At 69.8% G+C, this 111,114-nt stretch carries 112 protein-coding genes, 1 tRNA gene and 1 pseudogene (1 of these 114 only partly in view); 49 read left to right on the top strand and 65 right to left on the bottom strand.

The features are described 5' to 3' along the window. On the top strand, window positions 1–819 hold the 3' portion of the coding sequence (locus tag VHB92_RS07755; protein WP_325453025.1) for an alpha-N-arabinofuranosidase. It extends 723 nt beyond the left edge of the window; 819 of the gene's 1,542 nt are visible here — the last part of the coding sequence; the start codon falls outside the window, past its left edge; the stop codon is at window positions 817–819. A 48-nt stretch (window positions 820–867) separates the two neighbouring features. Here the strand turns inward: VHB92_RS07755 and VHB92_RS07750 are convergent, their stop codons facing one another. The 10 genes from VHB92_RS07750 to VHB92_RS07705 form a co-directional block, all read right to left on the bottom strand. Beyond that, entirely contained in the window at window positions 868–2,589 is a 1,722-nt protein-coding gene (locus VHB92_RS07750) for an ABC1 kinase family protein (RefSeq protein ID WP_325453024.1), read from the bottom strand. A 4-nt stretch (window positions 2,590–2,593) separates the two neighbouring features. Beyond that, window positions 2,594–3,172, bottom strand: a complete 579-nt coding sequence (locus tag VHB92_RS07745) for a PadR family transcriptional regulator (RefSeq protein WP_325453023.1) — start codon at window positions 3,170–3,172, stop codon at window positions 2,594–2,596. Window positions 3,173–3,269: 97 nt separating this feature from the next. Continuing rightward, window positions 3,270–4,022, bottom strand: coding sequence for an amino acid ABC transporter ATP-binding protein (locus VHB92_RS07740; RefSeq protein WP_325453039.1), 753 nt, complete (start codon window positions 4,020–4,022; stop codon window positions 3,270–3,272). A gap of 62 nt (window positions 4,023–4,084) precedes the next feature. Then, window positions 4,085–5,089 carry an amino acid ABC transporter permease gene (locus tag VHB92_RS07735; protein WP_325453022.1) on the bottom strand — a complete coding sequence of 335 codons (1,005 nt, stop codon included), beginning with the start codon at window positions 5,087–5,089 and terminating at the stop codon, window positions 4,085–4,087. Between the two features lie 7 nt (window positions 5,090–5,096). Then, window positions 5,097–6,011: an ABC transporter substrate-binding protein gene (locus tag VHB92_RS07730; protein WP_325453021.1), complete on the bottom strand. Its 915-nt coding sequence runs from the start codon at window positions 6,009–6,011 to the stop codon at window positions 5,097–5,099. A 195-nt stretch (window positions 6,012–6,206) separates the two neighbouring features. Beyond that, window positions 6,207–6,848: an FMN reductase gene (gene msuE, locus VHB92_RS07725; RefSeq protein ID WP_325453020.1), complete on the bottom strand. Its 642-nt coding sequence runs from the start codon at window positions 6,846–6,848 to the stop codon at window positions 6,207–6,209. A 160-nt stretch (window positions 6,849–7,008) separates the two neighbouring features. Continuing rightward, complete coding sequence (locus tag VHB92_RS07720; protein WP_414653081.1) at window positions 7,009–8,733, bottom strand: dipeptide ABC transporter ATP-binding protein; 1,725 nt, start codon at window positions 8,731–8,733, stop codon at window positions 7,009–7,011. Next, on the bottom strand, window positions 8,730–9,815 hold the full coding sequence (locus VHB92_RS07715) for an ABC transporter permease (RefSeq protein ID WP_325453019.1): 1,086 nt from the start codon (window positions 9,813–9,815) through the stop codon (window positions 8,730–8,732). The genes VHB92_RS07720 and VHB92_RS07715 overlap by 4 nt, the downstream gene beginning before the upstream one ends. Window position 9,816: 1 nt before the next feature. Then, window positions 9,817–10,917 (bottom strand): ABC transporter permease, encoded by a 1,101-nt coding sequence (locus VHB92_RS07710; RefSeq protein ID WP_325453018.1) that lies wholly within the window; start codon window positions 10,915–10,917, stop codon window positions 9,817–9,819. A 90-nt stretch (window positions 10,918–11,007) separates the two neighbouring features. Beyond that, entirely contained in the window at window positions 11,008–12,633 is a 1,626-nt protein-coding gene (locus VHB92_RS07705; protein ID WP_325453017.1) for an ABC transporter substrate-binding protein, read from the bottom strand. Window positions 12,634–12,781: 148 nt separating this feature from the next. Between VHB92_RS07705 and VHB92_RS07700 the strand changes: the two genes are divergently transcribed. Continuing rightward, on the top strand, window positions 12,782–14,905 hold the full coding sequence (locus VHB92_RS07700; protein ID WP_325453016.1) for a DUF5107 domain-containing protein: 2,124 nt from the start codon (window positions 12,782–12,784) through the stop codon (window positions 14,903–14,905). A 28-nt stretch (window positions 14,906–14,933) separates the two neighbouring features. On the opposite strand, the gene VHB92_RS07695 is transcribed toward VHB92_RS07700, so the two are convergent. After that, window positions 14,934–15,917, bottom strand: a complete 984-nt coding sequence (locus VHB92_RS07695; protein WP_325453015.1) for a ribonucleotide-diphosphate reductase subunit beta — start codon at window positions 15,915–15,917, stop codon at window positions 14,934–14,936. A gap of 113 nt (window positions 15,918–16,030) precedes the next feature. Continuing rightward, on the bottom strand, window positions 16,031–18,514 hold the full coding sequence (locus VHB92_RS07690) for a ribonucleoside-diphosphate reductase subunit alpha (protein ID WP_325453014.1): 2,484 nt from the start codon (window positions 18,512–18,514) through the stop codon (window positions 16,031–16,033). A gap of 681 nt (window positions 18,515–19,195) precedes the next feature. Between VHB92_RS07690 and VHB92_RS07685 the strand changes: the two genes are divergently transcribed. Then, the gene (locus VHB92_RS07685; RefSeq protein ID WP_325453013.1) at window positions 19,196–20,407 is read left to right on the top strand and encodes an MFS transporter; all 1,212 of its coding nucleotides are present in this window, start codon (window positions 19,196–19,198) and stop codon (window positions 20,405–20,407) included. A 60-nt stretch (window positions 20,408–20,467) separates the two neighbouring features. On the opposite strand, the gene VHB92_RS07680 is transcribed toward VHB92_RS07685, so the two are convergent. Both VHB92_RS07680 and VHB92_RS07675 read right to left on the bottom strand, forming a co-directional pair. Beyond that, entirely contained in the window at window positions 20,468–21,043 is a 576-nt protein-coding gene (locus VHB92_RS07680; RefSeq protein WP_325453012.1) for an NAD(P)H-dependent oxidoreductase, read from the bottom strand. A gap of 25 nt (window positions 21,044–21,068) precedes the next feature. Further along, window positions 21,069–22,085, bottom strand: a complete 1,017-nt coding sequence (locus VHB92_RS07675; protein WP_325453037.1) for an aldo/keto reductase — start codon at window positions 22,083–22,085, stop codon at window positions 21,069–21,071. 245 nt (window positions 22,086–22,330) lie between these two features. Between VHB92_RS07675 and VHB92_RS07670 the strand changes: the two genes are divergently transcribed. Genes VHB92_RS07670 through VHB92_RS07660 form a run of 3 tightly spaced genes read left to right on the top strand, consistent with a single transcriptional unit; the run spans window position 22,331 to window position 24,406 of the window. Then, the gene (locus VHB92_RS07670; RefSeq protein WP_325453011.1) at window positions 22,331–23,494 is read left to right on the top strand and encodes an acyl-CoA dehydrogenase family protein; all 1,164 of its coding nucleotides are present in this window, start codon (window positions 22,331–22,333) and stop codon (window positions 23,492–23,494) included. Window position 23,495: 1 nt separating this feature from the next. Further along, the gene (locus tag VHB92_RS07665) at window positions 23,496–24,191 is read left to right on the top strand and encodes a hypothetical protein (protein ID WP_325453010.1); all 696 of its coding nucleotides are present in this window, start codon (window positions 23,496–23,498) and stop codon (window positions 24,189–24,191) included. Further along, window positions 24,188–24,406, top strand: a complete 219-nt coding sequence (locus tag VHB92_RS07660; protein ID WP_325453009.1) for a DUF6186 family protein — start codon at window positions 24,188–24,190, stop codon at window positions 24,404–24,406. Before VHB92_RS07665 ends, VHB92_RS07660 begins: the two co-directional genes overlap by 4 nt. A gap of 18 nt (window positions 24,407–24,424) precedes the next feature. On the opposite strand, the gene VHB92_RS07655 is transcribed toward VHB92_RS07660, so the two are convergent. Further along, window positions 24,425–24,817 (bottom strand): RNA-binding S4 domain-containing protein, encoded by a 393-nt coding sequence (locus tag VHB92_RS07655; protein ID WP_325453008.1) that lies wholly within the window; start codon window positions 24,815–24,817, stop codon window positions 24,425–24,427. 224 nt (window positions 24,818–25,041) lie between these two features. Between VHB92_RS07655 and VHB92_RS07650 the strand changes: the two genes are divergently transcribed. The 7 genes from VHB92_RS07650 to VHB92_RS07620 all read left to right on the top strand — a co-directional run bounded on the left by VHB92_RS07650 (window position 25,042) and on the right by VHB92_RS07620 (window position 31,392). Beyond that, window positions 25,042–25,950: a DUF2510 domain-containing protein gene (locus VHB92_RS07650; RefSeq protein ID WP_325453007.1), complete on the top strand. Its 909-nt coding sequence runs from the start codon at window positions 25,042–25,044 to the stop codon at window positions 25,948–25,950. Window positions 25,951–26,102: 152 nt separating this feature from the next. Continuing rightward, window positions 26,103–26,261 carry a hypothetical protein gene (locus VHB92_RS07645; RefSeq protein ID WP_325453006.1) on the top strand — a complete coding sequence of 53 codons (159 nt, stop codon included), beginning with the start codon at window positions 26,103–26,105 and terminating at the stop codon, window positions 26,259–26,261. Between the two features lie 110 nt (window positions 26,262–26,371). Then, window positions 26,372–27,262, top strand: a complete 891-nt coding sequence (locus VHB92_RS07640; RefSeq protein ID WP_325453005.1) for a DUF72 domain-containing protein — start codon at window positions 26,372–26,374, stop codon at window positions 27,260–27,262. 82 nt (window positions 27,263–27,344) lie between these two features. Then, the gene (locus VHB92_RS07635; protein WP_325453004.1) at window positions 27,345–28,433 is read left to right on the top strand and encodes an outer membrane lipoprotein carrier protein LolA; all 1,089 of its coding nucleotides are present in this window, start codon (window positions 27,345–27,347) and stop codon (window positions 28,431–28,433) included. Between the two features lie 25 nt (window positions 28,434–28,458). Beyond that, window positions 28,459–29,415 (top strand): ABC transporter ATP-binding protein, encoded by a 957-nt coding sequence (locus VHB92_RS07630; RefSeq protein ID WP_325453003.1) that lies wholly within the window; start codon window positions 28,459–28,461, stop codon window positions 29,413–29,415. Next, complete coding sequence (locus tag VHB92_RS07625) at window positions 29,402–30,289, top strand: ABC transporter permease (protein WP_325453002.1); 888 nt, start codon at window positions 29,402–29,404, stop codon at window positions 30,287–30,289. Before VHB92_RS07630 ends, VHB92_RS07625 begins: the two co-directional genes overlap by 14 nt. Before the next feature lie 209 nt (window positions 30,290–30,498). Further along, window positions 30,499–31,392, top strand: coding sequence for an Fpg/Nei family DNA glycosylase (locus VHB92_RS07620; protein WP_325453001.1), 894 nt, complete (start codon window positions 30,499–30,501; stop codon window positions 31,390–31,392). Between the two features lie 109 nt (window positions 31,393–31,501). Here the strand turns inward: VHB92_RS07620 and VHB92_RS07615 are convergent, their stop codons facing one another. Next, window positions 31,502–32,011, bottom strand: coding sequence for a nitroreductase family deazaflavin-dependent oxidoreductase (locus VHB92_RS07615; RefSeq protein ID WP_325453000.1), 510 nt, complete (start codon window positions 32,009–32,011; stop codon window positions 31,502–31,504). A gap of 101 nt (window positions 32,012–32,112) precedes the next feature. Here VHB92_RS07615 and VHB92_RS07610 point away from each other — a divergent pair, with 101 nt between their 5' ends. The 7 genes from VHB92_RS07610 (at window position 32,113) to VHB92_RS07580 (ending at window position 40,930) form a co-directional block, all read left to right on the top strand. Next, window positions 32,113–33,075, top strand: coding sequence for an NAD(P)-dependent oxidoreductase (locus VHB92_RS07610; protein WP_325452999.1), 963 nt, complete (start codon window positions 32,113–32,115; stop codon window positions 33,073–33,075). Further along, entirely contained in the window at window positions 33,072–34,079 is a 1,008-nt protein-coding gene (locus VHB92_RS07605) for an RNA polymerase sigma-70 factor (RefSeq protein WP_325452998.1), read from the top strand. Before VHB92_RS07610 ends, VHB92_RS07605 begins: the two co-directional genes overlap by 4 nt. 46 nt (window positions 34,080–34,125) lie before the next feature. Then, window positions 34,126–35,139 (top strand): 2-phospho-L-lactate transferase, encoded by a 1,014-nt coding sequence (cofD, locus tag VHB92_RS07600; protein WP_325452997.1) that lies wholly within the window; start codon window positions 34,126–34,128, stop codon window positions 35,137–35,139. A 136-nt stretch (window positions 35,140–35,275) separates the two neighbouring features. After that, the gene (locus tag VHB92_RS07595) at window positions 35,276–35,689 is read left to right on the top strand and encodes a nitroreductase/quinone reductase family protein (RefSeq protein WP_325452996.1); all 414 of its coding nucleotides are present in this window, start codon (window positions 35,276–35,278) and stop codon (window positions 35,687–35,689) included. Between the two features lie 243 nt (window positions 35,690–35,932). Continuing rightward, entirely contained in the window at window positions 35,933–38,437 is a 2,505-nt protein-coding gene (cofG, locus tag VHB92_RS07590; protein WP_325452995.1) for a 7,8-didemethyl-8-hydroxy-5-deazariboflavin synthase CofG, read from the top strand. Continuing rightward, window positions 38,434–40,038: an NAD(P)/FAD-dependent oxidoreductase gene (locus VHB92_RS07585; RefSeq protein WP_325452994.1), complete on the top strand. Its 1,605-nt coding sequence runs from the start codon at window positions 38,434–38,436 to the stop codon at window positions 40,036–40,038. The genes cofG and VHB92_RS07585 overlap by 4 nt, the downstream gene beginning before the upstream one ends. A gap of 88 nt (window positions 40,039–40,126) precedes the next feature. Further along, a complete protein-coding gene (locus tag VHB92_RS07580; protein ID WP_325452993.1) occupies window positions 40,127–40,930 on the top strand; it encodes an LLM class F420-dependent oxidoreductase in 804 nt (267 codons plus the stop codon). A 33-nt stretch (window positions 40,931–40,963) separates the two neighbouring features. Here the strand turns inward: VHB92_RS07580 and cofE are convergent, their stop codons facing one another. Further along, the gene (cofE, locus tag VHB92_RS07575; protein ID WP_325452992.1) at window positions 40,964–42,487 is read right to left on the bottom strand and encodes a coenzyme F420-0:L-glutamate ligase; all 1,524 of its coding nucleotides are present in this window, start codon (window positions 42,485–42,487) and stop codon (window positions 40,964–40,966) included. Continuing rightward, window positions 42,484–43,491 (bottom strand): TIGR03557 family F420-dependent LLM class oxidoreductase, encoded by a 1,008-nt coding sequence (locus VHB92_RS07570; RefSeq protein WP_325452991.1) that lies wholly within the window; start codon window positions 43,489–43,491, stop codon window positions 42,484–42,486. The genes cofE and VHB92_RS07570 overlap by 4 nt, the downstream gene beginning before the upstream one ends. Window positions 43,492–43,813: 322 nt before the next feature. Here VHB92_RS07570 and VHB92_RS07565 point away from each other — a divergent pair, with 322 nt between their 5' ends. The 4 genes from VHB92_RS07565 to VHB92_RS07550 all read left to right on the top strand — a co-directional run bounded on the left by VHB92_RS07565 (window position 43,814) and on the right by VHB92_RS07550 (window position 46,712). Next, window positions 43,814–44,935 (top strand): fatty acid desaturase family protein, encoded by a 1,122-nt coding sequence (locus tag VHB92_RS07565; protein ID WP_414653082.1) that lies wholly within the window; start codon window positions 43,814–43,816, stop codon window positions 44,933–44,935. Between the two features lie 148 nt (window positions 44,936–45,083). After that, complete coding sequence (locus VHB92_RS07560; protein WP_022900379.1) at window positions 45,084–45,290, top strand: cold-shock protein; 207 nt, start codon at window positions 45,084–45,086, stop codon at window positions 45,288–45,290. Window positions 45,291–45,399: 109 nt separating this feature from the next. Next, window positions 45,400–46,254: an LLM class F420-dependent oxidoreductase gene (locus tag VHB92_RS07555; protein WP_325452990.1), complete on the top strand. Its 855-nt coding sequence runs from the start codon at window positions 45,400–45,402 to the stop codon at window positions 46,252–46,254. Window positions 46,255–46,256: 2 nt separating this feature from the next. Further along, window positions 46,257–46,712: a nitroreductase family deazaflavin-dependent oxidoreductase gene (locus VHB92_RS07550; RefSeq protein WP_325452989.1), complete on the top strand. Its 456-nt coding sequence runs from the start codon at window positions 46,257–46,259 to the stop codon at window positions 46,710–46,712. Window positions 46,713–46,816: 104 nt separating this feature from the next. On the opposite strand, the gene VHB92_RS07545 is transcribed toward VHB92_RS07550, so the two are convergent. Next, the gene (locus VHB92_RS07545; protein ID WP_325452988.1) at window positions 46,817–47,692 is read right to left on the bottom strand and encodes a LysR family transcriptional regulator ArgP; all 876 of its coding nucleotides are present in this window, start codon (window positions 47,690–47,692) and stop codon (window positions 46,817–46,819) included. Between the two features lie 215 nt (window positions 47,693–47,907). Here VHB92_RS07545 and VHB92_RS07540 point away from each other — a divergent pair, with 215 nt between their 5' ends. Together VHB92_RS07540 and VHB92_RS07535 are read left to right on the top strand one after the other, a co-directional pair. Next, window positions 47,908–48,501 (top strand): LysE/ArgO family amino acid transporter, encoded by a 594-nt coding sequence (locus VHB92_RS07540; RefSeq protein ID WP_325453035.1) that lies wholly within the window; start codon window positions 47,908–47,910, stop codon window positions 48,499–48,501. Between the two features lie 55 nt (window positions 48,502–48,556). After that, entirely contained in the window at window positions 48,557–48,916 is a 360-nt protein-coding gene (locus VHB92_RS07535) for an EamA family transporter (protein WP_325452987.1), read from the top strand. Window positions 48,917–49,009: 93 nt separating this feature from the next. On the opposite strand, the gene VHB92_RS07530 is transcribed toward VHB92_RS07535, so the two are convergent. The 4 genes from VHB92_RS07530 to VHB92_RS07515 all read right to left on the bottom strand — a co-directional run bounded on the left by VHB92_RS07530 (window position 49,010) and on the right by VHB92_RS07515 (window position 53,365). Continuing rightward, window positions 49,010–51,304, bottom strand: a complete 2,295-nt coding sequence (locus VHB92_RS07530; protein WP_325452986.1) for an MMPL family transporter — start codon at window positions 51,302–51,304, stop codon at window positions 49,010–49,012. A gap of 112 nt (window positions 51,305–51,416) precedes the next feature. Further along, window positions 51,417–52,073 (bottom strand): NAD(P)-dependent oxidoreductase, encoded by a 657-nt coding sequence (locus VHB92_RS07525; RefSeq protein ID WP_325452985.1) that lies wholly within the window; start codon window positions 52,071–52,073, stop codon window positions 51,417–51,419. A 124-nt stretch (window positions 52,074–52,197) separates the two neighbouring features. After that, complete coding sequence (locus VHB92_RS07520; protein WP_325452984.1) at window positions 52,198–52,665, bottom strand: SRPBCC domain-containing protein; 468 nt, start codon at window positions 52,663–52,665, stop codon at window positions 52,198–52,200. Between the two features lies 1 nt (window position 52,666). After that, complete coding sequence (locus tag VHB92_RS07515; protein WP_325452983.1) at window positions 52,667–53,365, bottom strand: maltokinase N-terminal cap-like domain-containing protein; 699 nt, start codon at window positions 53,363–53,365, stop codon at window positions 52,667–52,669. A gap of 59 nt (window positions 53,366–53,424) precedes the next feature. Here VHB92_RS07515 and VHB92_RS07510 point away from each other — a divergent pair, with 59 nt between their 5' ends. From VHB92_RS07510 to VHB92_RS07490, 5 genes are all read left to right on the top strand, one after another. After that, window positions 53,425–53,820 carry a DUF2255 family protein gene (locus VHB92_RS07510; protein ID WP_325452982.1) on the top strand — a complete coding sequence of 132 codons (396 nt, stop codon included), beginning with the start codon at window positions 53,425–53,427 and terminating at the stop codon, window positions 53,818–53,820. A gap of 16 nt (window positions 53,821–53,836) precedes the next feature. Next, complete coding sequence (locus VHB92_RS07505) at window positions 53,837–54,763, top strand: phosphotransferase (RefSeq protein WP_325452981.1); 927 nt, start codon at window positions 53,837–53,839, stop codon at window positions 54,761–54,763. Between the two features lie 73 nt (window positions 54,764–54,836). Next, window positions 54,837–55,265, top strand: coding sequence for a pyridoxamine 5'-phosphate oxidase family protein (locus VHB92_RS07500; protein ID WP_325452980.1), 429 nt, complete (start codon window positions 54,837–54,839; stop codon window positions 55,263–55,265). Window positions 55,266–55,383: 118 nt separating this feature from the next. Then, window positions 55,384–56,496 carry an NYN domain-containing protein gene (locus VHB92_RS07495; RefSeq protein ID WP_325452979.1) on the top strand — a complete coding sequence of 371 codons (1,113 nt, stop codon included), beginning with the start codon at window positions 55,384–55,386 and terminating at the stop codon, window positions 56,494–56,496. A 207-nt stretch (window positions 56,497–56,703) separates the two neighbouring features. Beyond that, window positions 56,704–57,057 (top strand): hypothetical protein, encoded by a 354-nt coding sequence (locus tag VHB92_RS07490; RefSeq protein WP_325452978.1) that lies wholly within the window; start codon window positions 56,704–56,706, stop codon window positions 57,055–57,057. Window positions 57,058–57,095: 38 nt separating this feature from the next. Here the strand turns inward: VHB92_RS07490 and VHB92_RS07485 are convergent, their stop codons facing one another. The 5 genes from VHB92_RS07485 to VHB92_RS07465 all read right to left on the bottom strand — a co-directional run bounded on the left by VHB92_RS07485 (window position 57,096) and on the right by VHB92_RS07465 (window position 62,361). Further along, window positions 57,096–57,893 (bottom strand): hypothetical protein, encoded by a 798-nt coding sequence (locus VHB92_RS07485; protein ID WP_325452977.1) that lies wholly within the window; start codon window positions 57,891–57,893, stop codon window positions 57,096–57,098. A gap of 239 nt (window positions 57,894–58,132) precedes the next feature. Further along, window positions 58,133–58,513, bottom strand: a complete 381-nt coding sequence (locus VHB92_RS07480; RefSeq protein ID WP_325452976.1) for a Rid family detoxifying hydrolase — start codon at window positions 58,511–58,513, stop codon at window positions 58,133–58,135. 143 nt (window positions 58,514–58,656) lie between these two features. Then, on the bottom strand, window positions 58,657–59,388 hold the full coding sequence (locus VHB92_RS07475; protein WP_325452974.1) for an IclR family transcriptional regulator: 732 nt from the start codon (window positions 59,386–59,388) through the stop codon (window positions 58,657–58,659). Between the two features lie 4 nt (window positions 59,389–59,392). Then, entirely contained in the window at window positions 59,393–61,033 is a 1,641-nt protein-coding gene (locus VHB92_RS07470; protein WP_325452972.1) for an N-acyl-D-amino-acid deacylase family protein, read from the bottom strand. Next, entirely contained in the window at window positions 61,033–62,361 is a 1,329-nt protein-coding gene (locus VHB92_RS07465; protein ID WP_325452970.1) for an alanine racemase, read from the bottom strand. Before VHB92_RS07465 ends, VHB92_RS07470 begins: the two co-directional genes overlap by 1 nt. A gap of 125 nt (window positions 62,362–62,486) precedes the next feature. On the opposite strand from VHB92_RS07465, the gene VHB92_RS07460 reads away from it, so the two are divergent. Further along, window positions 62,487–63,422 carry a sugar kinase gene (locus VHB92_RS07460; RefSeq protein WP_325452968.1) on the top strand — a complete coding sequence of 312 codons (936 nt, stop codon included), beginning with the start codon at window positions 62,487–62,489 and terminating at the stop codon, window positions 63,420–63,422. 16 nt (window positions 63,423–63,438) lie between these two features. After that, window positions 63,439–64,041 carry a bifunctional 4-hydroxy-2-oxoglutarate aldolase/2-dehydro-3-deoxy-phosphogluconate aldolase gene (locus VHB92_RS07455; protein ID WP_325452966.1) on the top strand — a complete coding sequence of 201 codons (603 nt, stop codon included), beginning with the start codon at window positions 63,439–63,441 and terminating at the stop codon, window positions 64,039–64,041. A gap of 48 nt (window positions 64,042–64,089) precedes the next feature. Here the strand turns inward: VHB92_RS07455 and VHB92_RS07450 are convergent, their stop codons facing one another. Beyond that, window positions 64,090–65,463 (bottom strand): MFS transporter, encoded by a 1,374-nt coding sequence (locus VHB92_RS07450; protein WP_325452964.1) that lies wholly within the window; start codon window positions 65,461–65,463, stop codon window positions 64,090–64,092. A gap of 124 nt (window positions 65,464–65,587) precedes the next feature. On the opposite strand from VHB92_RS07450, the gene VHB92_RS07445 reads away from it, so the two are divergent. Further along, complete coding sequence (locus VHB92_RS07445) at window positions 65,588–66,277, top strand: helix-turn-helix transcriptional regulator (protein ID WP_325452962.1); 690 nt, start codon at window positions 65,588–65,590, stop codon at window positions 66,275–66,277. A 75-nt stretch (window positions 66,278–66,352) separates the two neighbouring features. Here VHB92_RS07445 and VHB92_RS07440 read toward each other — a convergent pair. From VHB92_RS07440 to galU, 4 genes are all read right to left on the bottom strand, one after another. Beyond that, window positions 66,353–66,428 (bottom strand) — tRNA-Ala (locus VHB92_RS07440). Between the two features lie 164 nt (window positions 66,429–66,592). After that, on the bottom strand, window positions 66,593–67,786 hold the full coding sequence (locus VHB92_RS07435; protein ID WP_325452960.1) for a hypothetical protein: 1,194 nt from the start codon (window positions 67,784–67,786) through the stop codon (window positions 66,593–66,595). A 171-nt stretch (window positions 67,787–67,957) separates the two neighbouring features. Continuing rightward, window positions 67,958–68,581, bottom strand: coding sequence for a GNAT family protein (locus VHB92_RS07430; RefSeq protein WP_325452958.1), 624 nt, complete (start codon window positions 68,579–68,581; stop codon window positions 67,958–67,960). A 47-nt stretch (window positions 68,582–68,628) separates the two neighbouring features. After that, window positions 68,629–69,576, bottom strand: a complete 948-nt coding sequence (galU, locus tag VHB92_RS07425) for a UTP--glucose-1-phosphate uridylyltransferase GalU (RefSeq protein ID WP_325452955.1) — start codon at window positions 69,574–69,576, stop codon at window positions 68,629–68,631. An 85-nt stretch (window positions 69,577–69,661) separates the two neighbouring features. Between galU and VHB92_RS07420 the strand changes: the two genes are divergently transcribed. The 3 genes from VHB92_RS07420 to mscL all read left to right on the top strand — a co-directional run bounded on the left by VHB92_RS07420 (window position 69,662) and on the right by mscL (window position 71,227). Next, window positions 69,662–70,243 (top strand): 5-formyltetrahydrofolate cyclo-ligase, encoded by a 582-nt coding sequence (locus VHB92_RS07420; RefSeq protein ID WP_325452952.1) that lies wholly within the window; start codon window positions 69,662–69,664, stop codon window positions 70,241–70,243. An 81-nt stretch (window positions 70,244–70,324) separates the two neighbouring features. After that, window positions 70,325–70,642 (top strand): FmdB family zinc ribbon protein, encoded by a 318-nt coding sequence (locus VHB92_RS07415; protein ID WP_325452950.1) that lies wholly within the window; start codon window positions 70,325–70,327, stop codon window positions 70,640–70,642. A gap of 105 nt (window positions 70,643–70,747) precedes the next feature. Next, window positions 70,748–71,227: a large conductance mechanosensitive channel protein MscL gene (gene mscL / locus VHB92_RS07410; RefSeq protein WP_325452948.1), complete on the top strand. Its 480-nt coding sequence runs from the start codon at window positions 70,748–70,750 to the stop codon at window positions 71,225–71,227. A 9-nt stretch (window positions 71,228–71,236) separates the two neighbouring features. Here the strand turns inward: mscL and VHB92_RS07405 are convergent, their stop codons facing one another. After that, window positions 71,237–71,443, bottom strand: coding sequence for a hypothetical protein (locus tag VHB92_RS07405; RefSeq protein ID WP_325452946.1), 207 nt, complete (start codon window positions 71,441–71,443; stop codon window positions 71,237–71,239). 40 nt (window positions 71,444–71,483) lie between these two features. After that, a complete protein-coding gene (locus VHB92_RS07400) occupies window positions 71,484–75,191 on the bottom strand; it encodes an AAA family ATPase (RefSeq protein WP_325452944.1) in 3,708 nt (1,235 codons plus the stop codon). Window positions 75,192–75,459: 268 nt separating this feature from the next. Here VHB92_RS07400 and VHB92_RS07395 point away from each other — a divergent pair, with 268 nt between their 5' ends. After that, the gene (locus VHB92_RS07395) at window positions 75,460–75,711 is read left to right on the top strand and encodes a hypothetical protein (protein ID WP_325452943.1); all 252 of its coding nucleotides are present in this window, start codon (window positions 75,460–75,462) and stop codon (window positions 75,709–75,711) included. Window positions 75,712–75,752: 41 nt separating this feature from the next. Here the strand turns inward: VHB92_RS07395 and hutI are convergent, their stop codons facing one another. From hutI to hutH, 3 genes are all read right to left on the bottom strand, one after another. After that, complete coding sequence (gene hutI, locus VHB92_RS07390) at window positions 75,753–76,949, bottom strand: imidazolonepropionase (protein WP_325453034.1); 1,197 nt, start codon at window positions 76,947–76,949, stop codon at window positions 75,753–75,755. Between the two features lie 55 nt (window positions 76,950–77,004). After that, on the bottom strand, window positions 77,005–78,690 hold the full coding sequence (locus VHB92_RS07385; protein WP_325452942.1) for a urocanate hydratase: 1,686 nt from the start codon (window positions 78,688–78,690) through the stop codon (window positions 77,005–77,007). 212 nt (window positions 78,691–78,902) lie between these two features. Continuing rightward, entirely contained in the window at window positions 78,903–80,507 is a 1,605-nt protein-coding gene (gene hutH, locus VHB92_RS07380) for a histidine ammonia-lyase (protein WP_325452941.1), read from the bottom strand. A 101-nt stretch (window positions 80,508–80,608) separates the two neighbouring features. Between hutH and VHB92_RS07375 the strand changes: the two genes are divergently transcribed. Then, window positions 80,609–81,379, top strand: coding sequence for an IclR family transcriptional regulator (locus tag VHB92_RS07375; RefSeq protein WP_325452940.1), 771 nt, complete (start codon window positions 80,609–80,611; stop codon window positions 81,377–81,379). 54 nt (window positions 81,380–81,433) lie between these two features. Here VHB92_RS07375 and VHB92_RS07370 read toward each other — a convergent pair whose 3' ends face one another. From VHB92_RS07370 to VHB92_RS07355, 4 genes are all read right to left on the bottom strand, one after another. Next, window positions 81,434–82,348 (bottom strand): arginase family protein, encoded by a 915-nt coding sequence (locus VHB92_RS07370; RefSeq protein ID WP_325452938.1) that lies wholly within the window; start codon window positions 82,346–82,348, stop codon window positions 81,434–81,436. 257 nt (window positions 82,349–82,605) lie between these two features. Further along, window positions 82,606–83,721: a Xaa-Pro peptidase family protein gene (locus VHB92_RS07365; RefSeq protein ID WP_325452936.1), complete on the bottom strand. Its 1,116-nt coding sequence runs from the start codon at window positions 83,719–83,721 to the stop codon at window positions 82,606–82,608. A gap of 20 nt (window positions 83,722–83,741) precedes the next feature. Then, window positions 83,742–84,599, bottom strand: a complete 858-nt coding sequence (locus VHB92_RS07360; RefSeq protein WP_325452934.1) for a DMT family transporter — start codon at window positions 84,597–84,599, stop codon at window positions 83,742–83,744. Between the two features lie 51 nt (window positions 84,600–84,650). Then, the gene (locus VHB92_RS07355; RefSeq protein ID WP_325452932.1) at window positions 84,651–85,094 is read right to left on the bottom strand and encodes a MarR family winged helix-turn-helix transcriptional regulator; all 444 of its coding nucleotides are present in this window, start codon (window positions 85,092–85,094) and stop codon (window positions 84,651–84,653) included. Window positions 85,095–85,239: 145 nt separating this feature from the next. Here VHB92_RS07355 and VHB92_RS07350 point away from each other — a divergent pair, with 145 nt between their 5' ends. Continuing rightward, on the top strand, window positions 85,240–86,106 hold the full coding sequence (locus VHB92_RS07350; RefSeq protein WP_325452930.1) for an NAD(P)H-binding protein: 867 nt from the start codon (window positions 85,240–85,242) through the stop codon (window positions 86,104–86,106). Window positions 86,107–86,210: 104 nt separating this feature from the next. Here VHB92_RS07350 and VHB92_RS07345 read toward each other — a convergent pair whose 3' ends face one another. Then, a complete protein-coding gene (locus VHB92_RS07345) occupies window positions 86,211–87,272 on the bottom strand; it encodes an NAD(P)H-dependent flavin oxidoreductase (RefSeq protein WP_325452928.1) in 1,062 nt (353 codons plus the stop codon). 122 nt (window positions 87,273–87,394) lie between these two features. On the opposite strand from VHB92_RS07345, the gene VHB92_RS07340 reads away from it, so the two are divergent. Further along, window positions 87,395–87,829: a hypothetical protein gene (locus tag VHB92_RS07340; protein ID WP_325452926.1), complete on the top strand. Its 435-nt coding sequence runs from the start codon at window positions 87,395–87,397 to the stop codon at window positions 87,827–87,829. Window positions 87,830–87,852: 23 nt separating this feature from the next. On the opposite strand, the gene VHB92_RS07335 is transcribed toward VHB92_RS07340, so the two are convergent. The 10 genes from VHB92_RS07335 to VHB92_RS07290 form a co-directional block, all read right to left on the bottom strand. Continuing rightward, window positions 87,853–88,605: a helix-turn-helix transcriptional regulator gene (locus tag VHB92_RS07335; protein ID WP_325452924.1), complete on the bottom strand. Its 753-nt coding sequence runs from the start codon at window positions 88,603–88,605 to the stop codon at window positions 87,853–87,855. Beyond that, entirely contained in the window at window positions 88,602–89,111 is a 510-nt protein-coding gene (locus VHB92_RS07330; protein WP_325452922.1) for a group III truncated hemoglobin, read from the bottom strand. Before VHB92_RS07330 ends, VHB92_RS07335 begins: the two co-directional genes overlap by 4 nt. Window positions 89,112–89,267: 156 nt before the next feature. Further along, window positions 89,268–90,029 carry a hypothetical protein gene (locus VHB92_RS07325; protein ID WP_414653078.1) on the bottom strand — a complete coding sequence of 254 codons (762 nt, stop codon included), beginning with the start codon at window positions 90,027–90,029 and terminating at the stop codon, window positions 89,268–89,270. A 30-nt stretch (window positions 90,030–90,059) separates the two neighbouring features. Continuing rightward, window positions 90,060–90,863 (bottom strand): HpcH/HpaI aldolase/citrate lyase family protein, encoded by an 804-nt coding sequence (locus tag VHB92_RS07320; RefSeq protein WP_325452920.1) that lies wholly within the window; start codon window positions 90,861–90,863, stop codon window positions 90,060–90,062. After that, window positions 90,860–91,654, bottom strand: a complete 795-nt coding sequence (locus VHB92_RS07315; protein ID WP_325452918.1) for a 2-keto-4-pentenoate hydratase — start codon at window positions 91,652–91,654, stop codon at window positions 90,860–90,862. Before VHB92_RS07315 ends, VHB92_RS07320 begins: the two co-directional genes overlap by 4 nt. A gap of 178 nt (window positions 91,655–91,832) precedes the next feature. Further along, the gene (locus tag VHB92_RS07310; protein WP_325452916.1) at window positions 91,833–92,192 is read right to left on the bottom strand and encodes a hypothetical protein; all 360 of its coding nucleotides are present in this window, start codon (window positions 92,190–92,192) and stop codon (window positions 91,833–91,835) included. A 58-nt stretch (window positions 92,193–92,250) separates the two neighbouring features. Continuing rightward, complete coding sequence (locus VHB92_RS07305; protein WP_325452914.1) at window positions 92,251–92,616, bottom strand: nuclear transport factor 2 family protein; 366 nt, start codon at window positions 92,614–92,616, stop codon at window positions 92,251–92,253. Next, window positions 92,613–93,917: an RNA polymerase sigma factor gene (locus VHB92_RS07300; RefSeq protein ID WP_325452911.1), complete on the bottom strand. Its 1,305-nt coding sequence runs from the start codon at window positions 93,915–93,917 to the stop codon at window positions 92,613–92,615. Before VHB92_RS07300 ends, VHB92_RS07305 begins: the two co-directional genes overlap by 4 nt. After that, window positions 93,896–94,246 carry a YciI family protein gene (locus VHB92_RS07295; protein ID WP_325452909.1) on the bottom strand — a complete coding sequence of 117 codons (351 nt, stop codon included), beginning with the start codon at window positions 94,244–94,246 and terminating at the stop codon, window positions 93,896–93,898. Before VHB92_RS07295 ends, VHB92_RS07300 begins: the two co-directional genes overlap by 22 nt. 100 nt (window positions 94,247–94,346) lie before the next feature. Continuing rightward, window positions 94,347–94,958: a dihydrofolate reductase family protein gene (locus VHB92_RS07290; RefSeq protein WP_325452907.1), complete on the bottom strand. Its 612-nt coding sequence runs from the start codon at window positions 94,956–94,958 to the stop codon at window positions 94,347–94,349. Window positions 94,959–95,145: 187 nt separating this feature from the next. Here VHB92_RS07290 and VHB92_RS07285 point away from each other — a divergent pair, with 187 nt between their 5' ends. From VHB92_RS07285 to VHB92_RS07275, 3 genes are all read left to right on the top strand, one after another. Further along, entirely contained in the window at window positions 95,146–96,342 is a 1,197-nt protein-coding gene (locus tag VHB92_RS07285) for an MFS transporter (RefSeq protein WP_325452904.1), read from the top strand. A gap of 81 nt (window positions 96,343–96,423) precedes the next feature. Continuing rightward, window positions 96,424–98,028, top strand: a complete 1,605-nt coding sequence (locus VHB92_RS07280; protein WP_325452902.1) for a helix-turn-helix transcriptional regulator — start codon at window positions 96,424–96,426, stop codon at window positions 98,026–98,028. Window positions 98,029–98,166: 138 nt separating this feature from the next. After that, the gene (locus VHB92_RS07275) at window positions 98,167–99,318 is read left to right on the top strand and encodes an NAD(P)/FAD-dependent oxidoreductase (RefSeq protein WP_325452899.1); all 1,152 of its coding nucleotides are present in this window, start codon (window positions 98,167–98,169) and stop codon (window positions 99,316–99,318) included. A gap of 93 nt (window positions 99,319–99,411) precedes the next feature. On the opposite strand, the gene VHB92_RS07270 is transcribed toward VHB92_RS07275, so the two are convergent. From VHB92_RS07270 to VHB92_RS07230, 9 genes are all read right to left on the bottom strand, one after another. After that, window positions 99,412–100,002, bottom strand: coding sequence for a DUF3618 domain-containing protein (locus tag VHB92_RS07270; protein WP_325452895.1), 591 nt, complete (start codon window positions 100,000–100,002; stop codon window positions 99,412–99,414). Further along, complete coding sequence (locus tag VHB92_RS07265; RefSeq protein WP_325452893.1) at window positions 99,999–100,415, bottom strand: phage holin family protein; 417 nt, start codon at window positions 100,413–100,415, stop codon at window positions 99,999–100,001. The genes VHB92_RS07270 and VHB92_RS07265 overlap by 4 nt, the downstream gene beginning before the upstream one ends. Beyond that, window positions 100,412–101,257 carry a hypothetical protein gene (locus tag VHB92_RS07260; RefSeq protein ID WP_325452890.1) on the bottom strand — a complete coding sequence of 282 codons (846 nt, stop codon included), beginning with the start codon at window positions 101,255–101,257 and terminating at the stop codon, window positions 100,412–100,414. Before VHB92_RS07260 ends, VHB92_RS07265 begins: the two co-directional genes overlap by 4 nt. Window positions 101,258–101,452: 195 nt before the next feature. Further along, a complete protein-coding gene (locus VHB92_RS07255) occupies window positions 101,453–101,767 on the bottom strand; it encodes a CHY zinc finger protein (protein WP_325452887.1) in 315 nt (104 codons plus the stop codon). Continuing rightward, window positions 101,764–102,366: an energy-coupling factor transporter transmembrane component T gene (locus VHB92_RS07250; RefSeq protein WP_325452885.1), complete on the bottom strand. Its 603-nt coding sequence runs from the start codon at window positions 102,364–102,366 to the stop codon at window positions 101,764–101,766. Before VHB92_RS07250 ends, VHB92_RS07255 begins: the two co-directional genes overlap by 4 nt. Next, the gene (locus VHB92_RS07245) at window positions 102,360–103,037 is read right to left on the bottom strand and encodes an ABC transporter ATP-binding protein (RefSeq protein ID WP_325452883.1); all 678 of its coding nucleotides are present in this window, start codon (window positions 103,035–103,037) and stop codon (window positions 102,360–102,362) included. The genes VHB92_RS07250 and VHB92_RS07245 overlap by 7 nt, the downstream gene beginning before the upstream one ends. Continuing rightward, the gene (locus VHB92_RS07240; protein WP_325452881.1) at window positions 103,034–104,164 is read right to left on the bottom strand and encodes a thiolase family protein; all 1,131 of its coding nucleotides are present in this window, start codon (window positions 104,162–104,164) and stop codon (window positions 103,034–103,036) included. Before VHB92_RS07240 ends, VHB92_RS07245 begins: the two co-directional genes overlap by 4 nt. Further along, window positions 104,154–105,263, bottom strand: coding sequence for an AMP-binding protein (locus tag VHB92_RS07235; RefSeq protein ID WP_325452879.1), 1,110 nt, complete (start codon window positions 105,261–105,263; stop codon window positions 104,154–104,156). Before VHB92_RS07235 ends, VHB92_RS07240 begins: the two co-directional genes overlap by 11 nt. Further along, the gene (locus VHB92_RS07230; protein WP_325452877.1) at window positions 105,263–105,895 is read right to left on the bottom strand and encodes a biotin transporter BioY; all 633 of its coding nucleotides are present in this window, start codon (window positions 105,893–105,895) and stop codon (window positions 105,263–105,265) included. Before VHB92_RS07230 ends, VHB92_RS07235 begins: the two co-directional genes overlap by 1 nt. Window positions 105,896–105,952: 57 nt before the next feature. Between VHB92_RS07230 and VHB92_RS07225 the strand changes: the two genes are divergently transcribed. Beyond that, window positions 105,953–106,639 carry a TetR/AcrR family transcriptional regulator gene (locus VHB92_RS07225; protein WP_325452875.1) on the top strand — a complete coding sequence of 229 codons (687 nt, stop codon included), beginning with the start codon at window positions 105,953–105,955 and terminating at the stop codon, window positions 106,637–106,639. 43 nt (window positions 106,640–106,682) lie between these two features. Here VHB92_RS07225 and VHB92_RS07220 read toward each other — a convergent pair whose 3' ends face one another. Further along, a complete protein-coding gene (locus tag VHB92_RS07220; protein WP_325452873.1) occupies window positions 106,683–107,597 on the bottom strand; it encodes an AraC family transcriptional regulator in 915 nt (304 codons plus the stop codon). Between the two features lie 158 nt (window positions 107,598–107,755). Here VHB92_RS07220 and VHB92_RS07215 point away from each other — a divergent pair, with 158 nt between their 5' ends. After that, window positions 107,756–108,766 carry an aldo/keto reductase gene (locus VHB92_RS07215; RefSeq protein WP_325452871.1) on the top strand — a complete coding sequence of 337 codons (1,011 nt, stop codon included), beginning with the start codon at window positions 107,756–107,758 and terminating at the stop codon, window positions 108,764–108,766. A gap of 10 nt (window positions 108,767–108,776) precedes the next feature. Here the strand turns inward: VHB92_RS07215 and VHB92_RS07210 are convergent, their stop codons facing one another. Beyond that, on the bottom strand, window positions 108,777–109,394 hold the full coding sequence (locus VHB92_RS07210) for a TetR/AcrR family transcriptional regulator (RefSeq protein WP_325452867.1): 618 nt from the start codon (window positions 109,392–109,394) through the stop codon (window positions 108,777–108,779). 87 nt (window positions 109,395–109,481) lie between these two features. Here VHB92_RS07210 and VHB92_RS07205 point away from each other — a divergent pair, with 87 nt between their 5' ends. Beyond that, the gene (locus VHB92_RS07205) at window positions 109,482–110,231 is read left to right on the top strand and encodes an SDR family NAD(P)-dependent oxidoreductase (RefSeq protein WP_325452865.1); all 750 of its coding nucleotides are present in this window, start codon (window positions 109,482–109,484) and stop codon (window positions 110,229–110,231) included. A gap of 162 nt (window positions 110,232–110,393) precedes the next feature. Here VHB92_RS07205 and VHB92_RS07200 read toward each other — a convergent pair whose 3' ends face one another. Continuing rightward, window positions 110,394–110,585, bottom strand: a complete 192-nt coding sequence (locus VHB92_RS07200; RefSeq protein ID WP_325452863.1) for a hypothetical protein — start codon at window positions 110,583–110,585, stop codon at window positions 110,394–110,396. Here VHB92_RS07200 and VHB92_RS07195 point away from each other — a divergent pair. Both VHB92_RS07195 and VHB92_RS07190 read left to right on the top strand, forming a co-directional pair. Continuing rightward, window positions 110,572–110,727, top strand: coding sequence for a hypothetical protein (locus VHB92_RS07195; RefSeq protein WP_325452860.1), 156 nt, complete (start codon window positions 110,572–110,574; stop codon window positions 110,725–110,727). The genes VHB92_RS07200 and VHB92_RS07195 overlap by 14 nt on opposite strands. Before the next feature lie 143 nt (window positions 110,728–110,870). Then, a pseudogene (locus VHB92_RS07190) lies at window positions 110,871–111,114 on the top strand (hypothetical protein); the annotation flags it as partial.

The following is a 111,114-nucleotide window of genomic DNA, read 5'->3' as shown; positions in this document are numbered from 1 at the left end:
CATGCGTACTACGAGGAGAAGGACGGCGACGTCGCGAGCTTCCTGGCATCCGGCGTCGACATGGACCTCTTCATCGAAGGCGTCATCGCCACGGCCGACGCGGTGCGCGCAAAGGGCAGGCACTCCAAGTTCATCGACCTCTCGTTCGACGAGTGGAACGTCTGGTACCAGACGACGCGCGAGGGCGACGACCAGCTCAGGACGATCGAGGCCAAAGGTGGCTGGCACGAGCATCCCCGCATCATCGAAGACGAGTACAACGTGACGGATGCCGTCGTCGTCGGCACCCTCCTCAACTCGCTGCTGCGCCACGGTGATCGCGTCGCGATCGCCAACCAGGCGCAGCTGGTCAACGTGATCGCGCCGATCCGCAGCGAAGAGGGCGGCCCGGCGTGGCGTCAGTCGATCTTCTGGCCGTTCGCCAGGATGTCGGCGCTCGCCAAGGGTGAGATCCTGCGCCTCGCCACGAGGAGCGACCGCTTCGACACCGCGAAGTACGGCGATGCCGACGTCGTGGATGCCAGCGCCACCTGGGACGAGGAGAGCGGCCGCATCGCGCTATTCCTCGCCAACCGCGGGCTGGACGAGTCGGCAGAGGTGGCCGTCTCGCTGCGTGGCTTCGAGAACGCCCGTGTGCTGAGCGCCGAGGTGCTCACCGTTCCGGAGAACGCGGACCGCTTCACCACGAACGACGAGCAGCACCAGGACCGGGTCGGCCTCCGCCAGCTGACCGACGTCGCCGCGGACGGCGGCACGCTCCGCGCGACGCTTCCCGCGCTGTCCTGGGCCGTGGTCCAGGTCGAGGTCGCCAAGGCCTGAGCCTGAGCCTGACCCTGATCTGAAACCGGGGCGGGGCCGTGGAAGCGGTCACCGCCCCGGCGGTCGCGGCGTGCCCGTGAACAGCACATAGAGCAGCGGAAGGGCTGACACGCACGTCAGCACTATGCCGAGCGGCGTCGCCGTGGGGATCAGCAGGATGCCGCCGATCAGGAATCCGGCGAACAGCACGGACCCGACAGCGCGTCGGGCCAGCCGCTCGATGCGGCCGAGCCGTCGGTCGATGGCGGGAGTCGCCACCGTCACCATGCCGGCGTCGATGCGCGTGATGAGCTGATCGATGCGCCCAGGCAGGCGAAGCACGACGCCCGCGGCCGACAGCGCCTCGCGTGCCGCCGCGATCACGACGTTGCCGCTCTCCTTGCGCAGCAGGTCGCTCGCGTAGGGCTCGATCGCCTCCCAGATATTGAACTCCGGGTCGAGGGCGCTGCACACGCCCGAGGTGAGCGACATCGATCGGATGACGAGCAGGAAGTTCTCCGGCAGCTGGAACGGCAGCGAGCGCACCACCGCGCCGAACTCGCGGCCGAAGTCGCGGAACTCGCGCTGATCCACCTTGCGCAGCTGCGCGAACCCCATGCCGCCGAACCGGTCGAAGAGGCGTGTCATGGCACGCTCGAGTTCGGCGGTGTCGGCCGTCGGCAGCAGGATGCCGACGTTCTGGATGCCCTCGATCAGGCCGCGCCCATCGCGTGCGGCGACCGCGATCAGCAGCTTGCGGAGCCCGTCGCGCAGCTCATCCGTGACCTCGCCCATCATGCCGAAGTCGACGAACGTCAGCCGCCATGCCGGTGAGCCGTCGTCGACCGGGCCCTCGACGGGCGTCACGAAGAGATTGCCGGGATGCGGGTCGGCATGGAAGTAGCCGTGGCCGAAGAGCTGCTCGAACATCACCTCGGCGAACACCGTGGCGACCTCGTGCGGATCGATGCCAGCAGCCCGCAGGGCGTCGACATCGTTGATCTTGATGGCCGTGACGTCCGAGAGCGTGAGCACGCGCCTCGTGGTGCGCTCCCACACGATCTCCGGCACGGACACCCGCGCATCGTCCGCGAACATCTCCGCGAACCGCTCGGCGCCCGCCGCCTCGTGCAGGTAGTCGATCTCCTCGATGCTGGTCGCGGCGAACTCGGCGACCAGCGCGCGCGGGTCCACGTGGTCGGACACCACTCGCAGGTGACTGAGCCAGCCTGCGACGCGGCGCAGGGCGGCGAGGTCGACGTCGACGATGGCCCGGATGCCGGGCCGCTGCACCTTCACGACGACCCGCTCGAATCCGAGGGCTGCGGCATCCTGTTCCACCAGGGTCGCCCGGTGGGCCTGGCCGAGAGACGCGGCGGCCACAGGCGACGGGTCGAACGACGAGTAGGCGCGCGCCAGCGGAACTCCGAGCTCGGCTTCGGCGAGCGGCAGGATCGAGGAGAACGGTGCGGCAGGCACCTCGTCCTGCAGGCCGGCCAGTTCCGACGTGATCTCGGGCGGAAGCACGTCGAGCCGCGACGACAAGAACTGACCGACTTTGATCATCAGCCCGCCCAGCTCGACGGCCAGCATCCTGAACCGCTGGGCGACCCTGATCAGGCGTTCGGTTCGGCGCCGCTCGGCCAGCCGCTCGAGCCCGATGCGCGGCAGCACGACCTCGAACCACCAGACCTGGAGCAGCGTGCGCAGCGCGAACCGCAGGATGCGGCGGTAACGCGAGCGCTCGGCTGAGTCGTCGGACTTCGACGGATGCTCGAGGGCCGGCGCCATCCCGTCAGTCCTGGGCGAGGATCGAGTAGAGCTTGCGGCGCGCCTCGTCGAGCACCGCGACCGCCTGCTCGACCTGCTCGGGCGTGCCCGTTCGCCTCACCTGGGCAGCGGCGTGGGCGAGATCGACGCCCGCCCTCGGCAGCGGGCCGACGCCCAGCGGGTCGAACCGTCCTGGCGTCTCCCACGGGGCGGACCGATTCGAGGACACATCCGCCTCGGCCTGGCCGGCTGCGGTGAGCGAGTAGGTCTTGCGCCCATCCTCGACCTGCTGGTCGATGATGCCTTCGTCGACCAGGAGCTGCAACGTCGGATACACGGATCCCGCGCTCGGTTTCCACGCTCCGCCGCTGCGCTTCTCGATCTCGGCGATGATCTGGTAGCCGTGCATGGGCTTCTCGGCGAGAAGGCGCAGGATCGCCGCGCGAACGTCGACGCGATCCGCTCTCGGCGCATCGCGCTGCCCCAGCATGGACAGCAGCTGGTCGACGGCATCCATCAGATGCTGCCCGGCGTGCTCGGCCGCCCCGCGGCCGGCACCGAAACCGTGCGACGAGAAGCCGCTCCTCGTGTTCGAACTGCCCATCATGACCTCCTCGGTACACCGGACCACCCACCACGACAGATATCGCGATATATCGTCCAGAGTATTGTCGCCCGGGCGTTCTGCGCAGCGTCGGTTTTCAGAGGACCTTTGAGAGGAACGCCTTCGTGCGCTCGTGCTGCGGGTTCGACAGCACCTGTCGCGGGTCTCCCGCCTCGACGATGACGCCGCCGTCCATGAACACGATCGAGTCGCCGACCTCGCGCGCGAACCCCATCTCGTGCGTCACCACGACCATGGTCATGCCGCTCTCGGCCAGCTCACGCATCACGTCGAGCACCTCGCCGACGAGCTCGGGGTCGAGCGCGCTCGTCGGCTCGTCGAAGAGCATCAGCTTCGGCTCCATGGCGAGCGCTCGCGCGATCGCGACACGCTGCTTCTGCCCGCCCGAGAGCTGCGCCGGGTAGTGGTTGTTGTGCGCGGAGAGGCCGACACGGGCGAGCAGCTCCCGTCCGTAGGCGACGGCATCCTGCTTGCGCACGCCCTTCACCCGCACGGGCGCCTCGACCACGTTCTCGAGCGCCGTCATGTGCGGGAACAGGTTGAAGTGCTGGAACACCATGCCGATGTCCCGCCGCTGCAGCGCGGCCTCGCCCGGCTTCAGCTCGTAGAGCTTGCCGCCCTTCTGCCGGTAGCCCACGAGCTCGCCGTCGACGTACAGGCGTCCTGCGTCGATGCGCTCGAGGTGGTTGATGCAGCGCAGGAACGTCGACTTGCCCGAGCCGCTCGGCCCGATCACGCACATCACCTCGCCGCGCTGCACGCTGAGGGTGATGGACTTCAGCACCTCGTTGCTGCCGAAGCTCTTCGAGACGGCGACCGCATCCACCATGGGAACGGATGACTGCCCCCCGGCCGCTGCGGCGGCCGTGCCCGTGCGCGCGCTCGCGTCGCTCATCCCTTTCCTCCGATGTCGATGCCGACGCCCGCCACCGCGCCGGACGCGTTCACGCCGCCGTCCGCCACGCCGATCGCGGGCCTCGCACCGCCCGTGCCGCGGGAGAACCGCTTCTCCAGGAAGTACTGGCCGACCATGAGGATCGACGTGAAGAAGAGGTACCAGATCGATGCCACGATCAAGAGCGGGATGGGCGTGAACGTCTCGGCCGAGATGTCGCGCGAACGGCCGAACAGGTCGAGCGTGAACGGAACGGCGGCGACCAGCGTCGTGGTCTTCAGCATCGAGATCACCTCGTTGCCCGTCGGCGGGATGATCACGCGCATCGACTGCGGGATGACGATGCGTCGCATGGTCTGCCACCACGACATTCCGAGCGCCTTCGCCGCCTCTTCCTGGCCGGGGTCGACGGAGAGCAGGCCGGCTCGCACGATCTCCGCCATGTATGCCGCCTCGTTCAGCGAGAGCCCGACGACCGAGATGAAGAACAGCGGCGGCACCCACGTGATCGGGATGGTCGCCCACGTGTGCACGAACGGGATGCCGATGACGATCGAGTTGTAGATGAGCGTGATGAGTCCCCAGAACACCAGCTGCACGTACACCGGTGTGCCGCGGAAGATCCACAGGTACAGCCAGGCGACGGCCTTGAGCACGGGGTTCGGGGACAGCCGCATCACGGCAAGGATCAGTCCGAGGATGATGCCGATGATCATCGAGTAGACCGTCAGCTCGAGCGTGACGAGCGCCGCCTGGCTGATCCGGATGTCGAAGAGGTACTTGCCGACATCCGCCCACCCGAAGGCCTTGCGCTGGGCCGCGTCGAGCACGAAGAGCACCAGCAGCACCACGAGCACCACGGCGATCACCACGCGCCACGGATGCCGCAGCTTGACGGCCTTGATCGCCTCCGGTCGTTCTGCAGCTACAGATGCCGTCGGGACGCCGGACGAGGCGGGCGCGGTGCCGCCCGCCTCGCCGGTGCGATGCGAGTCGCTCATGGAGCCCCTACTGCTTGGATGCCGCGTTGACGTCCACCGTCGTCACAGCGCCGTCCTCGACGCCCCACTTCTTGAGGATCGTCGTGTAGGTGCCGTCGTCGACGAGCGACTGCAGCGTCTTCTGGATCACCTTCGTCAGCGGCGCGCCCTTGTCGACGGCGATGCCGTACGGCGCGATGTCGAAGGTCTTGCCCGCCGGCTGGATCTTGCCGGACTGCTTGCTGATGGCGTACTCCGTGATGGGCGAGTCGGCGCTCATCGCATCCACCTGACCGAGGACGAGCGCGTTGGTCGCCTGGTCCTGGCCGTCGAACTTGAGCACCTGGATGGCGGGCTTGCCGGCATCCGTGCACGCCTTCGACTTCGCGGGAACCTCGTCGGTGTCCTCGTACGTGCCCGCCTCGACGGCGACCTTGAGCCCGCACGCGTTGTCCGGGTCGACCGTCTTGCCCTTCTGCGACGCCCAGAGGATGCCGGCGTTGTAGTAATTGACGAAGTCGACCTGCTTCTCGCGCTCCGTCGTGTCGGTGAACGAGGAGACGCCGATGTCGTAACGGCCGCCGGTGATGCTCGGGATGATGTTGTCGAACTTGGCGATCGTGTAGTTCATCTTCACGCCCAACTTGGCGCCGACCGCGTTGGCGAGGTCGACGTCCCATCCGATCGGCTTGCCGCTGGAGTCCTTGTACTCGTTCGGCGCGTACGTGGCGTCCATGCCGACCGAGATCTCCCCCGCCTTGGCGATCTTCGACGGCAGGGTCTTCGCAAGCGCGTCGTCCTTCTTCACGCCGTAGGGGTTGGCCGCACCCGAGCCGGAGCCCTGGGTCGAGCCCGAGCCGGAGCCGCCCGAGTTGTCGACGCATCCGGTGAGCAGGAGCGCCGTGGCGACGGCGACCACCGGGAGCGCATATCGAATTCGCATGTGCGTATACCTTTCCTCGTCGTCGAGGCGCGACGCGTGCTGTGTTCGCGTCCACGGGATCGCCGGAAGAGACGACTGACTGACGAGAGTCTACGTAAGTCGAAGCCGTGGTCGGGTGACGATCGGGTCTCGGCGCCTCGGGAAAAGGTTACGGCCTGGCGGTTTCCGGGACGTTTCACGCCCCGGGACGGTCGTTCACGTGAAGAGGCGGACGGGCTTCTGCGGGTCCTGCGGCGCGACGGTCGTCTCGACCTGCTCGCCCTCGTCCAGCGACTGCCGGATGCGACGCTTCTCCTGCACGCTCGACGTGATGAGCGGCAGGCCGCGGCGGATGGAGGTCTTGATGCGCTCGATCAGCAGCGGCGAGTCGATGGCGTATCCGTCGAAATCGGACTCGTGCGCGTACACCCCGACCGGGAGCGTGAGCGCCTGGAAGAACCCGAACAGGGGTCGCAGCTGGTGCTCGACGATGAGCGAGTGCCGTTCGCTTCCGCCCGTCGCCGCCAGCAGCACGGGCGTGTCGACGAGCGCGTACTGGTCGACGAAGTCGAAGAAGTGCTTGAACAACCCGGTGAACGACGCACGGTAGACGGGGGAGGCGACCACCAGCAGGTCGGCCGTCTCGACGCGGCGCAGCTCGTCCTCGACCGAACGCGGCAGCTGCTTGCGGTTCAGCACGCCGGCGAACTGCGGCCCCACGTCGGTCATGCGGATCACGTGCGAGGTGACGGGCAGCTCGTCGCCGAGCTGGCGCAGGATCTCGTCGATCAGCACGTCGGTCTTCGACGGGTTGTGCAGGCTGCCGGAGACGGCGACGACGCGAAGCGGCTCGGTCATGCGGTCTGTCCTCTCGGTCACGGATGGTGGCGGCGGGGCATCCGCCGACGCGCTGCCATCGGATGCCCTTCCGACGATAGGCGGCGCCGTCGCCGTGCGCAGACGAGCGCGTCACACGACGACACGGACCACCGCGTCGTGCCCGGAAGGCCGAGGCGCCCTAGCCCTCGCCGACGAGCTCGCGCAGCGCCTCGCGACGCTTCGCCTGCTGTTCCGGGTCGGGAACCGGAAGGGATGCCAGCAGCCGCCGCGTGTAGGCATCCTCCGGCACCGAGAGCACCTGCTCGCCCGTGCCCTCCTCCACCAGCCGGCCGTGGTGCATCACGGCGATGCGGTCGGCGACGATGTCCACGACGGCGAGGTCGTGGCTGATGAAAAGGCAGGCGAAGCCGAATTCCCGCTGCAGGTCGGCGAAGACCTCGAGCACCTTCTGCTGCACGGACACGTCGAGCGCGCTCGTCGGCTCGTCCGCGATGAGGAGCGGCGGCTTGAGCGCGATCGCCCTCGCGAGGCTGGCCCTCTGGCGCTGGCCGCCGGAGAGCTCGTGCGGGTACCTGTCGCCGTACGCACGCGGCAGCTGCACGGCCTCGAGCAGTTCGTCGACGCGGTCGCGGGCATCCGCCGCGTTGGAGGCCTGGCCGTGCACGATGTAGGGCTCCGCCACGCACTGCGCGATGGTGAGCAGCGGATTGAAGCTCGACGCAGGGTCCTGGAACACGAAGCCGATGCGGTCGCGCACGTCACGGAACCTGCGCTCGGAGACGCCGTTCATCTCGTACCCGAGAACCTGCAGCGATCCGCCCGTGACCTTCGTGAGGCCCGCGATGGCGCGCCCGATCGTGGTCTTGCCTGAGCCCGACTCGCCCACGAGGCCGAGCACCTCGCCCGGCCGGATCGCGAAGCTCACCCCGTCGACGGCGACGAAGCCCTTCTGCCCGATGCGTCCCGGGTACTGGATGCGCAGACCGGAGGCCGCGACGACCGGCTCGGACTCCGCCCAGCCCTTCGGGCGATCGGCGAGTCGCTCCCTGGCCTGCACGGTGCCCTCGCCGATGCGGGGCACGGCGGCCAGCAGCTTCTTCGTGTACTCCTGCTTCGGGTCGGCGAAGAGCGTGGAGACGTCCGCCTCCTCGACGAGCGTGCCGTTGTACATGACGGCCACGCGGTCGGCGAGGTCGGCGACGACGCCCATGTTGTGCGTGATGAGCACGATGGCGGAGCCGAACTCGACGCGGCATCTGCGCAGCAGGTCGAGGATCTCGGCCTGCACCGTCACGTCGAGCGCCGTGGTGGGCTCGTCGGCCACGATGAGCCGCGGCCCGAGCACGAGCGCCATGGCGATCACGATGCGCTGCTTCTGACCGCCGGAGAACTGGTGCGGGTAGTAGTCGACCCGCGTCTCGGGATCGGGGATGCCGACCCTGCGCAGGATGTCGATGGCCTGCGCCCTGCCCTCCTTCTTCGACAGCTTTCCGTGGGCGCGCAGCCCCTCGGCGATCTGCCAGCCCACCTTGTACACCGGGTTCAGCGCCGTCGACGGCTCCTGGAACACCATCGAGACCGCGGGTCCGCGCACCTCGCGCATCTGCCGGTTGGTCAGCGTGACGACATCCACGTCGCCCTTGTCGGTGCTGACGACGACGGCACCCGACGACGTCGCAGTCTCGGGCAGCAGGCCGAGGATCGTGCGAGCCGTCACGGTCTTGCCGCTTCCCGACTCGCCAACGATCGCGAGCACCTCGCCAGGCGCCACGTGCAGGCTGACGCCGTCGACCGCCTTCACCGCGCCGGCGTCGGTGGCGAACGACACCGTCAGGTCGTCGATGCGCACGGCATCGCCCGATCCGGATGCCTGCGACGACCGCTGCCCTTCGTTCGCGTTCACTCGCGCACCTCGATTCCCTCGTGCTCGATGCCTGCGCCGGGTTCCAGGCCCTCCAGGCCGCCCGGCGCCTCGTTGGGACCTCCTGGCACCACGGTGATGTCCGCCGTCTCCCCCGATGCTGCGGCGACGGCACGCCGTCCACGCAGTCGCGGGTCGGCGAGGTCGTTGAGGCTCTCGCCGACGAGGGTGATGCCGAGCACGACGAGCACGATGGCGAGACCCGGGTAGAGGCCGGTCCACCAGATGCCGCTCGTCACGTCGGCGATCGCCTTGTTGAGGTCGTAGCCCCATTCGGCTGCGGACGACGGCTCGATTCCGAAGCCGAGGAAGCCGAGCCCGGCGAGCGTGAGGATGGCCTCCGACGCGTTCAGCGTGAAGATGAGCGGAAGCGTGCGCGTGGAGTTGCGGAACACGTGCTTGAACATGATGCGGCCCGTGCTGGCACCCACCACCTTCGCCGACTCCACGTACGCCTCCGCCTTGATGCGCACCGCTTCTGCCCGGATGACCCTGAAGTACTGCGGAATGTAGACGACGGTGATCGAGATGGCCGCGGCGAAGATGCCGCCCCACAGGCTGGACTGCCCGCCGGAGATGACGATGGACATCACGATCGCCAACAGCAGGGTCGGGAATGCGTAGATGGCGTCGCACACCACGAGGAGCACTCGGTCGATCCAGCCCCCGATGTAACCGGAGACCAGGCCGAGCAGCACGCCGATGAAGATCGATAGCACCACGGCGACGATGATGACGCTCGCGGCGGTCTGCGCTCCCCAGATCACCCGGGAGAACACGTCGTATCCCCCGACCGTCGTTCCCCAGATGTGAGCGGGGCTCGGCGGCTGCTGCGATCCGAAGTCCTTGCCGTCCGCGCCGTGCAGCTGCGCGAATCCGTACGGTGCGATGAGCGGCGCGAAGATCGCGACGATCACGAACAGCGCCGTGATCACGAGTCCGGTCACGAGCATGGCGCGCTGCACGCCGACGGACTGGCGCAGCTGGTGCACGACGGGCAGGCGCGACCAGATGCTGCGCTTGGGAGCCCGGGCGACAGGCACGGATGCGGTGGTGGTCACCATCTCAGTACCTCACCCTCGGGTCGATGAGAGCCGCTATGACGTCGACCACGAAGTTCGTGATGGCGACGATGACGGCGAGCATGGCCACGATGCCCTGCACCGCCACGTAGTCGCGCGCCTGCAGGTACTGCGCCAGCTGGAAGCCGAGGCCCTTCCACTCGAACGTCGTCTCGGTGAGCACGGCGCCGCCGAGGAGCAGCGCGATCTGCAGGCCCATCACGGTGATGATGGGGATGAGCGCGGGCCGGTACGCGTGCTTCCGCACGAGCCGGAACTCGCTGACGCCTCGTGACCGGCCGGATGCGACGTAGTCCGTCGACAGCGTGCTGATCACGTTCGTGCGCACGAGCCTCAGGAACACGCCTGCCGTGAGGAATCCGAGCGCGATGCCGGGCAGCACGGCGTGCGCGAGCACGTCGCCCACGACGGCGGGATCACCGGTCTGGAACGCGTCGATGAGGTAGATGCCGGTCGGGTGGTCGAGCGACTGCATCGTCAGCTCGTCCCCCGTCGTCGCTCGTCCCGAGACGGGCAGCCATCCCAGCCACACCGAGAAGATCAGCTTGAGGAGCAGGCCGGCGAAGAACACCGGGGTCGCGTAGCAGAGGATCGCGAAGATGCGCAGTGCGGCATCCCAGCCCTTGTCCCTGAAGTACGCGGCGAGCATGCCGAGCGGAACGCCCACGATGAACGCGACGATGAGGGCGTAGAACGCGAGCTCGAGCGTCGCGGCGCCGTAGGTGACCAGCACCGTGGTGACAGCCTGGTGGTCGCTGAACGTGGTGCCGAAGTTGCCGGTGAACACCTGCCCGAGGTACTGGAAGTACTGCACGATCAGCGGCTGGTCGTATCCGGCCTCGTGCACGCGCCTTGCGAGTTCGTCCGGTGGAAGCCTGCCTCCCTGCGCCGCCGTGATGGGGTCGCCCGTGCTGCGCATCAAGAAGAACACGACGGTCACCAGGATGAAGACCGTCGGGATGATGAGCAGGAATCTGATGATGATGTAGCGGAGCAGGCCGCCGCCGGGGCGGCGCGTGCCAGGAGCTGATGCCGGCGCCGCCGTCTGGGACAACGGGTCGGGCGCGTCGAGCAGGGCTGTCATAACTTCCTCGTCGTGCAGTGCTAGGTGCTGAGCAGAACGGGGTGGTCCGGTCGCTTCAGGCCGGACCACCCTGGTCTGTGCTCTTCGACGCTACTTCTGCAGCGGCGCGTAACGGAACTTGAACGAGGCGTCGAGCGTCGTGCCCTTGACGTCGGAACCGACGACTGCCACCTGCGAGCCCTGCAGATACGGCAGCGTGGACAGGTCGCCTGCCACCTTGTCCTGGATCTCCTGGATCAGCTTGGTGCGCGCGCTCTTGTCCGTGGTTCCCACCTGCTCGGTGATGAGCTTCTGCACCTCGGGGTTGTCGTAGTGGTTCGACAGGAAGTTGTCCTTGGAGAAGAACGGCGTGAGGTAGTTGTCGGCATCCGAGTAGTCAGGGAACCAGCCGAGCTGGTACGCCGGGTACACGTCGGCGACGCGGTCCTTCGAGTACTGCACGTACTCGGTGGAGGCGAGGTTCACCTTGAACAGGCCGCCGGTCTCGAGCTGGTCCTTGATCAGGGCGTACTCGTCGGCGGAGGACGGTCCGTAGTGGTCAGGCGTGTACTGCAGGCTCAGGTTGATCGGCGTCGTGACGCCGGCTGCCGACAGCACCTGCTTGGCCTTGTCGAGCGACGGGCCGCCGTTGCCGTCGCCGTACAGCGGCTTGAGCGACTCCGTGGCTCCCGTCAGGCCCTGGGCCACGTAGGAGTACAGCGGCGTGTACGTGTTCTTGTACACCTGGCTCGCGATCGCCTTGCGGTCGATCAGATCCGCGGCGGCCTGACGCACGGCGAGTGCCTTCTTGGCGTCGGCATCCGGCGTGGTCGCTCCGTACGGCATCGTGTTGAAGTTGAACACGATGTAGCGGATCTCGCCGCCGGGGCCGTCGACGACCTTGACCTTCTTGTCGGAGCGCAGGCTCGCGATGTCCGTCGCGGACAGCGAACGGAACGCCACGTCGATGTTGCCCTGCTGGATGTCGAGCTTCATGTTCGGAGCGCTCGAGTAGTACTTGACGTTGATCGTCCCGGTCTTCGCGGCGCCGAGGAGGCCCTTGTAGTCGGGGTTCGCCTTGTACTGGATGAGGTTGTTGACCTTGTAACTCTTGATCGTGTACTGGCCGGCGAACGCGTCTCCCTTGACAATCGTCGCGTCGGGCGTGACCTTGTCGGCCGAGAACACCTGCTCGTCGACGATCGGGCCCGCCGGGCTGGAGAGCACCTGCGCGAACGTCTGGTCGTTCGGCACCTTGAGGTGGAACACCGCGGTCAGCTTGTCGGGCGTGGAGACGTCCTTCAGGTTGCCCAGCAGCGACGCCGGACCGTTCGGGTCGTTGATCTTGAGCTGGCGCTCGAACGTGAACTTCACATCCGACGACGTGAGAGCGTGTCCGTTCGCGAACTTGAGGTCCTTCTTGAGCTTCACCGTGTACTCGGTGGGCGAGGTGAAGGATGCCGAAGCGGCGATGTCCGGCTTCACGTCCGGGCTGCCGTACGGCGTGTTCATGAGGAACGGGTACACCTGGTTCATCACGGCGAACGACCCGTTGTCGTAGGAGCCCGCCGGGTCGATACTCGTGATCTTGTCGGTGGTGCCGATCGTGAGCGACCCGCCGCCCGAGCCGCCGGAGCCGCCCGAGCTGCCGGAGCATCCGGCGAGTGCCAGTGCCGAGACCGCGAGCGCCGATGCGCCCAGCAGGACGCGCGCGCGACGGGAAGATGCCGATTTCATACGGTGTGGAGCCTCTCTGCTTCCCATCCGAGGATGGTTCTGTCAGCGCGCACAGAGAACGGCGCGCTTTCACGGGTCCTTATGTCCTAACACACGTGGAGAGCACAGCCCTCCGCGCGGTGCTCAGTCTGCACTCGATCGTTACTCGATGGAAACGCATAGCGCGCAGAACGCGCAGATCCGTGCGCGTTCGCGCAAGGATCGTGTGCGAGAGCCGCCCGCCCCGCTCGGTCTGCGAGCATGGGCCACGATGAACGCCGACCTTCCCGCCGCCTCGCCCGCCACCGTCACGCTGGGCCACCGCGTCATGCCGTCCGCTTCGCTCGGGCCCGTGAACCCGCTTCCGCCCCTCCTCGGTGCCGCCGACGTGCACGAGGATGCCGCGACCGACGACCTCGACGACGACATGCGGTTCGGCCTCGGCTACGGCAAGGTCAAGACGGTGCTGCCCTACCTGCTGCAGGACGGCTACTCGCGCGAACTGCACCCGGCATCGCACACGACGGCGGTGCTCGAGAACGACCTGATGCGGGCCGAGTTCCTGCTCGGCCTCGGAGGGCGGCTCTGGTCTCTCGTCGACAAGCGCACCGGTCGCGAGCTGCTGCACAGCAATCCCGTGTTCCGGCCCGCCAACCTCGCGCTGCGCAATGCCTGGTTCGCCGGCGGCGTGGAATGGAACCTCGGCACGACGGGGCACTGGCCGCTCACGTGCTCGCCGCTGCACGCCGCGCGCGTGCGGCGTGCAGACGGATCGGAGTCGCTCCGCCTCTACGAATACGAGCGGATGCGCGGCCTCGTCGTGCGCATCGACGCCTCCCTCGCCCCCGACGCTCCCGTGCTGATCGTGTCGGTGACCATCAGGAACCCCCGCACCACGGAGGTGCCGGTGTACTGGTGGTCGAACATCGCCGTTCCGGAGCGCGAGGACGTGCGGGTGGTGACGCCCGCCGACTCCGCGTATCACTTCGGCTACGAAGGGATCCTCTCCCGGGTCCCGTTCCCCGACGCCGGGCGCGACGGCGTCGACCGCAGCTACACGACGGCGTCGCGCGATGCCGCCGATTACTTCTTCGAGCTGAACCGCAGGCCGATGCCCTGGATCGCCGCGCTCGACGAGCACGGATCCGGGCTGTTCCAAGGGTCGACGAGCCGGCTGCGCGGCCGCAAGCTCTTCCTCTGGGGCACGGCGGCGGGAAGCACGCACTGGCAGCGCTGGCTCACCGACGGCGAACATCCCTACCTGGAGATCCAGGCAGGCATCGCACGCACCCAGCTCGAGCACGTTCCGCTCCCCGCCGGGGAGGCGTGGCGGTGGACGGAGGCCTACGGTCTCGCCGAGGCGGACGCGTCGCGTGCGCACGGCGCATGGAGCGACGCCGTCGCCGAGGCGGAGGAGGCCGTTGCCCGCACGGGCGCGCCGGTCGTGCTCGCGCGCGAGGAGGCGAGGAACGACAGCGACGACGAGGTCGTGGACGTGCTGCAGCGGGCATCCGGATGGGGTGCCCTGGAGGACGCCCGCCGCAGCGCTGCCGGGGAGCCGGCGCTGTCGACGCCGCAGACGCCGTTCCTCGCGAGCGACCTCGGACCTGAGCAGTCCTGGTGGCTGAACGCGCTGCGCGGGACCGAAACGGAATCGGATCCGCAGGACGCTCCCGCCTCCTATCAGGCGGACCCCGCTTGGGTGCCCATCGTGGCGGCGCAGTCCGGCTGGGCCGCCCGGCTGCATGAGGGAGTGCTTGCCGCGGCGCAGGGCAGGTGGGATGCCGCTGCCGATGCGTGGCGGGCATCAGTCGCCGAGCGCGACAACGGGTGGGCACGGCGCAACCTGGCCGTGGCCGCTCTTCGGGCGAACGACGACGATCGAGCGGCGGCCGCGTACGCCCAAGCGCGGGTGCTCCTTCCCGGCCTGCTCCCGCTGGCCCTCGAGTCGCTCCGGCAGCTGCTTGACGCGGGACGGCCGGACGACGCGCTCCGCCTCGTCGAGTCGCTGGATGCGACTCAGCGCGCGGACGGCCGTGTGCGATTTGCGGAGGCCGAGGCGGCCCTCGCCGCCGGCGGCCTCGAGCGATGCGGCAGGCTGCTGGACGAGGGCATCGAGATCGCCGACCTCAAGGAAGGCGAGACCTCGCTCGATGGGCTGTGGGACGACTACCGGGTGGCAAGGCTGGCCGCGATCGAGCACGTCGAGGTGGACGACGCGCTGCGGGAACGCGCCGCGCGCCGGTGGCCGACGCCGGAACGCTACGAGTTCCGCATGCACGCGCACGGCTGAGGCGGACGCGACCGCCGTCGCCTGCGACTCAGCTGTTCGCCTTCGCGTTCGACTCGTACGACGTGTTGATCGACTCGAAGAAGTTCACGAGTTCGAGCGTGTCGTTGGCCGCGGCCATCCACTTCGCCGGGTTCGTCACGTTGTACTCCGGCTCGAAGCCGAGCTCCTCGAGGCGGCGATCGGCGAGGTACTTCACGTACTGGTTGATGTAGTTCGCGTTGAGGCCGAGGATGCCGCCTGGCAGGAGGTCGTTGTTGTACTCCTCCTCCATCGCCACGGCATCCAGGATCATGTTCTTGATCTCGGCCGCGAACTCCGGCGTCTGCAGGTCCGGGTTCTCCTCCAGCACGGTGAGGATGAGGTTCATCCCGAACTTGAGGTGCAGGGACTCGTCGCGCACGATCCAGTCGATGAGCGATCCGAAGTTGCGCAGCAGATTCCGCTGGCGGAACGACAGCGCCACCATGAACCCGGAGTAGAACCAGATGCCCTCGAGGATGATGTTGTAGGCGACGAGGTTGCGGATGAAGTCCTGCTTCCCCTCCGTCGTGCCGATGTCGAGCTTCTGCTCCAGCATGCGCCGGATGAATCTGACCTCGAACTCCTCCTTGCGGGCCATGGACGGGATCTCGACGTGCGAGGCGTAGGCCTCCTCGCGGTCGATCGGGAACGTCTCGAGGATGTACTCGAACGACATCGAGTGGTTGGCCTCCTCCCACATCTGCTTGGCAAGGTAGAGGTGCGCCTCGGCCGCGTTCAGGTAGGGGTAGACCCCGAACGCCAGCGCCTTGTTCACCAGCAGCTCGTTCGGGTTGAAGTAGCTGACCAGGAACGTCACGGCGTGACGCTCCTCCTCGGTCATCTTCTTGAAGTCGGCGATGTCCTCGCCGAGCTGCACCTCGTTGGGAAACCAGGTGTTGGCCACGGCCTGGTCGTACAGGTCCATCGCCCACTGGTACTTCACCGGCTTGAGCAGCAGACCCTCTTCGATGCCGGTCCCCAGAATGCCCATGTTCTCTCTGCCTCTATCTCGTTCTCGGTCTCGTCAGCTCGCGCGCGCTCACTGGCAGGAGTCGCACTGCAGGGCATCCATCGGATCCTCCGGCACGTAGTACTCGTCGTCCATCACTTGTCACCGCCGTTCAGACCGCCGAAGCCGAACCCGCGTCGAGCGGGAGCAGGCGCGGGTGCCTGGCTGCCGGCATCCGCCGACGACGCACCCGCCGCGACTCCCGCCGGCACGGCGCCGAAGCCCTTGCGAGCGCCGCCGATCTCCTCGGCCTTGTTCACGCGCACCGTCGTCTGCTCCGCCTGGTGCCGCGGCTTCATGTGCAGGTAGTACGTGGTCTTCACACCGCGCTCCCACGCCGCCGAGTAGAGGTCGACCATGTCGCCGATGTCGCGCGTCTCCAGGTAGATGTTGCGGCTGATGGCCTGGTCGATCCACTTCTGGGCGCGCGCCGCGACCTCGAGGAACGCGTACGGCGAGAGCTGGAAGCTCGTCTTGTAGACCTTCTTGATGGCATCCGGGATGTCCGCGATGCCCTGGATGTCGCCCTGGCTGCGCAGCACCTGCTCGCGCACCTTCTCCCACAGCCCGTGCTCCTGCAGCGAGCGCACCAGGTTGCGGTTGACCTCGAGGAACTTGCCGTTCGACGTGGACCGGCTGAAGATCTGCGAGAACTGCGGGTCGAATCCCGGAGTCGTGCCCGCGACGAGACCGATGGATGCCGTCGGCGCGATGGCCATCAGCGTCGCGTTGCGCATCCCGCCCTTGACGCGCTCGCGCAGCGAGTCCCAGTCCATGCGGGTCTTGCGATTGACCTTGATCTCGACGCCGCGGTCCTGCTCCGTGATCGCGATGGTGTCGAACGGCACCATCCCCTGCGACCAGCGGGAACCCTGGAAGTTGGGGTACGCGCCGCGCTCCGCCGCGAGGTCAACGGACTCCTGGATCGCGTAGTACGAGATGCGCTCGGCCACCTCGTCGATGAGGTCGTACGCCTCCTCGGACTCGTAGCTGTATCCAAGGCGCTCGACGACATCCGTGAAGCCCATGATGCCCAGGCCGACGGCGCGGTTGTTGATGTTGGCGTTGTCCGCCTCGGGAACCGACGACATGGTGATGTCGATCAGGTTGTCGAGCTGGCGCACGGCGAGGCGGGCGCTGCGCTCGATGGTGGCCCAGTTGAACGTGCCGTCGTCCTGCAGGTGACGCGACAGGTTGATCGACGCGAGGTTGCAGACGGCGATGTTGTCGATGTCCTGCGGGAGGCAAATCTCTGTGCACAGGTTCGACAGGTGGATGGTCCCCGTGTTGTTGTTCAGCGCACGGTTGTTGATGGTGTCCTTCCAGGTCAGCCACGGGTGGCTGGTGGTCTGCAGGCTCATCAGCATGTCCTTGAACACCGAGCGGGCCGTCGTGCGCTTGAACATGCGCAACCGGCCGGCCTCGGCCTCCTCGATGTAGAACGCGTAGCGCTCGGAAAACGCCTTGCCGTACAGCTCGTTGAGGTCGGCGACCTCGAGCGGGTCGAAGTAGTACCACGGCTCGTCGTGCTGCACGCGCTTCATGAACTCGTCGCTGATCCACACCGCCGTGTTGGCCGTGCGGGTGCGACGGTACGGATCGCCCGAGTTCTGTCTCAGGTCGAGGAACTCGGGGAAGTCGAGGTGCCAGTTCTCCATGTAGAAGCACAGGGCGCCGAACTTCTTGCCGCCGCGGCTGACCGCCCGGAGCACCGAGTCGATGGTGTGCATGAACGGGATCGGGCCCGTCGAGGTGGTGTTGTTGGAGCGGATCGGCGACCCCTGCGAGCGCAGCTTCGTGACCGAGAGCCCGATCCCGCCCGTGCCCTTCGTGATCCACATCACGTCGCGCACGCTCTTGGCGATGTGCTCGATGTCGTCGTGCATCTCCATGACGAAGCAGTTCGACAACTGAGGGAACTTCGTGCCTGCGTTCACGAGCGTGGAGCCGGCCGCCAAGTAGTCGAGGCGCGACATGGTCTCGTAGAACTCGATGGCGATGCCCGTCGGGTCGGCCTCGTTGAGGGACAGGCCCATGGCGATGCGCATCCAGAAGTACTGCGGCACCTCGAGCGGCTCGCCGTTGCGCGCCTTGATCCCGTAGCGGTTGTTGAGCGTGACGAGACCGATGTACTTGAGCAGGCCGTCGTTGGCGGGCTCGAGCACGGATGCCAGGCGGTCGAGGTCGAACAGGTCGGGGAAGCGCGGGTCGAGGAGCTCCTCAGCGACGCCACGCTCGATGTAGGCGCGGAAGTTCTCGCGGTGCAGCCTCTTGAGCTCCTCGTCGTTCTCGTAGTCGCCGAGCACGCGCTTGTAGATGGTCTTGAGCAGCAGGCGGGCCGCGACCGTGTCGAACGCAGGGTCGTCTTTGACGTTCTGCAGTGCGACCTGGATGACCGCCTCGTCGAGCTGCTGCGTCGTGATGCCGTCGAACAGCGTCAGCTCGAGCTCGCTGGCGATCTGGGTGACCCAGGTGATGTTCTCATCGAGCCCCTCGGAGGCCCGCTCGATCGCGAGGTTGATCTTGTTCGCGTCATACGGCTCCCTCTCGCCGTTGCGCTTCACGACCGTGATTGCCACTTCGCCTCTTCCTCTTCTGCTGCCTGCCGGCATCCACCCCGTGGCGGTGCCGCTCACCCACATCTCTGCGGGGTCGCGAAAGCGCCTCCGGCCGGCTCACCCGACGTCGCATCGACCGCGACGCCGCGCTTGCCTGCCCGACGTACCAACTCCCCCGTGTTCACCGAGCCCGAGCATGCACTCGGACCCGCGCCGTGCGTCGTCTTCACTCATGTTCCGGCAGACCCCCGACATCCGCTCGACGCCGTTCGGCGCCCGGATTCCGGTGGCTCTGCCGGGATCGGGAGGCCCCGACGGAACCGGCGTGTGATCACTATATAGCGGGGTGCACACGAGCGCTCAACCCTAGATGTTGTGGGCGTGTCGTCCACAGATGTGGATAAGTTCCACCCGGTTATCCCCAGTTTCCACAGGCGATCAGGTGCTGATGGGACGAGGAATCCGGGCGCGCCCCGCGCCGAAAATCGGCACCTTCTCGCGACACGCCGACGGCGAGCCACGACACGCGGGCAGCGGCCGCGGATCTCCGATTTCCGGCACGCGAGGACGGGGGCGAGTGCGTGGGCGGGGCGCCTTCTCGACGGCCGCCGACCCCCGGCCCTCGGCACGCCGGCCAGGGGTGCAAGGCAGGGGCGCAGCGCCCGTCAGTCAGGCCCATCGCACGGATAGACTCGACCGCTAGTGAGCGCATATTCGGACCTTCTGAAAACGCCCGGTGTCGGGCGGATCATCGCCGCGCAGCTCACGGCCAGGTTCCCCAGCGGGATGCTCTCGCTTGCGCTGCTCACGCACATCGAGCGCGTGCACCACACGTACGGGGCCGCCGGCCTCGTGCTGGCCGCCGCGAGCATCGGCCAGGCCGTCGCGGGGCCGCTCACCAGCCGGCTGATGGGACGCGTCGGCATGCGCCCCGTGCTCATCGTCACGACGGCCGTGTGCGCGGCCACGATCGCGATCATCGCGCTGGTGGTGCTGCCCATCCCGATCACCATGGCCATCGCGCTCATCGGCGGGCTCGCCACGCCGCCCGTGCAGCCGGCCGTGCGCACCATCTATCCGAAGCTCGTGAACTCCCGGCTGCTGACCCCGCTCTTCTCGCTGGATGCCTCCGCACAGGAGATCATCTGGATCGCCGGCCCCGTGGTCATCACGTTCATCGCGACGCAGATCTCGACGACGATCGGCCTGCTGGTGTGCGCCGTCGTGATGCTGGGCGGCGGCGCATGGTTCGTGGCCTCGCCCGAGCTCGGACGCGTGCGCATCCCGCGCAGCAAACGCCGGTTCGGCGCCGTGCTGCGCCGGCCCACCGTGATGCTCGCCACGCTGGTGGGGTTCCTGCTCGTCGGCTCGTGCGCGGCGATCGAGGCCGGGGTCATCGCGAACTTCGGCGACGAGGGCCCAGAGGCCGGCATCGTGCTGGCCATCTGGTCGCTCGGGTCTCTCGCGGGAGGCTTCGCGCTCGGCGCCGTGCCGATCGGTCCGTGGGCGCTCGCCAGGCGCATGCTCATCGTGTTCGTGGGCGTCGTGCTGGCCAGCCTGTGGATCACCAACTTCTGGTGGCTCGCCGGTCTGCTGGTCATCGCCGGCGCCGGCATCGCTCCCGCTCTCGCGGTGATCTTCGCGATCGTCTCCTCGAGCGTGAAGTTCTCCGACACGGCGGAGGCGTACGGCTGGGTCGGGACCGGCCAGCTCATCGGCGCTGCGCTGGGAAGCGCCGTCGCGGGATTCCTGATCGACCGCTACTCGGCGATCGGCGCGTTCTGGGTCGCCGCCGTGCTCGCTGCGCTCGGCGTGCTGGTGCCTCTCCTCGGCAAACGCTGGCATCCCGACCTGCGCGGCAAAGATGCCAGCCCGATCCCCGACACGGAGCCGGTTCCGCTTCCCCCGAGCTGAGGCGTTTCGCCGCCCTCGAGCTGAGACGTTTCGCGGCCTGGCGTGGACCGGCCCGCCGCCTCAGTGCGCGCGGGCGGCGCGCAACGGCGCCAGCGCGTGGTCGAGCGCGACGATCTCGTCGAGCTGGGCCGCCAGCATCCGCTCCTGGTGCTCGTTGGGCTCGAACGCGCCCTCGTCGTCGATCTGACGCGCGGCCCACGGGATCTCGACGTTGGAGGTCGTGGGGATGAGCCCGACGGCTGTGACCGGCACGCGGAGCGCCGTGACGCCACGGGTTCCGCCGGAGACACCGCCGTAGCTGACCGTTCCGAGCGGCTTGCGCCACCACTCCTGCGACAGGTGATCGAGGGCGTTCTTCAGCGCAGGCGAGTAGCTGTAGTTGTACTCGGGCTGAACGAAGACGAACGCGTCGGCGGCATCCACCCTGTCGCTCCAGTCGATCGTGGACTGCTGCGTGTACTGACGGAGCCTCGGATGATTCGGTTCGGTCATCAGCGGCAGGTCGATCTCCTTGAGGTCGGCCCAGTCCAACTCGAATCGGTCGTCGCGCTCGACGGTGTCACGCACCCAGTCCGCTATCGGCAGCCCGATGCGCCCGTCGCGCACGCTGCCCACGACGATCATCAGCCTCGTCATCTCGGTGTTCCCGTTTCCTTCCGTCTCACCAGCGGTCGTGCACATCGGCACGGATGTAGTCGTCGTAGATCTCGTGCACTGCCCGGTCGAACTCGGTACCGAGCCGCGCGAGGGATCCGGCCGCCGCGTTCGAGCGAGCCTGGTCGACGTTGCGCGCTCCGGGTATCACGGAGCTGACGCCGGGCAGCTGCGCCACCCACGCGATCGCGGCCTTCGCCGGCGTGAGCTTGTCGACGCAATCGATGCCGTGTGCGTCGCGCACGGCGGCCACGGCATCCGTGAAGCGCTGGGCGGCCTCGACGCCGGTTTCGTAGTCGACGCCGGAGAACGTCTCCCCCACGTCGAACGCCTCGCCGTGCCTGTTGTACGCCCGGTGGTCCTGCGGGGAGAACGTGGTCTCCTTGGTGTACTTGCCGCTCAGCAGGCCGCTGGCCAGCGGCACTCGCGCGATGATGCCCACCCCGGCCTGCTGCGCCGCGGGCAGCACCTGCTCGAGCGGCTTCAGGCGGAACGCGTTGAGGATGATCTGCACGGTCGCGACATTCGGACGCGCGATCGCGGTCAGCGCCTCGTCGCACCGCTCGACGCTCACGCCGTAGTTCGCGATCGCTCCCTCGTCGACGAGGGTGTCGAGTGCATCGAACACCTCGTCGTCGGAATAGACGGCCGTCGGCGGACAGTGCAGCTGCACGAGGTCGAGCGTGTCTGTGCGCAGGTTGGCCCTCGAGCGGTCCACCCACTGCCGGAAGTTGGCCAGCGTGTAGTTCTCGGGAACCTGGTCGACGCGTCGCCCCATCTTCGTCGCCACCGTGACGGCAGCATCCGGGTTGGCGGCCCGGAAACGGCCGATGATGCTCTCGCTCCTGCCGTCGCCGTAGACGTCCGCCGTGTCGAAGAACGTGACGCCCGCCTCCGCCGATGCCTCCAGCACGGCGAGTGCGTCGGCCTCGCTCACGTTTCCCCAGTCACCGCCGAGTTGCCACGTTCCGAGCCCGATGACGGACACCGTGCGTCCGGTTCGGCCGAGCGTGCGGGTCTCCATAATGCGCTCCTGCATGGTGGCCACCATAGCGGCGCGCGCACATCGAGAGGGCGGGGTGTACGGCTTGGGGCAGGTCGTGAGGAGGCCGGCTGGCATGTCGCTCGGGTTTCGACAAGCTCAACCCGCGATGCAGGGCCACGCCGGGTTTCGACAGGCTCGAACCGCGGTGCCGCCGCGCTGGTTTCGACAGGCTCGAACCGCGGTGCGGGGATGCCGGGTCCGGCATCCGGCGTAACCTGAACGGCGTGAGCGAGTCTGCTGTGCGTGTGCTGTCGGACGACCTGCTGGAGCGCATCCGCTCCCGAGCCGCCGGCTACGACCGCGACAACGCGTTCTTCGCCGACGATCTCGCCGAACTGGCCGAGGCCGGGTACCTGCGCGCTCTGGTGCCGTCGGCGTACGGCGGGCTCGGCCTGTCGCTTCGTGAGGTGGCGCGGGAACAGGTGCGGCTCGCATCCGCCGCTCCGGCCACCGCCCTCGCGGTGAACATGCACCTGGTGTGGACGGGTGTGGCGAAGGTGCTGCGCGACCGCGGGGACGACTCCCTGGAGTTCGTGCAGCGCGAGGCGGGATCCGGCGAGGTGTTCGGCTTCGGCATCAGCGAGGGCGGCAACGACCTCGTGCTCTTCGGCTCGCGAACGGATGCCCGGCCAGACGGTGAAGGCGGCTACACCTTCCACGGCACCAAGATCTTCACGTCGCTCTCGCCCGCGTGGACGCGCCTGGGCACCATGGGCCTCGACTCGATCAGCGAGGATGCGCCGAAGATCGTCTTCGGATTCATCGACCGCGACGGCGGCGGGTTCGAGATCGCCGACGACTGGGACACGCTGGGCATGCGGGCGACGCAATCGAACTCGACGCGACTCGACGGAGCGCACGCGCGGGCCGACCGGATCGTGCGCAGGCTGGATCCCGGGCCCAATGCCGACCTCCTCACATTCGGCATCTTCGCCAGCTTCGAGCTGCTGCTCGCGGCCGTCTACACCGGCATCGGCGAGCGGGCGCTCCAGCTTGCCGTCGAGACCGCACGACGACGCACGTCGATGAAGAACGACGGGCGCTCGTACGCGCAGGATCCCGACATCCGGTGGCGCATCGCGGATGCCGCAATCGCCCAGGATGCCCTCTACCCGCAGCTGGACGCGCTCACCGGCGACGTGGATGCCCACACCGACCACGGCTCGCAGTGGTTCGCCAAGCTCGTGGGCATGAAGGTGCGCGCGACGGAGACCGCGAGGGACGTCGTCGACAAGGCCATCCGGGTCTCCGGCGGCAGCAGCTACTTCGCCTCGAGCGAGCTCGGCCGGCTCTACCGGGACGTGCTCGCCGGCATGTTCCATCCCTCCGACGACGAATCCGCGCACTCGACAGTGGCGACCGCCTGGCTCGGCCCGATCGAGGGCTGACATGGCGGGCAACGTCCCACCGTCGCCACAGCCGGAATCGTCACCGCGTCGCAAGGCGCGTTCTGCCAGACCGGGAACGCGCCCCGCGGGCATTGCCTCTCGCCTGCGCGCAGACTGGTGGTGGATCGCCATCCTCGTGCTCTGCGGCTCGTTCCAGATCTATCGCGGCGCACCGATCGACGGCGCGTTCTTCCTCGGCGCCGGTCTCGCGCTGCTCGCGGATGCCGCCGGCTGGCTCCGCGCGCTCGAGCGGTACCCACTCCCCCGCGTTCGCCTCGCGGCCCAGGTCGCACTCAGCGCGATCGTCGTCGCCGTCATCACGTTCGCGCCGCAGTGGGGCGTGGCCGATCTCGCCGTCGTCTGCGTGGTCGGCGCGACGGCCCTCGTCGTGGCCTGGCGCGGCGACGGCATGGAGCTCCCCGCGTCCGATTCGGAACGAGCGGGCGACGACGCACGAGCGCTCAGGGGCGCGGTACGCAGGTCGGCGGTGCTGTGGGCCGCCGCCGGTGTCTTCCTCTGCCTGTGGGAGCTGTCGTCGTTCTTCCTGGCCATGCCGTCGGCGGCCGCAGAGAACGCGCATCCGCCGCTGTCCGACCTGATCGATCCGATCGTCGCGAATCCGCTCGGCCGCGCCGTGTGCGCTGCCCTGTGGATCGTCGGCGGAGCCGCGCTGCTGCGCAGGGGAAGGCATCCGTGAGCCGGATCATCACCATCGCGGGCTTCGTCTCGGTCGGGCTCTTCGCGCTCGTGCTCAGCTGGTACTCCTGGCACGCGCCCGAGCGTCTCGCGCCCTTCGGCACACTGCTCGACCGCGTGATGGCATCCAGGGCCGTGCGCATCACGATCATCGTGTTCTGGTGGTGGCTCGGCTGGCATTTCTTCGCGGCGGCGCCGCTGCCGGCATCCTCCTGAGCCCGCTCCGGGCGGGTCTCAGCCTCGTCCGCGCAGTCGCTCCAGCTCGCGCCTATCGCGTTTCGTCGGCCGGCCCATGCCACGCTCGCGCACCACGGCGGACGGCTGCTCGACCCTCGGCGGCAGCGCCGGCGTCTTGTCGAGATATGCGGCCTGCGCGATCGGCGCTCCGACCCGCTTCGTGAGGATGCCGCGCACCTCGACGATGTGCTCGCGGTCCGTGGTGACGCGCACCTCGTCGCCGACCCTGACCACCTGCGCGGGCTTGGCCCGTTCGCCGTTCACCTTCACATGCCCGGCCTTGCACGCGGCGGTGGCGAGGGATCGCGTCTTGTAGAACCGCACCGACCACACCCAGATGTCGGCGCGGGTGGACCCCGTCGCCCCTCCGCTGCTCGCGCCTTCGGCCATCGACCCATCGTAGGCATCGCCACGCGGCCTGCAGCGCTCCGATAGGCCATTCCTGGATCGGTCATGAGCCGGTGCGCTACGCTCGCCGGGTGCCCGGACCCCGAACGGCCCGGCTACCGGCGCCCCGGCTCGCGACGACCCTGGCACGTGACCGCCTGGACTCGGCGACCCGCGGCGCGGCATCCGCCGCCCGGGCACGGCAGACTCACGACGCAGGAGAACCGATGACCGACTCGCACCAGCAGCAGACTCCTCCGGCCTGGTACCCGGACCCCGACCCGAGCAACCCGGGCGGTCAGCGCTGGTGGGACGGCATGAGGTGGACGGAGCACTCCCGGCCCGCCGTTCCGACCGCGCAGCCGCTCTACGACGGTGGCCCGGGTGCAGGGCCGGCCGCCGCACCGCAGCCCGGTTCAGCGCAGCCCGGCTCCACGCAGCCCGGCTCCACGCAGCCTGGTGCGACGCAGCCCGGCCAGGCCCAGCCCGCTGCAGGACAGCCAGGCTCCTTCCCTGCCGGGTACGGCCAGTCGGGCTACGGCCAGCCAGGCAATGGCCAGGCCGGGTACGGCCCCGGCTACCCGCAGGTGGCCCTGCAGCAGGGCGCTGTCGCGTATCCGCCCGTGGCGCCTGGCACGTCGGCGCTGACGTGGTCTGTGTGGCTCGTGGTCGGGCTCCAGCTGCTCTCGGTCATCGGATACCTGTTCCTCGACTTCTCCTCGTACGTGCGCGCCGTCCTGGCGTTGAGCGCATCCGGCTCCTCGCCGGAGGGACCGGACGTCTCACGCTTCACGTCGTCCCTCAGCGGGTTCGTGGTCGGCGTGCTGCTGCTCGACGTTCTCGCTCTCGTCATCTACGGCCTGACCGTGATGTTCGCGTACTTCGACTGGCGTGAGCTGCAGCGGCGGGGGTTCGCCCACCCGTTCCACTGGGCATGGACGTTCCTCGGCCCGATCGTGTACGTCATCGGGCGCACGGTCGTCGCTCGTCGTCGTGGCGGCCGCGACGTGATGTGGCCGATCTGGGCGCTCGTGGCGGTGACCGTCATCGCCATCGTGCTGGTCGTCATCAAGGTGGTGACGATTCTGAGCGCTGTCTCGTCGACGATCGGCGGCTACGTGCCCGGCGTGTCCTGACGCGAAGGGCCGCCGTGTCCTGACGCGAAGGGCCGAGGTGTCCTGACGCGGGGTACGGAGACGCATCGCCGGATGCACGACGCCGGCGTGCGGCGGAGACGGCCCGCGCCACGGTACAGTGAGTAGTCGGATACGACGAGAGGAAGCGTTCCGTGGAGTACATCGTCTTCGCCGCTGGAGCGGTGATCTTCGGGCTGTTCTGCTTCTGGACGCTGTTCGATTCGGCACGGGACGCCCGCACCCGCAAGGAGACGCCGGAGCGCTCGTCGATCGTCGACACGCAGCACTACGCGGTCGAGGCCAAGCACTGACGCTTCCCGCCGGGGGCCATCGTGAGGGGTCCGCGCTGCTGAGCAGGCATCCGTCGCTCTGATCCGGCCACGGTGCGATTTTCGGGCACGACGACGGGCACACTGGAGGCATGAGCCCCCGAGCGTTCGTCGGCACCTCAGGGTGGCGCTACCCGTCGTGGCGAGGGGACTTCTATCCCGCAGGTCTTCGGCAGAGGGACGAACTCGCCTACCTCGCGGGCAGGCTCAACACCGTCGAGCTCAACGGCTCCTTCTATTCGCTGCAGTCGCCGGCCTCCTACCGGCGCTGGCACGACGAGACCCCGCCCGGCTTCGTGTTCGGTGTCAAGGGCGGCAGATACCTCACGCACATGCTCCGGCTGAAGGGCATCGATCAGGCGATGGCGAACTTCTTCGCCTCCGGCGTACTGCTGCTGGGCGACAAGCTCGGCCCGCTGCTCTGGCAGCTTCCCGAGCGGCTCGAGTTCGACGCGGAGCTGCTCGAGCGGTTCTGCGCACGGCTGCCCACGACGTTCGGCCAGGCGGCGGAGATCGCTCGCGGACACGACGCGAAGGTGAAGCGCGTGGAGATCCCGTCGGGCAAGACGGCGGGGCAGCAGGGGCAGCGGCTGCTGCACGCGCTCGAGCCGAGGCATCCGAGCTTCGCGGATGCCCGCGCCGCCGACATCCTGCGCAGGCACGGCATCGCGCTCGTGCTGGCGGACTCTGCTGGACGCTTCCCGGTGTTCGACGAGCAGACGGCTGATTTCGTCTACGCCCGGCTGCACGGCGGCGAGGAGTTGTACACGAGCGGATACGACGAGGCGTCGTTGCGCGCCTGGGCCGCGAGGATGCTCAGGCAGGCAAGGCAGGGCGGAGCGGAGCGCGACATCTACGTGTACTTCGACAACGACGCGAAGGGGTATGCGCCGCACGACGCCGAGGCGATGGCGAGCCTGCTCGCCGCCGCTGGCGAGCACCGCGTCGAACCGGTGGACGGGACCCAGTCAACGACGGAGTAAACCCAGCCAGGATGGAGCATTCCGACTTACCCTGACGGGCGAGGGCCGCTCCCCGCTATGGCCCTCGCCGAGGTGATACCCGATGAAGAGACTTCTGAAGTGGCTTCCCGCACTGGTCGCGCCCGTGGTCGTGGCCGTGGTCGTGGCCGGCGTCGTCTCCGCGCCCGCGTTCGCGGCCGACGCAGGGACCGTTCAGCAGGCGTCCACTCCGTCCGCCGCCAGCGTGCTGGCGTCGATCGCGAAGGCGAAGAACGCGCACTACTCCGGCACGATCGAGCAGACCAGCGATCTGGGTCTGCCCGAGCTGCCCGCGGGCGCGACGGGCGCAGGAGGGTCGACGGCACAGGCATCCGGCATCCTCGAACTGCTCACCGCCTCGCACAAGGCGCGGGTCTACGTCGACGGGCCGAGCAAGCAACGCCTGCAGGTGCTCGACAGCCTCGCCGAGCGCGACGTCGTGCGCAACGGCACCGACGTGTGGACATGGGATTCGAAGACCCAGAAGGCGGTGCACGTGACGCTGCCGTCGAAGACGGCCGACAGCGCCTCATCCGGTTCCCCCACCGCCACGCCTCAGGATGTCGCGTCACGGCTCGTGAAGAAGGCCGGCGTCGACTCGACGCTCACGGTGTCGAAGGGATCGGTCGCCTCGCGCAGCGTGTGGCGCCTGACGATCACGCCGAAGACGTCCGACACGCTGGTCGGCAAGGCGGTGCTCTCGGTGGACGCGAAGACGGGCGTGCCGCTCGCGGCACAGGTCGACGCCCGCGGACAGAAGTCTGCAGCGGTCTCCGTCGCCTTCACGTCGGTGGACTTCGGCACCCCCGCCGCCTCCAACTTCAGCTTCACGCCTCCGAAGGGTGCGAAGGTGACGCAGAAGTCGCTGCCGTCGCACACCGCGCATCCGGACCATCGCGTGCCTGGGTCGTTCGAGGGCCCGACGGTGATCGGGTCAGGTTGGACGTCGGTGGTCGCCGTGCCGTCCGGCGCGCTCGGCTCGGGCATGTCGGGGCTCACCGCCGACCAGTCGCACCTGCTGAACGAACTCACCCAGTCGGTCGACGGCGTACGAGGCCTGCAGACGTCGCTGTTCTCGGTGTTGATCACGAACGACGGGCGACTGTACGCGGGAGCCGTTCCCCTCACCGCCCTCCAGTCGGCGGCGAAATGAGGCGAGCCGACCCCGCGACGCAGGCATGAGCGCCTTGGCCGGCGCGCCCAGAGCGAGTCGCGCGATCGGCATCAGCGGATTGACCAAGAGGTTCGGGCGGCAGCTCGCCGTCGACGGACTCGACCTGGATGTTCCGCGCGGCTCCGTGTACGGATTCCTCGGCCCCAACGGCTCGGGCAAGACGACGACCATTCGCATGCTGCTCGGGCTGACCGAGCCGACGGCCGGTGAAGTCGAGCTGCTGGGAGAGCGGATGCCACGCGCATCCGCCGCCGTCCTCCCCCGCGTCGGCGCTCTCGTCGAGGGCCCGGCGTTCTACCCGTACCTCACCGGTCGCGCCAACCTGAGCCGGCTCGACGCGGCAGACCCGCGGTCGGTCGCCAGCACCAGGCGACAGCGCGTCGCCGACGCTCTCGAGCGCGTCGGCCTGACCCATGCAGCCGACAAGAAGGCGCACGCCTACTCGCTCGGCATGAAACAGCGCCTGGGGCTCGCCGGCGCGCTCCTTCGCGAGCGGGAGCTGCTCGTGCTCGACGAACCCAGCAACGGGCTCGACCCGCAGGGAACGCGCGAGGTGCGCTCGCTCGTGCGCAGGCTCGCGGACGACGGCGCGACGGTCTTCGTCTCCAGTCACCTGCTGAGCGAGGTGGAGCAGCTGTGCAGCCATGTGGCCGTGATGCGGGCCGGCCGGCTCGTGGCATCCGGCTCGCTCGAGGAGCTGCGGGCCACGGGCGGACACGAGGCGGTGGTGAGCACGCCGGATGCCGGCGCCGCGGCATCCGTGCTCGTCTCGCTCGGCCTCGAGCCTTCGGTCACGGGCGACGTCGTCGTCGCCCCGCTGCAGGAGGCCATGGCGCCGGAGGCGATCGTCGCGGCGCTCGTCGCGGCGGACGTGCGGGTGCGCGGATTCCAGATCACGTCGCCGTCGCTGGAGGACCGGTTCGTCGCACTCACCGGGGAGGGCTTCGATGTCGCAGGCTGAGGCCGCAGCGGGCGCGCGCGAGGCGTCGGTGTCATCCGGCACAGGCGGCATCGCTCGCCGTCGCGTGTTCGCGCTGCTCGGGTCGGAGCTCGGCACGCTGTTCCGCCGCAGGCGCACCATCGCCATGCTCGTCGCGCTCGCCGCCGTTCCGGTGCTCATCGCGATCGTGGTGCGCGTCACGGGAGCAGGGTCTTCAGGGCGCGGACCCGCCTTCCTCGGCGCCATCACCGACAACGGCCTGTTCGTGGCGTTCACCGCGCTCGTGGTGTGCATACCGCTGTTCCTGCCGCTCACGCTCGGCGTCGTCGCAGGCGACACCATCGCGGGCGAGGCGGGGCTCGGCACCCTGCGCTATCTGCTCGTGGCGCCCACCGGACGGCTGCGGCTGCTCATCGTCAAGTACGTCGGCGTGCTCGCTTTCGCGCTCGCGGCCACCGTGGTGATCGTGCTGGCCGGCATCGGCATCGGCGCGCTGCTGTTCCCGATCGGCCCGGTGACGCTGCTCTCCGGCGACACGGTGGATGCCGCAGGCTTCTTCGTCCGCACCGCGCTGCTCGCCTGCTACGTGGCGCTGTCCCTCACCTCGCTGGGCGCGATCGGACTGTTCATCTCCACGCTGACGACGGTTCCGGTGGGCGCGATGGCCGCGACGGTGGTGCTGGCCGGGGTGTCTCAGATCCTCGATCAGCTTCCGCAGCTGGACTGGGTGCATCCGTGGCTGTTCACTCACTACTGGCTCGGGTTCGGGGATCTGCTGCGGGATCCGGTGGTGTGGGACTCGTACGGGCAGAACGCGCTGCTGCAGCTGGGCTACGTCACGGTGTTCGGGGCGCTGGCCTACGCGCGGTTCGCCACCAAGGACATCCTGAGCTGAGCGCAGGTTTCTCATCCGCCGGTCCGCTTCTTATCCGCGGGTCCATTTCCCATCCGCCGGTCCACTTGTCATCCACGGGTCCCGTTCCTAGCGTCAACAGAGGGACCCGCGGACGAGAAACGGACCGATCGCGCACGTCGGACGTCGCACGTGGAGATCGCAGGGACCGTGCCGTGCGGTGTGTCGGCGGCACGGTGCACACTAGGGATGTGCCGGAACTGCCCGAAGTGCACGCGCTGGCCGCCGACCTCGACCGTCGGCTGCGCGGTCGCGTCATCGACAGGTTCGACGTCACGTCGTTCGCGGCGCTGAAGACGTTCGACCCTCCGGTGTCGGTGCTGCACGGGATGCTCGTGTCCGGCGTCGGCCGGCACGGCAAGTTCCTCGACCTCACGGTGGAGCCCGCGGAGGCCGGATCCGGCGAGCGCCTGCACCTCATCATCCATCTCGCCAGGGCGGGCTGGATCCGCTGGCGGGACGCGGCGCCCGTCCCCGCCGCCCGACCGCGAGGCCGCAGCGCGGGACCGCTCGCGGCACGGCTCGTGCTCGACGACGGCTCCGGTCTCGACATCACCGAGGCGGGGACGAAGAAGAGCCTGGCGATCTCGCTCGTGCGGCAGCCATCCGACGTCCCGGGAGTCGCCCGGCTCGGACCGGACCCCCTCGCACCGGAGTTGACCGAGGAGGTGTTCGCCGGCATCCTGTCCGCGGCGGGACGCGCCCAGATCAAGGGCGTGCTGCGCAATCAGGCGAAGATCGCGGGTATCGGCAACGCGTACTCCGACGAGATCCTGCACGTGGCGAAGATGTCGCCCTTCAAGCCGGCGAACATGCCGGCGGATGACGTGCACGCGCTCTACGACGCGACGCAGACGACGCTGAGGGAGGCACTGGAACGCGCGGACGGGCTGCAGGCATCCGAGCTCAAGGCAGAGAAGAAGTCGAACCTGCGCGTGCACGGACGTACGGGTGAGCCCTGCCCGGTCTGCGGAGACACGATCAGGCAGGTGATCTACGCGGACTCCACGTTCCAGTACTGCCCGACATGCCAGACGGGCGGCAAGCCGCTCGCCGACCGCGTTCTCTCCCGGCTCCTGAAGTAGCGCCGCCGCCGTGGGTTGAGCCCGTCGAGCCCACCGTGGGTTGAGCCTGTCGAAACCCCTACCGTGGGTTTGGGCTGGTTTCGACAAGCTCAACCAGCGGTATGCAGGCTCAGCGGGAGGCGGAGGTGGGGACCAGGCGGAAGATGCGCAGCACTCGTCCGCTCGCCCGCTCGTAGCCCCGGTAGCCCGGCCACTGCCGCTGGATGTAGGCCCAGACATCCTCTCGTTCGTCGTCTCCGATGAGCTCCGCCCGCACCGCGATGGGTCTGCCGTGCACGACGGCGACGGCACCCGGATGCGCGATGAGGTTCGCCGTCCACGCCGGATGCGTGTCGCGGGCGAAGTTGCTGCCGGTGACGAGCATCCGGTTGCCGGGCTCGGGGCAGTACATGAGCGTCGTCTCGCGCACGAGACCGCTCTTCGCTCCCGTCGTGCGTAGCACGAGGGACGGCACGAGCAGTCCGCTCAGCTGCACCCTGCCTCCCGTGAGCGCCCTCATCATCCGCTCCAACGGCGGCATGACGGTCGGCCCCACCCTGCGGAAGAACCTCGTTCGCGAGAACCAGGCCACGCCTGCGCGAACGGCACGGAGCGGGGAAAACCTGGGCGACGACGGCATGCCTCGATTCTGCCCCGATGTCACGTTCGGCCCGGCCGTCTCGTCTCAGACCGTGAGAAGTCAGTTGGCGCGAACAGCGCGCCGAAAGGAAGGACGACACGATGCGGGTCTTCGTGGCAGGCGGAAGCGGTGTCCTCGGGAGGCGGTTGATCCCGCGGCTGGTGGAACGCGGGCACGATGTGGTGGCCTCCACCACCAGCGCGGCGAAGCTGCGGTTGCTGGAGGAGCTCGGGGCGGAGGGCGTGGTCATGAACGGCCTCGACGCGGATGCCGTTCGCAGGGCCCTCACCGCGGCCAGACCGGATGCGTTGGCGCACGAGATGACCGCCATCTCGCTGTCGCACGCGGGCAAGCCCGACATCAAGCATCCCGACAGGTGGTTCGCCGGCACGAACCGGCTGCGCACCACGGGAACGGACAACCTGCTCGCTGCGGCACGGGCCGCCGGGGTGGGCACGATCGTGGCGCAGGGGTACGCGAGCTGGAACGGCGACCCGGACGGCCCGGCCGTCCAAGACGAGCAGGCCACCCTCAACCTCATGCCGGGAACCGCCTCCGAAGTCGGCCTCGAGGCGCTGCGGCACTCGGAGGAACGCGTGCTGGATGCCGGCGGCGCGGTTCTGCGCTACGGCGCGCTGTACGGACCGGGCGCGACGGACGACCAGGTGGAGCTCATCCGCAAGCGGCAGTACCCGCTCGTGGGGAACGGGGCGGGGTACAGCTCGTGGATCCATCTCGACGATGCCGCGAGCGCGACCGCGCTCGCGATCGAACAGCATGCGGCCGGTGTGTTCAACATCGTGGACGACGAGCCGGCACAGGCGCGGGACTGGCTGCCCTATCTGGCGGAGTGCGCGGGGGCGAAGCCGCCGATGCGCGTTCCGGTGTGGCTGGCGCGCATGCTCGCCGGCGACCAGGCTGTCGTCATGATGACAGAAGGGCGCGCGTTCTCGAATGCGAAGGCGAAGCGGGAGCTGGGGTGGCACCTGATCTACCCGTCGTGGCGGCAGGGGTTCCGCGCCGAGTTCTCCGCACCCGCTCGACCGGAGGTGCGGGCGTCGTGACCGAGGACCGCACAGGGCGCGACCGGGCCGACGACCGCGCGGGCGACGACAGCGGCGACACCGACGACAGCGGCGAAAGCGGCCGCGTCGAGCAGTTCGAAGAGCTGCGTCCCCTGCTCTTCTCCATTGCGTACCGCATTCTGGGCAGCGTCTCCGGCGCAGAGGACGCCGTGCAGGAGACGTGGGTGAGGTTTCAGGCATCCGGCGCCCGTCCGGACTCCGTGAAGGCCTACCTGTCGACCATCGTCACGAGGCTGTGCCTGGACGAGCTGCGATCGGCACGCGTGCGGCGCGAGGAGTACGTGGGCCCCTGGTTTCCCGAGCCGCTCCTGTCGGATCCGTACGAGGACCCCGAGCGGGCCGCCGAGCTGGCCGACTCGCTGTCGATGGCCGCCCTGCTCCTACTCGAACGGCTCAGTCCCCTGGAGCGGGCGGTGTTCGTGCTGCGCGAGGTGTTCGGCTTCGGGTTCGCCGAGGTCGCGACGGCGGTCGGCCGGTCGGAGGCCGCGTGCAGGCAGGCCGCCGTGCGCGCGAGACGCCACATGGACGAGGGCCGCAGGCGCTTCGAGTCCGACCGGGCTGCCAGAGACGAACTGGCCGACCGGTTCTTCGACGCGCTGCGCGACGGAGACGTCGACGGACTGCGCGAGCTGCTGACGGCCGACGTGCAGCTGGTCAGCGACAGCGGCGGCAAGGCTCCGAACTGGGGCCGCGGCATGTTCGGGGACACCAATGTGGCTCACGCGCTCGTGGCGATCTACGACGCGTTCCGGAACATCGGCGGTGTCGTCGAGCAGCGCCCCGTGAACGGCGAGCCGGGCGCGATCTTCCGCGATCGCGACGGCCGGGTGCTCAACACGTGGAGCCTGGACGTGCAGGAGGGAAGGGTGCAGGCCATCCGCACCGTGCTGAACCCCGACAAGCTCGGCCATGTCGGCGATGTGGCGGATGCCTGGAGCGTGGTGCGCGAGGCCATGCAGGCCAGGCGCGACGACCACCTCTGAACCTGCTGTGGCGATCGGTGCCGCGCGACTGCTGTTGACTTGTGGCATGACCGATCTGCATCGTGTGACCGTGCTGGCCGGCGGCGTGGGCGGGGCCCGCTTCACGCGCGGCCTCCTCGCCCATCTTCGCGAGGCGTATCCCGATGGGGAGGGCGGGTCGCTCGTCGATGTCACCGTCGTCGTCAACACGGGAGACGACATGACGCTGAACGGCCTGCGCGTCTGCCCCGACCTCGACACCGTGATGTACACGCTCGGCGGCGGCATCAGCGAGGAGCAGGGGTGGGGGCGTGCAGACGAGAGCAGGCGGGTGTCCGCCGAGATCGCCGCATACGGCAGGGGCTGGGACTGGTTCACGCTCGGCGACCTCGACCTCGGAACGCACATCGTGCGCACCGAGCTGCTGCGCGACGGCTCCACACTCAGCGATGCGACCAGGTACCTGTGCGAGCGGTGGCGGCCGGGCGCGCGGATCGTGCCGATGAGTGATCAGCAGGTGGAGACGCATGTGCGGCTGCGCGAGGCGGCGGACGAGCATCCGGCCGGTTCGCTCATCCATTTCGAGGAGTGGTGGGTGCGGTACCGGGCAGGTGTGACCGCCTCCGAGTTCGTGCAGGTCGGGCTCGAGTCGGCCGCCGCGGCGCCCGGCGTGATCGACGCGATCCGTGACGCGGATGTGGTGATCGTGCCGCCGTCCAATCCCGTGGTCTCGGTGGGCACGATCCTCAACGTCCCCGGCGTGCGCGACGCCGTGCGGGAGACGTCGGCGCGCGTCGTGGGCGTCTCCCCCATCATCGGCGGCGCCGCCGTGCGCGGCATGGCGGATGCCTGCCTCACCGTGATCGGCGTGGAGACGTCGGCGCTCGCGGTCGGTCTGCACTACGGGGCGCGCCACTCGGGCGGCCTGCTCGACGGCTGGCTCGTCGACGAGGTGGACGCGGAGGCCGTTCCGGCCCTCCAGGCCGCAGGACTGGACGCGCTGGGCGTGCCGCTGTGGATGCGCGACGTGCCGGCGACGGCACGGATGGCCGAGCAGGCGCTCCGGCTCGCGCTCGCCTGACACGAGCACCCCACAGGATCGGTCCTCGTGCGTAGGATCGCGGCGGGACGGCGCCGAGCGTGATCGGCGCCGGCCGTCGACGAGATCATCGATGGGACCACCAACGGGAACGTTCATCGCGGAACGGGGAGCATGAATGGCAGACAACGCGGGCTACAACCAGCCGGTCATCGACGAGTTCAGGGCCAACGGCGGCTCCGTCGGGCACTTCGGGCGCAAGCTGGTGCTGCTGCACCACATCGGAGCCAAGAGCGGCGTCGAGCGCGTCAGTCCCGTCGCATCCCTCAAGACCGGTCCGGATTCCTGGCTGATCGCCGCGTCCAAGGCCGGCGCACCCGACAACCCGGCCTGGTACCACAACCTGCTCGCCCACCCGGACATCGTCATCGAGACGGCGGACGACGGCGACGTGCACGTGCACGCGACGGCGCTCGAGGGGGAGGAACGCGACGCCGCCTGGCGCGAGTTCACGACGCACAACCCGGGCTTCCTCGACTACGAGCAGAAGACCAGCCGCGTGATCCCTGTCGTGCGGCTCACCAGGCGCTGATGACGGCCGCGCGGGTCGCGTACCGGCCGACGCCGGCGGCCTGAGGACGCGACCGCTCCGCCCGGTCGCACGCGACGTCACCGGGCGCGGCCCGGTTCCCGGCGCGCCGCCACCGGCACGGGGTGCGCTCGCTATCCTGGGCACGAATCAGCTGTATGGCCTCCGATCTGGGCCGCATCCCTTCTTTTCTGCCTCTCCCGTCCGTTCTCGGGCCCGTGCGTGGCCCGTTCCCAGAGGATGCTCGTGCCCGCCAAGCTGCTGACCGTCACCGACGTCTCCGCCCGCCGGAATCCCGTGGACGAGGCCGCGCGAACCGCGACCTCCTCGATGCCGCAGGAGGACGGTACCGCGGCGGAAGCACCGTCGGAGGAGCGGATGGCGCAGGCGCTGGAGGCCGCCCGGGAAGCCGCGGAAGCGGGCATCCCGCCGACGGTCGACGACGCGGAGACGCTGCTCTTCGCCCGCGACGCGGACCTCGACGCCCTGCTGGAGATCGCGGGACGGCTGCGCGACCGGGGCCTGGAACGTGCGGGCAGGCCGGGAGTGATCACCTACTCGCGCAAGGTCTTCATCCCGCTCACGCACCTCTGCCAGGACAGATGCCACTACTGCATCTTCGTGCAGACGCCGGGCAAGCTGGCGAAGGCCGGCATCTCCCCGTTCCTCTCCGAAGAGGAGGTGCTGGAGATCGCGAGGCAGGGCGCGGCGATGGGCTGCAAGGAGGCGCTCTTCACACTCGGCGACCGGCCGGAGAACCGGTGGGCCGTCGCCCGCGAGTGGCTGGCCGAGCACGGATACGCCTCGACGCTCGAGTACATGAGGGCGATGGCGATCCGCGTGCTGGAGGAGACGGGGCTGCTCCCCCACCTGAACCCGGGCGTCATGAGCTGGGCGGAGCTGCAGCGGCTCAAGCCGGTCGCTCCGTCGATGGGGATGATGCTCGAGACCACGTCCGTTCGGCTGTGGTCGGAGAAGGGCCAGGCGCACTACGGCTCACCCGACAAGGATCCCGCCGTGCGGCTGCGCGTCATCGACGACGCCGGACGCTCCCGCATCCCGTTCACGACCGGCGTCCTGCTCGGCATCGGCGAGAGCGTTCGCGACCGGGTCGATGCCATGTTCGCGCTCCGCGACACGCACGAGCGGTGGGGGCACGTGCAGGAGGTGATCGTGCAGAACTTCCGGGCGAAGTATGCCACGGCCATGATGCACAGGCCCGACCTCGAAGCAGACGAGTACGCGGCGGCCGTCGCCGTCACGCGCCTCGTGCTCGGCGCGGATGCCCGCGTGCAGGCGCCGCCGAACCTCACGGACCACGACGAGCTCGCACTGTTGCTGCGCGCGGGCATCGACGACTGGGGCGGCGTCAGCCCGCTCACGCCCGACCACGTGAATCCGGAGCGACCCTGGCCGCAGATCGACGAGCTGGCCAGGCTGACCGGCAGGTCGGGCTTCGCGCTGCACGAACGCCTCACGGCGCATCCGCACTTCATCCGTGAGGGCGAGCCGTGGATCGACCCTTCAGTGCTGCCCCACACGCTGGCGCTTGCGGATGACGACGGCCTCGCGGACGAGTCTGCCCCCGTCGTCAGCCGCCCCTGGCGCCTCGATCCGCAGGCCGGCACGGCGGAGGAGGCCGCCGGCGGGAGGACTGCCCCTGGGACACAGATCCCCGCCCTCTTGCAGGCAGCGCGACGCGACCCGGCGGGGCTCGACGATGAAGCGTACGTCCTGCTGCTCGGTGCACGAGGCGCCGACCTGGATGCGCTGCGCGCGGTCGCTGACGACGTGCGGCGCGAGCGGGTGGGCGACGAGATCACCTACGTCGTCAATCGCAACCTCGACGCGTCGCTGCTCGCGGCGGACAGCGAGGCGGTCGATCCCCACGGTGGCGCGGCGGCGCCCCGAGTCCTCACGCTCGAAGACGTCACCGCGCTCGCCGACGAGGCGGTCGCGCTCGGCGCCACCGAGGTGTGCGTGCAGGGGCGCATCCGCGACGCGCTGCCGGCATCCGCGTACCTCGATCTCGTGCGGGCCCTGCAGGCCCATCATCCCCAGCTCCACGTGCACGCCTACCGGCCGATCGAGCACCTCGACGCCGCCGCCCGGATGCGCATGCCGCTGACGGAATATCTCTCCGCGCTGCGCGAGGCCGGGGCCGGCACCGTGCCGGGCACGGGAGCGCGCATCCTCGACGACCGCATTCGCGACGTGCTCTCCGGCGGGTCCGAGCTGCCCGTCGCCGACTGGGTCGCGACAGTGGAGGCGGCGCACCGCGCCGGTCTCCGCTCGACGGCCACCATGGTCTACGGCCACATCGAGTCCGCGCGGGATCAGGTCGCCCACCTCAGGATGCTTCTCGAGCTCCAGCGCCGCACGGGAGGCTTCACGGAGTTCATCGCGATGCCGTTCGTACCGCAGGACTCGCCCGTGAGCGTGCCCGGCGCTCGTCCCGGTCCCGATCTGGGCGAGTCGCTCGCCGTGCACGCCGTGGCCCGCCTCATGCTGGCCGGCGCGATCGACCACGTGCAGGCGGCGTGGACCAAGCTCGGCCTGCACGGGACCCGGCTCGTGCTGTGCGGCGGAGTGGACGACCTCGGCGGCGTGCTCATCGACGGCGAGCTCGCGCCATGGGCCGGCCCGGAACAGGGCCGGGTGCTCGGCGTCGCCGACATGCGGCGCATCGCCGACGAGGTCGGCCGGCCGCTCGTCCAGCGCACGACCACGTACGAACGGGTGTCGTCATGACGGACTCCGCCGGCCTGGCGCCCGAAGCGGCGGAGCCCAGCCGAAGGCAGAGCGCGGCGATCCATGCCGACGCCGCGATCGATGCATACACCGCGACCCATGCCGACGCCGCGATGGACAGCCGCAGAGCGATCGAAGTCGACACCGTGATCGTGGGCGCCGGCTTCGCGGGGCTGGGCCTCGGCATCCTGATGAAGCGCCGTAACGCAGAACGGGGTGTCGACGACACGTTCGTCATCCTCGAGCGCGCGAACGACGTGGGTGGCACCTGGCGCGACAACGTCTATCCGGGGGTGGCGTGCGACATCCCGTCGCATCTGTACTCGTACTCGTTCCGCACGAAGCCGGACTGGTCGCGCGTCTACCCGAGCGGGGCTGAGCTGCAGGAGTACCTGCGCGAGTGCGCGCGCGAGGAGGGCCTGCTTCCGCACCTCAGGTTCCGCGAGCCGGTGCATGCCGCCCGGTGGGATGACGTCGACGGGCGATGGCTCGTCACGACGCCCCGCGCGCTCTACCGCGCCCGCACCCTGGTGAGCGCGGTCGGGAGGCTCAGCGAGCCGCGCATCCCGCGCATCGACGGCCTGGACGGGTTCCCCGGCACGGTAATGCATACCGCGGCCTGGGACCCGGGAGCCCCCGTGGCCGGCGCGCGGGTCGGACTTGTCGGCACGGGCGCGTCGGCGGTGCAGCTGCTGCCTCGGCTGGCGAGAAGCGCCGCGCACGTGACGGTGTTCCAGCGCAACGCCCCCTACGTGGTGCCGCGGGGCGACCGCGCGTACACGGCCTCAGAGCTCAGGACGTTCGAGGACCCGGGCGAGCGCTCCCGGGTGCGCGAGGAGATCTTCTGGGCCGCGGAGGCGGCGTTCCCGCAGCGGCTCCGAGTGCCGGAGGCGATCGACGCGCTCAGGGAACGCGCCCGCGCGCACCGCGAGCGACAGCTGACCGACCAGCGGCTCCGCGACGCCATGACGCCGAACTACGAGATCGGCTGCAAACGCGTGCTGCTCTCCGACGACTTCTACCCGGCGCTGTGCAGGACGAACGTCACGCTCGAACCATCGGCGCTGGACCGGATCGACGACTCGACGGCTGTCTCGTCCGGCGGCGGCCGCCACGACGTCGACGTGCTCGTCTTCGCCACCGGATTCCGCGCCACGACGCCGCCGTTCGCCCACCTCGTCACCGGGCGCGGCGGCATCCGGCTGGCGGAGCACTGGGCGGAGGGCATGCGCGCCTACGCGTCCACCGTGGTGCACGGCTTTCCGAACTTCTTCGTGCTCGACGGCCCGAACGCGAGCCTCGGCCACAACTCGGCCGTCTACATGATCGAGGCGCAGCTCGACTACGTGCTCGGTGCGCTCGACCATCTGGCCGGGTCGGACGTGCCGCTGGATATCCCCCAGGAGGCGGAGGATGCCTACGTCGCCGACCTCGACGCCGCCGCCCGTGACACCGTGTGGCTGAGCGGATGCACGAGCTGGTACGTGGACGAGCGCAGCGGCCGTCTCACGCTGCTCTGGCCCGGATACGCGCACACCTTCCGCGAGCGCAACGGCACGTTCGATCCCGCGGCATTCGCGCTGCCCCTGCCGCAGGCGTAGCGGCTCCGTGCGCGTCCGCCACCCCGCCACGCGCGCGGGGCAGCGCCGCTAGCGTCGAAGGCATCCACCGACATCCCTGAGGAGAGCCGTGCCCACGAGCCAGGAGACCCCCGTCCGCGTCGGCGTGCAGATCGCGCCGCAGCACGCCGAATACCAGACCCTGCGCGACACCGTGCTGCGACTCGAGGATCTCGGCGTCGACATAGCGTTCAACTGGGACCACTTCTACCCGTTGTCCGGTGAGCCCGACGGCCTGCACTTCGAGGGCTGGACGATGCTGGCCGCGTGGGCCGAGCAGACCGAGCGCATCGAGTTCGGTCCGCTGGTCAGCTGCAACAGCTATCGCAACCCCGACCTGCTCGCCGACATGGCGCGAACCGTCGACCACATCAGCGCGAAGGGCGGCGAGGGACGCCTCATCTTCGGCATCGGCTCCGGCTGGTTCCGTCGCGACTACGACGAGTACGGATACGAGTTCGGCACCGCCGGATCCCGGCTCGACGAGCTGGCCGAGGCGATGCCGCGCATCGAACGCCGCTGGAGCCTGCTGAATCCGGCGCCGACGCGGCACATCCCGGTGCTCATCGGCGGTGGCGGAGAGCGCAAGACGCTGCGCATCGTCGCCAGGCACGCGGATATCTGGCACAGCTTCTCCGACGCGGACACGCTGCGTCACAAGCTCGGGGTGCTCGACCAGTGGTGCGACACCATCGGCCGCGACCGCAGCGAGATCACCGTCTCGGTCGAGCCCGGGCACGCGGATTCGACGTCGGAGCTCGACGAGTTCCACGGCCTGGGCGCCCGCCTGTTCACGGTCGGCATCAAGGCGCCGCGCTTCGACTGGGACCGCGTGGATCGCCTGCTGAAGTGGCGCGACGCGGTCAACGGCTGAGGCGGAGTCCGCCGGAGTGCGACGCCGCCCGCGCTAGCCCAAAAGGCGGCGCGTCGCGGCGCCGAGGCGCTCGCCGAGAGCAGCCAGTGCGTCCGGCTCGTCGACGTCGCTCCTGAGCGACGACTCGACGGGCACGCCGAGCTCCAGGTATCCAGCGTCGGCGTGCAACGCGCGTGAGTTCGCGCCGAAACGTGTCGGCGCGACGGCGCCGGGTGCGACCGTGATCGTCGTCGTGCCGGTTCCCTCGCCGTCGGCGACGAACGCGACCGGATGCCCGCCCCGCGCCGCCTCCCCCGCCAGGCGCAGCGCGGACGAGAGGTCGGCACTGGTGAGCGCCGGAAGGTCGCCGACCAGCACGGCCGTGAACGCCTCACGGGCCAGCCCTTGCGCATGCGCGAGGCCCGCGGCGACCGCCGCATTGAGACCGCCGCCTGGGTCGGGAACGATCTCGACGGCGAACGGCGCCAGCGCGTCCCGCAGGGCACCGGCCGCCGAGCCGCCGACCTCCTCCCCCGAGCCCGCGCCCGCCCTCGCGCCCGCCCCCGTGGACGACCCCTGCGGCACCTGCCCCGACACGATGACGACCCGGTCGACGCCGTCGGCCCGGGTCACAGCGGCGACGGTGTCGCGCAGGAAGGCGATGGCCAGCTCGCCCCGATCGATGCCGAGGGCCGTCAGACGGGACTTCGCGGCGTCGCCGCCCTTGAACGGGATGACAACGTTCCAGCGCGGCTCGCGGCCCGCGGCGAGCGCGAGGCCGGCGTGCAGGCCCCGACGGTATCCCTCGGCCAGCGCCTCGTCGGTTCCGAGCCGGAACATGTCGGTCGGTCCCGTTCTGGCCAGCGAGCGTCCCGTGGTGAACGGCTCGCTCGCGTCCGTGCCGTCGACCACGAGACGGCCGGCGCCACGGACGACGGCGATGGGACATCCGCTGGCTTTGCCTTTGACGAGGTCGCCGAGCGCTGCCAGCTCGTCGCCGACCGCGGGCTGCGTGACGGCGAGCGGCTTGCCCGCCGCATCCGTCTGGCCGCGCAGATCGTCGACGACGCTCACGCCTGCCGCTCCGATCGCCACATCGGTCTGACCGATCCGCCATGCGCGCCCCAGCGTGTCGGTGACGATCACGCCGAGCCGCACGCCGAACCGGGCGCGCCACGCCTCGGCCAGCGATCGTGCGGAGCGATCGGGGTCGACCGGAAGCAGCAGCACGTGCCCATCGGGGGCGTTGCTCGCGTCGACGCCCGCCGCCGCCCCCACGACGCCCTGCCGGTTCTCGACGATGCGCGTGAGGCCGCCGTCGTGGGCGCGGGTGGCCACGACCCGCACCGTCTCTGCGGTGATGGCATCCTCGCGGTCGTCGGCCTCGACGACCCGCCCCTCCGCCTTGGAGACGACCTTGCTCGTCACGACGAGGATGTCGCCGGCCTGCAGCGCGTGCTCCGGATGCTCGCGGGCGTCCGCGTGCAGCGCGTCGCCCACCAGCGTGGCCAGGTCGTCGCCCGGCACGATCTCGCGGATGCCGGGCACCGCCCACGCGGTGAGCCGGGCGGCCGTCATCGGTGCAGCTTGGGCAGCACGTCGCGCCCGAAGACCTCGATCCACTCCCGCTGGTTGCGGCCCACGTTGTGCAAGTACACCCGGTCGAAGCCGAGGTCGATGTACCGCTGGATCGCTGCCCTGTGCACATCCGGGTCGCTGGAGATCACCATGCGGCCCTCGAAATCCTCCGGCCGCACGAGCTTCGCGATCTGCTCGAACTCGAACGGCGAGCGGATGTCGGCCTTCGGGAACTTCATGCCGCCGTTCGGCCACTCGCGCATGGCGTTGGCCAAGGCCTCCTCGTCGGTCGGCGCCCAGCTGAGGTGCAGCTGCAGCAGACGCGGCGCGTCATCCGGATTCTTGCCTGCGTCGCGCTGCCCCTCGTCGAACTTCGCGAACAGGCCGTTGATCTTCTCCAGCGGCGCCCCCACCGTGATGAGCCCGTCGACGCTCTGCCCAGCGCGCTTCGCCGTCACGGGCCCGGCCGTCGCGATGAGGATCTCCGGCGCCTGCTCCGGCATGGTCCACAGCCTCGTCGACTCGAGCTTGAAGAACTGGCCGGAGTGCTTGGTGTCCTTGCCCGCGAGGGATGCCGAGAACAGCTTCTTGATGATGTCGATGGCCTCGAACATGCGGTTGATGCGCTCGGGCGCCTCGGGCCAGTACCCGCCGATCACGTGCTCGTTCAGGGCTTCGCCCGAGCCGAGACCGAGCCAGTGCCTGCCCGGGTACATGGCCGCGAGCGTCGCGGACGCCTGGGCCACCATCGCAGGGTGGAAGCGGAAGCTCGGCGTCGTCACACCCGGTCCCAGATCGCCCTTGGTGCGCTCGCCGATCGCGGTGAGCACGTTCCACACGAAGGCCGCCTGGCCCTGTTGCGGCACCCAGGGCTGGAAGTGGTCGGCGGCCATGACCCCGGAGAAGCCGTGCCGCTCGGCGTGGGCGCTGAGCTCGACGACCTCCATGGGGGCGAACTGCTCGAGCATCGCGGCGTATCCGACTTGGAGTTCACGTGTGGCCATGCGTCCATTCTGCCGACGGTGCCGCGCGCCCGTTGACGCACCGGACGCGGGCATCCGGCCAGCGCCGGCCAGAGCACGCCGGCCAGAGCACGGCGGCCAGAGCACACACCGGCCAGAGCACGGCGGCCAGAGGCACGGGCAGAGGCGAGGACGGACGCGCCGGCAGGGATGCCGGCACTCGCCGCACGCGGACCGCAAACGGATTGCCAGGGTTCTGCCGGTTTGCACGGCACGGGATCCCGTAGAGTGACGAAGAGCGATCGGCGATTTGCCTTTGGCGTAGAGCAGGCCCGCACGGCCGACTATCGAACAGGCAAACATCATCGCCGTCATCTCGACTTCCATTGCAGTTCCCGAAGGACGTCTTGGCGCGGTTCGCACGACCGTCCCGGTCAAGGGCGACCGCACCGATCTCACCGCCTCCTACACGGCGGTTTCCCGCTCCGTGAAATCACGGGGCTTGCTTCAGCGCGCTCAGGGCTTCTACCTCCTGGTGGCCACCGGCCTCGTGCTGGCCACGGCGGCCGACGTGACCGGCATGGTGCTCCTCGGGCACAGCTGGTACCAGCTCATCCTGGCCGGCGTGCTCGGCCTGATCTTCACGCAGTTCGCGTTCCTCTCCCACGAGGCGGCGCACCGCCAGATCATGAGCTCGGGTCCCGCGAACGACCGCCTCGGGCGTTACGTCGGCACGTTCGTCGTCGGTATGAGCTACGCGTGGTGGATGAACAAGCACACGCGGCACCACGCCAACCCGAACCAGGTGGGCAAAGACCCCGACATCGCGGTCGACACCATCTCGTTCCTCGAAGAGGATGCCGCCAAGCGCACGGGCCTCATGGCGTTGTTCACGCGCCGCCAGGGCTACCTCTTCTTCCCGCTCCTCACGCTCGAAGGCGTGAACCTGCACCTCACGTCGTTCCGTCACCTTTTCGGGCGCGGGCAGGTGAAACGCCGCAAGACGGAGATCGTGTTGCTGGCGGCGCGCTTCACCCTCTACCTGGGGGCGCTCTTCGTCTTCCTCCCGCCGGGCATGGCTGCGGCGTTCCTCGGGGTGCAGCTCGCCGTCTTCGGCGTCTACATGGGCGCGTCGTTCGCGCCGAACCACAAGGGCATGCCGATCATCCCCGCCGACGTGAAGCTCGACTTCTTCTCCAAGCAGGTGCTCACCTCGCGCAACATCCGCGGCGGCTGGTGGGCGACCATGCTGTACGGCGGGCTGAACTACCAGGTGGAGCACCACCTGTTCCCGAGCATGGCTCGCCCGCACCTCGCCCAGGCCCGCCTCATCGTGCGCCAGCACTGCGACGCCGCCGACGTGGCGTACACCGAGACGTCGATGGCCCGGTCCTATGCGATCGTCGTCGCCTATCTCAACCGTGTCGGCCTGCAGGCCCGAGATCCCTTCGCCTGCCCGGTCGTCGCGCAGTACCGTGGGGTCTAGGCCCTTGACTCGAATGCTTCACGGCATCCACCACCTCATCGGCGCCTCGCACTCGCGACGCACCGACCATCACGTCGGCGACGATCTCGTCGCCGCACGGGGGACCGCGGTTGCGGTCCTCGAACACGAATAAAAGGAATACGACGACATGGCCACCGGCACCGTCAAATGGTTCAACTCCGATAAGGGCTACGGCTTCATCGCCCCCGACGACGGCTCTGCCGACGTCTTCGCCCACCACTCCGCCATCGTGGGAAGCGGCTACCGCAACCTCGAAGAGAACCAGAAGGTGGAGTACGACGTGGAGCAGGGCGCCAAGGGCCCCCAGGCCACGAACATCCGCAGCGCGCAGTAGCCGACGCGGATCACCCACAGCGGGTCGGAGGGGATGGTCACCCTCCGGCCCGCTTTGCGCATGCCAGGCGGCCTGTGCAGAGACGGGGGCCAGCCAATAGCGTGCAGTCATGGATATCGGTTTCCACATCGCCAACTTCACCTGGGACGTACCGGACTCCGCCCTCGCCGACACGTTCGCCCGTGCGGCGCAAGAGGCGGAGAACTCGGGAATCAAGCGCATCAGCGTCATGGACCACTTCTGGCAGATCGGCAGCATCGGCGCGCCGGAGAAGCCCATGCTGGAGGGCTACACGGCGCTCGGCTTCCTCGCGGCGCACACGAAGAGCGTGCTGCTGCACACGCTCGTGACGGGTGTGATCTACCGTGAGCCGGGCATCCTCGCCAAGCAGATCTCCACGCTGGACGTGCTCTCCGGCGGACGCGCCGGTCTCGGCATCGGAGCCGGATGGAACGAGGAGGAGTCGAAGGGCCTCGGCATCCCGTTCCCGCCCACCAAGGAGCGGTTCGAGCGCCTCGAGGAGGCCATCCAGATCTGCCTGCAGATGTGGAGCGACGACGAGGGCCCCTACGAGGGCAAGCACTACAGCCTCGGACGCACGCTGAACTCGCCGCAGCCGCTGAGCAAGCCGCGCCCGTACCTCATGATCGGCGGCGTCGGCGAGCAGAAGACTCTGCGCTTCGTGGCGCGTTATGCGGATGCGTGCAACATCTTCGGATCCCCGCAGGCCGCCCACAAGCTCGACGTGCTGCGTCACTGGTGCGACGTCGAAGACAGGGACTACGACACCATCGAGAAGACCACGACCACGGGCGTCACGCCCGAGACGGACTTCGAGGAGTTCGTCGGACACCTGGACGAGCTGCGCGAGCTGGGATTCACCGCCGCCTACGTCTCGGCACGCACGCCTGATCCGTTGCGGTCCGTGGAGTTCCTCGCCCGGGTCGCGGAAAGGGTGGCATAGCGATGCCTTTGGCAGGGGAATGGGAGCCGGGCACCGCTGACTGGGCACGCACGCAGGTCGAGCGGTTCGAGGCATCAGACGGCCGTGAAGCGAACACCCTCCGCGGCGTTCCGATCGTCGTGGTGACGTCGGTCGGCGCGAAGTCGGGCAAGCTGCGCAAGAACCCCGTGATGCGCGTGGAGCACGACGGCGAGTACGCGGTCGTCGCGTCGAAGGGCGGAGCCGACACGCATCCCACGTGGTACTACAACATCGCGAAGAACCCGAACGTGGAGCTGCAGGACGGCGCCGAGCGACGCGACTACCTCGCCCACCTGGCCGAGGGGCCGGAGCGGGATGCCTGGTGGGAGCGCGCCGTCGCCGTCTGGCCGGACTACGCCACGTACCAGACGAAGACCGACCGGCAGATCCCCGTCTTCGTGCTGACGCCGATCGAGCCCGTCGACCCGCCACGCTGACGACCGCCGGTTGAGCCCGTCGGCACCGACCCGACGAACACCGGGTTCCGACGGGCTCAACGGCGGGGACCCGGGTTTCGGCAGGCTCCACTGCGGTCGCGGGGTCACCCGCCGATGGGGTCCAGCGCTCGAGCCGCGCCGTCGACGAGCGCCTCCCGCACCCGGTCGAGCGCGCTCGAGCGCAGGTTCCACTGCTGCCAGTACAGCGGCACGGAGATGCCCCGCTCGTCCAGCACCTGCACCTCACCCTTCGCTCCGCTGAGCTGAACCGTCGGGATCATGCCCCAGCCCAGCCCGAGGCGAACGGCGAGGAAGAACTCCGAGGATGCCGGAACCTGGTTGCGCGGCGCCGCGTCACACGCGCCGTGCAGCGCGCGGTACCGCGCCTGCAGTTCGTCCTTGCGATCGAAGTCCACGTACGGCGCCACCCGCAATGCAGCGGTGGTGACGCCGTCTGGGAACCAGCGCCTGGCGAACGCCGGACTGGCGCACGGCACGAAGCGCATGGTCCCCAGGGCCTCGACCGTGCAGCCCTGCACCGGAGTCGATTCGGCCGTGATCGCGGCCATCACGGTGCCATCGCGCAGGTAGGCGGCGGTGTGCTCCTGGTCCTCGCGGTGCAGCTCGAAGTCGAGGTCGTCGAGCCGCGCCAGAGCGGGCAGCACCCAAGTGGCGAGCGAGTCGGCATTGACGCCCAAGGTCACCGTGCGCCGGCTCCCCTCCTCGCCCGCGAGGTCGGCGGAGAGCGCGTCGGCGAGCGTCCCGATCTGCCGGGCAAGACGCAGCGCTGCGGCTCCCGACTCGGTGACCGCGACCGGCTTGGAGCGCACCAGCAGCACACGTCCGAGTGAGGCCTCAAGCGCGCGGATGCGCTGGCTCACGGCCGAAGGCGTGATGTGCAGGGCCTGCGCTGCGGCATCCAGCGTGCCGCGCGTCACGGCGGCGTCGAGCGCGCGCAACTGGCCGAGATCGAAGTCCATCAACAGCCATGCTAATGGATCGTAAGAAAGTAAAGCTTCACTTCACCGGTGACGCGGCATAGTTTGAGTCGGTGCTCACCCTGACCGCGGCCCTCGGCCACGCGCTCCCGTGGCTGACGTCCGCGGCATCCCGGGCGTCGTGGGCGTCAGCGGGCTCGGCATCGTCGCTCGCCTCACACGCGCACGCGAGCGCCAGCGCATCCGCCGCGGGCACCGTGCTCGCCGGGCTCGGCTTCGGACTGTCGCTCATCGTGGCCATCGGCGCACAGAACGCGTTCGTGCTGCGTCAGGGCCTTCGTCGCGAGCACGTGCTGCCCATCGTCATCGTGTGCGCCGGAAGCGACGCCGTGCTCATCGCGGCAGGCATCGCCGGGGTCGGCGCGCTGGTTCTCGCGGCGCCCTGGGTCCTGACGGTGGTGCGATGGGTGGGCGTCGTCTTCCTGATGGTGTACGGCATCCTCGCGGCCAGGAGGGCGTTCCGGCCGGGCGAACTCGATCCGGCCACCGGTGCGGGACCTTCCGGCCTCGTCGCCGTGCTGGCGGCCTGCTTCGCGTTCACGTGGCTGAACCCGCACGTTTATCTCGACACGGTCGTGCTGATGGGGGCGGTGGGCAACGGATACGGCGAGAACCGCTGGTGGTTCGCGCTCGGGGCCGCGCTGGCCAGCGTCGTCTGGTTCACCGCGCTCGGATTCGGAGCGCGGCTGCTCGGTCCGCTGTTCCGGTCACCGCTCGCGTGGCGGGTGCTGGACATCCTCATCGCGGTGACGATGTTCGCGATAGCGGTCTCGATCGTCGTGGCGCGCTGAGCCTGCCGGCAACCTGCGTGACGGTGGCCCCGGATAGGCTTCAGCCGGAGCCGGCGTGGGCCTGGTGGTCATGGCCGGCATCCTCGGACTGGCCGCCGTCGTGCCACGGCTGCGGCGATCGCTCACCGCCCTCGACCCGGAGGCCGGCACGTCGCACTCGCACCGCATCCCGCGGCGGGCGGCGCTCTGGATGATGCTGGCAGGCGGCATCCTGCTGGGCGTCGCCAACGCGCTGCTCGTGGTGGCTCTCCAGCTCGGCGACCTCGCCGTCGTGTCCGTGATCATCGGCATCTACCCGCTTGCCACGATCGTGCTGGCCAGGCTCGTGCTGAAGGAGCGGATGTCGGCGGTGCAGGCGTCAGGAGTCGGACTCGCGCTCATCGCGACGGTGCTGCTGGCGCTGTCGACGGTGTGACACCGCAGGTCAGCTTCCGGTGAACCGAGGTCGCAGATCAGCTCTCGGCGGCATGACGCGGCAGTTCGGCTCTCGGCAAGCTGACGCCGCTGGTCAGCTCTCGGCGATGCCGATGCGCTTGTGCAGCCGCTTCATCCACGGTGGCGCCCACCACATGATGCGGCCCTGCCACGTCATGAACGCGGGAACGAGCAGGCAGCGCACGAGCGTGGCGTCGATGAAGACGGCGAACGCGAGGGCGACGCCGAGCTGTTTGATGAGCACGAGGTCGCCCGTCGCGAAGCCGGCGAAGACGACGACGATGATGAGCGCCGCCGACGTGATGATGCGGCCGGAGCGTTGCAGGCCCAGGGCGATGGCCTCGTTGTCGGGAACGCCCGCATCCACCCGCTCCTTGATGCGGGAGATGACGAACATCTCGTAGTCCATCGCGAGCCCGAAGCCGAATGCCAGGGCGAGAAGCAGCACGATCACATCCACGCCGTACACGCGGTCGGCGTCGAAGCCGAGGATGCCGGCGAACGCGCCGTCCTGAAACCCCCAGACCAGAAGGCCGAGCGACGCCCCGAGCGACAGCGCGCTCGCCACGAGCGCCTTGAGCGGCACGACGAGCGAACCGGTCATGAGGAACAGCAGCACGATCGTCCCCGCCGCCACGATGAGGATCGCCAGCGGCGCGCCGCGCGCCAGCGAGTCCGCCAGGTCGACGGTTCCGGCGTCGATGCCGGTCACCCAGTGCTGGAAGGCCGGCGGATGCGCGCGGATCTCACGCACCACGGCGATCCCGTCGCGCGGGTCCGTGTCCACCCGCGCGGTCCACGACGACCCGGCGTGCTGCGCGTCCCCCACCAACCGCACGTGCTCGAGCCCGGCCACCTCCCCCGCCCAGTCGGTCAGGTCCGCCCGCGACGTGGCGACGAGCTGCACCCTGGCGGGTGCGGCATCCGGGAACTCGTCGGTGAGGGTGGTCTCGAACGTGTACTGACTCGACGCGCGTGGCACGGCGTCGATGCTCGTGTTGGCGAGCGTCAACGACACCACGGGACTGCCGAGCAGCAGCAGCACGACGATGCAGCCGAGCGTGACCAGCGCCGGATGCCGCTGCACCCGCCTCGTGAGACGCGAGAAGAAGCCCTCCTCGGGAGCCACATCGCCGAACCGCTCGATGCTGCGGCCGACCAACGGCAGCCGGGTGAGCGCGCCCGGCCGCAGAAGCTTCTGCCCGGTGAGGCCGATGATCGCGGGGATGAGCGTGGTCGCCGACAGCATCGCGATCACCGTCACGGCGATCGCAGCGATGCCGACGGCACGCACGAACGACGGCTCGAACACGAGCAGACCGAGGCTCGCGATCGCGAAGGTCGTGCCGGAGAACAGCACGGTGCGGCCTGCCCGGTCGAGAGCGACGGCGACGGCAGCGAGCCTGATCTCCCGATCCTGCTGCCGCGATTGCGCCGGTTCGTCGTGATGGCGCCCTGAAGGCTGGCGCAATCGTCTCGTCGTGGCGCAATCCTGTCCGGCGACCGCCGCCCGGTACTCCTCGCGGAACCTGCTCACCACCAGCAGCCCGTAGTCGATGGAGAGTCCCAGTCCCACGGCGGTCACGACGTTGATGACGGTGTTCGCGATGTCCGTCACGTAGGTGAACGCGAGCAGCATGGCGAGCGAGGTCACGATGGAGGCGCCCGCGCCGATCAGTGGCAGCCCCGCGGCGATGAAGCCGCCGAACACGAACAGCATCACGACGAGGGCGATGGGAAGCGCGACGGTCTCGCCTCGGCGCAGATCGTTCTCGCTGATCGACATCAGGGAGTCAGTGAGCAGCTGCGTGCTGCCCACCTCCACCGTCGCGCCCGGCTGGTCCGCCCGCAGGTCGAGGGCTGCGGCATCGATCAGGCGTCGCGCCTCGTCGACGGTGCGCTGGGGTGCGTCCTTGCCATCGACACCGGCGACCGTTGCCGTGATGAGGATGCCCCTGCCGTCCTTCGCGACGAGCGGCGCCACCTGCGGGTTCCGGATGCCGCCCGGCACCGCGAGCGGGTCGGCCACCGAGGTGCCGGGCAGCGCGGCGAGAGCCCGCGCCAGCGTGCTCGTGCGGGCGACGACGGAAGGATCCTGCAGATCGACGCCGTGGATCAGCAGCGTGACGCTCGTGCCTGAACCCGTGGAGAGGCGGTCGGAGCCTGCCGAGCTCTCGCCGTGCACGCTGGGGATCGACCCGCCGAGCCGGTCGAAGAGGGTCTGCCCGCCAATGCCGCCGAGTGCCGTCGCGACGGCGACGACGACCACGAGCAGCCAGCACGACAGCGCGATCCACGGGCGTCGCGAGGCAGCAGCGCCCAGCCTGCCGACCGGGCCGATCGTCGGTGCTGCGGATGCGCGAGTCACCTGCGCATTATCGCCCGAAGCCGCTCGCGAGCCCGGCCAGCGGCGCCCGCCGCCGTCTCCGGCCGTCGTCTCCGACCGCGGCTCTCACTGCCGCGGGCACCCGTAGGCAGGCTCAATGCCCGACGGTGAACCGCCGGTTCTCGTGCTTCGGCGACGCGAGCTCGTCGACGACGGCGAGCGCGAAGTCGCCACCGGAGATCTCCGACGAGCCGTCCTCCTTCGTGACGAGCACGTCGCCGCCCGTGCGGTACGAGCCGGTGTTCTCGCCAGGCGCGTAGCTGCCGTACAGGCCGGCCGGGCTGACGTAGAACCAGCGAACGGCATCCGAGCCGGCCGGATGCTGCGACCTCAGCCATTCGAGCACGTCGGCGTGGGCGAGAGCGCCGGCCTTCCACTCCTCGACGAAGTCTGGCGAGTCGAGCAGACGAGGCCCACCCTCGCTCAGAAGCGAGCTGCCTGCCCCGCCGATCACGCCGATCCTGGCGCCGGCAGCGGTGGCCGCTGCGACGAGCTGCGGCAGCTTCGGCAGAAGCACCGGCCTGTCGTCCGCATCGGTGGGAACGGCCGCGACGATCAGTGCGTCGGCTCCGTCGACGAGACGGGCGACCGCCTCCTCGTCGTCGTACGTGCCCACCAGATACTCGACACCCTCGAGCGGATGCTCGGGCTCGTGCCGCGCGAGCGAGCGCACCTCCCACCCGCGCCGCAGCGCCTCACGCGCGATGTTCGTGCCGGTGTAGCCGGTGCCTCCGATGATGGCGATCCTCATGCCCGCTGCCTCTCCTGTGATCTGCTGCCACCTGTCCGAACAGCGGCCACCCGGCGTCGATTCCCACGGCAGCCGGTAAGGGGCGCAGCTGGTCAGGGGCGCAGTCGGTCAGGGGTAAAGCCTGTCAGTGACGGAGCCGGCCCTCCACGTACTCCGCGAGCGCGTCGAGCGCCATGCGGCTCCCGAGCTCGTTGTCCGAGGGCGGCACGGCGTCGGGCATGCCCTCCTGCACGAGCTCGACCATCGTGCCGTCGCCGTCGGGAGTGAGCCGCGTGGTGACCGTCACTGTGCCGGCGAGCGCGGAATCCGTCGACTCGAACTCCACCTCCTCGACCGTGCGCACCTCCGGCGTGAGCTCCAGGAACCTGCCGCTGTACGTGTCGGTGTGGGCGGACGTCTTGCCGCGCGCCTCAAGGTCGTCGTAGGTCAGGGAGATGCGCACGCGTCCGCCGACCCTCGCGTCGAACTCGTGCACCGCCGCGGTCATGTTCCGTGGAACGCGCCATCGGGCAACCGCGTCGGCGTCGACGAGCGCGGCGTACACCTCCGACGCCGGCGCGGCGATGTGCCTCGTCACCCTGGTCGTGTACATGTCAGTCCCGGCGGGCGATCGCCGCGAGGAGGGCATCCTCCGTCTGGCCCCAGCTGCCGATGAGCAGTCCGTCGCCGTCATCGGGCCGGAGCGAGTCGGCCGCACCCCAGCCGGATGCGCCGGTGCCGCCGAGGAGGCGCGCGAGCCGCACGCGCACATTCCCGGCCGTCGCGGTCGTGGTGCCGGAGTCGCTGACGCAGTCCAGGCTGGCGGCGTCCGCCGGCAGGTCGGGCACGGCGGCATCCGGATGCCCGCTGCCGCGCACGTGCGCGTCGCCCTCCTTGACGACGCGTTCGCCGTTCTCCTCGTAGTAGAGCTCCACCTCGTGCCCGCCTGTGACGACCGTGCGCACGAGTTCGGCGAGGTAGACGGGGTCGCCCGTCGCGTCGTACACCCAACGGGTGCCGAGCACGCTGTGCTCGAGGGTGCCCATGAACGCGGACTCGCCGCCGTCGAGCGGCGCCTCCCGGTAGGTCAGCGGAACCTGCAGCGATACGATGCCGGTGCCGTCCGGCTGGTCGCACTGCAACAGGAGGGTCTCGATGCCCACCTTGCCCGCCGGGTCGTCGAACCGGAACGCGGCCATGCGGCGGAGCGAGGCGGGCTGCGCGCCGCTGGGCCAGAACGGCTGCGCCGTGATCCAGCCGGACACGAGATCGAGCTTGGACGGAACGAGTTCTGCGTGATGGATGAGGGCCATGTGCCCACCCTCGCACACGCCACCGGCGGCGCGGGCCGCGGCTCCCCTACGCTCTCCTCATGACCTCGACGTGGAGCGAAGACGAGCTGACGACAATTCAGAGCGAGGACGAGGTGGTGCTCGTCTCTCGCGACCCCGACGGGAGACCCACGTCGAGTGTGAGGATCTGGATCGTGCGCGTCGGCGACGAGGTCTTCGTTCGCTCGGCGCACGGGGCAGGCAACAGGTGGTTCGCCAGGGCGCTGGCCGCCGGCGACGGCCGCATCGCGATCGGGAGCGTCTCGCGCGACGTGGTGTTCGAAGATGTCTCGCTCGGCTCGTCACGCTCAGCCGATCACGCGGCTGTCGACCGCGCGTACCACGAGAAGTACGACGTCGGGTACCCGAAGGAGTACGTCGATCCCGTCGTGGACGACGCATCCCACGGTGCGACGCTGCGGCTGCTTCCCGCATGACCAGACGCCCGCGGCCATGATGCACGAGGGACAGGTGCAGCTCGACGCGCGCGACGTGGCGGAGCTCGTTGCGCGGCAGTTCCCGCAGTGGGCGGAGCTCGAGGTGCGCGCGGCACCGGCGTCGGGAACGGTGAACGCCATCTTCCGGGTCGGCGACGAGCTGGCGGCCCGCTTCCCGCTCGTCGTCGACGACCCCGGGGCATCGCTGACGACGCTGCGTCGTGAAGCCGACGCGGCCGCGGAGTTCGCTCGCTGTACGACGGTCCCCGCCCCGGTCACCGTGGCGATCGGCGCACCAGGGGCGCAATACTCGGGCCCGTGGTCGGTCACGACGTGGATCGACGGCGCGACAGCCACGGCCCGCGGACAGGCGGGCTCGCGGCCGCTCGCGCTCGATCTCGCCGCCCTGATCCTCGACCTGCGGTCGGCACCCGTCGACGGGCGCTCCTTCCAGGGCTCGGGACGCGGCGGGGACCTGCGCGCGCACGACGAATGGATATCCACCTGCTTCGCGCGCAGCGAGGGCCTGCTCGACGTCGCGGCCCTGCGCCGAGCGTGGGATGCGTTCCGCGAGCTGCCGAGGCGTTCGCCCGACACGATGTCGCACACGGACCTGATCCCGGCGAACGTCCTCGTGCGTGACGGGCGGCTCGTCGGAGTGCTCGACGTCGGCGGCTTCCAGCCCGCCGATCCTGCGCTCGACCTGGTGGTGGCCTGGCACCTGTTCGACGAGCCGGCCAGGAGCGCGCTCCGAGCGGCTCTGCAGGAGAGCACGGCCTCGAGCGACGACGAACGGCTCGAGTGGGCGCGCGGCGCGGCGTGGGCGTTCGAGCAGGCCATGGGCCTGGTGTGGTACTACCGGGAGAGCAACCCCGTGATGAGCCGGCTGGGGGTGAGCACGCTGCGCCGCATCATGGCATCCGGTGTGCTGAACCCACTCTGACGGACGCACGGCGCTGCAACCGAAAGCTCGGGGCCGAAGACAACTCGGCCCCGCCATGGCGAAGGGGTCCGAGATGGAACTGACCGCGAAACAGCTGGACTTTCTGCAGAAGCATCACTCGGCCGCCATGATCACGATCGGCCGGGATGGCACTCCCAAGGCGGTGCGGGTCGGCGTCGCGCTCGTGGATGGAAAGATCTGGAGCAGCGGCACGACCGACCGGGTGCGCACCCGCACGCTGCGGCGCGATCCGCGCTCGACGCTGTTCGTCTTCGACGAGCGGCACGCGTTCCTCACGATCGAGGCCACCGTCACGCTGCTCGAGGGCCAGGACGCCCCTGCAGCGAACCTCCGGCTGTTCCGGGTGATGCAGAATCGCGCCTCCGGTCCGCTGCTCTGGTACGGCCAGGAGCTCGACGAGGATGCCTTCCTGCACAGGATGGCGGAGGAGGGGCGCCTCGTCTACGAGTTCGCGCCCACGAGGGCTTACGGTCTGGCGTGACGACGAGGAGGGCTCGTGCTTGCCGCGCTACGCTCGAACCATCCCGCCTCCGGGTGCACAGGCCCGTCCCGCGCCGTGGTCTTCCGACAACGCCGGGGACAGGCGGCGAAAGGATGCCATGGCCGACACCACAGACAGCCGCGTGGCCGTTTACATCGACTTCGACAACATCGTCATCTCGCGCTACGACCAGGTGAACGGCCGTGGCACGTTCCAACGTGACAGGGTGCGGCAGTTCGATCCCGACGAGTCAGGAGCCGACTCCGCGATCGCCGCGAAGCTCGATGCAGCGACCGTCGATGTCGGAGCCGTGATCGATTTCGCGGCGTCGTTCGGAACGATCGTGCTCACCAGGGCGTACGCCGACTGGTCGGCGCAGGTGAACGCGGAGTACCGGCACCAGCTGGTAGGCCGGGCCGTCGACCTGGTGCAGCTGTTCCCGGCCGCGGCGTACGCGAAGAACGGGGCTGACATCCGTCTCGCCGTCGATGCGGTCGAGGACATGTTCCGGCTGCCCGACCTCACGCACGTGGTCATCGTCGCGGGCGACAGCGACTACGTGCCGCTCGCCCAGCGCTGCAAGCGCCTCGGCCGCTACGTCGTGGGCATCGGCGTCGCGGGCTCCACGAGCCGAACGCTGGCCGCCGCGTGCGACGAGTTCTACACGTACGATGCGCTGCCCGGCGTGGAGAGGCCCTCTCCCCCGCAGCCCAGGCGCACGCCGACGCGGGCGGACGAGCAGCCGGCGGATGCCGGGACGACCGAGGCGGCATCCACCGGCGCGGCGTCCACCGAGCCGGCATCGAACGAGCCGGCGTCGACGGATGTTGCCGCGCCGAAGGCGTCGTCAGGCCGCTCGTCCAAGGCGAAGGCTCCGACGAAAGCGGCAGCCGCGAAGCGAGAGGCACGCGTCGAGTCGGAGGATCTCGAGGAAGCGGTGCGCGATCCGCAGGAGGAGGCGACGGGGCTGCTCGACCGCGCGCTGCGGATCGGGCACGAGAAGGACGACTCGGAGTGGCTGCACTCCTCGGCGGTGAAGTCGCAGATCAAGCGCATGGACCCGTCATTCAGCGAGAAGCAGCTCGGCTTCCGGTCGTTCTCGGACTTCATCAAATCGCGATCCGACATCGCCGAGCTGGATGACAGCAGCACGACGCAGCTCGTGAGGCTCAAACCGCAGGCGGCCGCCGCCGTACCGCCGAAGCGTGCGCCCCGCCGCGCTAAGGGCTGACGCCGGGATCCGATCGTGTCGCACCGGCCGGCAGGGTCCGGGGCGATAGCGCTTCGCGCTCTGGAACGGGATGCGACCGGCCGAGGCCCGAACCGCCGCCGACGTGTCAACCCCTGCAGCCCGGAGGGCGGGCTCCGTAGACCTGGGTGCAGCATCTCTGGGCGAGAGGCATCTCTGGGCGAAAGGCGGAACATGACGGAGTCCGGCATGACCAAGCCGACGCGCGGCATCGCGTTGCTCGTGATCGGCATCGTTCTGACGGTCATCGGCGTGATCGCGATGTTCCTGTTCGGCTTCGGCACACCGGGCAAGGACACGACGGGCAGCAACGTGGCCTGGGAGTCGTCGCTCACGATCGGCTCGGCTGTGCTCACCGGCGTGGGTGTGCTGCTGATCCTGATCGCCATCGTGCGCAGGCGCAGGCGCTCGGCGCTGACCGAGCAGGGACGCCTGCCCGCCGAGTACGGTGGGAACGTCGACGACGGCACGGGAGGCACCGCGGAGCAGCGCGCGGCGCGTGATAGCGGCACCGACGATCCGAGGGCGTCGGGCGGCCGATAGGCCTTCACCGCGACGCAGCCGAGACGTGCGGGCCGACGCTAGCGGCCTGACCGTTCGAGGTGCTCGACGATGCGGGACCAGTGCGCGGCGATCGGCACCGGCGCATCCGTGACCGCGACCCTGGCATCCGGCACCAGTTTCGCGTAACGGTGCGCCGAACGCTTCATGGCCTTCGTGTTCCTCGTGACGATGAGCGTGCGAGCCCGCAGCGATTCCAGGCTCTCGTCGAGCACCTGCTGCTTGACGGCGGCACGGTCGGCATCGAGACCGGCGTCGCCCTGCTCGCGGGCTCTGTCGAGCATCCTCTCGATGCGTGACCGCAGCCCGGCGATCGAGCTCGCGCCACCGCTGCGGATGCCCGGCATGAGTCGTGCGGGATCCCACACGTCGCGCTCGGCCAGCGACTTCGCCGCATGGCGAAGCGTCATCGGCTCCACGAAGACGACGGACGACACCTGATCGGCCAGCGCGGACGCCAAGGCGGCCGCGAAGATGCACCCTTCCCGCCAGCCCAGGACGGCGAGGTCGTGATAGGCGTGGTGGCCGATGGACTCGGCGTCGGTGCGGCTGCGGGCGAGGAACGCCTGCACGTCGAGCACCCACCGTTGCGGCGACGGCTGCGGCGGAACGAGCCAGGGGTCGGAAGCGCCGTACCCCGGCCGGTCGAGCGAGATGAAGCCGAGGTCGCACTTCTGGGTCACGAGCGGGTCGGGGTCGAAGCCGCCGCATCCTGGCGCGGGATGGCAGAACAGCACCCAGCGGGCCGAAGCAGGTGCGCCGACGGCGGTGATGCCCACCTGACGTCCGTCCGCGAGTCCGACCTGCCGTTCGCTCACGCTGCATCCCCCGTCGATTCGTCGCCGCACGCCACCCGACTCGGCTCCCGTGGTCGGGCGCCATGTGTTCGGCCGATAACGGAACGCTACGCGCAGCCGGTCACTTCGCGGCAGGCCTTGACCGGCGAAGGGATGTCCGCCAACCCGGCAGCGGACCGGCTGACGATGGTCCACCGGTCCGCTGCTGCGCCATCGCTGGGCCCGCGAGTGCGCTCGGTGTGCTGATCCTCGGGCTGCGCTTACTCGGTGGGCAGGGCGGCAACCACGTCGATCTCGACGAGGATGCCCGCCAGCTGCGACCCCACCGTCGTGCGCACGGGATACGGCGCGCTGAAGAACTCCTGGTACGCCGCGTTGAACTCGGCGAAGTCCGCGAGATCGGCGAGGTGCACCGTCGTCTTCACGCAGTCATCGAGCGTCAGCCCGCGCTCCGCGAGCACGGCACCGATGTTCCTCAGCACCTGCCGCGTCTGCCCGGCGACGCCGTCGGGCACGGTACCCGTGGCCGGATCCTGCGGGCCGAAGCCTGCCGTGTAGAAGAATCCGTTGGCGACGATCCCCTGGCTGTACGGTCCGGCGGACTGCGGTGCGCTGGACGTGTGGATGGCGGACTTGGTCATGGTGGGTTCTTCCCTTCCTCGGTGGTCGGTCGATCGATGGTCGGTGATCGTCCGTCGGTCGTTGTGGTCTGTGTGGTCGTCGGTGGTTGTGGTTGCCGGAGTCGGTCGCCGGCGGCGATCGTCGATCGTGGCCGGTGGCGCCGCTACCCGAGTTCCCGCGAGATGCGCTGGGCGGTCTCCTGCAGCAGCGGCAGTCGGGTCTTGAGCTCGTCGAGGTCGTGCACGACGCGCAGTGCGGTCAGAGACAGCGCTCCGACGACGCCGGCAGAGCTCGTGATGGGCACCGCCACGCAGTTGACGACGTCTTCGAACTCGCCGTCGTCGGCCGCCCAGCAGCGTTGCGCCACGGTCTGCAACTCGGCGTCCAATGCAGTGCGGTCGGTGATGGTCCGATCGGTGTAGCGACGCCAGTCGACGTGCCTGAGCACGTCGTCGCGTCTGGTCTCGGGCAGCGCTGCGAGAATCGCCTTGCCCAGAGCGCTGCACTGCGGCCGCACCGGTGACCCGACGCGGGAGTACAGGCGCACCCGTCCGGCATCCTCCACCTTGTCCACGTACACGATCTCGTCGTCGACGAGGGCCGCAACGTGCACGGTGCTTCCCACGGCCCTGTGCAGCCTGCGCACCGCCGAGTACGCCGCCTCGCGAAGGTCGAGGCTTTCCAGCGACGCGGCGCCCAGCACGGCGAGGCGGAAGGCCGGCGCATACGTGCCGTCCTTCCTTCTGCGCGCGAAGCCGACCTCCTCCAGCGTCTGCAGCTCCCGGAACATGGTGCTGCGGTGGATGCCGAAATCCTCGGCCAGCTGCGCGACCGACTTCGGCTGCTCGGCGATGGAGTCGAGGATGCGCGCGGCGCGCTTCACACTCTGAGACACCCCGTCACCCCCGTTCCTCATGAGCCGGCCGGGCGGTGCGCCGCAGCCCGCAGCCGGGGAGCGCATCCACGAGTTCGCCGCCCGCGAGCACCTGCACCCCTCCGATGATGACGTCGTCGATGCCGGTCGCCTCCCCAAGCGGCTGCTCGTAGGTCGCGGTGTCGGCGACGGCATCCGGGTCGACGACGACGAGATCCGCGACGGCGCCGCCGGCGACCCTACCGCGGTCGCCGAGCCCGAACCGCTCCACCGACGTGCTGGAGAGGTGGCGGACGGCATCAGGCCACGACCACGTTCCGGTCTCGCGCACGTACTCGCGCAGATACCTGGCGAAGGTCCCCCTGCCGCGCGGATGCGGGTGGGCGCCGATGAAGATGCCGTCCGAGCCGGCCACATGCGCGGGGTGGGAGAAGATGCGGGCGAGCTCGCTCACCGGGCGTGCGTTGCGCACAGCCATCACGGCGTTGACGCGCAGCCCGGATGCCGCCAGCATGTCGAGCGCGAAGTCGATCGGATCGACGCCCGCCGTTTCCGCGGCATCCTCGATGGTGGAGCCGTGCGCCCACGCGAAGGCGGGGGCATCGACGTGGGCCAGCGTGATCATGGCCGGCCACTGCGGCCCGAGGCTGGGGTTCTGCGTCACGAGCGGGAACCATTCGCGACGCAGCCGGTCGCGCTCGTCCGCGTTCTGGAGCACGCGCACGACATCGGCGACGGGCCGCACCGTGAGCTCGGGCGGCAGCAGAGGCATACCGAGAAGCGTGCACGCCCTGATGTACGGATACGCGTCGAACGTCACGTCGACGCCCGTTCGCTCCAGCACATCGAGCTGGCCGAGCACGATGTCGGCGTCGGCGTGGAAATGCGAGACGTGCACGGGCAGCTGCACCCCGGTGCGCTCGCGCACGAGTCCGGCGATGCTCGCCATCTCCTGGATGCCGGCGGCCGCGTTCGACTCGTAGCCTCCGCGCATGTGGCTCACGTACACGCCGCCTGCCGTGGCGACCGGCTCGCAGATCGCGGCGATCTCCCCCGTCGACTGGAACGCACCGGGAACGTAGTCGAGCCCGGTGGAGAGTCCCACCGCGCCCTCTCGCATCCCGCTCGCCACGAGCGCGACCATCGCGCTCAGCTGCTCGTCGTCGGCGTCAGCGCGGGAACGGCCACACACCGTGTTGCGAACCGTGCCTGCTGGGATGAGGTAGGCGGCGTTCAGCCTGGATGCGCCGTCGACGCTCGCCAGGTAGTCCGCGACTCCGCCACCTCCGAACGGCGCATACGGCCCGTTGATCGCCGCGAAGTACTCGGTGGCGTACCCGCCGTCGCCCGGCGCATACGAGACGCCGTCCTGCCCTGCGATCACTGTGGTGACGCCCTGGCGCAGCAGCGCACGCTGCACGCCGTCGTCGCGCATCAGCCCGTCGGCATGCGAGTGGGCGTCGACGAACCCGGGAAGCACGAGCCGTGCGCCGCAGTCGATGACGCGGTCGCCGGGCTCGGCCTCCACCTCGCCGACGGCGACGATCCTGTCGTCCGCGACGGCGACATCCGCTCGGCGCTGTCCGTCTGCGTCGACGACCGTGCCGCCGCGCAGCACGAGGCGGCCGGACCGGCTCCTCGCCTCGTCGAGTCCGGGGTTCGTCATCAGAAGTACGTCCGCACCAGGTCGATCACGCGTGCCGATTCCCAGGAGTCCACCACGGGGATCACGCGCCACTTGTCGAAGGCGGTGCACGGATGCGACAGGCCGAGCTGCACGACGGAGCCGACGGGCGCGGCATCCGCTACGGCGTCGCTCGCGCCGTCCTCCGGCCACCGCAGATAGCTGTGCTGGTCGTTCATCGCCGAGATCGACGACTCGGGAAGAGCGGACCACGTCTGCCCGAGCTCACGCGCCCCGGCGCGCGGAATCGGCAGCCCCTCGTCGAACGGGAAGTCCCGTTTGCCGCCGTCGATCAAGGCGAGGCCAGGTTCCGGGCGCGAGACGACGCGCGCGATGCCACGCATGGCGGGCAGCAGCCGCGGTCCTGCCGCGTCGCCGGCCTCGTCGAGCGGCGAGATGCGACGGTATAACCCGTCGTCGTGCACGATGTAGGCACCCGAGCGCAGCACGAACCGCGTGCGACCGTCGCCATGCCGTGGCGCGGCCCCCACGCCCGCTCCCGCCGCCGCATAGACCTCGGCGACGACATCGAAATACGCGCTTCCCCCTGCCGTGACGATGACGTCCCCGTCGTCGTACAGCGGATCGATGGCCCGGTGCAGCTCGATCTGCCGCTCGAGGTAGTCGCGCACCGCGCGGAGTCCCGCCTCGGAACGGTCGTGCGCGAGGCTGCCCTCGTATCCGGCGACGCCGGCAAGCCTGAGCACGGGCGAGGATGCGACGCGCTCGGCCACGTGCCGCGCTTCGGCCACCGTGCGCGCGCCGGTGCGTCCACCCGCTGCGCCCAGCTCGACGCACACGTCGACCGGCCGCGGCAGCTCGACCCCGCTCAGCGCTGCTTCCATCGCGTCGATCGTCTGCGCCGAATCCGCCCAGCACGTGAAGCGGAATCCCGGGTCGGCGAGCTCGCCGGCGAGGTAGCGCAGCGATCGCGGGTCCACTGCGGAGTTCGCGAGCATGATCGAGCTCGTGCCGAAGCTGCGCGCCGTGCGCACCTGCCCCATGGTGGCCAGCGTGATGCCGGTGCATCCGGCATCCAGCTGCCGCTGCCACAGCGCGGGCGCCATCGTCGTCTTGCCGTGCGGCATGAGCTCGAGCCCGCGCGAGGTGGTCCACTCGGCCATGGTCGCGAGGTTGTGCCCGATCGCCGCGTCATCCAGCACGAGGAGCGGCGTCCAGAACTCCGACAGTTCCGGCCCGGTGGCGAGGAAGTCGGGCACCGTCATCCCGATGGCGCGCTCGGGGATGCCCTTGTCGCGCGCCGTGAGCGGCTCGACGTCGAGCCGTGCTGAGGAGTCGAACTGGGTCACCGGTGTCCTTCCGTCGGCATGATTCCCCGCAAAGTGGCTGAGCGCGGTCTACGAGAGGTGGATGCCGATGTGCAAATGCTACAACACACGTTGCAGCACACGCAGCGCGGCATCACACTGATGGCATGGGTTCCACAACGCAGCAGGTCGGCACGGCCTCCGTGCCGCGCCTGGTGACGGTGGGCGAGACGATGGTCATGATCACTCCGGCGCACGGCGAGTCGCTCGCCACGGCGGAGGACTTGCTGCTGCACATCGGCGGGGCCGAGTCGAACGTGGCCACGCATGCCGCCGCCCTCGGGCTGAGCAGCGCGTGGGTCAGCGCCGTCGGCGACGACGTGCTCGGGCGTCGGGTGCGGCACGAGGTCGAACGGCGCGGCGTCGACGTGGGATGGGTCACCGTCGACCCGCAGGCGCCCACGGGGGTGTACTTCAAGGATCCCGGCAACGGCGTGCTCTACTACCGCAGCGGCTCCGCCGCGTCGTGCATGGCCGCCTCGTCGGTGGAGCGCGTGCCGCTGGAGCAGGCGGAGGCCGTGCACATCTCCGGCATCACGCCGGCGCTCTCGCCCAGCTGTGCCGAGCTCATCGACTCCATCGTCGATCGCGTGTCGGCCAGCGCCGCCGTGCTGAGCTTCGACGTCAACCACCGTGCGCCGCTGTGGAAGAAGGATCCCGCCGCACCGGCTCTGCTGGCCATCGCCCAGCGAGCCGACCTGGTCTTCGTCGGGCTCGACGAGGCCGAGTCGCTGTGGGGATGCCTGACACCGGCCGACGTGCGCATGCTGCTTCCCGAGCCGCACCGCCTGGTCGTCAAGGACGGCGCCGTCGGCGCGACCGAGTTCGAGAGGCGCGCCGACGGAGACGACCGAGTCACGTTCGTTCCTGCGATCCCCACGGAGGTGGTGGAACCGGTGGGCGCGGGCGACGCGTTCGCGGCGGGCTACCTCACGGCGTTGCTGAACGGCGCCGACTCGGCCGCACGCCTGCTCGCCGGCCACGAGCGGGCCCACCTGGTGCTTCTCTCCCCCAGCGACTTCGTCCTCGAAACCCCACGATGAAAGGCCGGTGCTCACCATGACCGACAACTCCGCCTTCGGCGACCTCTTCAGCGACGTGCCGCTCATGGCCATCCTGCGCGGCATGGGCGTGGAGAGGAGCCTCAGCGTCGCCACCACCGCCTGGGATCTCGGCATCGAGGTCGTCGAGGTGCCGGTGCAGACGCCGACGGACGTCGAGGCGCTGCGCGTCGTGGCCGAGGCGGCGAGGTCCCGCGGACTGAGGGTCGGAGCAGGCACGGTCGTCACGCCGGAGCACGTGCGCCAGGCCAAGGATGCGGGCGCCGACTTCACGGTCAGCCCCGGCTTCGACGCCGAGATCGTGCGTGCCTCGCACGAGGCGGGCATGCCGTCGCTGCCCGGCGTGTCGACGGCCACTGAGGTGCAGCTCGCCATGAAGGAAGGGCTCACGTGGCTCAAGGCGTTCCCGGCTTCCTTGCTCGGAACCGCGTGGTTCGGCGCGATGCGCGGACCGTTCCCGCGTGCGACGTTCGTCGCCACCGGTGGCATGGATGCCTCCACCTCGCCCTCCTTCCTGTCTGCTGGTGTTCGCGTGGTCGCTGTGGGCTCCGCGCTCGAAGACCCGCAGCAGTTGCCCGCGCTGGCCGGCATCCTCAAGTAGCGCGACGCGAGGGCGGGGTCGGGGCGCTCCCCGGCCCCGTCCTCGTCGTCAGTTCGCGGGAACGTTCGCCGTGGTTCCCGTGGTCGCGGCGGCGGCATCCTGCACGCCGGCCAGCTTGTGCAGTCGCTCACCGTTCGTGCTGATCGACGCGGACGCCGTGGCGATGGCGCCGATCGCGCAGATCACGGCCGAGTAGACCACGACCGGCCAGATCTGCCTGCTCGCCGCCGCAAAGAGTGCGGTGCAGATGAACGGCGCCAGACCACCGCCCAGCGTGTTGGAGATCTGGTAGCCGATGTTCACGCCCGTCGTGCGCGCCTCGGGGTCGAACATCTCCACCAGCATGGTCTGCAGCGTGCCCTGCATGGCCACACCGGGGATCACGAATCCCATCACCATGCCGAGCCAGATCAGCAGCAGGTTGCCCGTCCCGAACAGCAGGAACGCGGGCCAGACGAGGAGCGCGAAGGCCACGCATCCGCCGATGTATACGGTTCGCCGCCCGATGCGGTCCGAGAGTGCGCCGTACGCCGGGGCGACGAAGACCTGCAGCACGCCGACGATCACGGTTCCCGCGAACCCCTCCCACGCCGGGATGTTCTTCGAGTTCACCAGGTAGGCGATGCCGAACGTGAGCACGACGTAGCCCGCGATGGACTGCGGCAGACCGATCAGGATGCCCAGGATCGCGTTCTTGGGGTGACGGAACGTCTCGATGAGCGGCCGGTTCTTCACGCCTGCCTGCGTCTGAACGGCCCTGGTCTCGACGAAGTCCGCCGACTCCTCGAGCTTGCGGCGCAGCAGGATGGCGATGACGGCCAGCACGAGTGCGAGCAGGAACGGGATGCGCCATCCCCAGGTCATGAACCACGATGATGGTCCGAGGCCGAGTCCGGCCATGAGGCCGGCGGAGACCACGTTGGCCACGCCTGCTCCCGTGATGAGGAAGGCGCCGTAGAGGCCGTGCTTGCCGGCCGGCGCGTGCTCGACCACCATGGTCGCCGCGCCGCCCATCTCGCCGCCCACGAAGAAGCCCTGGCACATGCGGAAGAACAGCAGCAGAATCGGCGCCGCGAGCCCGATGGACTTCTCCGGCGGGATCAGGCCGATGGCCGCCGTGGCGAGCCCCATGCCGATGACGGTGATCATCAGGGTCGTCTTGCGGCCCATCCGGTCGCCGATGTAGCCGAAGACGATCCCGCCGACGGGCCGCAGGAAGAACCCGACGGCGAACGTGGCGAAGGATGCGAGCTGGGCGACCACCTTGTCGTCCTGCGGAAAGAACACCGTGGGGAACACGGCGGCCGACGCCAACCCGTACAGGTAGTAGTCGTAGTACTCCATCAGCGTGCCGATTGAGCCGCCCGCGATCATCCGTCTCTGCTTCAGCGAGAGACCGCCGCCGCTGCGCGCCTGGGACATGAGAGCCTCCTTACTCCAAGCCCGATGTGAGCCGGAGGTCACGATAGCTGTGATTGAACACAATGTCTAGCAAGCATACTTTTCGTTCGAGCGATCTATGCTGGTGCCCGGACGGGAGGGCGTCATGGCCACATCCAGCACATTCGAGAGCGCGGCAGAGGTGCTCGCCACCTTCGGGCGGGCGATGAAGGCGATCGCGGCGGCAGGCGGCCCCTCGTGCGAGGTGGTGCTGCACAACCTCGACGGGACGGATGTCGACCTCGGGCACACGATCATGGCGATCGAGAACGGTCACGTCACGGGCCGTGAGGTGGGCGGTCCCTCGACGAGCATCGGCCTCGAGGTGCAGAAGGACCCGCACGGAGACCACGACGCGTACGGCTACCGCGGCTTCACGAGTGACGGCCGCGAACTGCGCTGCTCGAGCACCTACTACCGCAACGCCTCCGGCCGCATCATCGCTGCGCTGTGCATCAACGTCGACCTGAGCGCGGTGCAGCAGGCCAAGTTCCTGCTCGACGCCCTCCTGCCCGAGCAGCAGGCGGAGTCCGCGGTCCAGCCGGATGAGTACTTCGGCCGGGACCTCGTGTCGGTCATGGACACCATGATCACCGAGGCCATCCGCGAGGTCGGCAGGCCGGTCGCCCAGATGTCGCGGGACGAGAAGATCGCGGTGCTGCAACGCCTGGATGCCCGCGGTGCGACCCAGATGCGCAAGTCGGTCGAGACCATCGCCGTTCGGCTCGGCATCTCGCGAGTCACCGCGTACGCGTACCTCGAGGAGGCGCGTCGCGCGGCCGACGAGACCGCGTAGCGGCGCTGAAGCCCGTCGCTGAAACGAGGAAACCCTGCCCCACAACCGGTGGGACAGGGTCTCGGTGACACCTGGTGGTGGAGCTACGGGGATTCGAACCCCGGACCTTCTCATTGCGAACGAGACGCGCTACCAACTGCGCCATAGCCCCAAGTGCGTCTGAAACTTTAGCACGCCAGACGCCGCGGGTCGGAATCGGCGAGCCCGGTCGAGGGGCTCGGCGAGCAGTCAGGGCGCGCACCGTCGAGTCACGACGTGAACCGCTTGCGTCTGATGTCGGGACGCACCCGCCAGACGTCTTGCCTTCAGCGGAGGTCAGCCCGCGACGCGACGGCGGCGCAACGCCTCGTCGAGATCGATGTGCTCGGCTTGCACATGGTCGAGCACACCCATGCGGGCATACCGGCTCACGCGTGCTGTCTGCTGCCCTTCGGGGCGAGCCTCGGATGCTTGTCCCCCGACCTCGCCTCCGCCGGGCCCGCCGGCGGCGGCGGCCGGCTGCGCGACCTGGGGCTCTCGCGGCGCGATGGAGGACGCGATGGACGGCACGTCGGCGGCAACGAGCCGTGCAGCCCGCTCCTCCAGCTCGGCCCGTGCCGCTGCCCTGCGGAGCGCGACGGCGGCATCCAGTGAGGCCATCGCGGTCGCGGCGCGCGACCCTGGCGACTGGTACATGGGCTTGGGCAGCGGCTGCGGTGCCCATGAGGTGTCGTGTTGCTCGAGGTCCTCCTGCGGCGCCTCCAGCTCGACGTGCAGGGCATGGTCGTACAGCTCCGGGTCCTGGCGCACCACGTTCAGCCGGCTCTCCCTGGCCGTGCGGTGCGCGGCGACCTGCTGACTCAGGCGACGCAGCACGGCGACGGCGCAGACGAGCAGGGCGACGGAGGCCGCCAGCAGTCCCCAGGACGCGACGGCGATGAGCGAGTAGGCGCCGAACCCGATGCCGACCAGGGACGCCAGCAGCGCTCCGGTCGTCGCCAGGCGCGTGCGGCGCACGGCATGCGCGAACGTGCGCTCGCGCTCGGCACGGGACGGCGCAGCGGCGGAGCGCGGGGCGGACTGCGCGGCGGCGGAGACTTTCGTGGTGCGCAACGAAGTGGGCTCCGCTGCGGAAGGCTCCGTGCGAGTCGTCCGCGGCGGTTCCTGCGCGGCCGAGCTGGTCTGCGGCGCCGCGATGTCGTCGCTCTGGGCATTCGCCTTCGCCGCCAGCCGGGCAGCGGCACGCTCCTCGGACGCCAGGTGTGCGCGCGCAGCGGCATCCGCCTTCGCCCGCACCTTCCTGAGGATCTTCTGCTGCCTCGCCACCTCGCGCGCGGTCGCCTCGACGCGCACCTCCTCTGGCGCCTCTGCCGTCTCGGCGAGGATGCGCAGAGTCTGCTGCAGCCGCACGGCGTTGCGTTCGGCGTTCAGGTAGTCGCGTCTGCGCAGCCAGGTCGGGAGGAGGTAGGCGAGCCAGAGTGTCGCCGCGAGCGCGATGACGACGCCGCCGCTCAGCGTGCCCCCGTTCATCGGGCTCCCCCGTTCATCCGGGACGCCCCGGTCGTGCGATCCCCCGCCATGCCACTACGGTAGGCGGACCGGACCCACCCGCCTGGTCGGCCTCTCCGTGTGTCCGCGAACGCGCCGCGGATTGGGGGGTTCCGAAGGGCCGTTCCGTCGGCCCTCCGGTGGTCGACGCACTCAGCCGCCGCGCGAGACGAGCGGATGCGCCGCCGCCTCGATGTCGGCGTCCGGCACCGTGGCGGCATCCGGCGGCACGGCACCCGACTTCCACCTGCGCAGCACACCCTGCGGGATCTCCTCGACGACGAGCGCGAAGCAGAAGTGGTCGCGCCAGTCGCCGTTGATGTGGATGTACCTGCGACGCAGCCCCTCGTACCTGAAGCCGAGCTTCTGCACGACCCGCAGCGACGGCGCGTTCTCCGGCCGGATGCAGATCTCCATGCGGTGCAGCCCGAGCTGGAAGAAGCAGTAGTCCGTCGCCAGCGCGACGCTCGTCGGGGTGACGCCCTTGCCTGCGAAGCGCTTCGCGACCCAGTAGCCGATGGTCGCGGAGGCGAGAGAGCCGTACGTGATCGACGACACGTTCAGCTGCCCGGCCAGCTCGCCGTCGTACTCCATGACGAACGGCAGCCCGTGGCCAGCCCTCGACGACGCCTGCAGGGAGCGGATGCTCGCCCTCGTGTCGAACACGGCAGGCGCGTGCGGGCTCGTGGCCTCCCATTGCCGCAGCCATCCGCGGTTCTCGAGCAGCTCCTTCTCCAGCGGCCGCGAATCACGCAACCGGATCGGACGGATGCTCACAGCACCGTCGCTGAGGCTGGGCACGTACACGACGACCCGTCCGGTTCTCAGGCGCCGTGCGCGTCGTCCCCGACGCCGGGCTCATCGATGGTCTCGCCGTCGGCAGGCTCGTCGGAAAGACCGGACGCGAACTCGCGCAGCCACGGTCGCAGCTGCGGTCCGAGGTCTTCGCGGTCGACGGCCAGCTGAACGATCGACTTCAGGTAGTCGAGACGGTCGCCGGTGTCGTAGCGCCGGCCGCGGAAGACCACGCCGTACACGCCTGGGCCGTCGGGCTCCGCCGCCAGCTCCTGCAGCGCATCCGTCAGCTGGATCTCGCCGCCCTTGCCGGGCTCGGTGTGCTCCAGCACGTCGAACACCTCGGGCTGCAGCACGTAGCGACCGATGATGGCGAGGTTGGACGGCGCATCCTCCGCCGCGGGCTTCTCGACCAGCCCGCGCACTCTGACCACGTCGTCTTCGTCGGTGGCATCCACCGCGGCGGCGCCGTAGAGGTGGATCTGTGAAGGGTCCACCTCGAGCAGCGCGACGACCGTCGCTCCGCGCTTCTCCGCGACCTCGATCATGCGCGTGAGCAGCACGTCACGGCTGTCGATGATGTCGTCGCCCAGAAGCACGGCGAACGCCTGCCTCCCCACGTGCTTCTCGGCACGCAGCACGGCGTGGCCCAGCCCCTTAGGGTCGCCCTGGCGCACATAGTGCACGTCGGCCAGGTCGGTGGAGTACATCACCCGACGCAGCTTCTCGGTGTCGCCCTTCGCCTGCAGCGTCGACTCGATCTCGGTCGCGCGGTCGAAGTGGTTCTCCAGAGCCGACTTGTTCCTGCCCGTGATGAGCAGCACATCGTCGAGCCCGGCCTCGACGGCCTCTTCCACCACGTACTGGATGGCCGGCTTGTCCACGACCGGCAGCATCTCCTTGGGCATCGCCTTCGTCGCCGGCAGAAAACGCGTGCCGAGACCGGCAGCGGGGATGACAGCTTTGGTGATCGCCATGGTGCTCAGGCTATCTGCTGGCCAGGCGTCACCGACAATCGCCGGCGCCCCCTTCGCCACAAGCACGCGCTCTAGGATGCCTGGTATGGCCTCCGACCCGAGCAGCGCCAAACGCGCGCTCCGCGCCGACCTCCGCGAACGCCGGCAGAACTTCACGGCGACGGAACGCGAGAAGGCGACGGCCGGCTTCACGGCGAACCTGCAGAAGCTCGTCGAGGAGTACGACGCAGGCTCGCTGTCGTGCTACCTGTCCGGCTCGAACGAGCCCGATACGAGGCCATTCCTGAACTGGGCGTTCGCCGAGCACGTGCGCGTTCTGCTTCCGATCAGCCGCGCCGACGGCCTGCTCGACTGGACCGTCGACGACGGCGAATCGGAGACGCTCGGCATCCACGGCTGGCCAGAGGCGGTGGGCGAGCTGCTCGGGCCGATCGCCATCAACGACGTCGATCTCATCATCGTTCCGGCGGCCGCCGTCGACGAGAGCGGCATGCGCATGGGCTGGGGCAAGGGGTACTTCGACAAAACTCTGGGAAGCATGGAAAAATGTCCCCCGGTGTATGCCGTGGTGTTCGACGGCGAGGTGCTCGACCAGGTGCCTCGGGAACGACACGACGAACCGGTGAACGGTGCTGTGACCCCGACCCGCATCATCCGTTTCCGCTGACCCTGGCCGGCGTGCTCGTCGCCTCGCGAGCATCCGTCGCCGCGGCACACCGCGCCACCTCAGATCTTCGCGAGAGAGACCATGCCCACCTACTCATACAAGTGCTCCGAATGCGGGCACGCGTTCGACATCCACCAGTCCTTCAGCGATGACGCCCTCACCACGTGCCCCGAGTGCGGCGGAGAGCTGCGCAAGGTGTTCGGCTCTGTCGGCGTCACGTTCAAGGGCTCCGGCTTCTACCGCACCGACTCCCGCGCCGGCACCTCGTCGTCGTCGCCCGCCGCCAAGAAGGATGCCTCCAACGGCTCCGACTCCAAGCCGGCGAGCACCGAGAAGAAGAGCACGGAGAAGAAGGCGGCATCGACCGACTCGGCCAGTACCGCCGGTTCTGCGGCCTGATCGGCCGAACCCTCCGTACCATCTACCTGACGGCGTCAAGCCGTCCGGCGATCCGATGCCGGCCGCCCGGGCCGTGCACGCCGGCCACTCAGTGGGGGGTTCAGCATGATCAAGGGCTTCAGAGAGTTCATCATGCGCGGCAACGTCATCGACCTCGCCGTCGCTGTCGTGATCGGTGCAGCGTTCACGGCCGTGGTCAACGCCATCGTGGTGAACCTGATCAATCCGTTGATCAGCGCCATCTTCCAGGCGGGGATGCTCGACAAGGCGCTCGTCGTGCCCATTCCCACGATCGGCGGCGGTGAGTCGAAGCTGATGTTCGGCGCGATCATCGGCGCCGTCATCCAATTCCTCGCAGTCGCCGTCGTGGTGTACTTCGTGTTCGTCGTGCCGATGAACCACTTCCGCAAGCTCGCCGAGGCGCGCAGGGCCGTGAGCGAGGAGCCCGAGGCGAACCAGCTCCCCGCGGATGTCGAGCTGCTCACTCAGATCCGCGACCTGCTCGCGGCGCAGGCCGACGCCACCCTCACCACGCCGAAGCCCGAGGGCGCCGGCGGACGGCACGCGGACGGCCCGACCGAGTAGCACCCAGCGTCAGCCGCGCGAGGTTCCCGATCCCCAGTGCGGCGGCAGGTCGCGGCGCAGCCGGTCGTCGTTCGAGTCGACGCCGTCGCCCCACGCGCGATCGGTGTCTTCGGATGCGCGCGTCGCGGCGTCCGCTCCCGCGCCCTTCTGCGGGGTCGGGTCGGCACCCGGCGCGCCGGGTCTCGTCACGCGTCGTCCCGCTCTGCGCTCAGCCACGCCTCAAGGGTAGGCGCATCGCGGTGGGCGCATCGCGCTACTACGACGCGTCGGGCTCGATGGCGCCCAGCAGCTTGCCGATGCGCTCGGCGACGGCCTCCGGGTCGGCGAACAGCTCGAAGCTGTGCACCCGCACGTAGTGCCAGCCCAGCCTGCGGAGCACCTCTGGCCTCAGCCGCAGCGACTCACGCAGGCTGGCTCGGCCGAGCACGCGGTCGGTCTCGACCACGACGGCCTTTCCGCGGTACGACGCGGCCAGCGGCAACGCTCCGCGATGTCCGAGCTGCACGTTCATGCCGAGCTTCTCGAGCCGGTAGGCCAGATCGATCAGCAACGGCTCGGAGTCGTCGGGCACGTCGTCGCTCGACGCCTCGATCTCGGCCGCCTCCTCGAGCACCTGGGCGAGCGCGACGATGCCGTGCCGCATGCGCGAGGAGTCGATGTCTTCCGGTCGGAAGCACGAGACGATGTCCATGGCGCGGCGGGCTCTGGTCAGGCCGACCGCGAGCATCCGCTCCCCTCCGGGCTCGCCGAGCGCGCCGAACGACGACAGCAGCCGTCCGTGCGGGGTTCGGCCGTAGCCGATCGAGAAGATGACGCGGTCTCGGCTCTGCGCGACCGCCTCCTCGAGCGTGACGACCGTGAACGGCTCCGGCCGGTCGCCGAGGATGAAGTCCGCCAGCTCCTGCCGCTTCGTGGATGCCGTGAGCACGGCATGCTGCACCCGCACCGCGTGCTTCGGGCTCGCCGTGACGACCATGAGCGACTCACGAGGCCGGTTCACGGCGTGGTCGAGCACGAGCTCGACGACGCGGTTCACCTCGGCATCAACGCTCTCGACCGTGCCCGTGTCGCCGTCGGGCATGCCGTGGCCGCCCCGAACGTAGCTCAGCGTCAGGCTGGCGTGCCCGAGATAGCTTCCCGCCCAGGGCAGCGACTCGATCTGACCGCCGTAGAAGCGCCGGTTGACGAGCTCGGCGAGGTCGTCGCCCACGGAGCGGTAGCTCCGGGTGAGCGTGTAGACGGGCAGCAGGTCGGCGAGGCGGGCGAGTGCAGACGAGGCGTGCCAGGCATCCACGTCGTGGTGGTCGTCTGCGGAGCCGGGCTGAGACGCATCCGTCACGGCGATGTGGAACGGTGACGGAGTCTGGGTCACGGGGTCGCCGAACGCGACGACCTGCCGGCCGCGCCGGAGCGCACCGATGTTCTCGGCCAGGGTGCAGGCGCCGGCATCCACCAGCACGACGGTGTCGAACGCCATCGACGGCGGCAGGGATGCCACGTCGTACGGCGAGGCGAGCCACACCGGTGCCAGCACGCGACCGAGCTGCGGCGCGCGCTCGGCCAGCGTGGCCGGCGTGACCGAGCCGTTCTTCAGCATGCGGCGCAAGGCGTCGGCCTGCTCGGGATTGTCGGCGAGCGCGATCTTCCACTGCACGGCGAGCTGAGCGGCGAGCAGCTGGCCCGTTGCCGACGCGTGCGCCTGATCGACGAGCCGGAAGTCCGCCTCGAGGCGGTCGAGCACCCTGGTGTTCGCGCCCAGCAGCGCCTTGTCGTCGGAGAGCAGGGTCTCGAGCACCGACTGCCACCACGCCAGCTCGAGCTCGGCGGCAACGTTCTCGCTCGTCACGTGCCTGGCCGACAGGTCGGACAGCAGCGGGTCGAGCCGCAGCTCACGCAGTCTGGACAGCAGAGCCGTGCGCTCCTGCAGGTTGACCAGCACCTCGGATTCCACGGCGAGACCGCCCAGCATCTGGGTGAGCTCGTTGAGCGGCATCATCGTGAGGGAGTCCTGCGTGCGGGCCCTGCCGAGCGGCACGTCGAGGCTCATCAGGTCTTCGGCGACCTTCTGGTACGCGACCTGCACATCGGCGACGCCCACCGGAACACGCGGCGGTGCCCCGGCATCCGCGAACCGGTTCCACAGCTTGCGCTGCGACTGGATGCGCCGCAGCGCCTCGTTGAGGTCGGCGACGTGTCCGCCCGGCCGCACGTACTCGAGCGCGTGCTTGCGCAGCCGCCGCCTGGTCGCGCCCGACATCGAGGGCGTGTCGCGACGGTTGGACGTCGCGGTGATGAGCTCGTCGAGCGGCCGGTCGAAGACCGACGGGAGGAAGCGGTCGAGGGTCTCGCGCAGGTCGGCGAGCAGACGCAGGTAGATGCCGAGCTCGGCGATGTTCTCGAACGGACGCAGCCTGGTGCCCTCGATGAGCGTGGTCGAGCGGTCGATGAGGCGAGGCACCTCGATGCTGCTCAGGCGCTTCGCCAGCGCGTGCGCTGCCGTCGCCTCGGCCGTCGAGTGGAAGTCCGCGCCGTACCACGGCGAGTCGTTGGGCCCGTAGCGGAACTCGCCGAGGGATGCCGCCTTGCGCAGGATCGACGCTGCCTCAGTGCGGTCCTTCGCGAGACGTTCGATGGATGCCCGGTCGAGCCTGGCCTTCGTGCGCGGCGGAGACGGGAGCAGGGCGAGCCTCGCGAGCTCGCCGAGCGCGTCGAGCACGCTCACCCCGAACGACGGATCCGGCGACGTGAGCGCGCCCCGGTAGTCCAGCAGCACTCGCCGCAGGCGCACGAGGGCGTCGTCCACCTCGTCGACGTTCGGCTTGACGGTCTTCTCGTTGCGCGTGATCGACCGGATCAGATCGCGCCGCACGGAACGCGTGGCGGCCGCGACGCCGCTGAGGCCGACCTGATCGAGGCGGTGCGCGATGGCATCCAGGCTGGAGCGGCGCGGACCGACCACGAGCACGCGGCGGTTGCGGGAGACGAGCGCGCCGATCGCATTCACGATGGTCTGCGTCGCACCCGTGCCCGGCAGGGTCTTCACGACGATGGAGTTGCCGCTGGCCACCTGGGCGACGACGCTCTCCTGCTCGGGGTCGGCATCCAGCAGGAGCGTGTCGATCGACGGCGGGCGGTTGTCCTGCGGCACCACCTCGGCCGGGGAGAACGAGCTCTCGACCCTGTCCTTCGCCGCCGGATTACCCGATAGTGCCAGCAGCACGTCGTGCTCGAAGTCGCCGAGGTCTTCCGTCATGCTGTGCGCGACGTCGGCGAAGGAGGACACCACGAGCCGCGGCTGAACGGTGAACGACGCGACGTGACTGGTCAGGGAGCGCAGGCGGTCGATGACGGGCTGCGGCTTGAACACGCCGTTCGTCTCGGCGAGCGCCACGAACGCGTCGGCGTCGAGCTCGATGCTGAACTGCTCGCGCAGCGCGCGCTTCAGCTGCGGATTGAGGAACGTCTTGCCGCGCAGCTTGAGCTCGAAGTCGCGGCCGTAGCGTCGTATCGCCACCGGCCGCAGCAGCACGGGGGCGTTGTACTCCTCCATGCCGTCGTGCCAGCGGGCGAGGCCGATGCCGAGGTGCACGGCGTCGATGCCGCGCACGGCGCGCAGCTCGATGCCCTTGGCCGTGATGGCACCGGCCGCGGCCTTCGCCGTGCGCAGCGCTATGTCGTCGCGGATGAGGCTCGACAGCAGCGTGCGGTCCCCGGTGATGAACTGCGGGAGGCCGCCGGGATGCGTGGAGCTCAGCTCGATGCGCGTGCGCGGGGTGTCGAGGAAGTGCAGGAGTGGCGAGACGCCGCCGACGGCGGCCACCTCGTCGCGCCAGCGCGTCCACACCGGCTCGGAGATGTTGCCAGGCGTGAGGTTCGGATCGCCCAGCGTCACGGTGTACGGACCCGTTGCCGTGCGAGGGTCGAGAGCGTCGCCTTCCAACGCCTCGAGCGACGTATAGTCCACGTCGCGACGCTTCTCCGGTCTCCGCACACGGAAACCCTATGCGGAGCGCCGCCGGATGCCTGTCAGGCAAGGCCGTTTCGGCGGCATCCGAAACGCATCAGCGTAGCGCTGACGACCGACGCCGACGACGGACAGGTCACGACCGACAAGGTGCGGTGCCGTCTCCGTCAAGGGCCTGTCCGATGAATCCGTCGCGACGTAGGCTCCTGGCATCCGGCGGCGCGCTCCGGCGCCGCGACTTTCATCAACGGTGCGATGAGGAGAAGCCATGAGCAAGCGCAAAGAGATCCAGCTCGCGAGCAACAACCCGATCAAGATGCTGAACGGATGGGGCATCAGAAGCGAGCACGCCTATCTGGCCGCCGTCGTCTCGCTCGGCCTGGTCTTTCTGAGCTGGATCGTGTCGCGCATGAAGAAGGACGATCGCTCGCAGTCCGACCGCTGGGGCATCTTCATCGGCGAATGGGTCGCAGCGCTGCTCGCCCTGGGCGTCGCCCTCCGGCACGAAGAGGACGACTGAGCCCGTCGCCGACCCCGGTTCCGTTCCGACTGGGACGGGTGTCAGTCCAGGCGCAGTTCGACGCCCTGCTTCCATACCCTGCGCACGAGCGGCACGCCGGGCCGGTAGGCCAGGTAGACGTGGCTCGGGGCGTCCAGCAGCACGAGGTCGGCGCTCGCGCCCGGTGACAGGCGTCCGACGTCGTCACGGCGCAGCGCACGAGCGCCGCCCGCCGTCGCGGCCCACAGCGCCTCGTCCGGCGTCATGCCCAGCTCACGGACCGCGAGAGCGATCACGAACGGCATCGACGAGGTGAAGCACGACCCCGGGTTGCAGTCGCTGGCCAGCGCGAGCGTGACGCCTGCGGCGAGCAGGGCGCGGGCATCCGGGTAGGGATGCTTCGTCGAGAACTCGACGCCCGGCAGCAGCGTGCACACCGTGTCGGATCCGGCGAGCGCCGAGACGTCGGCGTCGGAGAGGTAGGTGCCGTGGTCGACGCTCGCTGCGCCCAGCTCGACGGCGAGCAGCACACCGTCGCCCATTCGGAGCTGACCGGCGTGGATGCGCGCGCCGAGCCCTCGAGCCTGCCCGGCGGCCAGGATGCGCCTCGCCTCGTCGACCGTGAACGCGCCGTCCTCGCAGAACACGTCCATCCAGCGCGAGTGCGGCGAGCAGGCGTCCAGCATGGGACCGACGACGAGGTCGACGTAGGCGTCGCGATTGTCGGCGTACTCCGGCGGAACGACGTGGGCGCCGAGGAACGTCACCTCGTCGGTCACCTCGCGGGCGAGCCGCGCCAGCCGTTCCTCGTTCTCGACGTCGAGCCCGTATCCGGTCTTCACCTCGAACGTGGTCGTACCCTGCGACGCGAGCTCGCGTTCGAATCGCAGCAGGGTGCTCCTCAGCTGCTCATCGGACGCCGCCCGGGTCGCGGCCATGGTGCTCCGGATGCCGCCCGCCGCGTACCGCTCCCCCGCCATCCGGGCGACGAACTCGGCCGACCGGTCGCCGGCGAATGCGAGATGGGTGTGGCTGTCGACGAAACCGGGGATGACCGCGCGACCGCCGGCATCCACGCGCTCCACGTCGCCCTGCAGCAGGCGCGCGACCTGCGGTGCGGCATCCGCCTGCGGTCCCGCCCAGACGATCTCTCCGTCGCGTGCGATGAGAGCCGCCTCGGGCACGGCGCCCAGCGGATCGCCGTTCCGTGCGCCCCTCGTGTGCGGATCGTTCGTCACGAGCAGCCCGATGCCGTGCATGAACAGGGTGCTCGCGGCGTCACCACGTGCTGGCCCGACCGACACCGAGTACTTCTCACTCCTCAAGCATGGGGACGCGGAGTCCTCGTTCGCGCGCAACCTCCGCGGCGCGTTCGTAACCGGCATCCACGTGGCGCATGACACCCGTTCCCGGATCGTTCGTCAGCACGCGCTCGATCTTCTGCGCCGCGAGCTCCGTGCCGTCGGCGACCGTGACCTGTCCGGCATGGATCGACCGGCCGATGCCCACGCCGCCTCCGTGATGGATCGACACCCAGGTCGCGCCGGATGCCGTGTTGAGCATGGCGTTCAGCAGCGGCCAGTCCGCAATGGCATCCGAGCCGTCCTTCATGCTCTCCGTCTCCCGGTAAGGGGACGCGACGGAACCGGAGTCGAGGTGGTCGCGGCCGATCACGATCGGCGCCGAGATCTCGCCGGAGGCCACGAGCTCGTTGAACCTCAGGCCCGCGAGGTGCCGTTCCTTGTAACCCAGCCAGCAGATGCGGGCGGGCAGGCCCTCGAAGTGCACCTTCTCGGAGGCCTTCGTGATCCACCTGCGCAGCTTCTCGTCGTTCGGGAACAGCTCGAGGATGGCGCGGTCCGTCACCTCGATGTCGTGCGGGTCGCCGGAGAGCGCCACCCAGCGGAACGGCCCCTTGCCCTCCTCGAACAGCGGGCGGATGTGCGCGGGAACGAATCCGGGGAACGCGAACGCCCTGTCGTAGCCGCCGAGCTCCGCCTCCGCGCGGATCGAGTTGCCGTAGTCGAAGACCTCGGCACCGGCATCCAGGAACCCGACCATCGCCTCGACCTGCGTCGCCATGGATGCCCTCGACTTCGCCGTGAACCCCTCGGGGTCGGCCTGCGCCGCCGCGTGCCACTCCTCGACGCTCACGCCCTCCGGCAGGTAGGTGAGCGGGTCGTGAGCGCTCGTCTGGTCCGTCACGATGTCGATGGGTGCCCCGCGGCGCAGCAGTTCGGGGAACACGGTCGCCGCGTTGCCCACCAGGCCGACAGAGAGCGGGCGCCGCTCGTTCTTGGCGGCCGTGACGCGTGCGAGCGCGTCGTCGAGGTCGTCGGTCAGCTCGTCGAGGTACCCGTGGTCGACCCGGCGCTGCAGCCGCGCGCGGTCGACATCGACGATGAGCACGGCGCCCTCGTTCATGGTGACCGCCAGCGGCTGGGCTCCGCCCATCCCTCCGCATCCGGCCGTGAGCGTGAGCGTGCCGGCGAGGCTTCCGCCGCTGTGGTTGTCTCCCCCGCCCTTGCGGGCGGCCATCTTCTCGGCGACGGCGGCGAACGTCTCGTACGTGCCTTGCAGGATGCCCTGGCTTCCGATGTAGATCCAGCTGCCCGCCGTCATCTGGCCGTACATCGTCAGTCCTACCGACTCGAGCCTGCGGAACTCGGGCCACGTCGCCCAGTCGGGCACGAGGTTCGAGTTGGCGATCAGCACGCGGGGCGCCCACTCGTGCGTGCGGAACACGCCTACCGGCTTGCCGGACTGCACGAGCAGCGTCTCGTCGGCATCCAGCGTCTCGAGCGTGCGCACGATGGCGTCGAACGCCTCCCAGCTCCTGGCCGCCCTGCCCGTGCCGCCGTACACGACGAGGTCCTCCGGCCGCTCGGCCACCTCGGGGTCGAGGTTGTTCATGATCATGCGAAGCGGCGCCTCGGTCTGCCACGACCTGGCGCGCAGCTCCGTGCCCCGCGGAGCGTGGATGGGGTGTCGGTCGTTCATAGGTGTCACTCCTTGCTGTGCGGGTTCCGGTCGGCGTCACCGGCAATCGAATACAGGCGGTTCTCGTGATAACAGGCCGGATCCGCCTGTTCTCCCGCGGAGAGCGCGATCCTGCCTGTTTTCGCGAGGTGGCTTCCGATTGTCGTTCTGGCTTTGGTTTCTGTCTCTGGTGGCTTCGGGTGTGGCGGCTTCTGGTGTGGTGGTTGAGCTGGTCAGCGGAGGGGGCCGGTGACGGACTCGACGGCGGAGAGCACGTTGCCGCTCGCCACGAGCGCGACGGTGGCCTCGATCTCGGCGGAGAGCATCCGGTCGGGGCCGGGGCCCGCAACCCGCGTGCGGAGCACGTCGCGCGCAGCGGATGTCGCGGGTCCGGGATGCAGCGGGGCGCGCAGGTCGAGCGATCGCGCCGCCGTGAGCAGCTCGATCGCGAGCACGCGCGTCAGCCCGTCGATCGCCCTGCGCAGCTTGCGAGCGGCGGCCCATCCCATCGAGACGTGGTCCTCCTGCATGGCGCTGGAGGGTATCGAGTCGACGGATGCCGGCACCGCCAGCCGCTTCAGCTCGCTGACGATACCGGCCGCCGTGTACTGCGCGATCATGAGGCCCGAGTCGACGCCGGCGCGGTCGGCGAGGAACGCCGGCAGTCCCTTGCTGCGGGCCACGTCGAGGTGCCGGTCGATGCGACGCTCGGCGATGCTCGCGGCATCCGCAACGGCAATGGCGAGAAAGTCGAGCACGTAGGCGACGGGCGCCCCGTGGAAGTTGCCGTTCGAGACGACACGGCCGTCGAGCGTGACCACCGGGTTGTCCACGGCCGAGGCGAGCTCTCGCTCGGCGATCAGCCGCGCGTGCGCCACGGTGTCGCGGCCGGCTCCGGCCACCTGGGGGCCGCACCGCAGCGAGTAGGCGTCTTGCACAGTCGGGTCCTCGGGCCCCGCGTGACTCTTCACAATGGGCGAGCCGGCGAGCAGCGCGCGCAGGTTGGCTGCGGAGTCCGCCTGGCCCGTCTGCGGGCGGAGCGCCTGCAGCTCGGCGGCGAAGACCGCATCCGTCCCGAGCAGTGCCTCGACGCTCATCGCCGCCGTGACGTCTGCGATCTTGTAGAGCGCGTCGAGGTCGGTGAGGGCGAGAGCGAGCATGCCCAGCATGCCGTCGGTGCCGTTGATGAGCGCGAGGCCCTCCTTCTCGGCGAGCACGATGGGACGGATCCCGGCCTCGGCCAGCGCCGACGAGGCCGGAACCACCTCACCGCCCCGGTTGCGCACCTCGCCCTCACCGAGCAGCGCGAGCGCGCAGTGCGCGAGCGGCGCCAGGTCGCCGGAGCAGCCGAGCGACCCGTACTCGCGCACGATCGGGGTGATACCGGCGTTCAGCGCGGCCGCGTAGGCCTCGACGGGGGAGACCCGCACGCCCGTGCGTCCGGTCATGAGCGTGCTGAGGCGCAGCAGCATGAGCGCGCGGACGACCTCACGCTCGACCTCAGGGCCGGAGCCGGCGGCGTGCGAACGGATGAGGCTCAACTGCAGCTGCTCGCGGTCCGCACGTTCGATGTAGGTGGTCGCGAGGGCACCGAAGCCGGTGGAGATCCCGTAGTGCGGCTCGGGGTCGTCGGCGAGCGCGTCGATGACGCGACGGGTGTTCGCGACGCCGGCGACGGCATCCGGATCGAGCGTTACTCGCGCATCGTGCCGCGCGACGGCGACCACGTCGGCGATGGACAGCGGGCCGACGCCCACGACGACCTCGTCCGATGCTCGCGCAGTCTCAGCCGCGCCTGCGCGCCGGGCATCGGCATGCGTGCTGGTGGTCGTTCTCATGTCTCCATTGCACGCCAGGCCGGCCGGACGGCGCTCGATGAAGGTTCGTTTCACGTCCGGTATACCGGACAGGGCGCCCATTTGCGGCGTACGATGGCGCCATGCCCGGCAAGGCTCCCGCGGCGGATGCGACGTTGCGCATCCTGCGGCTGATGAGCGAACAACGCGGTCCCGTGGCCGCTGCCACCATCGCCCGATCGCTGGAGCTGCCGCGCTCGACGGTCTACCAGCTGCTGGCCACACTCACCGAGCACGGATTCGTCATCCCGCTGCCGGAGCTCGCCAAGTACGGGCTCGGCGTCGCCGCCTTCGAGCTCTCCAGCGGATTCAACCGGCAGCAGCCGCTGACCCGTGTCGGCGCTCCCGTGCTGGCGCGTCTCGTCGACGACCTCGGACTCAGCGGCCACCTCACGGTTCTGCTCGGACGCGACGTCGTCTACCTCGCCGAGGAGCGGGCGCCGCACGGGCCCTACCTCGTGACGGATGTCGGCGTGCGGCTTCCCGCGCACCTCACCGCCTCCGGGCTGGCGATGCTGGCCGACCTGCCGGCAGTCCAGGTGCGGGCGCTCTACCCGGATCGCGGCCTGTTCACCACGCGCACCGGCAACGGCGTCAGCAGCTACCGGGAGCTGAGCGCCGAGTTGCACCTCACACGGGAGCGCGGGTATGCGATGGAGGACTCGTCGGTGACCGAGGGCCTGCGGTCCGTGGCCGTCGCCGTCCCCGACCACGTCGGCTGGCCGGCGGCATCGGTGGCGGTCACGTTCCCCGTGGACCGCGACATCGACCTGGATGCCACGGTCGCCAGGATCACGCGCTCGGCCGCCGAGCTCGGTCGCCGCATCGGAGGCGGGGCGATCGTGCGCAGCTGAGTACGGACGGCCACCACCGTCGGTTGCCGACGGCCATGACGGGGACGCTCCAGGTCACCTCTCCGCGAAGCCGGCGATGGCCTCCAGCACGACGAGAGCGGCCAGGCGCACGGTGCGTCCGTCCGCCGCGTCGCGCGTGGCATCCACCTCGGCGATGTCGAGGGACGTCACCCGGGGGTCGCGCGCGAGGAGGCGCACCGTGCGGCGCAACTGGTACGCGGAGAGACCCCCGGGAACGGATGCCGGGCAGGCGGGCGCCACCGCCCGGTCGCAGGCATCCACGTCGACGTCGACATGGATCGGGCCGCCGGACGCGCCAGCGGTCTCGAGCGCGAGCGAGGCGATGTCGTCGAGCCGTCGTTCCTCGAACTCGTCGCGGCGCACGACGAGGATGCCCGCCTCACGCGCCCTGGCGTCGTAGAACTCCGAGTTGGCGAAGTCGGCGATGCCGAGCTGCACGGCGCGCCTGCCGTCCAGACCTGCCTCAAGCAGACGACGGACGGGAGACCCGTTGGAGACCCCGTCGCGCAGGTCGTGGTGGGCGTCGATGGTGATGAGACCGGCGTCGGCGACCCGGCTCTCACCGCCGCCCGCGCCCCATGCGCCGAGCGCCACGCTGTAGGTGAGCGCGTTGTCGCCGCCGAGCGCGATGACCAGGGAGCTGCGGCCGGCCGCGCGGCGAACGGTCTCGATGGCATCCGTCTCGCCGTCGCCGTCCGGTTCCGTGACGACGCCGAAGTCCGCGACCGCCGGCCAGGACACGCCGGCGGCGAACGTCCCGTATCGCTGGATCGCCTCGCGGATGGCGGCGGGCGTGGCGTGCGCGCCGGTCGGCGACAGCGACGTGCGCCAGGTCGGAACACCGACGATGCCCACATCGACCCGCGCGGATGCCTGCAGCGAGTCGGCGGACGGCCACCGTCCGGCTCGGGGCCAACGGGCATCCTCGAACAGGGTCGTCTCGCTCATGCACGCCACGTTAGCGGCAGCCGCTGCCCCCGGGCGTCCCGCAGCGAGCGAGGCGACGCCGGCCCGACGACGCGAAGATCGGGGATCCGCGACGACACGCCGTACGACGGCGCAGGTGGCCGGCGCGCCGTCGCGGATCTCCGATTTTCGGCACGGGCAGGGCACGGTTTCGGCACGCACCCGCACTCCGCGTACGCACCCGCGTGCGGACTCCGCGTGCGCAGAGCCCGGAGATTGCGTTCAGGGAGTGAGTGAGCTCAAAGTTCGGTCAGCGCGTGCGGTCGCACGTTGAGCGGCTCGACGCCGTCGTCGGTCACCACCACGATGTCCTCGATGCGCGCGCCCCACTCGCCGGGGAAGTAGATGCCCGGTTCGATGCTGAACGTCATGCCCGGCTCGAGCTCGAGAGCGTTCCCCGCGACGATGTACGGCTCTTCGTGCACGGACAGGCCGATGCCGTGCCCCGTGCGGTGGATGAAGCGATCGGCTAGCCCGGCATCCTGCAGCACGCGGCGGGCAGCGGCATCCACGCTCTCGGCCGTCACACCGGGCCGGACGGCGTCGACAGCCGCCTGCTGAGCTCGTTGCAGGGCGGCGAACGCATCCTGGATGCCGTCGGGCACGAGTCCCGTCGCGTAGGTGCGCGTGCTGTCGGAGTTGTAGCCGAGCTCCGTCGGGCCGCCGATGTCGACCACCACCGTCTCGCCGTCGCCGATCACCCGGTCGGAGACCTCGTGATGCGGATCCGCGCCGTTCGGTCCGGATGCGACGATCACGAAGTCCGCTTCGGCATGGCCCTCCTCGACGATCGCCGCCGCGATGTCCGACGCCACCTCGCGCTCCGTGCGCCCCGCTCGCAGCCACTGCGCCATCCGCGCGTGCACGCGATCGATCGCCGCGCCGGCCTGGCGGAGCGCGTCGACCTCCGCGGCATCCTTGAGCATGCGCAGGCGCCGCAGCACCGGGGTGGCGAGCTGCGGTGAGGCGTCGGACACAGTCGCCAGCGGCACCGTGTGCAGTGCGGGAGTCGCCTCGCTCACCGCGAGGCGGCGCACCACGCCCAGCCCGTCGAGCGCCAGCGCGTACGGATCCACGCCGTCGACCCAGTCCCGCACCTCGAGCCCCGCCTCGCCCACAGCGGAGTCGCGCAGCGCGGCCAGCTCCATGCGGGGCACGACAACGTAGGCATCGCCGTCGGCCGGCACGACCAGCGCCGTGAGGCGTTCGAACGTCTCGGCGCGCGATCCGATGAGGTAGCGCAGGTCGGGGCCGGGAGTGACCACGACGACATCGAGACCCGCCTCGGCGGTGAGCTCGGCCGCGCGTCGCAGCCGGGACGTGTAGACGGACGTGGCGAATCGTTGCTCGGCCATGCGACGAGCCTAGGCGGTCGCTACGACACCGCGATGGTCACGACGGATGCCGCCGACAGCACGAGTCCCACGCGCTGCGGCCAGTTCCACCGTTCGCGCAGCACGAGCCGGGCGAGCAGCACCGTGACGGCGGGATACATCGACGTGAGCACCGCGATGACCACGAGCTCGCCGAAGCCCGTGGCCGCCAGGTAGCTGAAGGCTGCGAGACCGCCGAGCACGCCCGCGACGACCGGCAGACGCAGTGCCGACCGCACAGCAACGGGTGTGCGCCGCCTTCCACCGCGCCGCATGGCCACGATCGCGAACGGCACGATGGCCACGCAGGCGACGAACTGGCCGGCGGTGACGGGCCACACGCCCGACGACGTGCCAGCGCGTTCGAGGGCGATGAACAGCAGAGCGAAGGATGCGCCGGCCAGCATCCCGTACACCGCGCCGCTCGACCCGTCCCCTCGCAGCCGGAAACCTCCGCCCGTCCACGACACCAGCGCCACCGCCACGATGGCCGTGGCGACTCCGGCGAACCCGACGGCGGTGAGCCGGTTGCCGATCGCCACACCGACGACGGCGGGAATGACGACGGTCAGCACGCCGGACACCGTGGCCACGACGCTCATCGACCCGACGGCGAAGCCCTGGTACAGCGCGAGCGTTCCCACCGCACTGCCGACTCCGCTGAGCGCCGCCCAGAACAGCGTGCCCACGCTCGGCGCCTCACCGTGCACGAAGAGCAGCACGAGGAGCGCCAGTGCGAACTCCGTGACGATGGTCGCGGCGGTGACGAGCATGACGGGCATGCGGCGGCTGGCGACGCCCGCCACGAAGTCGGATGCCCCGTACGCCAGTGCGGCGATCAGGCCCAGCAGTGCACCCACGCGTTCCCCTTCCGCATGTGCCTACGGTACGCAATCGGCCGGAGCGGGACCTCACCCGTCTGCATCGCGGTCCCGTTCCCGCAGCGCCAGCGCCCTGGCTCGAACGGTGCGGAGCGCGGCGACGAGCCGCTCCTTCTCGCCCGGCCCGAGCTCGGCGGTGAGCGCTTCGTCGAGACGACGGCGCTCCTCCTCGACCGGCCCCTGCAATGCCCTCCCGCTCTCGGTGAGCCAGAGGCGCACGAGGCGGCTGTCGCGTTCGTCGCGCGTGCGCCGGATCAGTCCGGCGGCGCTCAGGCGGTCGGCCATCTTGACGACAGCGGGTGTGCTCACCCCGGCGCCGGCCGCCAGCTCACCCGGCGTCTGACCGTCTCGTGCCCAGAGCGCGGCGAGCAGGTGGTCCTGCCCCAGGTGCAGGCCGTGACGGCGCATCGCCGCATCCGCCAGCGCGCGCACGGCCTTGTTGGTCTCACCGTGCACGTCGAGGAACTCCGGCATGCCGCTCCTTCCCTTGCTGCTCGACCTCTGCCTGACCGCTGCCTGACTGCCTGAACGCCGGCTGGCCGCTGCTTGATTGCTGCTTGACCGCGTTTCGTTAACCGGTTATCGTCCGAATCGTTAACCCGTTACCGATTGGATCACCATGCTACTCATCACCGGTGCGACCGGACACATCGGCATCCCGCTCGTCTACGATCTCGCCGAGCGAGGCGTGCCGACCCGCGTCCTGGCGCGCGACCTCACGAAGACGGCGGCCTTGCCCGCCACCGTCGAACGTCATCGCGGCGACCTGGAGGACGCCGGCAGCCTGGATGCCGCCTTCGACGGCGTCGACCGGCTCTTCCTCCTCACCCAGGGCACCGGCACGTCGATGGCTCGCAACGCGCTTCGCGCTGCGGAACGCTCCGGGGTGAGGCACGTGGTGCTGCTCTCCTCCACGAACGTGTTCGGCGACCCCGTACCCGCCATGGGCCGGTGGCACCACGAGCGCGAGACGCTGGTGAAGGCGTCCGGGCTGGCATGGACCGTCCTTCGGCCGAACGGCTTCATGAGCAACGCCCTCGAGTGGCGGTCGACCCTTGCGCAGGAGGGCGTCGTTCTGGATGCGACGGGGCCCGGCCGCCACGCGGTCATCGACCCTGCCGACATCGCCGCCGTCGCCGCCGCGGTGCTCACCGAACCGGGTCACGTCGGCGCGGAGTACACCCTGACGGGTCCGGAGTCGCTGACCACCGCCGAACAGGTGCTGACCCTCGCCCGCGTTCTGGGGCGGCAGCTCCCCCTCCGCGAGGTCGGGACGCCCGAGGATGCCGTTCGCTCACGCTACCCCGACGGCGCTCCCGCGCCCCTCGCTGAAGCCGTCATTCAGGCCTGGTCGCTCATGCGCGCCGACACGGTCGGCGCCCGCACCCGCACGGTCGAGCTGCTCGCCGGCCGAACGCCGCGCACCTTCGAAGCCTGGTGCCGACGCCACGCGAGCGCGTTCGCGGACGCCTTGGCTGCGGCGTAAGTCCCGCCGTGACGACCGACGAGGTGCGGGGATCGCTTCGCTCGGCAGCCGCGCCGGCTTGAGCGACACCAGTCGCGGCGTCTTGAGCGGCACCAGTCCCGCCGTCAAACGAAGGGCAGCCCGGCGACGAGCTCCGCGAACACGGCTTCCGCACTGTCGCGCGTGGCGAGCCTGCCGGCCTGCCCGAGCCAGAGCGACTGCAGTTCGCCGTTTCCCTGCGCTCCGGCTGCGGCGCGGAAACGGCCGGTGAGCCAGTTCTGCACGGGGAACGGCGCGATGGCATCCGCCTGTTCGATCGTGCGCACGGCTCGGTTGGACGCGCCACGCGCCAGGCGACCGCTCATGGCGCGCGTCAGCACTCCGGCGTGGGCGGGCGTCGTCTCGATCGCCGCGCGATGCGCGTCGTTCGCGGCCGACTCGCGCGCACGCAGGAACGCCGTGCCGACCTGGACGCCATCGGCACCGAGCGCGAACGCGGCGCTCACTCCCCGCCGATCCGCGATCCCGCCGGCAGCGATCACGGGAACGTCGACGGCGTCGCGCACCTGGGGCACGAGCGCGAACAGGCCGACGAGCGAGCGCTCCGGCGGCTCGATGAACGAGACCTTGTGACCGGCGGCCTCTGCTCCCGTCGCCACGATCGCATCCACGCCGCCCGCGGCGAGCGCGACGGCCTCGTCCACGGTGGTCGCCGAACCGACGACCGCGATGCCGCGTCGGTGCGCGGCGTCCACGACATCCGGCCGCGGAACGCCGAAGACGAAGGAGAGTGCGGCCGGGCGGGCATCCAGTGCCGCCTGCAGCTGCTCCTCGAACGGTGGCAGGTAGCGCTCTGGCTGAGCGGGAACCTCGAGTCCCACCTCCTCGAACAGCGGTCGCACCGCATCCACCGCGCGGGCGTACTCCTCGGCCGTCGCGTCGCGTTCGGTTCCGGTCGGCAGCCACAGGTTGAACGCGAACGGCCGTGTCGTCGCCGCGCGCAACTCGTGCGCCGTGCGCAGGATGCGATCGGCGTCGTAGCCGTAGAGGCCGTACGACCCGAGGCCGCCCGACTCGCTCACCTTCGCGGTGAGCTCGACGGAGGACAGCCCTCCGAACGGCGCGAGCACGATCGGCCTCTCCGTCCCGAGGGTCTCGGCCAGCGTCTTCCCCGTGCGTGCCTGCACAGCGTTCTCCTCACTGCGAGATCTGATAAAAAGGACTCAGATCCTCTTAATACCGGAGTTGTGGCGCCGAGCGTCCGCTCGCATCGCCGCCGGTTCCTTCATAGCTCGATGGGCAGGCATCCGTGAATCCCGCACTCGCCACGCAGATCGCCGTGACGTTCACCTGGCTGGGCCTCGTGCTCGGCATCTCGTTCCTCGAGGCACCCATCAAGTTCCGGGCGCCGGGCGTGACGACAGAGCTCGGCGTCGGGATTGGCAGGCTCGTCTTCCGCGCGCTCAACACCGTCGAAGGGGTGGCAGCCGTCGCACTGTTGGTCGCCGTGCTCGCGCAGGGCGCCGACGCGTCACCCTTCGCACTCGGCATCGCGATCGCCCTGCTGGTGGTGCTCGCGGCCGGCGCGCTCGTGCTGCGCCCGCTGATGGACCGCCGGGTGACCGCGGGCCGCACGGCCGAACGGATGCCGCGGCACACCCTGCATTTCGCGTACATCGGCCTCGAGGTGCTCAAGGTCGCGCTGCTGATCTGGATCGGCGTGCTCGGACTCGTCGCGGCGTAGCCCCGCAGCGCACGACGGCACCCTCAGGCGCGCGCTCCGAGCCGCACCACGCACAGCTCCGGTTCCACGAACGGCACGAGACGGGCGCCCGGCCCCTCGGATGCGCCCGGCGCCCGGCGCCCGATCATGCGCTGCACCAGGCCCTGGTGCACGGCGCACACGACGTCGGGACGCTCTCGCGCCGCGGAGCGGAACGGGCATTCGTGCATGAGGATCTCCTCACCGCTGACCTCCGGGTCGAAGCCGAGCGAGTCGAGCACGTCGACGAGCTCGCCGACGGCATCCGAGAGCGTGCCGGCAGGGTCGGCGTTCGACTCCATGGCATCGGCCCAGCGCTCCCCCGCGCGCACCGCTGCGGCGCTGCCTCGCACGTCGGGATGCGGCCGCTTCGCGCTCGTCGGCACGTCGTCGCTCGGAACGGCGCCCACCGCTTCGGGGTCGCCGAGCGCCTGCGCCAGCACCTCGATGAGCTGCTCGCGGGCATCCGCCGCACGCACGGATGCGCTGGGCGCGTAGGCCACACGCGGCCGGCCGGCGCGCTTCTCACGCACGGTGCGGCGCTGCACGAGGCCGGCGGTCTCGAGCTGGTCCAGATGGAACCGGGCAGTCGTCACGTGCACGCCGAGCTCCGCGGCTACGGCCTGCGCGTCGAGCGGATGCCGCGACGCCGCGAGCACGTCGAGCACGCGTCGCCGCGCGGCCGGTTCCGCCGCGACCGTCGTGCGCCGCGGCACAGACGTCGTGCCGTTCGCGTTGCGGACCGGCCGCTCGCTCATCGCTCCGCCGCCGTCGGCTCGGAGCTCACGTGACGGCCGAACTCGACGACGGTCGGCGCATCCCTGCGCCCGATGGTCTCGAACTCGCTTCCCGACCGGCCCTCGAGACGGCGGTGGATGGATCCGGCGATCCTCGTCGCCTGGAGCTTGGCGCGTTCTGCCACGGGCCCGGCATACAGATCGTCGACGGTCGTCGTCCACAGCGACAGCCAGCGCTCGAAGTGGCGCTCGTCGAGCGGATGCCTCGCATGCAGCACGTAGTGCAGCTGCAGCGCGTTCCGCCGGTACAGGCCGGCGTTGAAGAGCACCGTCTGCCAGAAGTCGCACATGATCGGCAGGTGGTGGTCGAGATCCATGTGGGCGACGTCGATGAAGATGGGCCCGAGGAGCTCGTCGGCGAAGGCCCTCGTGTAGAACGTCGTGACCAGCTCGGCGATGTCGTCGCGATCGGCGAGGTCGCGGCGACGCGAAGCACGCGTGCCGGCAGTGTCGGGCTCGGAAGTCATGCCCTCAGGCTACGACATTGAACGGATGCCAGTGCTTTTTATCCCCTCTCGGCGACCGGCGCTGATCCTGTCGGGGCTGATCCTGTCGGCACTCGTTCATGCCGGCGCTCGGTCACGCCGACGCTCGCGGCCCGCGCGCTCGCACGCCACCCACCCTCAGTCGGTCGACCGCCCCTCGTAGCGTGCCCGCCATCGCTCGTTCATGGGGAACAGCCCGTCGAGGCTCTCGCCCTCGGCGACGCGGTCGGCGATCCAGGTATCCCGCTTCTCCTGCTCGGCGGCCTGAGCGGCGATCTCGTCGGCGAGCTGCCTCGCGATGACGATGACGCCGTCCCCGTCGCCCACGATCACGTCTCCCGGGCACACGGCGGCGCCGCCGCACGTGATCACGACGTCGGACTCCCACGGCACGTGCCTGCGGCCGAGAACGGACGGGTGAGCGCCCCGCGCGAACGTCGGGATCTCGAACGACGCCACCTGCTCGGCATCGCGCACCCCACCGTCGGTCACGATTCCCGCCGCGCCTCTGGTCTGAGCGCGAAGTGCGAGCACGTCGCCCACGGTTCCCGTTCCGGGCTCGCCCCGCGCCTCGATGACGATGACCTCTCCTGGGTTCACGGTGTCGAAGACGCGTTTCTGCGCGTTGAAGCCGCCGCCGTGCTCCGCGAACAGATCAGGGCGGAAGGCCACGAAACGCAGCGTGCGGGCGACTCCGACCATGCGAGCGCCAGGACGGAGCGCACGTGCGCCCTCGATGAAGATGTCCGTGTACCCGCGAGCGCGCAGCGCGGCGCTGAGCGTGGCGGTGGCGACGCCGTCCAGCAGGGCCAGCAGGTCCGGTGCGAGCGGGCCGCCTGCAGAGCCGGACGGCGTGGCGCCGGACGTCGCAGAGCCGGAGGTCGTGGAGTCGGTGCTCATGAGCATCCCTTCGTGTGCACGGTGCGCACCTCAGCTGCCTGCGCTCGGCCCGTCGTCCACAGGTGCGACAGGGCAGAACCGGTCGGCGAGCGCCTCGGATGCCCTGGCCAGCAGCGCGACGTCGGCGGCGACGAACACGAAGCTCGCACCGGCATCCAGGTAGTGCTGAGCCATGTCGAGGTCGAACGCGTTCACGCCGACGGGGCGGCCCGCCGCCGTTCCGACGGAGATCACGTGCTCGACCGCGGAGACGACGTCGGCGTGCGTCTGCTGGCCGAGCACGCCCATCGACGCCGAAAGGTCGGCGGGACCGACGAACAGCGCATCCACGCCGTCGACACCCGCGATCGCCTCGGCGTTCTCCACCGCGCTCGTCGACTCGATCTGCACGGTGAGCGAGACGTGCTGGGGCGCGTGCGCGAGATACCGGTCGACGCGGTTCCAGCGGGAGCTGCGAGCGAGCGAGCTGCCGACGCCGCGCACCCCGCGCGGCGGGTAGTGCACGGCCCGCACCACCTGCTCCGCCTGTTCCGCGCCGTCGACCATAGGCACGATGAGGTTCTGCGCTCCCACGTCGAGGTACTGCTTGATGAGAACCGTGTCGCCGAACGGCACGCGCACGAGCGGCGTCACGGGGTAGGCCGCGGCCGCCTGGAGCTGCAGCTGGATGCTCGCGAGCGTGTTGGCCGAGTGCTCGCCGTCGATGAGCAAAAGGTCCAGCCCGCTGCCGGCCGCGATCTCGGCGATCAGCGGGCTGGCCGACACCACCCACATGCCCGCCAGCGGCCGCGATGCCCTCTCCAGCACCTGCGGCAGCGTAGGCGGCAGCGTCATTCGAACCGGCACGTCACTTCTCCCATCCCCGTCGATCCCGCACGATATTCGGCGCGGACCACATCGCCGCGTCGCACCCACATCGGGCGCGTGAACGAGCCGGCCAGCACGAGCTCGCCCGCCGCGAGTCCGCTCCCGTGTCGCGCGAGCTTGCCTGCCAGCCACGCCACGCCGAGCGCCGGATGCCCCAGCACACCCGCGGCGACCCCGGTCTCCTCGATCTCTCCGCCCCGTTCCAGCACGGCGGCGACCCACGGCAGGTCGACGTCGCCAGGCGCCACCCGGTGTTCACCGACGACCATGGCGCCGAGCGCGGCGTTGTCGGCGATGGTGTCGACGATGGTCCGGCCCTCCAGCTCGAGGTGGGAGTTCAGGATCTCCAGAGCCGGAACCACGTACTCGGTCGCGTCGAGCACGTCGTCGACGGTGCATCCTTCGCCGCTCAGCGGCCTGGCCAGGGCGAACGCCAGCTCCACCTCGATGCGCACGTTCGAGAACGCGTCGAACTCCACGCTGGCGCCGGAGCCGTACACCTGATCGTCGAAGATGACGCCGTAATCCGGTTCGGTGATGCCGGTCGCCGCCTGCATCGCCTTGGAGGTCAGTCCGATCTTGTGACCCGCGACCCATCGGCCGGCCGCCACTCGGCGCTGCGCCCACAGGCTCTGCACCGCGTACGAGTCGTCGATCGTCATGTCCGGATACCTGGCAGTGAGCCTCGGCAGGATGCTTCGCGCCTCCTGCGCGGCGAACAGCTCGTCGGCGATCGCCTCATGCCGGGCCGAATCCATCGCAGTGCCACATCCTCGTCTGCCGTGTGCTGCAATCGTATACGATCCATGGGCGCGCGCCAGGCGATGCTCCCGCTCCGGATGCCGTCCCCGACGTCCCGATCCCGCCGCTCGCGAGCGCGATGCGCTCGTCCCGGCGGCTCTTCTGCAGGTGCTCTGGCCCGGATGCTCTTCCTCGTCAGTGCGGCCCGGTCGGATTCGCCCGGTCGTAGGCACGAGAGAGCTTCGCCGGCACGACCATACGCCAGGCATCCACGACGAACTCGCGAGCCTCTGCGGGCTCCAGGGCCGCCAGGGTCGCCTCGACCCAGTTGAAGCGCAGGTCCGACGTCGAGGGCAGCTGGAACTTGTCCGGGTAGCTCTCGACCAGGGCAGACCGCTCCACCTTGGGGAACGCGAAGCCCATCACACTCTCGTCGAGGGAGAACGCGACGTACACCAGGCGGCCGACCCGGAACTTCAACCGCCCGCGCACGTAGGCCAGTTCGGATCGCTCCAGTTCCGCGCCGAGCGCCACGACGTCATCGATGGTCGCCATCGTCAGACACCCTGGAGCGAGGTGCGCAGGCGAGGTTCACGCTTCAGGGTGGCCATCGTCATGCCTTCAGATAGCCGCGCGCCTCGACGATCTTGCCGTCGCGCACCCGGATGACATTCACGCCGCGCACCCAGTCGTCTTCGCCGCTCCCCCAGCGCAGCACCCAGGGCGCGACGGCGAGATCGCCCACGATGTCCGCCGGCTCGGGTGAGAAGTCGAGGGTCGCGTCGCCGGCGAGCTGGGACCACCTCGCCAGGCAGGCTTGCCCGCCCTCATGGCGCGCTCCTGCCGGGGCAGGGCTCGTGTCCTCGATGACGCAGTCATCCGCGATCAGGGCTTCGAGGAGCGCCGGCTCGTGCAGACGGAAGGCTTCGTTGTATCGGTCGATGACATCGTGAATGAGCTCTGGTGCGGTTCCCGTCATGGTGACGCCTCCTCGTGTGGTCTGGTTGAACGAATGGGCTCCGACGCCGGCGGCCGAACGGCCGACTCGTCGCGGCGACAGAGGAGGTACCTGGTCTCGGCCGCATTGCCGCACAGTCGGATGGCGCGGTCGTAGGATTCGCGGGCATCCGTGGCGCGCCCGAGGCGGCGCAGCAGGTCCGCACGCGTCGCGTGGAACGCGTGGTACTCGCTCAGGGTTCCCTCGAGGCCATCGACGATCGCGAGCGCGGCGTGCGGACCGTCGACCTCGGCCACCGCGATCGCCCGGTTGAGGGCGACGACCGGCGAGGGATCGAGGCTCGCCAGCTGGTCGTACAGGGCAAGGACCTGTCTCCAGTCGGTGTCGCGCGCATCCCGCGCGGACGTATGGACGGCGTTGATGGCGGCCAGGATCTGATAGCGGCCGGGAGCCGTTCCAGCGGCGAGGCGCTCGCGGACGAGGGAATGTCCTTCGGCGATCAGGGTGCGGCTCCATGCGGCTCTGTCCTGTTCGTCGATGGTGATGAGTTCACCGCTGGACGAGACACGAGCCGGGCGACGCGCCTCGATGAGGAGCATCATGGCGAGCAGTCCGGCCACCTCGCCGTCCGCCGGCAGCAGAGTGCGCACCAGGCGCACAAGTCGAATGGCCTCGGCCGTGAGGTCATCCCTCATCGCGGGTGTGTCCGCACCCGTCGCCAGGTACCCCTCGTTGAAGATGAGGAACAGCACGGCCAGCACACCCGACAGGCGTTCCGGGAGATCCTTCGCGGTCGGCACCCTGAACGGGATTCCGGCCTGCCTGATCTTCGTCTTGGCCCGGGTGATCCTGCGTGCCACGGCCGATTCCTGCACGAGAAGAGCGCGCGCGATCTCCGCCACCGTCAGCCCGCCGACCATGCGGAGGGTGAGAGCCACCCGGCTCTCCATGGCGAGCGCCGGGTGACAGCAGATGAAGATCAGCCGCAACCTGTCGTCGTCGATCACTCCCACCGAACGGTGCGGCTCATCGTCGACGATCATCATCGCTTCCCGATGTTTGCTGTCGCGCTTGTTCTCGCGGCGGATCAGGTCGATCGCTCTGCGAGTAGCGGTCGTCGACAGCCATCCGGCGGGGTTCGGCGGTATCCCCTCGGCTCGCCATCGTTCGACGGCGGTGGCGAATGCCTCGCTGGATGCCTCCTCCGCGATATCGAGGCTCCCGAACCGCCTGGCAGTGCTCGCCACCAGGCGGGCCCACTCATCGCGGTGGGCACGGACGATGGCGTCCTCGACATCGTTCACTCCTGCAGCACCGGCCATACTTCGACCTTGCGGTTGCAGGCTCTGGATCCGTCGGATGCGATCCGCAACGCCGTGTCGAGCTCCGGTGCCTCGATGATCCAGAAACCGCCGAGGAACTCCTTCGACTCGAGGAAGGGGCCGTCTGTGACGATGGGCGTATCGCCCCGGTTGTCGACGGCTGTGGCCGTCGCGGGTCCGCCGAGCGCGCCGGCGAAGACCCAGTGACCTTCGTTCCGCAGCCGCTCGTTGAAGTCATCGATCGCTGCCGCTTCGACATCGCTTGCCGAGCCGTCGCCGTCTGCTGCGACGGATTCCTCGTCATCGATCACGGAGATCAGGTACTGCATGCGTGTTCCTCCCCTCGTCGCGTCCGAGCCTTCTCGGCTACCGCGACACTGTTGCTCCGAACGGCCTTTCGCGCATCGGAGACCCCGATGCGATTGTCGATCAGAACGATGCGTATGCGGGCCGTCCAGCGGGCAGATAGGTCTGAATCAAGACGCCCTTCGAATCGGAACGCATGTCGGTGAGCTCCATGGCGATGTCGGGGCCGGCATCCGGGAACAGCCGGGCACCCTGCCCGACGACGACGGGAATGGTGATCAGCTCCATCTCGTCGACGAGATCGTGCTCCAGCAGCCATCGCACCAGCCGGCTGCTTCCGTGAACCTGCAGTTCACCGCCTGCGCTGGCCTTCAGCTGCGTCAGCGCCGCGAAGAGATCGCCGCCCAGCACGGTCGTGTTCACCCACTCCGGCTCGGAGATGGTCGTGGACGCCACGTACTTCGGCTTGGTGTTCAACGCCACGCCGATCGGGTGACGCTTCAGGTCCTCCATGGTTCCCCAGAAGTCCAGGAGTATCTCGTAGGTCCGCCGGCCGAACAGGAACGCGTCTGCGCGCTGGAACGTGGCGGCGATGTGATCGCGCGTCGCGTCATCCCCTGCTCCCCTGGCCCATCCGCCCCGTTCGAAACCGTGCTCCAGGTCATCGGCGGTCGATCCGCCGTTTCCCTGGGTCACGCCGTCAAGGCTGATCTGAGTGATGGTCGTCAGCTTCATCTGTCTGGTCTCCTCAAGGCCGATGCTCGTCTCTCGGGCACCTTCATCCAGACAACGAACGGCCCCACCCGGATCGGACAGCACGGATGCCGACTTCTACTCCCGGATCGGGGCCGGCTGCCGAGCACCCCCGTGTGCACCCGGCCGTCCCTGCACGCGTCGGGCCCAGATGATTCAATGGCGCGGGATGAACAGCGCGAGGTATCTGTCGGCGGCGGTGCCGTTGCGCGTGGCGAGCGCCGGCACCTCGGCCGCCATCCCCGTCCTCGCCATCCAGGAGGTGCACAGCGTCGCGATCGGCGGCGGCCTGGTCGCCGCCTCGCTGGCTCCCAGCGTGCTCGCCGCGCCCCTCGCCGGTGTGCTGCTCGACCGCACGCGGCACCCCACGCGGCTCATGGTGATCTCCGGCGTCGTCACGGCGCTCGCATTCGCACTCGCCGCGTTCCTGGGCACCGTGCCGACGCCGATCGTGGCCGTCGTCCTCGTCGTCGCGGGCGCCGTCACCCCGTTCTTCATGGGCGGGATGTCGAGCTTCGTCACGGATGCCGTGCCCGGCCCGGCCGAGCGCGCGTTCGGCACCGACGCGCTCGCGTACAACATCGGCGGTGTGGCGGGACCGGCCATCGCGGCCGCGGCCATCACGATCGGCTCGGGGCGGGCATCCATGCTCGCCCTCGCGGCCATCGCCGCCGTCGGCACCGTCGGATCCGCCCTGCTGCGGCTCTCGCCGCACCCCGAGCATCCCGACCGTCCCGGAGTGCTCCAGGAGATCGCCCGCGGCTCCCGGTTCATCGCGACGCACCGCCCGCTCGCGGCCGTGACGGCATCCGGCACTCTCACGCAGCTCGGCCAGGGGGCGCTCCCGATCGCCGCCATCGGCGTCGCCATCGCGACGACGCGGAACGAGGGCGACGCAGCCTGGATCGTCACCTCTTTCGCCATCGGCGCCCTCGTCGGCTCGCTCGCGGTGACAGTGCGGCCTATCCGTCGCTTTCCTGCTCCCACAATGATGGCCGCGACGGCCGTCGTGACAGGAGTACTCACCGTCGCCGCGGCCCTGGTCCCCGGGCTTCCGGCCGTCATCGTACTGATCGGGCTCGCGGGCGTCGCCACCGGACCCGGAGTCACGGCGATGTTGATGCTGCGCACACGGCACAGTCCACGCCAGCTGCGATCGCAAGTCTTCACCGTCGCGGCCGGACTCCGCGCCACCGCAGCGGCCGTCGGCGCCGGCCTTGCCGGACTCCTGCCCACGAACGCGGCAGCGCTCCTCCTCGCGCTCATCGGCGTGACCTGGATCGCCTCTGCCGCACTCCTCGCCGCCTATCCGCGGCGGGCTGTCGGTGCCGACGAGCGTTCGCCTGCGGACGACGCCCGGGGCTGAGCCCAGCGGTATCCGACGCACGGCCCATCGGTGGCGAACGCGAGCGTTGCAAGGTCTCGCCGGCGGGCACATACTGTGCCCATGGCCCGTCCGGTTGCGACGGCCAACAACTGGGCCGCACTGTACGACGCACTCTCGGCGAACGAATCCGCGCTCGAGCCCGCCGAGTGGGAGCAACTCGCGCAAGCGGCATGGTTCCTCGGCCGTGGACCGCAGAGCGAACGGGCGTGGGACCGGGCGTATCACGACTACCTCGAATCCGGAGACGCGGACGGGGCCGTCCGTTGCGTGTTCTGGGCCGGTTACACCCAGGTGGGACCCTCCCCGCTGAAGGCGGGCGCATGGATGTCGCTCTTGTTCGAACTCTGCGACCGCGAACCGGTCGGGGCTCGATCGATGGCGGTTCGGATGCTGTGCCAGTCCGTCACCGAACGGGCCGCCGGCTCCATGTCGCAGTCGATCGCCTCCGCACAACAGGCTGTGGAGCTGTCGGAACGTGAAGGCGACATTGACACCTCGACGCTCGCCCGGCTTTCGCTCGCGCTGTCGTACTTGGCGGATGGACAGTTCCGCGAGGCATCCACGTGCATGGACCAGATGATGCTGAGGATCTCTGCCGGTGCCGTCACCGATCGCGTGGCGGGCCCCGCCTACTGTGCCGTGATCGCGAGCTGCCTCGGCCGATCTGACATCGAACGCGCCAGGGTCTGGACAGGCGAGCTGAACGACTGGTGCGATGCCCAGCGAGGGCTGGAGCCGTTCCGCGGCCAATGCACCGTGCATCGGGCAGAAGTGCTCAGGCTCGGCGGTGAATGGCAGGAGGCCCGGTCACTGCTTCGGGACGTTCTCGCCTACGAACATCGGGATTCGGTCCTCAGCCAGGCGTCCTACGCGGCCGGGGAACTGCACCGCCTTGCCGGGCACAGGGCAGAAGCGGAGAGCGCCTACGAGCTGGCCGCACGGCTGGGGCGAGACCCTCAACCAGGACTCGCCCTGCTACGACGAGACCAGGGGCGGTTGGATTCCGCTCGCGCGGGCGCGAAGCGGGCACTCGCATCCACGCTCGAGCCGGCGATGCGTGGAGAAGTGCTCGCAGCGATCGTGGAATTCGACCTCGAGGCCGACGATCTCAGCGCGGCCGCGGAGGCGGCCGCAACACTGGAAACGCTCGCCAGAGACCTGAGAACCGACTATCTCGTCGCCGCTGCGGCTTCAGCGTCGGGGGCTGTGGCGACCGCCAGCGGCCATGCCGAAGCGGCGATGCGGATGCTGCGGGCTGCGTGGAGCGCGTGGCAGCGGCTGGGGCTCGTCTACCACTCGTCTCTCACTCGCATTCGGATCGGCGAGGCCACGAGAGCCCTGGGCGACGAGGAGGGCGCGCAGCTCGAATTCGATGCGGCACGTTCGGTGCTCGATGCGCTGGGCGCGGTGCCTGATCTCGCACGCCTCGAGCGGCTTGCGCGCCCTGGCCGATCGGGTCCTGCGAGCGCCTTGACCCCGCGTGAGCTGGACGTGCTGCGCTGCATCGCTCAGGGCATGAGCAACCGTTCGATCGCGAACCGGTTGTTCGTGAGCGAGCGCACTGTCGCGACCCATGTCGCGCATATCCTCGCCAAACTCGACCTGGCGAACCGCGCGGCCGCGACGGCATTCGCGTTCTCCACGGGGCTCGTCACGGCGTCGTGACTCGAGGGGTTTCGAGCCCGGAGCATCACGTCGGCGAGCCGAGCGGTGAGGCGGCCGCCGGCCCCACGAATCGTCATTTCTACGGATGTGCCCGTCCGAGGCGTCCACGTAACGTCTCGGGCGAAAGGGGTGCCGATCATGATCACAAATACGACGGAAGTCGCCATCGTGGGCGCAGGTGCCGCAGGAATCACCGTGGCCATGACGCTCCATGACCGTGGTGCGGACTTCGAGATCTTCGATGACCACAGGCGCGTCGGAGACTCCTGGCGGGAAAGGTATCGGTCGCTGCGTCTCTTCACGCCGCGCCGACTGGTGGCCCTTCCCGGGCTGCAACCCGACCTCGGATACTTCGCTTACCCCACCGGTTTCCAGTTCGCTGACTATCTCGAGGACTATGTCGAGCAACGGCGCGTTCCGGTCCAGCTGGCGACCCGGGTGGACCGCCTGACCAGGATCGCGGATTCTGGCTTCCGCCTGGAGCTCTCCACCGGGCGGCAGGTGCTCGCCCGTCGCGTCATCGTCACGGCGGGCGCTCACCGCATCCCCGTCACGCCCGGCTTCGCGACCCAGCTCGACCCCTCGATCCGGCAACTGCACTCGCTCCAGTACGCGGGCCCCGAGCAACTTGCCGCAGGACCAGTGCTCGTCGTGGGTGCGGGCAATTCGGGTACGGATCTCGCGCTCGAGGCGAAAGCGAACGGGCATCCGGTCGTGCTCGCCGGTCGACAACTCGGTGAGGTGCCGTTCCCGATCGACTCACCTGTGGCGAACCTGCTCGCCGGCATGGTGATCCGCCGTCTGCGCCGGCTGACGATCGACACCGAGAAGGGACGCGCGGCCAAGGCGGCGCAACTCGGGCACGGTCTGATGCTCATTCGCAACAAGGAACGCGACCTGTTGCGCGCGGGTGTCGTGCGAGTCGGGCGGGTCGAGGGCGTCCGCGACGGAAAGCCGATCGTCGACGGACAGGCCTTCGAGGCGGCGACGGTCGTCTGGTGCACGGGCTCCCGGCCCGACGTCGACTGGATCGACATCGACGGTGTCGTCGCGCCGGACGGCCATCCGATCGAGCATCGGGGAATCGCTGATGCGGAGCCTCGGCTCGGGTTCGTCGGACTCGACTTCCAATACGCTGCCGCGTCGTCCACGCTGACCGGTTTCGCACAGGATGCCTGTTACGTCGTCAACAGGCTGCTGGAGCCGGGAATGGCGGCGGCTGAGCGGCTCGCGGCTGAGCCGCTCAGCCACCACGTCGGACTCGCTCGCGGAAACCGCGCCCCGACATGAAGGGATCCGCGAACGCCGCGCGCCTCCCTCCTTGACGTGCGCCGACTTCCTCACCGACACTGCGGAGGAGGCGGCGACGCAGCCGTCTACCAGCTACTGACTCTGCGCGTCGCCCTGCATCCGCTGGGCGGACTCGCGTGCCTCGCCGGCGACGTCGTTCGCTCGGTCCGTCGCCTCCTCCTTGACGGTGGCGGCGGCATCCTGCGCGGTGTCCTTGACGGCTTGGGCAGCGTTCTGCGCGGGCTCCTTGAGATCGGATGCCATCTGCTTCGCCGCATCCGTCGCCTCGTGCACGAGCGGCTGCGCGGCATCCTTCGCGCTGGCCGCCAGCTGCTCCTCCTTCTCGCTCGCCGGGATCAGGGATGCCACGAGCCAGCCGACGCCGAACGCGATCAAGCCGACCGCGAGGGGGTTGCCCTCGGCCTTGGCCTTGACGCGCTGGCCCGCCTCGCCCATCGCGTCGCCTGCGTCGCTCGCCATGTCGCCGAGCGAGCGGTGCCCGCCGTCGTCGTCGGATCCCATGACCTTCTCGGCCAGGGAATGGAAGGCGCCTTTGACCTTTCTGGTCTGACGCTGCGCGATCTTGCTCGGCGTGACCTTGTCTGCAAGGGCGTCGACGTCGCCGCTCAGGTCGCGTCGGGTCGATTCGATGTCGGCGCGGATTGCGTCGGGGCTGTCACTCATCGGTTCTCTCCATTTCGTTTCAATGTCTGCGGGAATTCCTTGATGGTCTCGGCGGTCTGCGGTGCGCCCTTCACCTGGGCCAGCTGCTTGCGGCCGACCAGATAGAGGATTAGTGCGATCACCGCCCAGATGACCGCGACGATCAACGCGGACCAGGCGTTGCCCACCAGGTAGCCGAGCACCCACCAGAGCGCGACGGACAGGAAGAAGACCGCCATCAAGGCCGCGTACCCGGCGGCGCCCATGAAGCCGGCGCCCTTCGTCGCCCGCTTCGCCGACTGCCGCAATTCGGCCTTGGCGAGCTCCATCTCCTGCCGGATGAGCGTGGACATGTCACGGCTGACCTCGCCGAGCAGTTCGCCTAGCGAGGAATTGGCCGCGCGCCGTTCGGACGGCGTCTGCTCATCGGTCATTGCCGCGTCCCGTCCGTACCCTCACCCGCGACCGTCTCGGGTGCCCAGTAGCCGGTCGCGTCGGCGCCAGCGACCGGCGCAGCCGCACCGGGGTAGCCGCCGGCGCCGGTCTGACCGGTCGGGTCGGCCATTAGGCCCTGACCTTGTTCGGCCGCGCTCGAACCAGAGCCGGCGTGCTGGGCACTCTGCCGTGACCCGCCGGCGCCGCTGCTGCCGCCGCTGGCGAGGGCCCTCGTGAGGCGGCCGCCGACAGCGCCTGCGAGGGCCGCTATCGCGATGAAGGTGCCGGGATTGCGCCTGGCGTACGACTTCACCTCGCTCAGCAGCGAGCCCGGGTCGCGGTCGCCGAGCCAGGTCGCGATGCTGTCGGCCCTTCTCGCGGCCTGCCTGACGAGATCGCTGGCCATTCCGCCGGACTCGGATGCCGACGCCATCTGAGTCAGTTCATCGCTGATCGAGTGCAGCCCAGCGGCGACGCGTTCCTGCTGGTGGGCGGCCTGCTCGCGCAACTCGTCCTGTGTCTGGTGCAGGAGCTCGCTCGCCTGGGCTTTGCCCTCCTCGAGCACGTCCTGCGCTTGTTCCTTGGCGACGCTCGCGACGTCGCTTCCCGCGTCCGCCGCGTTCTGAGCGACGCGTCCCGCCTCGTCGCGGACGCCGCGCGATCCCTGCTGGGAGCCTTGCGTCTGGGAGCCCAGCGCCTCGGATCCTTGGCTCATCGAGGGATTCTGTGCCATCGACGGGTCCTGCTCCAGGGAGGACCCGTCGGCCAGCGGGGAGTCCTGAGCGCCGAGCTGGCTCTCGAAGATGGGCGTGTCGGGCGACGGGTCGTCTGGGATTGTCATGATGAGCTCGCTTCCGTCGAGTGCGTATCTGAGCGGTCAAGTCAACGCGAGACGTCGAACCCGTATCAGGAGTTGACAGATCGGTGGAAGGCGTGCGCGGTGCAGCTCGACGGCGGCGAACCGACGGGCATCCGGTTCAGGCGAAGCAGCACGGGGTGAACGCCGCGAGGATCGGCCGTCGCGTGACGGAACGGTTCAGCCGAAGTAGAGCGGGTAGTGGAGGGCGCAGCGCGGGTTGAACGGGGCGGCGCAGCGCGGGCAGGCATCCGCGCCGCGGTACGAGGCGATGGTGAGCTCGGTGCCGCACACGCCGCAGAGCACGGCGAGCTCGTGGTCGGATCCGGCCGGCCACGGCCTCGACGGGTGATCGGCCGTCTCGTCGTGACAGCGATGGCACGGGTAGTACTCGCCGCAGCACGCGAATCGGATGGCGACGACGTCGAGCGGCGTTCGGTAGTGGATGCAGCGGGCCTCGTCGTCGACGACGGGACCGTGCACCGCCGGCCTCACCGGATGCCTCGCGCGGTGAGCGTGTCGCCGAGCTCGTCGGCGTGTTTGAGCGCCAGCACCAGGAACGGCACGGCGAAGCGCCGCAGACTCGGGCGGACCCCGCGAGCGCGCTGCGCCTCACGCACCTGCGCGGCGGCGCGGGCGAGCACCGGCAGCGTGTTCAGCGTGACGGCCAGCAGCAAGGCGACACGTCGTGGATCCACGTGGAGGCGCTCGAGCGGCGCGAGGCCGCGCTCGAACGCGTCGAGGAGGGCCGTGACCCGGGTGGTCAGGGCCAGCAGCCCGGCGACGACGATCACTGCGGCGACTCTGGTGGTGTTGACGGCGGCCGCCATGGGACCGAGGAACAGCAGCTGGCCGGCGAGCGTCACGAGGATGATCCACCTGGCGGCGAGGAGCTCCGCGGCAAGCGGCAGCATCCCGATCCCGGGAACGGCGTAGCAGCCGAGGCAGATCGCCGCAGGGATGACCGCAGCCGCCCAGCCCCACCCGAGCGGCAGCAGCGAGACCACGAGCACGAGCACCGCGAGGATGGCGGCCTTCGGCCCTGCAGCAAGCCGGTGCCACACGCTGTCCCCCGGCCGGAAGAGCGTCACCACACCAGGCTCCTCTCGTAGGCGGCGACGACGTCGACCGGATCTCCGACCGCGACCACGCGGCCGCCCGCCACGAACACGGCCTGCTCGCACCGTCGTGCGAGGTCGAGGTCGTGCGTGACGAGCAACAGCCGATGACCGCTATCAACGAACAGGTGGTCGGCGACGCGGTGCGCGTTCCTGGCGTCCAGGTACGCGGTGGGCTCGTCGGCGATCACGAGTTCCGGCTCGCGCACGAAGGCGCCACAGAGCGCGAGAAGCTGCTTCTGGCCACCGGAGAGCTCGTGCGAACTGTGCTCCGCCAGTGCGGAGAGGCCGAAGCGATCGAGTGCGGCGGCCACGCGCTCCGGATGCGACGGGTGGCGTCCGCGCAGCGAGAACGCGACATCCTCGGCGACGGTCGGCATGACGATCTGCGCGTCCGGATTGCTGAACACTACTGCCACGCGGCGACGCAGTTCCGCCGCCTCACGAACGGGATCGAGCCCGAGCACGCGGACCGTGCCGCTCGTGGCGCGCACGAGACCTCCGACGAGCCGGGCGATCGTCGACTTGCCCGAGCCGTTCTCGCCGATGATCGCGGTGGTCCTGGCGTCGAGCGACAACGTCAGCTCGCGCAGCACGTCGGCGTCGCCGAGACGCACATGCACGGCATCCAGTTCGAGCACGCTCATCCGACCACCTCGACGACGGCCGCGATGCCCATGCCGCCGCCGATGGAGGCCGCGGACACGCCGAGCGTTCCCGTCGGCGCGCCACCTCGCACGAGCCTGCTGAACAGCCGCAGCATGCTCACCGCTCCGCTGGCACCCCACGGATGCCCGAGCGCGAGCGCCCCGCCGTCGGCGCAGACGCGCGGGTCGTCGTCGTCGAGCCCGAGACGGCCGAGCACCGCTATCGACTGCGCGGCGAACGCCTCGACGATCTCGAACGCTGCGACCTGCGCGATGCCGGCCCCAGCATCCTCGAGCGCGGCGAGCACGGCGGGGGCGGCGCCGATGCCCGGCAGCGCGGGGTCGCAGCCGACGACCGCGCTTCCCCGCACGGCGAGTCCGCGGATGCCGGTCACGGCACCCGCCGGAACGACCACGACCGCAGCCGCGCCGTCGCTCAGGCGGGTCGCCGTGCCTGCCGTCACCGTCCCGTCCGGCAGGAGCGGCGTCAGCCGAGGCAGCAGCGCCTCCGCTTGTCCCACGGCGTCATCCTGAGACGGCGACTCGGCGACCGGCACGATCTCGTCCGCGAAGCGGCCGGCATCCCGCGCCGCGCGGGCTCGGCGATGGCTTCGGGCGGCGTGGGCATCCTGTCGTTCGCGGCCGATGCCGTCGAGCCGGGCGAGGTCGTCGGCGGCCTGCAGCATGTCCGGGTCGGGCCAGCCCTGCGGAGCGAACGGCGCCCTCGTGTACGGAACCCCGTCGATCGAGCGGACCGGCGCCGTCGACGCGCTCTCGACTCCCCCGGCGACCCTCGGCCTGGCATCGCCCGCCCGGATCGCGGCCGCCGCGTCGAGAACGGCAGCGAGTCCGCTTCCGCACTGCCGGTCGACCGTCGCTCCGGTCGTCTCGACGCCGAGTCCCGCGGCGAGCGCCGCCACCCTGGCGGGGTTGCCGCCCGGGCCCATGCAGTTGCCGAGCACGACATCCGCCACGGTGAGCTCGTGGCGCATGGCTTCCTCCGCATCGCCCACCGCGGCGCGGATCACCGGCGCCGCAAGCTGTTCGACGCGCAGCCGCGCGAGGGCGCGCCCTCTCGTCGCGATGGGCGTGCGGCGCGCGGCGACGATGACGGCCTCATCCGGCAAGGCGGCTCACCTCCCCGGCCAGCACTCGTCGCAGCGCCTCCGCTCGCGCCTGCTTCCCGGCCGCGGTGCGCGGAAGCTCTCCGGCAAACCAGGCCCGCGGCCGGCTCGCGGGGGCGAGCACGCGGGCGGCGGCCGCCCGCAGCTCCCGGGCATCCACACCGCTCGCACTCGGCTCGACGAGAGCCGCGACGAGGGCTCCGACGCCGCGGGCCGGCAGGCCGACCACCACGGCATCCGCGACGCCGGGCAGGCTGCGCAGTGCGGCCTCCACCTCTTCCGGGATGACGGTGGCCGATGCGGTGAGGATGGCGCCGTCCGCGCGTCCCCGAAGGCGCAGCGTGCCCTCGGTCACATCCGCCAGGTCGCCGACGGTCGTCCAGTCGCCGTCGCGACGTAGCGGGCCGCCCTCTCCCAGGTAGCCGAGCGCGACGAACGGGCTGCGCACCCACAGCTCGCCGTCTCTGACGTCCACCTCGACACCCGGAAACGGCCGTAGCCCGGCGCCGTCGTCGATCGCGACGAACGACAGCTCGGCCGCTCCGTAGTACGAGATGACGCGGATGCCGCGTCCTTCCGCTTCCGCGCGGAGCTCAGGGTCGAGCGGCGAGCCGCCGACGAGCGCCGTGCGCACGCTGGTCGGCCCATCCGACTCGAGCAGCCGGCGCAGCGCCTGCGGCGTGCCGTGGAAGCAGCTCGCCCCACGGCCCGTGCGCCCCTCGGGTCCGAGGATGGGTCGTGGGCCCCCGGCGAGCGCGTGCGCCATCGAGAACAGTGTGAGCGACGACGAGGGCGGTGCGGGAAGGGCGACGCCATCGTCCGCGTCCGCGCCCAGCAGCTCGGAGACGGCGGCGAACGACGCCTGCCAGGACTCCTGGGTGCGCAGGAGGATGCGCGGGGATCCGGTGCTGCCCGACGTCGGCGTGGCCCAGGCCGCGGCGTCGGGAACAGGCATCCGCTCGGCGAGCGTGCGCAAGGCATCCCACTGCCCGTCGGGCCAGCGCTCGTCGCCCACGAGCGGCACGTCGTGCGCGGAACGGATGTCTCGAACCCGCTCGAACACGAGCTCGTCCGGCCCGCGCACCGGAACGATCCTCGGCATCAGCGCGACCCGACCGATTCCGGCGTGTGGCTCTCGGCCGGCCCCGACCTGGTCCACTCCCGCCGGAACGCGCGCGGGTACGCGCGCACAAGCGTGTTCACCACCGCCGTCGCGATGACGGCTTTCAGGAGGTCGCCTGGTACGAAGACCAGGCTCGCCAGCGCCGTCTGCCCGAACGGCAGGTGCGTGACCACACTCTGCACGGGGATTCCGAGCGCATAGATCGCCAGGACGCCGCCGACGATCATGCCGAGCAGCGTGCGCCACCACGTGGGCTTGCGGTTCCCCGCGTGCACGATCGCGCCGATCACGAAGGCGCCCACGATCCACCCCACGTCGTAGCCGCCGGTCGGACTCACGAAGACGGCGACGCCGCCGCGACCGCCGGCCAGGAGCGGCAGCCCCGCAGCCACCAGAGCCAGCAGAACAGTCATCGAGAGCGCGCCGAGCCAGGGCCCGAGGATGGCGCCGGCGAGCATCACGCCCAGCGTCTGCGCCGTGATCGGCACCGCCCCGAACACCGTGAAACCGCCGGGCAGGCCGAGAACCGCCGTGATGCCGGCGCAGACGGCGACCCTCGCCAGGTCGGTCGCGTCCGGTGTTCGCCAGCGGAGCGCAGCGCGATCGCCCATTGCATCCTCACCTCTTGAACGCCGTTCAGGTGAACGGTGTTCAGGTAGGCTAACCGCATGCATGAGGAGCCGGCAAACCCGCCCGTCAGGCGCGTGCGGCGCTCGAAGGCCGACATCGTGGATGCGGCGCTCGGCATCCTCGACGGACAGGGTCTCGCCGACCTCACGATGCGTCACCTCGCAGACGTGCTGGGCGTGCAGCCCAGTGCCCTGTACTGGCACTTCGAGAGCAAGCAGGCTCTGCTCGCCGCGGTGAGCACGAGGATCCTTGCGCCCATGACGAGCGCAAAGGTGGACGCGTCATCCCTGCCGAGAGCGGCATTCACGCTCGGCACCCGGCTGCACGACTGCCTCCTCTCCTATCGCGACGCAGCCGAACTCGTCTCCAGCTCGCTCGCGCTCGGCCTCATCGACCCTCCGCTGCTGGGGCACCTGACGTCGGCGGCGCGCGACCTCGGCGAGCCGGATGCGTTGGCCGCCACCGCGTCCGAGGCGGTCACGCACTTCGTGCTCGGCTACGCCTTCCACGAGCAGCAGCGGCTGCAGGCGGACACGCTGGGCGTGCTCGGCGGGTCGCCCGAGCTCACTCCGGATCGCGCGACCGCGCCCGTCGCCCCGGGCGAGACCGCCTTCGAGCCCGTGCTCGCTCTCATCGCACAGGGAATCGCGGCAGCGTCGGAGGCGGGGTCTGAGGCTGAACGCAGTGGCCGTGGACCGAGCGCCTCGGTGACTCCGGCTCGCTGAGCTTCCCTCCGCCGCTCTGAACGTCGCTCCACCGCACCGAACGTCAGGGGATCCATTCCTCCTGCGGAACCGGCGCGGACGGGGAGTCCGCTGTGCGCAGTTTCGCCGCATCTTGTCCCGGCGCTCTGCCGAACGCGCGCCGATACTCCCTGCTGAACTGCGACGCGCTCCCGTAGCCGACGGTGTAGCCCGCCTCGGCCACGGCCGCCTCGCCCGTGAGCAGGAGCCGACGCGCCTCGCGCAGGCGCAGCGCCTTCTGCCACTGGATGGGCGTCATCGATGTCGCAGCGCGGAAATGGCGGTGGAACGTGGATGCGCTCATCCCGCTGATGCCGGCGAGGTCCGCGATCGCGACGGGCTCGGCGAGGTGCTCCCGTATCCAGCCGATCGCCCGGGAGACGTGCGCCGTGGTGCCGTCGGCAAGACCGATCTGCCGAGCGACGCCGCCCTGCGGTCCGGTGAGCAGCCGCCAGACGATCTCCCGCTCCGTGGCAGGACCGAGCGCCGCGAGGTCCGCCCGGTTGTCCATGAGGCGCAACATCCGCGCCGCCGCGTCGATGAGGTCGTCCGACGCGTCGCCGATCGCGAGCCCGGTGAACGCAGGTGGCGGTGCGACGTCGACGGTGTCGAGCAGCAGGGATGCGATCATCGCGGGCTTGAGCACGAGGCTGAACACGGCGAACGGATCGTCCGGGCTGGCCAGGTCGACCCATCCGGTGACGGGCAGGTCGATGGAGACCACGAGGAACTGTCCCGCACCGTAGACGAACTCGCGGTCGCCGACCAGGGTGCGTTTGCGTCCCCCGGCGACGATGGTCACCGACGGCTCGGACATCGCGGCTGCGGCGGGCGTGCCGCTGGTCACGACGCCGAGGCTCAGACCGCCGACGATGTTCCTCCTGACCCCGCCGCGGGCGTGACGGATGATCAGATCGCGCAAGTCGTCGCGTCGCGTCATACGCCGAGACAAGCACCGTTCCGGGCCTCGGCGCAAACGCCATCGAGGCGGTATCCGCAGATTCGGCAGGATCGTGCATGACCTTCACACGATCGCGATAGGGCTTCGCGCGCCCCAATGATGGCATGGATGCATCGCGTGACGAAGGGATGCAGACCATGAGACGCAGAACGTTCGGAGCCACAGGCTGGTCGGTGAGCGAGCTGGCCCTCGGCACCATGATGTTCGGGGCGATGGGCAATCCGGATCACTCGGATGCCGCCCGCATCATCAACCGCGCGCTCGACGCCGGGATCAACTTCGTCGACACCGCCGACGTGTACTCGGGCGGCGAATCCGAGGTGATCGTGGGCGAGGCCATCGCCGGACGGCGCGACGAGGTGGTGCTGGCGACCAAGTTCGGGCTCCCCATGGGTGAGGACCCGAACTCCGGCGGAGCGTCGCGGCGCTGGATCGTGCGCGCCGTCGAGGACAGCCTGCGCAGGCTAGGAACCGACCGCATCGACCTGTACCAGCTGCATCGCTACGACTGGAGCACGGACCTCAGCGAGACGCTGACGGCGCTCGACGATCTCATCCGCGCGGGCAAGGTGCTCGCCGTCGGCGCCTCCACCTTCTCCGCCGAGAAGATCGTGGAGGCGCAATGGGCGGCTCAGCTGGCCGCTACACACCGGTTCCTCAGCGAGCAGCCGATGTATTCCCTGCTCGGGCGGGTGCCGGAGCGCGCCGTCTTCCCGGTCGCCCGGCAGTACGACATGGGCGTGCTCACGTACAGCCCGTTGCACGGCGGATGGCTGTCCGGTCGCCCACGCCCCGAGACGAGCCATCGGGCCGCATCCCGTAGCGCCCTCTACGATCCCGAGAGCGATGCCGGCCGGCGTCGCGCTGAAGCCGTCGCGGGGCTCCAGAACGTGGCTGCGGATGCCGGACTCACCCTGCCCCAGCTGGCGATCGCGTTCGTGACCTCGCACCCGGCCGTCACCTCGGCGATCATCGGCCCGCGCACGCAGGAGCAGCTCGACGGCCTGCTGACCGCGGCCGATGTCGAGCTCTCGGCCGAGACCCTCGACCGGATCGACGCTATCGTCGCGCCCGGAACCGAGGTCAACGACGACAGCTACAACGCCAAGCCGCCGGCCCTCGTCGACCCCGCGCGTCGCCGCCGGTGACCCCCGGCGGTCAGGGCCGAAGCGTGCGCAGGTAGGCGATCGACGCGTCGATCGCGATGCGCACCGAGCTCGAATCACGTCGCGTCTGGCTGAGCAGGAGCCCTCCTTGCACCCCGGCCAGCACGGCGAGCGCAAGCTGGCCCGCATCGACGTCCGTCTGCAGCTCACCCCGACGTTGCATCGACGCGATGCCATCGCGGAGAAGCGTCTGCCATTGCTCGAAGGAGTCGGCGAGCGCGCGGCGAGCGAGGGCATCCGATTCGGCCAGGCCGCTGGCGAGCGAGCCCAGCGGGCATCCGCCGACGCAGTTCTGCGCCTCCAGCATGGTCACCACCATGTCGCGCCACTCCTCGAGCGTCTCGAAGCTGTCGAGTCGCTCGAGGATCGGCCTGTGCGCACCGAGCACGGCCTCGGTCTGATGGTCCACGACGGCCATCAGAAGCTCGCTCTTGTCGCTGAAGTAGTGGTACAGCTGCGAGGCGCTGACATGAGCGGAGGCCTGGATGTCTTCGAGCGTCGCCGCCTCCAGCCCTTGCTCCAGGATGAGCCGAGAAGCCGCCTCGATGATCCGCTGGCGCGTGGCCTGACCCTTCGCCGTGAACGTGCGAACGCCGCCTGTGGTGGTCATGGCAGGAGCCTACACTTTTTGTAGTTGACACTCCATTTTGCATCCCCCACGATTGGAGAATTCATTCCAATCGAAGGGATTCTCCAGATGAGCACCGACTTCACCGGCAAGACCGCCCTGATCACAGGCTCCACCAGCGGGATCGGCCGTGCCACCACGGACAAACTCGCCGCCGAAGGCGCCCACGTGATCGTCAGCGGACGCAGTACGGAACGAGGGGAAGCGGCCGTCGACGCCATTCGTGCGGCCGGTGGAGTCGCCGACTTCGTCGCGGCCGACCTTCTTCAGCCGGACAGCGTGCGGCAGCTGGCGCGGCGCGCCCTCGAGATCGGCGGAGGACGGGTCGACATCCTCGTCAACAACGCGGGCATCTTCCCGTTCGGCCCGACGCCCGAGGTGGACGAGCGGGACATCGACGCGGTGACGGCCGTGAACATCAAGGCGCCGTTCATCCTCGTCGCGGAGCTCGCCCCCGCGATGGTCGCCGCAGGCGAGGGGTCGATCGTGAACGTCACGACGATGGTGGCCAACTTCGGCATGAATGGCATGGCCCTCTACGGGTCGAGCAAGGCCGCCCTTCAGCTCCTGACAAAGTCCTGGGCGGCCGAGTTCGGGCCGCGCGGCGTGCGCGTCAACGCTGTGAGCCCCGGCCCCACTCGCACCGAGGGCACCGTCGCGATGGGTGACGGACTCGACCAGCTGGCGGCGACGACGCCCGCCGGCCGCCCCGGGCGCCCCGAGGATGTCGCGGACGCGATCGTCTTCCTGGCCTCCCCCAACGCGGGCCAGGTGCACGGCGCCATCCTTCCCGTCGACGGCGGCCGCATCGCTGTGTGACGCCGGAACCGACGGTCTAGCCGGCTGCGGCCGGCGCTGACATCCGCAGTCGGTGCGAATCCGCCCGGTGCATGCCCGGGCCCCCACGACTCCGAACGGCCACACGAACGAACGGCGGGTGGTGCACCTCGCACCACCCGCCGTCGTGCGGGAACTTGTCTCTCAGCTGGTGGCGCCCGCCGTCGCTTTCGGCTTGCTGCCGCCGGGCTGCGCCGCCGGGGCGGCCGCGCTGCCCGCTGCCCGGGTGAAGGCCTGCACCTGATCGGTGTTCGCGATCACCATGGCGTCGGGCGATGCCGCCATCGCGGCCGTGGCATCCTGCGTGGCTCCCGGCATCTGGATGGAGGAGTACATCGCGTCGGTGGATGTCGAGCTCACGCCAGACGACGTGCGCGAGCTCGAGGCGCCGTACACGCGCCGCTACGACTGGCAGGGGATCTCCGACGAGGCCGAGCTGGAGGCCATCCGGCGGCGCGTGCCGGGTATGGCTCTGTGACGCTTGCCTGGCTCCGTGACGCGTTGCGTGGCCCTGGATGCCCACCCGTTCGGCCTTGCCCGCGGTGCGCGTTGGGGAGCCAGGTCTATTCCCCTCCGGCCGATGCGGCCGTAGCCTCCCAGCAAACACACGAAGGAGACGACATGACGGACGGGCAGGGGCGGTTCTTCGCCGACCGGTTCCTCGACGGTTTCGGAACGTGGATGCTGGGATACACGCCGTACGGCGGCGGAGACGTCGGCGACGTGATCGCGGTGGCGGATGCCGTCGGCGAAGGCGGCGAGGACGACTTCTACGAGGCGTGGGTGGCGGCGGGCGACCGCGCCGCCACCGATGCGGAGCGGACGCTCGCGGACGGACATCGTTCCAGCGCCGCCGACCTGTACC

Source organism: Humibacter sp., from assembly GCF_035547335.1.
Classification (GTDB): Bacteria; Actinomycetota; Actinomycetes; order Actinomycetales; family Microbacteriaceae; genus Humibacter.
The sequence above is the reverse complement of the archived record's forward strand: the minus strand, read 5'-3'. Positions and strand labels throughout refer to the sequence as shown.

What these genes read in the sequence shown, in the direction of transcription:
- VHB92_RS07750 (WP_325453024.1), bottom strand. Translation starts at nt 2,589, where the DNA reads ATGGCGCCGGCCCTCGAGCATCCGTCGAAGTCCGACGACTCAGCCGAG.
- VHB92_RS07745 (WP_325453023.1), bottom strand. Translation starts at nt 3,172, where the DNA reads ATGGGCAGTTCGAACACGAGGAGCGGCTTCTCGTCGCACGGTTTCGGT.
- VHB92_RS07740 (WP_325453039.1), bottom strand. Translation starts at nt 4,022, where the DNA reads ATGGTGGATGCGGTCGCCGTCTCGAAGAGCTTCGGCAGCAACGAGGTG.
- VHB92_RS07735 (WP_325453022.1), bottom strand. Translation starts at nt 5,089, where the DNA reads ATGAGCGACTCGCATCGCACCGGCGAGGCGGGCGGCACCGCGCCCGCC.
- VHB92_RS07730 (WP_325453021.1), bottom strand. Translation starts at nt 6,011, where the DNA reads ATGCGAATTCGATATGCGCTCCCGGTGGTCGCCGTCGCCACGGCGCTC.
- msuE (WP_325453020.1), bottom strand. Translation starts at nt 6,848, where the DNA reads ATGACCGAGCCGCTTCGCGTCGTCGCCGTCTCCGGCAGCCTGCACAAC.
- VHB92_RS07715 (WP_325453019.1), bottom strand. Translation starts at nt 9,815, where the DNA reads ATGGTGACCACCACCGCATCCGTGCCTGTCGCCCGGGCTCCCAAGCGC.
- VHB92_RS07710 (WP_325453018.1), bottom strand. Translation starts at nt 10,917, where the DNA reads ATGACAGCCCTGCTCGACGCGCCCGACCCGTTGTCCCAGACGGCGGCG.
- VHB92_RS07705 (WP_325453017.1), bottom strand. Translation starts at nt 12,633, where the DNA reads ATGAAATCGGCATCTTCCCGTCGCGCGCGCGTCCTGCTGGGCGCATCG.
- VHB92_RS07700 (WP_325453016.1), top strand. Translation starts at nt 12,782, where the DNA reads ATGGAAACGCATAGCGCGCAGAACGCGCAGATCCGTGCGCGTTCGCGC.
- VHB92_RS07695 (WP_325453015.1), bottom strand. Translation starts at nt 15,917, where the DNA reads ATGGGCATTCTGGGGACCGGCATCGAAGAGGGTCTGCTGCTCAAGCCG.
- VHB92_RS07680 (WP_325453012.1), bottom strand. Translation starts at nt 21,043, where the DNA reads ATGACGAGGCTGATGATCGTCGTGGGCAGCGTGCGCGACGGGCGCATC.
- VHB92_RS07675 (WP_325453037.1), bottom strand. Translation starts at nt 22,085, where the DNA reads ATGGAGACCCGCACGCTCGGCCGAACCGGACGCACGGTGTCCGTCATC.
- VHB92_RS07665 (WP_325453010.1), top strand. Translation starts at nt 23,496, where the DNA reads ATGGCGGGCAACGTCCCACCGTCGCCACAGCCGGAATCGTCACCGCGT.
- VHB92_RS07655 (WP_325453008.1), bottom strand. Translation starts at nt 24,817, where the DNA reads ATGGCCGAAGGCGCGAGCAGCGGAGGGGCGACGGGGTCCACCCGCGCC.
- VHB92_RS07650 (WP_325453007.1), top strand. Translation starts at nt 25,042, where the DNA reads ATGACCGACTCGCACCAGCAGCAGACTCCTCCGGCCTGGTACCCGGAC.
- VHB92_RS07640 (WP_325453005.1), top strand. Translation starts at nt 26,372, where the DNA reads ATGAGCCCCCGAGCGTTCGTCGGCACCTCAGGGTGGCGCTACCCGTCG.
- VHB92_RS07635 (WP_325453004.1), top strand. Translation starts at nt 27,345, where the DNA reads ATGAAGAGACTTCTGAAGTGGCTTCCCGCACTGGTCGCGCCCGTGGTC.
- VHB92_RS07630 (WP_325453003.1), top strand. Translation starts at nt 28,459, where the DNA reads ATGAGCGCCTTGGCCGGCGCGCCCAGAGCGAGTCGCGCGATCGGCATC.
- VHB92_RS07625 (WP_325453002.1), top strand. Translation starts at nt 29,402, where the DNA reads ATGTCGCAGGCTGAGGCCGCAGCGGGCGCGCGCGAGGCGTCGGTGTCA.
- VHB92_RS07615 (WP_325453000.1), bottom strand. Translation starts at nt 32,011, where the DNA reads ATGCCGTCGTCGCCCAGGTTTTCCCCGCTCCGTGCCGTTCGCGCAGGC.
- VHB92_RS07610 (WP_325452999.1), top strand. Translation starts at nt 32,113, where the DNA reads ATGCGGGTCTTCGTGGCAGGCGGAAGCGGTGTCCTCGGGAGGCGGTTG.
- cofD (WP_325452997.1), top strand. Translation starts at nt 34,126, where the DNA reads ATGACCGATCTGCATCGTGTGACCGTGCTGGCCGGCGGCGTGGGCGGG.
- VHB92_RS07595 (WP_325452996.1), top strand. Translation starts at nt 35,276, where the DNA reads ATGGCAGACAACGCGGGCTACAACCAGCCGGTCATCGACGAGTTCAGG.
- VHB92_RS07585 (WP_325452994.1), top strand. Translation starts at nt 38,434, where the DNA reads ATGACGGACTCCGCCGGCCTGGCGCCCGAAGCGGCGGAGCCCAGCCGA.
- cofE (WP_325452992.1), bottom strand. Translation starts at nt 42,487, where the DNA reads ATGACGGCCGCCCGGCTCACCGCGTGGGCGGTGCCCGGCATCCGCGAG.
- VHB92_RS07570 (WP_325452991.1), bottom strand. Translation starts at nt 43,491, where the DNA reads ATGGCCACACGTGAACTCCAAGTCGGATACGCCGCGATGCTCGAGCAG.
- VHB92_RS07560 (WP_022900379.1), top strand. Translation starts at nt 45,084, where the DNA reads ATGGCCACCGGCACCGTCAAATGGTTCAACTCCGATAAGGGCTACGGC.
- VHB92_RS07555 (WP_325452990.1), top strand. Translation starts at nt 45,400, where the DNA reads ATGGATATCGGTTTCCACATCGCCAACTTCACCTGGGACGTACCGGAC.
- VHB92_RS07550 (WP_325452989.1), top strand. Translation starts at nt 46,257, where the DNA reads ATGCCTTTGGCAGGGGAATGGGAGCCGGGCACCGCTGACTGGGCACGC.
- VHB92_RS07545 (WP_325452988.1), bottom strand. Translation starts at nt 47,692, where the DNA reads ATGGACTTCGATCTCGGCCAGTTGCGCGCGCTCGACGCCGCCGTGACG.
- VHB92_RS07525 (WP_325452985.1), bottom strand. Translation starts at nt 52,073, where the DNA reads ATGAGGATCGCCATCATCGGAGGCACCGGCTACACCGGCACGAACATC.
- VHB92_RS07520 (WP_325452984.1), bottom strand. Translation starts at nt 52,665, where the DNA reads ATGTACACGACCAGGGTGACGAGGCACATCGCCGCGCCGGCGTCGGAG.
- VHB92_RS07515 (WP_325452983.1), bottom strand. Translation starts at nt 53,365, where the DNA reads ATGGCCCTCATCCATCACGCAGAACTCGTTCCGTCCAAGCTCGATCTC.
- VHB92_RS07510 (WP_325452982.1), top strand. Translation starts at nt 53,425, where the DNA reads ATGACCTCGACGTGGAGCGAAGACGAGCTGACGACAATTCAGAGCGAG.
- VHB92_RS07505 (WP_325452981.1), top strand. Translation starts at nt 53,837, where the DNA reads ATGATGCACGAGGGACAGGTGCAGCTCGACGCGCGCGACGTGGCGGAG.
- VHB92_RS07500 (WP_325452980.1), top strand. Translation starts at nt 54,837, where the DNA reads ATGGAACTGACCGCGAAACAGCTGGACTTTCTGCAGAAGCATCACTCG.
- VHB92_RS07495 (WP_325452979.1), top strand. Translation starts at nt 55,384, where the DNA reads ATGGCCGACACCACAGACAGCCGCGTGGCCGTTTACATCGACTTCGAC.
- VHB92_RS07490 (WP_325452978.1), top strand. Translation starts at nt 56,704, where the DNA reads ATGACCAAGCCGACGCGCGGCATCGCGTTGCTCGTGATCGGCATCGTT.
- VHB92_RS07480 (WP_325452976.1), bottom strand. Translation starts at nt 58,513, where the DNA reads ATGACCAAGTCCGCCATCCACACGTCCAGCGCACCGCAGTCCGCCGGA.
- VHB92_RS07470 (WP_325452972.1), bottom strand. Translation starts at nt 61,033, where the DNA reads ATGACGAACCCCGGACTCGACGAGGCGAGGAGCCGGTCCGGCCGCCTC.
- VHB92_RS07460 (WP_325452968.1), top strand. Translation starts at nt 62,487, where the DNA reads ATGGGTTCCACAACGCAGCAGGTCGGCACGGCCTCCGTGCCGCGCCTG.
- VHB92_RS07455 (WP_325452966.1), top strand. Translation starts at nt 63,439, where the DNA reads ATGACCGACAACTCCGCCTTCGGCGACCTCTTCAGCGACGTGCCGCTC.
- VHB92_RS07450 (WP_325452964.1), bottom strand. Translation starts at nt 65,463, where the DNA reads ATGTCCCAGGCGCGCAGCGGCGGCGGTCTCTCGCTGAAGCAGAGACGG.
- VHB92_RS07445 (WP_325452962.1), top strand. Translation starts at nt 65,588, where the DNA reads ATGGCCACATCCAGCACATTCGAGAGCGCGGCAGAGGTGCTCGCCACC.
- VHB92_RS07435 (WP_325452960.1), bottom strand. Translation starts at nt 67,786, where the DNA reads ATGAACGGGGGCACGCTGAGCGGCGGCGTCGTCATCGCGCTCGCGGCG.
- galU (WP_325452955.1), bottom strand. Translation starts at nt 69,576, where the DNA reads ATGGCGATCACCAAAGCTGTCATCCCCGCTGCCGGTCTCGGCACGCGT.
- VHB92_RS07420 (WP_325452952.1), top strand. Translation starts at nt 69,662, where the DNA reads ATGGCCTCCGACCCGAGCAGCGCCAAACGCGCGCTCCGCGCCGACCTC.
- VHB92_RS07415 (WP_325452950.1), top strand. Translation starts at nt 70,325, where the DNA reads ATGCCCACCTACTCATACAAGTGCTCCGAATGCGGGCACGCGTTCGAC.
- mscL (WP_325452948.1), top strand. Translation starts at nt 70,748, where the DNA reads ATGATCAAGGGCTTCAGAGAGTTCATCATGCGCGGCAACGTCATCGAC.
- VHB92_RS07395 (WP_325452943.1), top strand. Translation starts at nt 75,460, where the DNA reads ATGAGCAAGCGCAAAGAGATCCAGCTCGCGAGCAACAACCCGATCAAG.
- hutI (WP_325453034.1), bottom strand. Translation starts at nt 76,949, where the DNA reads ATGCACGGCATCGGGCTGCTCGTGACGAACGATCCGCACACGAGGGGC.
- VHB92_RS07385 (WP_325452942.1), bottom strand. Translation starts at nt 78,690, where the DNA reads ATGAACGACCGACACCCCATCCACGCTCCGCGGGGCACGGAGCTGCGC.
- hutH (WP_325452941.1), bottom strand. Translation starts at nt 80,507, where the DNA reads ATGAGAACGACCACCAGCACGCATGCCGATGCCCGGCGCGCAGGCGCG.
- VHB92_RS07375 (WP_325452940.1), top strand. Translation starts at nt 80,609, where the DNA reads ATGCCCGGCAAGGCTCCCGCGGCGGATGCGACGTTGCGCATCCTGCGG.
- VHB92_RS07370 (WP_325452938.1), bottom strand. Translation starts at nt 82,348, where the DNA reads ATGAGCGAGACGACCCTGTTCGAGGATGCCCGTTGGCCCCGAGCCGGA.
- VHB92_RS07365 (WP_325452936.1), bottom strand. Translation starts at nt 83,721, where the DNA reads ATGGCCGAGCAACGATTCGCCACGTCCGTCTACACGTCCCGGCTGCGA.
- VHB92_RS07355 (WP_325452932.1), bottom strand. Translation starts at nt 85,094, where the DNA reads ATGCCGGAGTTCCTCGACGTGCACGGTGAGACCAACAAGGCCGTGCGC.
- VHB92_RS07350 (WP_325452930.1), top strand. Translation starts at nt 85,240, where the DNA reads ATGCTACTCATCACCGGTGCGACCGGACACATCGGCATCCCGCTCGTC.
- VHB92_RS07335 (WP_325452924.1), bottom strand. Translation starts at nt 88,605, where the DNA reads ATGAGCGAGCGGCCGGTCCGCAACGCGAACGGCACGACGTCTGTGCCG.
- VHB92_RS07330 (WP_325452922.1), bottom strand. Translation starts at nt 89,111, where the DNA reads ATGACTTCCGAGCCCGACACTGCCGGCACGCGTGCTTCGCGTCGCCGC.
- VHB92_RS07325 (WP_414653078.1), bottom strand. Translation starts at nt 90,029, where the DNA reads ATGAGCACCGACTCCACGACCTCCGGCTCTGCGACGTCCGGCGCCACG.
- VHB92_RS07320 (WP_325452920.1), bottom strand. Translation starts at nt 90,863, where the DNA reads ATGACGCTGCCGCCTACGCTGCCGCAGGTGCTGGAGAGGGCATCGCGG.
- VHB92_RS07315 (WP_325452918.1), bottom strand. Translation starts at nt 91,654, where the DNA reads ATGGATTCGGCCCGGCATGAGGCGATCGCCGACGAGCTGTTCGCCGCG.
- VHB92_RS07310 (WP_325452916.1), bottom strand. Translation starts at nt 92,192, where the DNA reads ATGGCGACCATCGATGACGTCGTGGCGCTCGGCGCGGAACTGGAGCGA.
- VHB92_RS07305 (WP_325452914.1), bottom strand. Translation starts at nt 92,616, where the DNA reads ATGACGGGAACCGCACCAGAGCTCATTCACGATGTCATCGACCGATAC.
- VHB92_RS07300 (WP_325452911.1), bottom strand. Translation starts at nt 93,917, where the DNA reads ATGGCCGGTGCTGCAGGAGTGAACGATGTCGAGGACGCCATCGTCCGT.
- VHB92_RS07295 (WP_325452909.1), bottom strand. Translation starts at nt 94,246, where the DNA reads ATGCAGTACCTGATCTCCGTGATCGATGACGAGGAATCCGTCGCAGCA.
- VHB92_RS07290 (WP_325452907.1), bottom strand. Translation starts at nt 94,958, where the DNA reads ATGAAGCTGACGACCATCACTCAGATCAGCCTTGACGGCGTGACCCAG.
- VHB92_RS07285 (WP_325452904.1), top strand. Translation starts at nt 95,146, where the DNA reads ATGAACAGCGCGAGGTATCTGTCGGCGGCGGTGCCGTTGCGCGTGGCG.
- VHB92_RS07280 (WP_325452902.1), top strand. Translation starts at nt 96,424, where the DNA reads ATGGCCCGTCCGGTTGCGACGGCCAACAACTGGGCCGCACTGTACGAC.
- VHB92_RS07275 (WP_325452899.1), top strand. Translation starts at nt 98,167, where the DNA reads ATGATCACAAATACGACGGAAGTCGCCATCGTGGGCGCAGGTGCCGCA.
- VHB92_RS07270 (WP_325452895.1), bottom strand. Translation starts at nt 100,002, where the DNA reads ATGAGTGACAGCCCCGACGCAATCCGCGCCGACATCGAATCGACCCGA.
- VHB92_RS07265 (WP_325452893.1), bottom strand. Translation starts at nt 100,415, where the DNA reads ATGACCGATGAGCAGACGCCGTCCGAACGGCGCGCGGCCAATTCCTCG.
- VHB92_RS07260 (WP_325452890.1), bottom strand. Translation starts at nt 101,257, where the DNA reads ATGACAATCCCAGACGACCCGTCGCCCGACACGCCCATCTTCGAGAGC.
- VHB92_RS07245 (WP_325452883.1), bottom strand. Translation starts at nt 103,037, where the DNA reads ATGAGCGTGCTCGAACTGGATGCCGTGCATGTGCGTCTCGGCGACGCC.
- VHB92_RS07235 (WP_325452879.1), bottom strand. Translation starts at nt 105,263, where the DNA reads ATGCCGAGGATCGTTCCGGTGCGCGGGCCGGACGAGCTCGTGTTCGAG.
- VHB92_RS07230 (WP_325452877.1), bottom strand. Translation starts at nt 105,895, where the DNA reads ATGGGCGATCGCGCTGCGCTCCGCTGGCGAACACCGGACGCGACCGAC.
- VHB92_RS07225 (WP_325452875.1), top strand. Translation starts at nt 105,953, where the DNA reads ATGCATGAGGAGCCGGCAAACCCGCCCGTCAGGCGCGTGCGGCGCTCG.
- VHB92_RS07220 (WP_325452873.1), bottom strand. Translation starts at nt 107,597, where the DNA reads ATGACGCGACGCGACGACTTGCGCGATCTGATCATCCGTCACGCCCGC.
- VHB92_RS07215 (WP_325452871.1), top strand. Translation starts at nt 107,756, where the DNA reads ATGAGACGCAGAACGTTCGGAGCCACAGGCTGGTCGGTGAGCGAGCTG.
- VHB92_RS07210 (WP_325452867.1), bottom strand. Translation starts at nt 109,394, where the DNA reads ATGACCACCACAGGCGGCGTTCGCACGTTCACGGCGAAGGGTCAGGCC.
- VHB92_RS07205 (WP_325452865.1), top strand. Translation starts at nt 109,482, where the DNA reads ATGAGCACCGACTTCACCGGCAAGACCGCCCTGATCACAGGCTCCACC.
- VHB92_RS07195 (WP_325452860.1), top strand. Translation starts at nt 110,572, where the DNA reads ATGGAGGAGTACATCGCGTCGGTGGATGTCGAGCTCACGCCAGACGAC.
- VHB92_RS07200 (WP_325452863.1), bottom strand. Translation starts at nt 110,585, where the DNA reads ATGTACTCCTCCATCCAGATGCCGGGAGCCACGCAGGATGCCACGGCC.